This window comes from Myxococcus llanfairpwllgwyngyllgogerychwyrndrobwllllantysiliogogogochensis, from assembly GCF_006636215.1.
GTDB classification, from domain to species: domain Bacteria; phylum Myxococcota; class Myxococcia; order Myxococcales; family Myxococcaceae; genus Myxococcus; species Myxococcus llanfairpwllgwyngyllgogerychwyrndrobwllllantysiliogogogochensis.
This window is the reverse complement of the sequence record NZ_VIFM01000005.1, coordinates 1-115343: the sequence shown is the minus strand read 5'-3', so window position 1 is coordinate 115343 and position 115343 is coordinate 1. Positions and strand designations below refer to the sequence as shown.

The 115343-nt window shown below is 68.3% G+C and carries 83 protein-coding genes and 2 pseudogenes (1 of these 85 running past the window's edge); 47 read left to right on the top strand and 38 right to left on the bottom strand.

The window, feature by feature from the left end; translation table 11 throughout:
• Window positions 1-668, top strand: the 3' portion of a protein-coding gene (locus FJV41_RS02385) for a LysR family transcriptional regulator (protein ID WP_141640741.1). The gene continues 265 nt to the left of window position 1, outside the view; the window shows 668 of its 933 coding nt (coding positions 266-933); the start codon falls outside the window, past its left edge; the stop codon is at window positions 666-668.
• A 111-nt stretch (window positions 669-779) separates the two neighbouring features.
• Here the strand turns inward: FJV41_RS02385 and FJV41_RS02380 are convergent, their stop codons facing one another.
• A complete protein-coding gene (locus tag FJV41_RS02380) occupies window positions 780-1628 on the bottom strand; it encodes an aldose epimerase family protein (RefSeq protein ID WP_141640740.1) in 849 nt (282 codons plus the stop codon).
• A 6-nt stretch (window positions 1629-1634) separates the two neighbouring features.
• Window positions 1635-3290, bottom strand: coding sequence for an L-glutamate gamma-semialdehyde dehydrogenase (pruA, locus tag FJV41_RS02375; RefSeq protein WP_141640760.1), 1656 nt, complete (start codon window positions 3288-3290; stop codon window positions 1635-1637).
• 215 nt (window positions 3291-3505) lie between these two features.
• Between pruA and FJV41_RS02370 the strand changes: the two genes are divergently transcribed.
• From FJV41_RS02370 to uraH, 5 genes are read left to right on the top strand one after another with little or no spacing between them, the layout of a single operon-like run.
• The gene (locus FJV41_RS02370; protein ID WP_141640739.1) at window positions 3506-4951 is read left to right on the top strand and encodes an FAD-dependent oxidoreductase; all 1446 of its coding nucleotides are present in this window, start codon (window positions 3506-3508) and stop codon (window positions 4949-4951) included.
• Window positions 4948-6315: an allantoinase AllB gene (gene allB / locus FJV41_RS02365; RefSeq protein WP_141640738.1), complete on the top strand. Its 1368-nt coding sequence runs from the start codon at window positions 4948-4950 to the stop codon at window positions 6313-6315. Before FJV41_RS02370 ends, allB begins: the two co-directional genes overlap by 4 nt.
• A 21-nt stretch (window positions 6316-6336) precedes the next feature.
• Complete coding sequence (gene alc, locus FJV41_RS02360; protein WP_141640737.1) at window positions 6337-7359, top strand: allantoicase; 1023 nt, start codon at window positions 6337-6339, stop codon at window positions 7357-7359.
• Window positions 7356-7865, top strand: coding sequence for a 2-oxo-4-hydroxy-4-carboxy-5-ureidoimidazoline decarboxylase (uraD, locus tag FJV41_RS02355; RefSeq protein WP_141640736.1), 510 nt, complete (start codon window positions 7356-7358; stop codon window positions 7863-7865). The genes alc and uraD overlap by 4 nt, the downstream gene beginning before the upstream one ends.
• On the top strand, window positions 7862-8206 hold the full coding sequence (gene uraH, locus FJV41_RS02350) for a hydroxyisourate hydrolase (RefSeq protein WP_141640735.1): 345 nt from the start codon (window positions 7862-7864) through the stop codon (window positions 8204-8206). Before uraD ends, uraH begins: the two co-directional genes overlap by 4 nt.
• 6 nt (window positions 8207-8212) lie before the next feature.
• On the opposite strand, the gene FJV41_RS02345 is transcribed toward uraH, so the two are convergent.
• Window positions 8213-8626 carry a response regulator gene (locus FJV41_RS02345; protein WP_141640734.1) on the bottom strand — a complete coding sequence of 138 codons (414 nt, stop codon included), beginning with the start codon at window positions 8624-8626 and terminating at the stop codon, window positions 8213-8215.
• A 676-nt stretch (window positions 8627-9302) separates the two neighbouring features.
• On the opposite strand from FJV41_RS02345, the gene FJV41_RS02340 reads away from it, so the two are divergent.
• The 7 genes from FJV41_RS02340 (at window position 9303) to FJV41_RS02310 (ending at window position 17424) form a co-directional block, all read left to right on the top strand.
• Window positions 9303-12881: a protein kinase domain-containing protein gene (locus FJV41_RS02340; RefSeq protein ID WP_217440634.1), complete on the top strand. Its 3579-nt coding sequence runs from the start codon at window positions 9303-9305 to the stop codon at window positions 12879-12881.
• A 337-nt stretch (window positions 12882-13218) separates the two neighbouring features.
• Window positions 13219-13875 (top strand): 2-hydroxychromene-2-carboxylate isomerase, encoded by a 657-nt coding sequence (locus FJV41_RS02335; RefSeq protein ID WP_141640733.1) that lies wholly within the window; start codon window positions 13219-13221, stop codon window positions 13873-13875.
• Between the two features lie 88 nt (window positions 13876-13963).
• Window positions 13964-14611 (top strand): hypothetical protein, encoded by a 648-nt coding sequence (locus FJV41_RS02330; protein ID WP_141640732.1) that lies wholly within the window; start codon window positions 13964-13966, stop codon window positions 14609-14611.
• A 65-nt stretch (window positions 14612-14676) separates the two neighbouring features.
• Window positions 14677-15873 (top strand): acetyl-CoA C-acetyltransferase, encoded by a 1197-nt coding sequence (locus FJV41_RS02325; protein ID WP_141640731.1) that lies wholly within the window; start codon window positions 14677-14679, stop codon window positions 15871-15873.
• 32 nt (window positions 15874-15905) lie between these two features.
• Window positions 15906-16121 carry a hypothetical protein gene (locus FJV41_RS02320; RefSeq protein ID WP_141640758.1) on the top strand — a complete coding sequence of 72 codons (216 nt, stop codon included), beginning with the start codon at window positions 15906-15908 and terminating at the stop codon, window positions 16119-16121.
• Window positions 16122-16340: 219 nt separating this feature from the next.
• On the top strand, window positions 16341-16541 hold the full coding sequence (locus tag FJV41_RS02315; RefSeq protein WP_141640730.1) for a hypothetical protein: 201 nt from the start codon (window positions 16341-16343) through the stop codon (window positions 16539-16541).
• A 142-nt stretch (window positions 16542-16683) separates the two neighbouring features.
• Complete coding sequence (locus tag FJV41_RS02310) at window positions 16684-17424, top strand: DUF1751 domain-containing protein (protein ID WP_141640729.1); 741 nt, start codon at window positions 16684-16686, stop codon at window positions 17422-17424.
• A gap of 18 nt (window positions 17425-17442) precedes the next feature.
• Here the strand turns inward: FJV41_RS02310 and FJV41_RS02305 are convergent, their stop codons facing one another.
• Entirely contained in the window at window positions 17443-19083 is a 1641-nt protein-coding gene (locus tag FJV41_RS02305; RefSeq protein WP_141640728.1) for a sigma-54-dependent Fis family transcriptional regulator, read from the bottom strand.
• A gap of 143 nt (window positions 19084-19226) precedes the next feature.
• On the opposite strand from FJV41_RS02305, the gene FJV41_RS02300 reads away from it, so the two are divergent.
• The gene (locus FJV41_RS02300) at window positions 19227-20093 is read left to right on the top strand and encodes a DODA-type extradiol aromatic ring-opening family dioxygenase (RefSeq protein ID WP_141640727.1); all 867 of its coding nucleotides are present in this window, start codon (window positions 19227-19229) and stop codon (window positions 20091-20093) included.
• A gap of 29 nt (window positions 20094-20122) precedes the next feature.
• Complete coding sequence (locus tag FJV41_RS02295; RefSeq protein WP_141640726.1) at window positions 20123-20743, top strand: YceI family protein; 621 nt, start codon at window positions 20123-20125, stop codon at window positions 20741-20743.
• A 98-nt stretch (window positions 20744-20841) separates the two neighbouring features.
• Here FJV41_RS02295 and FJV41_RS02290 read toward each other — a convergent pair whose 3' ends face one another.
• From FJV41_RS02290 to FJV41_RS02275, 4 genes are all read right to left on the bottom strand, one after another.
• Entirely contained in the window at window positions 20842-26991 is a 6150-nt protein-coding gene (locus tag FJV41_RS02290) for a DUF6982 domain-containing protein (protein WP_246136951.1), read from the bottom strand.
• A 141-nt stretch (window positions 26992-27132) separates the two neighbouring features.
• Window positions 27133-28566: a peptidase MA family metallohydrolase gene (locus tag FJV41_RS02285; RefSeq protein ID WP_141640724.1), complete on the bottom strand. Its 1434-nt coding sequence runs from the start codon at window positions 28564-28566 to the stop codon at window positions 27133-27135.
• Window positions 28567-28611: 45 nt separating this feature from the next.
• Window positions 28612-29829 (bottom strand): threonine ammonia-lyase, encoded by a 1218-nt coding sequence (gene ilvA, locus FJV41_RS02280; protein ID WP_141640723.1) that lies wholly within the window; start codon window positions 29827-29829, stop codon window positions 28612-28614.
• Between the two features lie 130 nt (window positions 29830-29959).
• Window positions 29960-31189, bottom strand: a complete 1230-nt coding sequence (locus tag FJV41_RS02275) for a Glu/Leu/Phe/Val family dehydrogenase (RefSeq protein WP_141640722.1) — start codon at window positions 31187-31189, stop codon at window positions 29960-29962.
• A 96-nt stretch (window positions 31190-31285) separates the two neighbouring features.
• Here FJV41_RS02275 and FJV41_RS02270 point away from each other — a divergent pair, with 96 nt between their 5' ends.
• Window positions 31286-31783 carry a helix-turn-helix domain-containing protein gene (locus tag FJV41_RS02270; RefSeq protein WP_141640721.1) on the top strand — a complete coding sequence of 166 codons (498 nt, stop codon included), beginning with the start codon at window positions 31286-31288 and terminating at the stop codon, window positions 31781-31783.
• 119 nt (window positions 31784-31902) lie between these two features.
• Here FJV41_RS02270 and FJV41_RS02265 read toward each other — a convergent pair whose 3' ends face one another.
• The gene (locus FJV41_RS02265) at window positions 31903-34344 is read right to left on the bottom strand and encodes a DEAD/DEAH box helicase (RefSeq protein WP_141640720.1); all 2442 of its coding nucleotides are present in this window, start codon (window positions 34342-34344) and stop codon (window positions 31903-31905) included.
• A gap of 68 nt (window positions 34345-34412) precedes the next feature.
• On the opposite strand from FJV41_RS02265, the gene FJV41_RS02260 reads away from it, so the two are divergent.
• Together FJV41_RS02260 and FJV41_RS02255 are read left to right on the top strand one after the other, a co-directional pair.
• Window positions 34413-35525 carry an RNA polymerase factor sigma-32 gene (locus FJV41_RS02260; RefSeq protein ID WP_141640719.1) on the top strand — a complete coding sequence of 371 codons (1113 nt, stop codon included), beginning with the start codon at window positions 34413-34415 and terminating at the stop codon, window positions 35523-35525.
• Between the two features lie 76 nt (window positions 35526-35601).
• Entirely contained in the window at window positions 35602-36171 is a 570-nt protein-coding gene (locus FJV41_RS02255) for a hypothetical protein (RefSeq protein ID WP_141640718.1), read from the top strand.
• Between the two features lie 19 nt (window positions 36172-36190).
• On the opposite strand, the gene FJV41_RS02250 is transcribed toward FJV41_RS02255, so the two are convergent.
• From FJV41_RS02250 to FJV41_RS02235, 4 genes are all read right to left on the bottom strand, one after another.
• Window positions 36191-37759, bottom strand: coding sequence for a beta-ketoacyl synthase N-terminal-like domain-containing protein (locus FJV41_RS02250; protein ID WP_141640717.1), 1569 nt, complete (start codon window positions 37757-37759; stop codon window positions 36191-36193).
• 24 nt (window positions 37760-37783) lie between these two features.
• Window positions 37784-39253, bottom strand: a complete 1470-nt coding sequence (locus FJV41_RS02245; RefSeq protein ID WP_141640716.1) for a DUF6250 domain-containing protein — start codon at window positions 39251-39253, stop codon at window positions 37784-37786.
• Window positions 39254-39346: 93 nt separating this feature from the next.
• Window positions 39347-40057 carry a hypothetical protein gene (locus FJV41_RS02240; RefSeq protein ID WP_141640715.1) on the bottom strand — a complete coding sequence of 237 codons (711 nt, stop codon included), beginning with the start codon at window positions 40055-40057 and terminating at the stop codon, window positions 39347-39349.
• 72 nt (window positions 40058-40129) lie between these two features.
• The gene (locus FJV41_RS02235; protein WP_141640714.1) at window positions 40130-40393 is read right to left on the bottom strand and encodes a molecular chaperone DnaJ; all 264 of its coding nucleotides are present in this window, start codon (window positions 40391-40393) and stop codon (window positions 40130-40132) included.
• A 57-nt stretch (window positions 40394-40450) separates the two neighbouring features.
• On the opposite strand from FJV41_RS02235, the gene FJV41_RS02230 reads away from it, so the two are divergent.
• From FJV41_RS02230 to FJV41_RS02220, 3 genes are all read left to right on the top strand, one after another.
• A complete protein-coding gene (locus tag FJV41_RS02230) occupies window positions 40451-41209 on the top strand; it encodes a DUF4159 domain-containing protein (protein WP_141640713.1) in 759 nt (252 codons plus the stop codon).
• Between the two features lie 27 nt (window positions 41210-41236).
• On the top strand, window positions 41237-43516 hold the full coding sequence (locus FJV41_RS02225) for a glutamine amidotransferase (RefSeq protein ID WP_141640712.1): 2280 nt from the start codon (window positions 41237-41239) through the stop codon (window positions 43514-43516).
• Between the two features lie 72 nt (window positions 43517-43588).
• Window positions 43589-45178, top strand: coding sequence for a serine hydrolase (locus tag FJV41_RS02220; protein WP_141640711.1), 1590 nt, complete (start codon window positions 43589-43591; stop codon window positions 45176-45178).
• 58 nt (window positions 45179-45236) lie between these two features.
• Here the strand turns inward: FJV41_RS02220 and FJV41_RS02215 are convergent, their stop codons facing one another.
• The 4 genes from FJV41_RS02215 to FJV41_RS02200 form a co-directional block, all read right to left on the bottom strand.
• Window positions 45237-45833 (bottom strand): superoxide dismutase family protein, encoded by a 597-nt coding sequence (locus FJV41_RS02215; protein ID WP_141640710.1) that lies wholly within the window; start codon window positions 45831-45833, stop codon window positions 45237-45239.
• A 116-nt stretch (window positions 45834-45949) separates the two neighbouring features.
• Window positions 45950-47533, bottom strand: coding sequence for an HsdM family class I SAM-dependent methyltransferase (locus FJV41_RS02210; RefSeq protein WP_141640709.1), 1584 nt, complete (start codon window positions 47531-47533; stop codon window positions 45950-45952).
• Between the two features lie 185 nt (window positions 47534-47718).
• Complete coding sequence (locus tag FJV41_RS02205) at window positions 47719-48138, bottom strand: DUF6691 family protein (RefSeq protein ID WP_181790343.1); 420 nt, start codon at window positions 48136-48138, stop codon at window positions 47719-47721.
• A complete protein-coding gene (locus tag FJV41_RS02200) occupies window positions 48135-48692 on the bottom strand; it encodes a YeeE/YedE family protein (protein ID WP_368773765.1) in 558 nt (185 codons plus the stop codon). Before FJV41_RS02200 ends, FJV41_RS02205 begins: the two co-directional genes overlap by 4 nt.
• A 58-nt stretch (window positions 48693-48750) precedes the next feature.
• On the opposite strand from FJV41_RS02200, the gene FJV41_RS02195 reads away from it, so the two are divergent.
• Window positions 48751-49338 (top strand): RNA polymerase sigma factor, encoded by a 588-nt coding sequence (locus tag FJV41_RS02195; protein WP_246136950.1) that lies wholly within the window; start codon window positions 48751-48753, stop codon window positions 49336-49338.
• Window positions 49339-49429: 91 nt separating this feature from the next.
• Here the strand turns inward: FJV41_RS02195 and FJV41_RS02190 are convergent, their stop codons facing one another.
• The 7 genes from FJV41_RS02190 to FJV41_RS02160 form a co-directional block, all read right to left on the bottom strand.
• Window positions 49430-51058 carry a sodium:solute symporter family transporter gene (locus tag FJV41_RS02190; RefSeq protein ID WP_141640706.1) on the bottom strand — a complete coding sequence of 543 codons (1629 nt, stop codon included), beginning with the start codon at window positions 51056-51058 and terminating at the stop codon, window positions 49430-49432.
• A 13-nt stretch (window positions 51059-51071) separates the two neighbouring features.
• Window positions 51072-51350, bottom strand: a complete 279-nt coding sequence (locus tag FJV41_RS02185) for a DUF485 domain-containing protein (RefSeq protein ID WP_141640705.1) — start codon at window positions 51348-51350, stop codon at window positions 51072-51074.
• Between the two features lie 39 nt (window positions 51351-51389).
• The gene (gene acs, locus FJV41_RS02180) at window positions 51390-53354 is read right to left on the bottom strand and encodes an acetate--CoA ligase (protein WP_141640704.1); all 1965 of its coding nucleotides are present in this window, start codon (window positions 53352-53354) and stop codon (window positions 51390-51392) included.
• 30 nt (window positions 53355-53384) lie between these two features.
• Window positions 53385-54494, bottom strand: coding sequence for a porin family protein (locus FJV41_RS02175; RefSeq protein ID WP_141640703.1), 1110 nt, complete (start codon window positions 54492-54494; stop codon window positions 53385-53387).
• A 200-nt stretch (window positions 54495-54694) separates the two neighbouring features.
• Window positions 54695-56062: a sigma-54-dependent transcriptional regulator gene (locus FJV41_RS02170; RefSeq protein WP_141640702.1), complete on the bottom strand. Its 1368-nt coding sequence runs from the start codon at window positions 56060-56062 to the stop codon at window positions 54695-54697.
• Complete coding sequence (locus tag FJV41_RS02165) at window positions 56059-59040, bottom strand: ATP-binding protein (protein WP_141640701.1); 2982 nt, start codon at window positions 59038-59040, stop codon at window positions 56059-56061. The genes FJV41_RS02170 and FJV41_RS02165 overlap by 4 nt, the downstream gene beginning before the upstream one ends.
• On the bottom strand, window positions 59030-59230 hold the full coding sequence (locus FJV41_RS02160; protein WP_141640700.1) for a hypothetical protein: 201 nt from the start codon (window positions 59228-59230) through the stop codon (window positions 59030-59032). Before FJV41_RS02160 ends, FJV41_RS02165 begins: the two co-directional genes overlap by 11 nt.
• A gap of 137 nt (window positions 59231-59367) precedes the next feature.
• Between FJV41_RS02160 and FJV41_RS02155 the strand changes: the two genes are divergently transcribed.
• Window positions 59368-60504, top strand: a complete 1137-nt coding sequence (locus tag FJV41_RS02155) for a hypothetical protein (RefSeq protein ID WP_141640699.1) — start codon at window positions 59368-59370, stop codon at window positions 60502-60504.
• Between the two features lie 417 nt (window positions 60505-60921).
• On the opposite strand, the gene FJV41_RS02150 is transcribed toward FJV41_RS02155, so the two are convergent.
• Window positions 60922-64410: an SIR2 family protein gene (locus FJV41_RS02150; protein ID WP_181790342.1), complete on the bottom strand. Its 3489-nt coding sequence runs from the start codon at window positions 64408-64410 to the stop codon at window positions 60922-60924.
• Window positions 64411-65380: 970 nt separating this feature from the next.
• Window positions 65381-66292 (bottom strand): LysR family transcriptional regulator, encoded by a 912-nt coding sequence (locus FJV41_RS02145; RefSeq protein ID WP_246136949.1) that lies wholly within the window; start codon window positions 66290-66292, stop codon window positions 65381-65383.
• A 115-nt stretch (window positions 66293-66407) separates the two neighbouring features.
• Between FJV41_RS02145 and FJV41_RS02140 the strand changes: the two genes are divergently transcribed.
• Together FJV41_RS02140 and FJV41_RS02135 are read left to right on the top strand one after the other, a co-directional pair.
• Window positions 66408-67220, top strand: coding sequence for an SGNH/GDSL hydrolase family protein (locus FJV41_RS02140; RefSeq protein ID WP_246136948.1), 813 nt, complete (start codon window positions 66408-66410; stop codon window positions 67218-67220).
• The gene (locus FJV41_RS02135; RefSeq protein ID WP_141640696.1) at window positions 67217-68056 is read left to right on the top strand and encodes an NAD(P)H-binding protein; all 840 of its coding nucleotides are present in this window, start codon (window positions 67217-67219) and stop codon (window positions 68054-68056) included. Before FJV41_RS02140 ends, FJV41_RS02135 begins: the two co-directional genes overlap by 4 nt.
• Window positions 68057-68182: 126 nt before the next feature.
• On the opposite strand, the gene FJV41_RS02130 is transcribed toward FJV41_RS02135, so the two are convergent.
• Complete coding sequence (locus FJV41_RS02130) at window positions 68183-68617, bottom strand: hypothetical protein (RefSeq protein WP_246136947.1); 435 nt, start codon at window positions 68615-68617, stop codon at window positions 68183-68185.
• 178 nt (window positions 68618-68795) lie between these two features.
• Here FJV41_RS02130 and FJV41_RS56870 point away from each other — a divergent pair.
• From FJV41_RS56870 to FJV41_RS02110, 4 genes and pseudogenes are all read left to right on the top strand, one after another.
• Window positions 68796-68926, top strand: a pseudogene (locus FJV41_RS56870) (IS5/IS1182 family transposase); the annotation flags it as partial.
• A 148-nt stretch (window positions 68927-69074) separates the two neighbouring features.
• Entirely contained in the window at window positions 69075-70451 is a 1377-nt protein-coding gene (locus FJV41_RS02120) for a hypothetical protein (RefSeq protein WP_141640694.1), read from the top strand.
• Between the two features lie 240 nt (window positions 70452-70691).
• A complete protein-coding gene (locus FJV41_RS02115; RefSeq protein ID WP_246136946.1) occupies window positions 70692-72401 on the top strand; it encodes a DUF1592 domain-containing protein in 1710 nt (569 codons plus the stop codon).
• On the top strand, window positions 72398-73822 hold the full coding sequence (locus tag FJV41_RS02110) for a DUF1552 domain-containing protein (protein WP_141640693.1): 1425 nt from the start codon (window positions 72398-72400) through the stop codon (window positions 73820-73822). Before FJV41_RS02115 ends, FJV41_RS02110 begins: the two co-directional genes overlap by 4 nt.
• Window positions 73823-73879: 57 nt before the next feature.
• Here FJV41_RS02110 and FJV41_RS02105 read toward each other — a convergent pair whose 3' ends face one another.
• Window positions 73880-75208 carry a M12 family metallopeptidase gene (locus tag FJV41_RS02105; protein WP_181790340.1) on the bottom strand — a complete coding sequence of 443 codons (1329 nt, stop codon included), beginning with the start codon at window positions 75206-75208 and terminating at the stop codon, window positions 73880-73882.
• Between the two features lie 458 nt (window positions 75209-75666).
• Between FJV41_RS02105 and FJV41_RS02100 the strand changes: the two genes are divergently transcribed.
• Together FJV41_RS02100 and FJV41_RS02095 are read left to right on the top strand one after the other, a co-directional pair.
• Complete coding sequence (locus tag FJV41_RS02100) at window positions 75667-78105, top strand: FG-GAP-like repeat-containing protein (protein ID WP_181790338.1); 2439 nt, start codon at window positions 75667-75669, stop codon at window positions 78103-78105.
• Window positions 78106-78288: 183 nt separating this feature from the next.
• Window positions 78289-78843, top strand: a complete 555-nt coding sequence (locus FJV41_RS02095) for a dihydrofolate reductase family protein (protein WP_141640691.1) — start codon at window positions 78289-78291, stop codon at window positions 78841-78843.
• 71 nt (window positions 78844-78914) lie between these two features.
• On the opposite strand, the gene FJV41_RS02090 is transcribed toward FJV41_RS02095, so the two are convergent.
• The 3 genes and pseudogenes from FJV41_RS02090 to FJV41_RS56865 form a co-directional block, all read right to left on the bottom strand.
• Complete coding sequence (locus FJV41_RS02090) at window positions 78915-81392, bottom strand: GH25 family lysozyme (RefSeq protein ID WP_141640690.1); 2478 nt, start codon at window positions 81390-81392, stop codon at window positions 78915-78917.
• A gap of 108 nt (window positions 81393-81500) precedes the next feature.
• Window positions 81501-82151 (bottom strand): TetR/AcrR family transcriptional regulator, encoded by a 651-nt coding sequence (locus FJV41_RS02085; protein WP_174452960.1) that lies wholly within the window; start codon window positions 82149-82151, stop codon window positions 81501-81503.
• Between the two features lie 25 nt (window positions 82152-82176).
• A pseudogene (locus tag FJV41_RS56865) lies at window positions 82177-82278 on the bottom strand (IS5/IS1182 family transposase); the annotation flags it as partial.
• Window positions 82279-82486: 208 nt separating this feature from the next.
• Between FJV41_RS56865 and FJV41_RS02080 the strand changes: the two are divergent.
• Window positions 82487-84418 carry a c-type cytochrome gene (locus tag FJV41_RS02080; protein ID WP_141640688.1) on the top strand — a complete coding sequence of 644 codons (1932 nt, stop codon included), beginning with the start codon at window positions 82487-82489 and terminating at the stop codon, window positions 84416-84418.
• A gap of 975 nt (window positions 84419-85393) precedes the next feature.
• Window positions 85394-86227: a hypothetical protein gene (locus FJV41_RS02075; protein WP_141640687.1), complete on the top strand. Its 834-nt coding sequence runs from the start codon at window positions 85394-85396 to the stop codon at window positions 86225-86227.
• Here the strand turns inward: FJV41_RS02075 and FJV41_RS52015 are convergent.
• Both FJV41_RS52015 and FJV41_RS02070 read right to left on the bottom strand, forming a co-directional pair.
• Complete coding sequence (locus FJV41_RS52015; protein ID WP_174461608.1) at window positions 86208-86360, bottom strand: hypothetical protein; 153 nt, start codon at window positions 86358-86360, stop codon at window positions 86208-86210. The genes FJV41_RS02075 and FJV41_RS52015 overlap by 20 nt on opposite strands.
• A 323-nt stretch (window positions 86361-86683) precedes the next feature.
• On the bottom strand, window positions 86684-87115 hold the full coding sequence (locus FJV41_RS02070) for an Imm30 family immunity protein (RefSeq protein ID WP_141640686.1): 432 nt from the start codon (window positions 87113-87115) through the stop codon (window positions 86684-86686).
• A gap of 550 nt (window positions 87116-87665) precedes the next feature.
• On the opposite strand from FJV41_RS02070, the gene FJV41_RS02065 reads away from it, so the two are divergent.
• Window positions 87666-89216 carry a GspE/PulE family protein gene (locus FJV41_RS02065; RefSeq protein WP_141640685.1) on the top strand — a complete coding sequence of 517 codons (1551 nt, stop codon included), beginning with the start codon at window positions 87666-87668 and terminating at the stop codon, window positions 89214-89216.
• Between the two features lie 115 nt (window positions 89217-89331).
• Here the strand turns inward: FJV41_RS02065 and FJV41_RS02060 are convergent, their stop codons facing one another.
• Window positions 89332-92673, bottom strand: coding sequence for an Ig-like domain-containing protein (locus FJV41_RS02060; RefSeq protein WP_181790337.1), 3342 nt, complete (start codon window positions 92671-92673; stop codon window positions 89332-89334).
• A 299-nt stretch (window positions 92674-92972) separates the two neighbouring features.
• Between FJV41_RS02060 and FJV41_RS02050 the strand changes: the two genes are divergently transcribed.
• A complete protein-coding gene (locus FJV41_RS02050) occupies window positions 92973-93500 on the top strand; it encodes an FHA domain-containing protein (RefSeq protein ID WP_141640682.1) in 528 nt (175 codons plus the stop codon).
• Between the two features lie 101 nt (window positions 93501-93601).
• Window positions 93602-94696 carry an NHL repeat-containing protein gene (locus tag FJV41_RS02045; RefSeq protein ID WP_141640681.1) on the top strand — a complete coding sequence of 365 codons (1095 nt, stop codon included), beginning with the start codon at window positions 93602-93604 and terminating at the stop codon, window positions 94694-94696.
• A 12-nt stretch (window positions 94697-94708) separates the two neighbouring features.
• Here FJV41_RS02045 and FJV41_RS02040 read toward each other — a convergent pair whose 3' ends face one another.
• A complete protein-coding gene (locus FJV41_RS02040; protein ID WP_141640680.1) occupies window positions 94709-95116 on the bottom strand; it encodes a TraR/DksA C4-type zinc finger protein in 408 nt (135 codons plus the stop codon).
• Between the two features lie 126 nt (window positions 95117-95242).
• On the opposite strand from FJV41_RS02040, the gene FJV41_RS02035 reads away from it, so the two are divergent.
• The 5 genes from FJV41_RS02035 to FJV41_RS02015 all read left to right on the top strand — a co-directional run bounded on the left by FJV41_RS02035 (window position 95243) and on the right by FJV41_RS02015 (window position 101984).
• Entirely contained in the window at window positions 95243-96424 is a 1182-nt protein-coding gene (locus tag FJV41_RS02035) for a GNAT family N-acetyltransferase (RefSeq protein ID WP_246136945.1), read from the top strand.
• A gap of 149 nt (window positions 96425-96573) precedes the next feature.
• On the top strand, window positions 96574-97569 hold the full coding sequence (locus tag FJV41_RS02030) for an NAD-dependent epimerase/dehydratase family protein (RefSeq protein WP_141640679.1): 996 nt from the start codon (window positions 96574-96576) through the stop codon (window positions 97567-97569).
• A gap of 63 nt (window positions 97570-97632) precedes the next feature.
• Window positions 97633-98493 (top strand): WGR domain-containing protein, encoded by an 861-nt coding sequence (locus FJV41_RS02025; protein WP_141640678.1) that lies wholly within the window; start codon window positions 97633-97635, stop codon window positions 98491-98493.
• A gap of 34 nt (window positions 98494-98527) precedes the next feature.
• Window positions 98528-99736: a substrate-binding domain-containing protein gene (locus FJV41_RS02020; protein WP_141640677.1), complete on the top strand. Its 1209-nt coding sequence runs from the start codon at window positions 98528-98530 to the stop codon at window positions 99734-99736.
• Between the two features lie 226 nt (window positions 99737-99962).
• Window positions 99963-101984, top strand: a complete 2022-nt coding sequence (locus FJV41_RS02015) for a glycoside hydrolase family protein (protein ID WP_246136944.1) — start codon at window positions 99963-99965, stop codon at window positions 101982-101984.
• A gap of 108 nt (window positions 101985-102092) precedes the next feature.
• Here the strand turns inward: FJV41_RS02015 and FJV41_RS02010 are convergent, their stop codons facing one another.
• Complete coding sequence (locus tag FJV41_RS02010; RefSeq protein ID WP_141640676.1) at window positions 102093-102851, bottom strand: hypothetical protein; 759 nt, start codon at window positions 102849-102851, stop codon at window positions 102093-102095.
• Window positions 102852-103169: 318 nt separating this feature from the next.
• Between FJV41_RS02010 and FJV41_RS02005 the strand changes: the two genes are divergently transcribed.
• From FJV41_RS02005 to FJV41_RS01990, 4 genes are read left to right on the top strand one after another with little or no spacing between them, the layout of a single operon-like run.
• The gene (locus FJV41_RS02005) at window positions 103170-103742 is read left to right on the top strand and encodes an RNA polymerase sigma factor (protein ID WP_141640675.1); all 573 of its coding nucleotides are present in this window, start codon (window positions 103170-103172) and stop codon (window positions 103740-103742) included.
• 3 nt (window positions 103743-103745) lie between these two features.
• Window positions 103746-104525, top strand: a complete 780-nt coding sequence (locus FJV41_RS02000; protein WP_141640674.1) for a hypothetical protein — start codon at window positions 103746-103748, stop codon at window positions 104523-104525.
• Entirely contained in the window at window positions 104512-106200 is a 1689-nt protein-coding gene (locus FJV41_RS01995; RefSeq protein ID WP_141640673.1) for a caspase family protein, read from the top strand. The genes FJV41_RS02000 and FJV41_RS01995 overlap by 14 nt, the downstream gene beginning before the upstream one ends.
• Complete coding sequence (locus tag FJV41_RS01990; RefSeq protein ID WP_141640672.1) at window positions 106200-106835, top strand: carboxypeptidase regulatory-like domain-containing protein; 636 nt, start codon at window positions 106200-106202, stop codon at window positions 106833-106835. The genes FJV41_RS01995 and FJV41_RS01990 overlap by 1 nt, the downstream gene beginning before the upstream one ends.
• A gap of 26 nt (window positions 106836-106861) precedes the next feature.
• Here the strand turns inward: FJV41_RS01990 and FJV41_RS01985 are convergent, their stop codons facing one another.
• Window positions 106862-107662: a M14 family metallopeptidase gene (locus FJV41_RS01985; RefSeq protein WP_141640671.1), complete on the bottom strand. Its 801-nt coding sequence runs from the start codon at window positions 107660-107662 to the stop codon at window positions 106862-106864.
• Window positions 107663-107758: 96 nt separating this feature from the next.
• Window positions 107759-108208, bottom strand: a complete 450-nt coding sequence (locus tag FJV41_RS01980) for a Spy/CpxP family protein refolding chaperone (RefSeq protein ID WP_141640670.1) — start codon at window positions 108206-108208, stop codon at window positions 107759-107761.
• A 339-nt stretch (window positions 108209-108547) separates the two neighbouring features.
• Between FJV41_RS01980 and dnaE the strand changes: the two genes are divergently transcribed.
• Both dnaE and FJV41_RS01970 read left to right on the top strand, forming a co-directional pair.
• Window positions 108548-112099 (top strand): DNA polymerase III subunit alpha, encoded by a 3552-nt coding sequence (gene dnaE, locus FJV41_RS01975; RefSeq protein WP_141640669.1) that lies wholly within the window; start codon window positions 108548-108550, stop codon window positions 112097-112099.
• 577 nt (window positions 112100-112676) lie between these two features.
• Window positions 112677-115205: an eCIS core domain-containing protein gene (locus tag FJV41_RS01970; RefSeq protein ID WP_181790335.1), complete on the top strand. Its 2529-nt coding sequence runs from the start codon at window positions 112677-112679 to the stop codon at window positions 115203-115205.
• Window positions 115206-115343: the final 138 nt, after the last annotated feature.

The window sequence follows — 115343 nt, the reverse complement described above, 5'->3', positions numbered from 1 at the left end:
AGCAGGCGGTGCATCACACCCGGGGCTTCGAGCCCACTCGGGACGTGGGTACCTTCACGCTGGCGATGAGCGACATGCTGGAGCCGTCCATTGTCCCCCGGCTCGTGGCTCGGCTCCGGGAGCACAGTCCCAAGGCCCGCATCAGCAGCGTGCGGCTGGAGCGGACGCGGCTGGAGCGAGACCTCGCCTCCGGCAAGTTGGACCTGGCCATCGACGTGGAGCAACCCACCAGCGCTCAACTGCGGCACACGGCCTTCACCCATGACGCGTTCTGCGTGGTGAGCCGCAAGCGCAGGCGGCTGGACGTGACGGCGTACATGGGAGCGCGACATGTCACGGTGTCCTCGCGGCGAACGGGGTTGGCGGTGGAGGACCTGGTGCTCAGCCGTCTGGGCTACCAGCGCGAGGTGACGGTGCGCTGCCGGCACTACGAGACGGCCTGTCGCATCGTGTCCGGCTCAGACTTGATGTTGACGATGCCCCGGCGCCGCGCGGAGGAGATCAACGCGGAGTTGGACAACCACCTGTTGCCCATGCCGCTCGCGCTGCCCCGACTGGAGCTGCACCTGTACTGGCACCGCTCCGAGGACAGCGAACCGCGCAGTCAGTGGTTGCGAGCGGAGCTTCAATCCCTGGCGAAGGGACTGATGGGCGCCTCGCGAAGATAGTGCTTCCGGGTGTCTGGATTCGTGAGCGCGGGTCTCGGGTTCGTCCCATGCACGCGGCACATTCCCCCTGGGTCGAGCGCCCGGGGGGCCATGGCCTCCAGGGTCAGTCCGTCACGCCTCGATGTCGAACGCGAGCGACGCGCGCTCACCGGGCTCCACGTGCAACAGGCCCTCACCGGTGGCCAGTGCTCCGGCGGCGGCCGTCCACGGCTCCACACAGACGAAGTCCTTGCCGCGCAGGGTCCACACCACCAGCATCTTGAACTCCGGGCTCCACGACAGGTGCACGGGCCTCAAGCCCGGTCCACGTCCCAGAATCGTCCCCGGGCCCGAGTGGTCCCTCAGGTGCAGGTCCACCTCGTCCAGCGTCAGGTCGAACCCGGTGAAGGGCACCTCGCGCTTGTTCCGGTTGTCCCACGCGTGTGTCGCGTCCGTGTCCACCGTGGCCACGGCCTTCGCCGCGTCCGGCACCCGGAAGTACGGATGGAAGCCCAGGTGCAGGGGCAGGGGACGCGTGTCGCGGTTCTCCACGTCGAAGTCCAACGTGAGCCGCGTGCCCACCAGGGAGAAGGTGAGCTGCGCGTCGAAGGCCCACGGGAACTGGCGCAGCGTCTCCTCGGTGGAGGACAGCCCCAGCACCAGCAGCGAGTCCTCCGCCTGGCGCACGGTCCACGGCAGCCTGCGCGCGAAGCCGTGCTGCGACATCGTGAAGGACTTGCGGTCCGCCGGGTACGTGTCACCCGGAAGGGGCCCGGCGATGGGGAACAGCACGGGGATGCCACCGCGCACGTTCTTCGCCGGGTCCGCCACGGTGGCCTCGTCGAGGTAGAGCACCTCGTCGCCGTCCACCGTCATCCTCGAGACGAGGGCCCCGCGTGAAGGAATCACCTCCACGCGGCACCCACCGTCCACCAACGCGTACGTCTCCAACCCGGCGATGCCGGGGAACACTCGGCTCATACGAGCCTAGATACCCCCATCGTGGGGGTCGCTGTCCATGAAGGGATACGGCACCTTCACGGGCGGCGCGAAGTTCTCCTTCACCGTGCGAGGGCTGGTCCACCGGATGAGGTTGAGCAGCGAGCCCGCCTTGTCGTTGGTGCCCGACGCGCGCGAGCCGCCGAAGGGCTGCTGGCCCACCACCGCGCCCGTGGGCTTGTCGTTGATGTAGATGTTGCCCGCGGCGTGGCGCAGCTCGCTCATCGCCGTGTCGATGGCCTTCCTGTCACGGCCGAAGATGGCGCCCGTCAGCGCGTACGTCGCGCTCTGGTCCACCTCGCGCAGCGTCTCCACGTACTTCGCGTCGGGATACACATACACGCCGACCAGCGGCGCGAAGATTTCCTCGCGCAGGATGCGGTGACGCGGGTTGGTGAGCTGCACCAGCGTGGGCTTGACGAACCAGCCTTCCTTCCGGTCCGCCTCGCCGCCCGCGACGATGCTCGCCTCGCCGTCCTGCTTCGCCAGGTCGATGTACGAGGAGACCTTCTTGAAGGACTTCTCGTCGATGACGGCGCCCATGAAGTTGCGGAAGTCCGTCACGTCGCCCATGCGGATGTCGCCGATGAGCCCCTGGAGGCGGGACTTGAGCTTGGGCCACAGGGACTCGGGCACGTAGACGCGGCTGGCCGCCGAGCACTTCTGCCCCTGGTACTCGAAGCCGCCCCGGACGATGGCCACCGCGAGCGCGTCCACGTCGTCCGCCGCCGACGCGTGCGCCACGATGAAGTCCTTGCCGCCCGTCTCACCCACCAGCCGCGGGTACTGCTTGTACCTGCCGATGTTCTCTCCCACCGTCTTCCACATGGAGTTGAACGTCGGCGTGGAGCCGGTGAAGTGGATGCCGCCCAGGTGGGGGCTCGCCAGCGTCGGGTTGCCCACGGTGGGGCCGTCGCCGTTGAGCATGTTGATGACGCCGTCGGGCAGGCCCGCCTCGCGCAGCAGCTCCATGAAGTACCAGGCGCTCAGCGCGGCCGTGGAGGACGGCTTGAACAGCACGACGTTGCCCATGATGGCGGGCGCGGTGCAGAGGTTCATCGCGATGGACGTGAAGTTGAACGGCGCCACCGCGAACACGAAGCCGTCCAGCGGACGGTAGTCCAGCATGTTCCACGTCTGCGGCGAGGACTCCGGCTGGATGGCGAGAATCTGCTCGGCGAAGTGGACGTTGTAGCGCAGGAAGTCGATGGCCTCGCACGCCGCGTCGATCTCCGCCTGGTGGGCCGTCTTGGACTGACCCAGCATGGTGGACGCGTTGATGAGCGGGCGGTAGCGCGTGGCGAGCAGCTCCGCGGCGCGCAGGAAGATGGCGGCGCGCGAGGTGAACGACATGCGCGCCCAGTCCTCCTTCACGGCCAGGGCGGCCTGGATGGCCTGCTCCACGTGGCTGGCGTCCGCCTCGTGCAGCGTGGCCAGCACATGCGAGTGCCGGTGCGGCATGCGGACGGTGTCCGTCTTGCCGCTGCGCACCTGCTTGCCGCCGATGAGCAGCGGGATGTCAATCTGCTCACCGGCCATGCGCTTGAGCGTGGCCTGGAGTTCACGGCGCTCGGGCGCACCGGGCGCGTAGGGCAGGATGGGCTCGTTTCGGGGAGCCGGGACGCGGGGGATGGCGTTGATCACGCGGAAGACCTCGGGACGGGGCGAAGAAAAAGGGCGGGCGAGCATTAACCAACCCGCTCCACCGGGGAAGCGTGGAAGCGGGCCGTCGTCAGCGCCCGGACACCCGCTGTCAACCCCCAGGCAGGCCGGGTATTTCCCACCACCCCGCCTGGCGGCTCATACCGCGCGAGGGGGGCACATTGACCGCGCGACACAGCGCGCGGTTACGATGGGGCATGCGCATCCCGCCCCCGAGCCCCGTGATGCCGCCTGTTCCTGGCCTCGTCGCCCTGGAAGAGGCGCTCCGGAAGGACCTCGAGCGGCTGGAGTATCCCCGGCGCTCCTGGGTGCTCCCCCGACGCACCCGCGCAGGGCAGGCCGTGCTGGATGTCCTCATCATCGGCGGAGGGCAGAGCGGCCTCACCGCCGCCTTCGGGTTGATGCGCGAGAAGGTGACGAACCTGCTCGTCGTCGATGACGGAGAGCAGGACCTCGCCGGGCCGTGGAAGACCTTCGCGCGCATGCACACGCTGCGCACGCCCAAGCACCTCACCGGCCCCGACCACAACCTCCCCAACCTCTGCTTCCAGTCCTGGTTCGAGGCCCAGTACGGCGAGGCCGCCTGGACGTCCCTGGAGCGCATCCCGAAGGAGCTGTGGGCGGACTTCCTCGGGTGGTATCGGCGCACGCTGGGCATCCCCGTGCGCTGCCGCTCGCGCGCGGGTGCGCTGACGTGGAGCGCGGAGGACGACTGCTTCCAGGTGCCGCTGGAGGACGTGCGCACCGGGCAGGTCGAGGTGCTCCCTGCGCGAAAAATCGTGCTGGCCACGGGCATCGACGGCTCGGGACGCTGGGAAGTCCCGGCGGTGGTGGCGGGGCTGCCGCGCGAGTTGTACGCGCAGACGCGCGAGGACATCGACTTCGAGGCGCTCCGGGGGCGCAAGCTGGGCGTGCTCGGCGCGGGGGCCTCCGCGTTCGACAACGCCTCCGTCGCGCTGGAGCACGGCGCGGGCGAGGTGCACCTCTTCTACCGGCGCAAGACGCTGCCCACCGTCAACCCGTATCGCTGGGCGGAGTTCGTCGGTTTCCTCAAGCACCATGCGGACCTGCCGGACGCGGACAAGTGGCGCTTCATCCATCGCATCTTCGAGATGGGGCAACTGCCTCCCGCCGACACGTACCGCCGCGCCCGCGCGTATCCCCAGTTCCACCTGCACGCGGAGAGCCCGTGGGTGGGCGCCGAGGAAGTGGACGGACAGGTCCGCGTCACCACGCCGCGGGGGCACTACACCTTCGACAAGCTCATCGTCGGCAGCGGCACCGTGACGGACCTCTCGCTGCGGCCGGAGCTGGCGAACCTGCACCAGGACATCGCGCTCTGGAAGGACCGCTTCACGCCGCCCTCGGGCCAGGCGCACACGGACCTGCTGCGTCATCCGTACCTGGGGCCCGGCTTCGAGTTGCAGGAGAAGCACCCGGGCCGCGCGCCTCACCTGTCGTCCATCTTCAACTACACCTTCGGGTGTCTGCTCTCGCTGGGCTTCGGTGGCGCGAGCATCTCTGGCATGAAGTACAGCCTGCCTCGACTGACGGCGGGCGTGACGCGGCAGCTCTACGTGGATGACCGGGACGCGTTCTTCAGCGCCCTGGAGTGCTTCGACGAGAAGGAATTCGAACCATGAGCAGTGGTGAGTTCGGGCTGCGCAGCCGTCGCGTCCTCGCGGCGGGAGGGATGCGTGAGGCCGTGGTGGTGGTGAAGGACGGTCGGGTGGAGAAGGTGGCGGGGCCGGGAGAGGCCCTCGGCGCCCTGACGGTGACGGACGTGGGCAATCACGTGGTGATGCCTGGCGTGGTCGACTGCCACGCGCACATCAACGAGCCCGGCCGCACGGAGTGGGAAGGCTTCGCGACGGCCACGCGCGCGGCGGCGGCCGGAGGCATCACCACCGTCGTGGACATGCCGCTCAACTCGCTGCCGCCCACCACCACGCTGGAGGCGCTGAAGCTCAAGGCGAGCGCGGCGCGTGAGTCCAGTCAGGTGGACCACGGCTTCTGGGGCGGCGTGATTCCAGGCAACGCGAACGAGCTGGAGGCGCTCATCGACGCGGGGGTCGCGGGCTTCAAGTGTTTCCTGTGTCCCTCCGGCGTGGACGAGTTTCCCCCGGCGGACCGCGCGGTGCTCGACGTGGCGATGCCGATTCTCGCGCGGCGGGGCATTCCGCTCATCGTCCACGCGGAGCTGGAGTCTCCGCTGGCGGAGGCGGACGCGGGCGGCCCTCGCACGTACCGCGCCTATCTGGAGTCCCGGCCTCGACGCTGGGAGCAGGATGCCATCCGGATGATGGTGGAGCTGGCGCGTCAGCACCGCTGCCGGGTCCACATCGTCCATCTGTCGTCGGCGGATGCGCTGCCGTTGCTGGTGGACGCGCGCCGGGAGGGTCTGGATGTCTCGGTGGAGACGTGTCCGCACTACCTCAGCTTCACCGCCGAGGAAATCGAAGACGGGGCGACGCACTTCAAGTGCGCGCCACCCATCCGCGAGGCTGAGAACCGTGAGCGGCTCTGGGCCGGGCTGGCGCGGGGCGACATCGAGCTGGTCGTGTCGGACCACTCGCCCTGCACGCCGGCGCTGAAGCTCCTGGAGCGTGGCGACTTCAGCGCGGCGTGGGGCGGAATCGCGTCGCTCCAGCTCAGCCTGTCGGCCGTGTGGACGGAGGCGCGCAAGCGCGGACATGGCCTGGAGACGCTGGCGCGCTGGATGTGTGAAGCCCCGGCCCGGCTGGTGGGACTGCACGGCACGAAGGGGACGCTTACGCCCGGCGCGGACGCGGACCTGCTGGTGTTCGACCCCGAGGCCACCTTCATCGTGGAGCCCACGCGGCTCCAGCACCGTCATCCCCTGACGCCGTACGCGGGCCGCACACTCTCGGGCGTGGTGGAGACGACGTTCCTGCGCGGGATGAAAATCTACGAGCGAGGACAGCCGTTCCCTCGCCCGAGTGGAACCTGGGTGCGTCGCCCGTCCTCGGCGCGCATCGCCGCTTGAAGCCTCTGGAGAGTACACACCATGCATGCACCGGAAGAGGGGAAGCTGCGCGTCGGCTTCACCGAGCTCATCGATTTGGCCGCGGAGAAGGTTGGCGGCAAGGCCCTGCTGGCCAGTGACGAGTTCTTCGCCGGCAAGGAGAACCTGCTCAAGCCTGGCCGAGGCGTCTTCATCCCCGACAAGTACACCGAGCAGGGCAAGTGGATGGACGGCTGGGAGTCGCGCCGCAAGCGCGTGCCCGGCCACGACTGGTGCATCCTCCAGCTCGGCCTGCCCGGCGTGCTGCGTGGCGTGGACGTCGACACCAACCACTTCGTGGGCAACTTCCCCGAGTACGCCTCCGTGGACGCGCTGGAGGTCGAAGGCTCGCCCTCCGCGCAGTCGCTGGTGGACGCGAAGTGGACGCGCATCCTTCCGCAGCTCCGGCTGCAGGGCGGCTCGCGCAACCTCTTCCCCATCCTGAGCGAGCAGCGCTGGACGCACCTGCGCCTCAACATCTACCCGGACGGCGGCGTGGCGCGTTTTCGCGTCCATGGCGAGGTGCGGCCGGACCTGACGCGGCTGACGCATGCGAATGGCTCGGTGGACCTGGCGGCGGCGGAGAACGGCGGCACGGTGTCCGCGTGCAACGATGCCTTCTTCGGGCCGAAGGACAACCTCATCCTGCCGGGCCGCGCCGCGAACATGGGCGAGGGCTGGGAGACGCGCCGCAAGCGCCTGCTGCCGGGCTTCGACTGGATTGTGGTGAAGCTGGCCGTCCCCGGCTCCGTGGAGCGCGTGGAGGTGGACACCGCGCACTACAAGGGCAACTTCCCGGAGAGCGCGTCCCTGGAGGGCATCACTCTGCGCGAGCCGGTGGTGGACTTCGCCAACGCGCATGACCTCGTCTGGACGGAGCTGCTGCCGCGCACGAAGCTGCAGGCGGACCACCGGCATGACTTCGAGTCCGAGCTGAAGGCGAAGGGGCCCTTCACCCACGTGCGGCTGAAAATCTTCCCCGACGGTGGTGTCAGCCGGCTGCGCGTCCACGGGCGGCCGGCATGAGCGCGCTGCACCGGCTCAACACGCTGGCCCCCGAGGCGGCCAGGGAGGAGCTCTTGCGCTGCTGTGGCTCCTCGCGCTGGGTGGAGGCCATGGTGCGCGCGCGGCCCTTCCGTGACGTGGAGCACGTGTTGTCGGAGGCCGGGTGGTTGTGGGAGCAGACGGGGCCCGACGACTGGCACGAGGCCTTCAAGCACCACCCGCGCATCGGGGATGTGTCCTCGCTGCGCGCGAAGTTCGCGTCCACCGCCACCTGGTCCTCGCAGGAGCAGGGCGGGGTGAACGGCGCCGCAGAGGCGGTGATTCAGGGCCTGGCTGACGGGAACAAGGCCTACGAGGAGCGCTTCGGCTTCATCTTCCTGGTCTGCGCGACGGGCAAGAGCGCGGAGGAGATGCTGGGGCTTTTGCGCGCGCGCCTGGGCAATCCTCCGGACGAGGAGCTGCGCATCGCCGCTGGCGAGCAGGCGAAAATCACCCGCATCCGATTGGAGAAGCTGCTGGCGTCATGAGCACACTTTCCACCCATGTCCTCGACACGCACCGCGGCCGTCCGGCCGCTGGTGTCCCCATTGCCCTGGAAGTCCAGGTGTCCTCCGGCGAGTGGAAGGAGCTGGCTCGCGGCGTCACCAATGACGATGGCCGCGTGCGCGACTTCCTGCCCGCCGGCGCGCGCGTCGAGACCGGCGTCTACCGGATGTCTTTCGACACCGGGACGTACTTCCGCTTGCTTGGCGTGAAGGGGTTCTACCCGTCCGTGTCGGTGGTGTTCGAGCTGGCCGCGCCCGACGAGCACTACCACGTGCCCTTGCTGCTCAGCCCCTTCGGCTACTCCACGTACCGGGGGAGTTGAGGGGCTTCAGGCCTTGTTGGCGGCCTGCGCGGAGGCAGCGGCCTGGACGGGGCTGCTTCCGCGCCGCAGCAGGGCGTGGATTTCGGCGATGAGCAGCGCCGGCTTCACGGGCTTGACGAGATACGCGTCGGGCACGGGCAGGCTCGGGTCGCTGTCCGAGCGGGGCGCGTAGCCACTGACGAAGACGACGGGGATGTGCTGGAGCGCGGGCTCCTGGCGGCAGCGGCGGCACAGCTCGTAGCCGTCCATGCCCTCCATGTTCACATCCGAGAGGAGCAGGTCGGGCGGCTGGCTCAACGCCAACGCCAGCCCGGCCTCGCCATTGGCCGCCACGGCGCAGTCGAAGTCGCCGGACAGCAGGAGGCGCAGCGTCTCGCGCATCGTCCAGGAGTTTTCGACGATGAGGACCTTGGGCTTCACGATGCTCGGGCTCCTCCGGTGATGGTATCGGGCCCCGTGGGAGACGGCCTCGGGTGGAGCATCACCGCTCGGCGCCCGCCGTAGCAAGGGGTCCTCCCTCACCCCCAGACCCAGGTACAAGGTGGATGCCGACAGGTGCTCCCGGAGCGGTGCGTCGAGGGCAACTCCCCGGGTGGCGGAGCTTCACCAGTCCACGTCGGGATGCCTCCAGGTCTGAGCCTGGTCGCCGCACGCGCGCGGGGACCTGCTCGGACGTGCACGCATCAGCCCGCTCCACGCGCACGTGGTCCCGTGGGTAGCCCAGAGGGCGCGGGGATTGGATGCGTGGCCACCATGCTTCATGCCCGCGCGTCGTGTGGGTGTCGCCTGTCCGACGGGCGCGCGGAACTGACGGTGCGCTGGACTCGTGTTGGCGAATATCAGGCGGCCTGGTTCGGACGGCGGAGGAAAGGGGTTTCCTCCGTTCCAACGGAGTGTGTCCGATACATGGAAACGTGATATTCCATCGACTTCTGGATTCTGCCGACCTTCCGGTCCCGCCTTCGTGAGCGACGAAGAGAAGACAACCGTCCTTGACGAGCGCAGCCCTCCTCCGAGCTCCTGGGGGGACCGCATCCGCACGCCCGTCACCCTGCCAGGAGACGCGGCCGGAGCGCGCCGCTCGCTGGAAGTGGGGATGGTGGTGACGGGGCGCTACCGGGTGGAGGGACTGCTCGGTGAAGGCGGCATGGGCCGCATCTGGCTGGCGGAGGACCTGCACGAGAAGCGCCGGGTGGCGCTCAAGGAGATGCAGGTCCCCGCGGGGCTGACGGCGGGGAAGACGGAGGAGCTGGTGCTGATGTTCCGGCACGAGTTCTTCGCGATGAAGAAGCTCCAGCACCCGGGCACGCTGAAGGTGTTCGACTGGGGCATGACGGAGGCCGGCAACCGCTTCATCACGATGGAGGTGGTGGACGGGCAGGACCTGAGCACGCTGGCGCGCGAGGCGCCGCTGGACACGCGCACGCTGTACCGGGTCCTGCTGCAGATGGCGCAGGTGCTCGCGTTCATCCACTCGCGCCTGTACGTGCACTGCGACATCAAGGCGAGCAACGTGCGCATCACCCGCTCCGGCGCGGTGAAGCTGATGGACTTCGGGGTGATGCACCAGTTGGGCACCCCGAGCCCCGGCAAGCTCAAGGGCACGCTCGAGTACCTGGCCCCCGAGTGGCAGCGCGGCGCGAGCATTGATGGGCGCGCGGACCTCTACTCGCTGGGCGTCATGGCGTACTACCTGGTGACGCGCCGGCTGCCCTTCAAGCGCAACACGCCGGCGGCGCTGCTGGCGGACCACCTGACGCGGCCGCCGCCCCGTCCCTCCACGTTGTGTCCAGTGGACCCGCAGCTGGAGGAAATCATCCTGCTGTTGCTGGCGAAGGACCCGCGCGAGCGCTTCCAGGACGCGAGCGAGCTGATGGAGGCGCTCTGCCACGCCAGCGGTGAGCCGATGCCAGAGGAGCCCCTGTCGGCGCGCTCCAGCTACCTGCACGTGCCGGAGGTCGTCGGGCGCGCGGCGGAGCTGGAGGCGCTGATGAACGGGCTGGCCGAGGCGGACTGGGGACAGTCGCGCGCGGTGCTCCTGGGCGCGCCCGCGGGCGTGGGCAAGACGCGGCTGCTCCAGGAGTTCGAGCTGCAGGCGAAGCTCGCGGAGCTGCCCTTCGGCCGGGGACAGTGTCGCGCGGAGGGGCAGGCGCCGCTGACGCCGATTGCCCAGGCGCTGCGCGCGCTGATGCCGCACACGCCGACGGAGGTGATGGAGCGGCTGTCCCCGCGCCTGTCTCGGCTGTTGCCCTCGCTGTCATCGGCGGAGTCCGCGGGCGTGGCGCAGGTGCCCGGCGAGGAGAAGCTGGGGTTCTTCGGCGCGCTGGCGGAGTGGGTCCAGGCGCTCGGCAAGCGGATGACGTTCGTGCTGTGCTTCGAGGACCTCCACTGGGCGGACACCGCCTCGCTGGAGGTGCTCAACGTGCTGATTCGCGCGCTGCAGGGCACGCGCGGCATGGTGGTGGGCACGTTCCGCTCCGGAGAGCTGAGCCGGCTGAGCCTGGCGTTCCAGACGGTGGACGAGAAGCTCACCTGGCGCATGGACCTGGAGCCGCTGGCCGCCGAGCACGTGGGCACGCTGGTGGGCCTGGCGCTGCCGGGCCTGCAGGTCCCCGAGGGCTTCGTCGCGCGGCTGCACGAGACGACGGGGGGCAACGCCTTCTTCGCCACCGAGTGTCTGCGCGCGCTGGTGGAGGAGGGCGCGCTGACGCGCGTGGGCGGCCGGTGGACGGCGGAGGCGGGGCTGGACACCCGGCCCCTGCCGGAGAGCATCCAGGCCGTGGTGCTGGAGCGGTTGTCGTCCGCGCCCGTGGAGCAGGTGTCGCTGTTGCGCAGGTTGGCTCCGGCGGGACGAAGCCTGGAGCTGCCCATGGTGCGGGCGCTGGCGGAGCTGCCGGAGTCGGAGCTGTTCGCCGTCCTGGACGGCATCGTCGAGCGGCAGTTCCTCCAGGAGGAAGAGGGCCGGTACGTCTTCACGCACGACACCGTGCACCAGGCCATCTACGACAGCACCCAGGACGAGGAGCGGCGGGCCGCGCATGCGCGGGTGGCGCTGGCGCTCCAGACGCTCTACTCGCAGCGGCCGGACCTGTCCCGCACGGTGGGCTGGCACTACCTGCGCTCGTCGGAGCCGGAGCTGGCCATTGGTCCGTTGCTGGACGCGGGCCGCGCGGCCATGGAGGCGCAGGCGCTGCTGGAGGCGACGCTGCTGTTGAAGGAAGCATCCACGCTGCTGGAGGCCGCGCCGGACTTTCCTGGACGCGACAGGCTGCTGTTGCGCATCTGGGTGACACTGGTGGAGGTGGGCTACGCGAGCGACCCGCCCAGCTCCCTGGCCTTCTCCGAAAAGCTCTTCGCGCACTGGGCGGCGACGGTGGACCTGGTGGAGGGCCGGAGGCTCGCGCTGGCGCAGTTGGACGCGGCGTGCGCGGCGCCGGAGGACGAACGGCCCGCGCGACTGCGTGAGTTGTTCCGTGAGCGCGCGGCGGACGCACAATCGTCGCCCGAGGACATCTTCTGGAAGCAGGCGGAGCTGCGCATCCTCCAGGCCATGGCGCTGGCCATCGTCGGGCGCACGAAGGACCTGGACGTGCTGCTGGAGCGCGTGCGGGCGGAGCAGCCCGAGGTGTCGCCGTACCGTGCGGGCGCGTTGCTGGCGCCGGCGGTGCTCAGCGCGTACACGGGGCGCTCGGCGGGCGTGGTGGAGGCGCAGTTCGAGCAGCTCGCCCGGCTGCGGGGGATGCGCGAGGTGATGGGCCGGCTGCCGAGGCGCCTGGCGTGGGCGCTGGGCATGGGCGGCTACATGATGAACATGAACCTCGCGTTGCGTGGCGAGCCGCTGGACGCCCAGGCGACGCGGGACGGCTACGCGGTGGCGGAGGCCCACGGCTTCACCGACGTGCGCGCGTTCCACCTGTTCTCCGTGGTGACTCGCGCGGCGTTCACGGGAGACGGCGCGGCCTTCGTCCCGGCCTTCACCGAGAAGACGGACCTGGTGCGCAGGCTGGGCAACCCCCGGTTGATGGAGCGCAACCTGGCCATCTTCACGCCGCCCTACTACCTGGAGCGCGGCGAGCACGAGCATGTGGCCGCCGTGGTGGCGCGCGCGGAGTCGCTGGCGCGGGTGCTCCCGGAGGACCGGTGGTTGCAGTGCCACGTGCAGACGTATCAGGCGTGTCGGGACGTGCTCTTCGAGGACGCGGCGGCGGTGCGTCAGTCGTTGCCCCGGGCCCTGAGCTCGGCGCGCGAGGGTGGCATCCGGATGGAGACGCTGCTGCGCGTCTACCAGTCCCGCTTCGAGCGGGAGCAGGGGAACCTGGAGGCCGCGCGCGAGGCGGCACAGACGGCGCTCTCCCGCGCGGTGGACCCGGTGCTGGCGAATCCCTGGGATGAAGTGCTGGCGCGGCGCGCGATGGCCGTGCTGCTGCCGGGCGAGGAAGGGTTCACGCACCTGCGTCGTGCGCTGGCGCTGGCGGAGCTGACGGGCAACGTGCTGCAGGTGGGGCTGGTGCATCTGGCGCTCGCGGAGCGTGCGGTGTCCGCGGACGCGGCCGTCGTGGAGCTGGAGGCGGCGGAATCGGCCTTCACGGAGGCGCGGGCGTCCAACCTGCTCGCGCAGGCGACGTCGCTGCGAGGTGCGCTCCAGCGGAGCGCGGAGTCCCGGCAGAGCGCCTGAACGCGGGTCGAGGCGACGTCGCTGCGAGGGGCGCTCCAGCGGAGCGCGGAGTCCCGGCAGAGCGCCCTGAGCGCGGGTCGAGGCGACGTCGCTGCGAGGGGCGCTCCAGCGGAGCGCGGAGTCCCGGCAGAGCGCCTGAACGTGGGTCGAGGCGACGCCGCCTTCGAGCGCGCTTCAGCGCGGAGGCGACACGGTGCGCCTAAGGGAACTCCCGCGTTGGTGCGTGAGCCCTCCCCCATGTGTGAGGTGTTCGAGGACCCCGAGGCGCACTCGAGAGTCCCTCTTCCCGCCAGGCCCCCCCGAGAACGCGGTGCGCGAGGGCGTTAGAGTTCCGCCCATGGCCCTCGCACCCCTGCGCTTCTGTTTCGACTACCTGTCTCCCTACGCCTATCTCGCGTGGACGCGCATGCCCGCGCTCGCCGCCCGCCATGGTCGCGTGGTGGAGCCCGTGCCGGTGCTGCTCGCCGCCGTGCTCAACGCCACCGGCAACATCGGCCCGGCCGAGGTTCCCGCCAAGCGTGGCTACGTCTTCAAGCACACCTTCCGCATCGCTCACGAACTGGGCGTACCCTTCGGTCCACCCCCCACGCACCCCTTCGTCCCGCTGCTCCCCCTGCGCGTGACGGCCGCGGTGGACGACCTGGAGGCGCGCGGCCGGCTGGTGTCCGCCCTCTACGCGGAGGTCTGGGGCGGAGGGAAGGGCGCCGAGTCGCCCGAGCAGGTGGCCGTGGCCATCCAGGCCGCCGGGCTGGACGCCCCCTCGCTGCTCGCCGCCGCCCAGCGGCAGGACATCAAGGACCGTGTGCGCCGGAACACGGACGAGGCCATCGCCGCGGGCGCGTTCGGCGTGCCCACCATCTTCGCGGACGGGGAGCTGTTCTTCGGCGTGGACTCGCTGGGCCACCTGGAGCGCTTCCTCCGGGGCGAGGACCCGCTGGCGTCGGTGGACCTGGCCCGGTGGAGGGATTTGCCGGCCACCGCGTCCCGACGCTGAAGGGGGGCCCTGGGAGCGCCGGTTTCCGCTAGGGTGCCCCGGGTGGATGGGCCGTTGGTCGCCCGCCACGTTCCCAGGTGCTCACCGCATGAACGTTCTCGCCGAGCTGGGCATCGTCGTCGCTGGCCTCGTGCTCGCCATCGTCCTGCTGGCGCTCAACTTCTGGCGCGCCATCCTCTTCCTGTTCCCCCACAGCGTCCGCGTGGAGCCGGAGGCCCCGGCCGACCAGATGGACATCCCCTTGGAGCTGGCCCAACTGGCCATCCAGCTCCAGGGCCTGGGCTTCGTGGCGCTCGGCAGTCACGAGGAGAAGCCCCGCCTGCGGAAGGCCACGCTCTCCTACGACTGGGCACACCCCGTCGAGCGGGTCTTCGCCACCATCTACCAGACCCCGGACGGCGAGCCCCGGCTCTACTTCCTCACCCCCCTGGCGCCGGAAGGCTTCGTCATCACCGCCGGTTATCGCCGCCCCGCCCTGGACGTCCCCGGGGTGTACCGGAGCGGTTCACTGGCGGACGCTTCGCCCGAGCGCCTGCTGCGCGCCCACCTGCGCCGCATGGAGGGCGTCACGCCCGCCGGGGACTTCTCCTGGGAAGGTCGGGTGGAGGCCGGGCGTTCCTGGTACCGCGGGCTCGGCCGGAAGGAGATACGTCGGCAGAACCTGCAAGGGCTGTTGTGGACGGTGATGGCGCTTGCCATCGTCGCCAGCGCCTTCCTGGGGCGGCGCGCGTCCTGAATCCCCGCCACCCCGTCACTGCGCGCGTGCACCGCGCGCCCCTTGAGAGTAGGTAGACGAGCACCATGAAGAGCGTGTCCAAGACCGAGGAAATCTTCTTTCTTTCCGGCAAGCGCACCCCGTTCGGGACCTATGGCGGCAGCCTGAAGGACCTCAGCGCCACCGACCTCGCCGTGGAATCGGCGAAGGCCGCCTTCGCCCAGGCGAAGGTGTCCCCGGAGCTCGTGCAGCACGTCGTGTACGGCAACGTGGTGCAGACGAGCGCGGATGCCATCTATCTGCCCCGCCACGTGGGCCTGCGCACGGGCGTGCCCATCGCCGTGCCCGCGCTGGGCGTCAACCGGCTGTGTGGCTCCGGCTTCCAGGCCTTCACCACCGCCGCGGAGCTGATGCTCACCGAGCAGGCGAGCTGCGTGCTCGCCGGTGGCACCGAGTCCATGAGCCAGGCGCCCCACGTCATCCGGGGCGCGCGCTGGGGCCTGCCCCTGGGCAAGGGCAATCTGGAGGACATGCTCTGGACGGCGCTGACGGACAGCTACACCGGCCAGCCCATGGCCATGACGGCCGAACAGCTCGCGATGGACTACTCGCTCACGCAGGAGCAGGTGGACGAGTACGCGGTGCTCACCCAGAAGCGCTTCGCCGCAGCCCAGGAGGCGGGCCGCTTCCAGGACGAAATCGCGCCCGTGACGCTCAAGGGCAAGAAGGGCGACACCGTCTTCGCCAAGGACGAGCACAACCGTCCGGAGACGACGGTGGAGGGGCTGCGCAAGCTGCCCAAGGTCTTCAAGAAGGACGGCGTGGTGCACGCGGGCGCCGCCAGCGGCATCTGCGACGGCGCGGGCAGCATGGTGATGGCCACGCGGAGCTTCGTGGAGAAGCACGGCCTGAAGCCCATCGCCCGGCTGGTGAACTGGGGCGTGTCCGGGTGCGACCCCAAGGTGATGGGCATTGGCCCCGCGCCCGCCATCCGCCAGTTGCTGGAGCGCGCGCAGGCGAAGCTCGCCGACGTGGACCTGTTCGAGGTGAACGAGGCCTTCGCGCCGCAGTACCTGGCGGTGGAGAAGGAGCTGGGCCTGCCGCGCGAGCAGACCAACGTCAATGGCGGCGCCATCGCCGTGGGGCACCCGCTGGGCGCTTCTGGCGCGCGCATCACCACCACGCTCGTCTATGAGCTCAAGCGCCGTGGTGGACGCTATGGTATCGGCTCCGCCTGCATTGGCGGCGGCCAGGGCATCGCGGTGCTGGTCGAGGCGCTCTGATGCCTGCACACGACTTCCAACCGGGACGCGAGATGAGCAACGAGGTGGACGCGAAGACGGCCCGTGAGCGGGCCAAGGCCATCGCCGAGCAGCGCCGCGCGGAGCGCCGCAACCGCAAGCGCAAGTGCGTGGTGTGCGGCGTGGAGGAGAGCGACAAGACGCCGCTCACCGCCCACCCGGAAGGCATTGGCCCGGCCTGCAAGGACGAGGTCTCCTGCCAGAGCCGCAGGGCCGCCGCGGGGCGGTGAACTTCCTGGGGCCTCGCGTCAGTGGACGCGCGAGGCTCCTGGCCCGCAAAGCGCCGGTGTCGGCTGCGCGACTGTGGGAGATGTGCCCCTGGACGTGGGGCCGGGCCTGGGTGGCCCAAATTCGCCCGAGGCCGGTAAATCGGGCCCGTTTCTTGATAGCGGAATCGTCTCGGGGTAAACGTCCAGAATCTCAGCTTGAGACTTGAGACGAGGGTCGGAATGGGCGTTACGAGCTTCACGGGAGTCAAGGTGTTCTCCACCACGCTCGCGCGTGATCGCGAGAACATGGGTGAGAACATCACCAAGTGGCTCAAGGAGAATTTGAACAACGTCGACGTGGTGGACAAGGTGGTGACCCAGTCCTCGGACAAGGAGTTCCACTGTCTGACCATCACGATTTTCTACCGCGCGAAGGCCTGACTCGTCGGCCAGCAACGCGCGGAGTCGATGTGCGAGGGCGCTCTCCCGGGACCGGGTGGGGCGCCCTTCGTCGTTTGGGGTTGCGAAGCGGAGAGGGTTCCACCACCTTTGGTCGGCTGTTGAGCCCGTAGTGGAGGATTGAATGCGACCGATGCGCAGCTTCGGCGGCAGGGGTGGCGGAGGCTGGGGCCTGCCCGGTCTGGAGTCCATGTCGTCCAAGCTGGCGGTGGGGTTGGTCGCGGGGTCCGTCCTGTACCTGCTGCTGCGCTACCAGGGGTCCACGCAGGGCGTGTTGCTGCTGCTGTCGCCCAACACCGTCTTCGGCAACCTCTTCCTCTGGCAGCCGCTCACCTACGGCTTCATCGAGAGCGAGCCCATCAGCATCCTCTTCGGAGCGCTGCTGCTGTGGAGCATTGGCGGCTCGCTGGAGAGCTCCTGGGGCTCGAAGCGGCTGCTCATGGTGGCGGTGGGCTGCACGGCGCTCGCGGGCTACGTGCTTGGCGTGGTGGGCCTCTTCATGCCGCTGCCCATGGGGTACCAGGGCGGCTGGGTGATGGGCACGGTGCTCTGGGTCGCCTACGGCCTGTCGATGGGCCGGGGGCAGACGAACTTCTGGGGCATCCCGCTGTCGGGCAACGCGTTCGCCGGCATTGGCGCGGGCTTCGTCGTGCTGCGCATCCTCACGGCGGGCCTGGCCAGCCAGCTGCCGCACGTCATCGCGATGGTGCTGGTGTTCGCCTACGTGCGCGGCGCCAGCCCCAAGCGGTTCATGCTGCACTTCCAGCACTGGCGCCTGCAGCGTCAGCTGCGAGGCAGGTCCAAGCACCTGAACGTGGTGCCCAAGGACAAGGACCGGCCGGACCGGGATCAGTTCCTCAACTGACCCCCGTCGTGCCGTGCCTCAGTGGGCCGCCTCCGGGTGGCCGTACTGCTTGAGCTTCCGGTAGAGCGTGGCCACGCCGATGTCGAGCTGCTCGGCGGTGCGCGCCCGGTTGCCCGCGTTCTGCGCCAGCACCGCGAGGATGTAGTCCTTCTCCATGTCCTCGAGCCGGCGCGGGTTGCCGGCGGGGATGAGGCTGGGCGGCGCGGCGCGCACTTCCTCGGGCAGGTCATCGCGCTCCACGCGGCTGCCCTCGCACAGGGCCACCGCGCGCTCCAGCGCGTTGCCCAGCTCGCGCACGTTGCCCGGCCAGTCGTAGCGCAAAAGCTGGTCCGCCGCGTCGGGCGCGAGTCCGGACACCTTGCGGCCCAGGCGCTCCGCGGCCTCGGCGAGCAGCAGCCGGGCCAGGGGCAGGATGTCCTCGCGCCGCTCACGCAGCGGAGGGATGCGCAGCTCGATGACGCGCAGGCGGTAGTAGAGGTCCTGGCGGAAGCGGCCCGTGCGCACCTCCTCGCTCAAGTCGCGGTTGGTGGCGGCCACCACGCGCACGTCCACCTTGCGGCTGGTGTTCTCGCCCACGCGCCGGACTTCCTTCTCCTGGAGCGCGCGCAAAAGCTTGGCCTGCATGGAGGCCGGCACCTCGCCCACCTCGTCCAGGAAGAGGGTGCCGCCGTGCGCGGCCTCGAAGAGTCCGGGCCTGTCGTTCGTCGCGCCGGTGAAGGCGCCGCGCGCATGGCCGAACAGCTCACTCTCCAGCAGGCTCTCCGTGACGGCCGCGCAGTTGACGGCGATGAAGGCCTTGTGCGCGCGCGTGGACTCGTCGTGGATGAGGCGGGCGATGCGCTCCTTGCCCACGCCGCTCTCTCCGGTGACGAGCACCGTGGAGTCCACCTTCGCCGCGCGGCGCCCCAGGTTGATGACGCGCAGCATGGCCTCCGCGCGCGCCACCATGCCCGCCGGGTCCTCCGTCACGCCCGCGCGCGCCAGCGACTGCCGCTTCGCGCGCAGCTTGCGCTCGGCCTGCTTCAGCGCGTCCGTCACCTGGCCCAGCACGCCCTCCATGCACTGCGTCTCATAGAAGCGCAGCACCTCCTTGCACTCGGTGCTCCACTCCTCGGAAGGACGGCCGACGATGTGGCACGCCGCGTCCCCCTGGCCCACGCAGCGCACCTCCGTGCAGTAGATTTCCCGCCCGTTGACGTAGCTCATGTAGCCGGACGCGAAGCCGGTGAGGCTCCAGCACACTGGATGGTCCGCGCGGCCCAGGTGCAGCAGGTGCTGCTCGGCTTCATACGAGTCGCGCCACTGCGCCTCGGCGAAGGGCTCCGGGCCCTCCTCGGGCTTGCGCTCCACTCGCTCCACCCGCACCTGCCCCTGCAGCGTGTGCAGCCGTCCGCCCGCGCGGCGCCACAGCGATTCGTCCTTCCACGGCACCGCGCCCTTCATCGCCTCCGCGGTGCGCCAGCCGTGCGCGTAGCCCAGCCGCGTGAAGATGCCGCGCGCGGCCGTCACCCCCATCAGCTCCACCAGCTCCTTGCGCAACAGCCCCAGCGCCACCGGGTCCATGAGGAGCACCCGCTGCCCCGCGAAGTGGATGAGTCCGCCCCCCGGCTCGAAGGACAGCAGCTCCCCCAGCTCCAACGCGTCGAATGGCCCCGCCACGGTGTCCCGCTCCCTTCCAAAGTGATGTCTCTCTCTATCGTTTTGAGAGGCTCCGCGCACGCAAGGATGTTGAGAAGTCGTTATTTCAAGGGGTTGGAATGAGCTGGGCCCTGGTCCTGGGGTTGCAGTAGAAGGCCCCCATCATGGGAGACGGACTGGACAGGCGGGAGGTCTTGCAGGGCGCGGCGGCCGGCGTGGCGGGCGTCCTGGGCGCTGGCTCGAAGGGCGGGCGGGCTGCCGCGCTCTTCGTGTCGCACGGTTCGCCCATGGTGGCGCTGGACGCGGATGCGTATCCGCGCGCGCTGAAGACCTTTGGCGACAGCGTGGCGACGGCGCGGGCCGTCGTCGTGGTGTCCGCGCACTGGGAGACGCCGGGCGAGGTGCGCGTCACCGCGAGCGCGAAGCCTCCGCTCGTCTATGACTTCTCTGGCTTTCCGGAGGCGCTGTACCGGCTGCGGTACGCGGCGCCGGGCGCGCCGGACGTGGCGTCCGACGTGGTGGCCCGGTTGGGCGCGGCGGGGCTGAAGGCCGTCGCGGATATGGAGCGCGGCCTGGACCACGGTGCGTGGGTACCGCTGCTTCATACGTTTCCACAGGCAACGTTGCCGGTGGTGCAGGTGTCGATGCCGCTGGGCGCGAGCGCGGCGGACGTGGCGAAGATGGGCGAGGCCTTGCGCCCGCTGCGCGCCGAAGGCGTGCTGTTGATGGGAAGTGGTGGCATCGTCCACAACCTGCGCCGTGTGAATTTCCATCAGAAGGATGCGTCCCCGGAGCCGTGGGCGCAGTCCTTCGACACCTGGGTGGCGCAGAAGCTGGAGGCGCGGGATTTCGTGGGCCTCCAGTCATGGTTGGATGCACCGAATGCGAGGCTCGCGCATCCGAGAGCCGAGCATTTGTTGCCGCTGTACTTCGTCCTCGGAGCGGCCCTCCCCGAAGACCGTCTCACTTCAGTTTTCGAGGGCTTCCATCACGGAACCTTGTCCATGCGCAGCTTCGCGCTGCGCGCCTGAACCCGTAGTTCATCGAGGAGCACACCCCTATGAAGACGACCCTGAAGAGCGCGATTGCCCTGCTGGTGGCCCTGCCGTCCCTCGCCCTGGCTTCCACGTGGGACGTTGACACGGCCCACTCCGGCGCCGAGTTCTCCGTGAAGCACATGATGGTGACGAACGTGAAGGGCTCCTTCGGCAACGTGAAGGGCACCATCAACCTGGACGACAAGGACATCACCAAGTCCACCGTCGAGGCCACCATCGACGCGACGACCATCAACACGAACAACGCCAAGCGCGATGAGCACCTGAAGGCGCCGGACTTCTTCGACACGGCGAAGTTCCCGACCATCACCTTCAAGTCCACGAAGGTGGAGAAGGCGGGCGAGGGCAAGCTGAAGGTCACCGGCAACCTGACCATGCACGGCGTCACCAAGCCCGTCGTCCTGGACGTCACGGGCCCGACGAAGGAGTCGAAGGACCCCTGGGGCAACACCCGCACGGGCGTGGAGGCCACCACGAAGCTGAACCGCAAGGACTTCGGCCTGACCTACAACCAGGCGCTGGAGACGGGCGGCGTGGCGGTCGGTGAGGAAGTCACCGTGAACCTGGACCTGGCCCTGACGAAGAAGGCGGACGCCGCGGCTCCTGCCCCGGCGAAGAAGTAGTCGTCGCTTCGTTCATCGACGCTGAATGAAAGAGGGGCTCCCACGGTGGTGGGGGCCCCTCTGTCGTTTCAGGGTGTGCCGCGTGCCTGCCGTGGCGCTCAGCCCTCGGCGACGGCCTGCACGCTGGAGCGGTAGATGAAGATGCGGGCGGTGTTGGTGCGCTGGTCCGCGGGGACGACGAAGAAGCCGGGCGTCGTTCCCTTGAAGTCCTGCGAGAAGCCGGCGACCTGGCGTCCGTCGTTGAAGGTGACGCGAATCTTCTGACCCTCGGCCTGGGGCTGACGCGCGCCCGCGGCGAGCATGAAGAAGATGGCCTTCACGCGCTTGCCGGGAATCTGCTCCGGCGCGTAGCCGCTCTGCTGCTCCAGGGAGATGACCTCATCGAGCAGGTCCGCGTCGCGGATGGTGCCGCGCTTCACCTGTCCTTCGACGGTGTGGATGATGACGCGATGCTCACCTTCGATGAACGAGGTGATGGGCTCGGTGTGCATCGGCGGGGTGACCGCGAAGAGCGGCTCCCGTGAGGCGGCGAGTGTCTGCGTGCGCTCGGCCAGGGACGCGGAGGCCCTCGCGGCGGGGAGCGCGCTGGCCGTGTAGGGATTCGGCTGGGCCGGTGCGGGGCTTCTGAGCGCGGAGCTCAGCGCCGCCGCGGCCACGGCGGTGGCGGCGAGTGGAGGCGTGTCCTCGGGCGGTTCGACGGCCTCTTCCACCAGTTCGATTTCGGCGAGGTCCTGCTCGAGTTCGACGGGGACCTCCTCCTCTTCGAGGGGCGCGGGCGGCGTGTCGAGGCCGGACTCGGAGGAGGAGAAGTCGTTCACCGGGGCGCCGAACGGATGCGCGTCCTGGGCCTGCCAAGGCGTGGTGGCCGGGGGAGGGGACTCCTCGGACCAGGAGGCGTCCTCGGTTTGGACCTGCTCGGTGGGGAGCGCGTCCTCGGAGGACAGCTCGACCATGGGCTCCACGTCGACGGACGCGTTGCTCCACTCGGTCTGTTGGGCGGTGGCCTCGGCGTAGTGGCCTTCGTGGGCGGTTTGCTCACTGTCCCACGTCGAGGTCGGAGTGGCGGAGTCGGGAGAGCCGCTCCACTCGGACTGGGGGACGGGCTGCTGCTCGGACCACTCGGCGGTGGGCTCGGGCTCCGCTGAGACCCACTCGGGTTGGAGTTCGACGGGAGCGGCTTCGGCCGTGTTCCAGGCGGACGAGTGTTGCGTGCCGGGCGCGGACCACTCGGCCTGCGCGGGGGCCACTTCCTCCGGGGTTCCAGACCACTCGGCCTGGACCGCGTCGGCGGGGAGTTCTTCCGTGGAGGCCCACTCGGACTGCGACGCGGGAGTGCCGGCTGCGTCCGTGGTGGCCCACTCAGCCTGGACGGCGTCGGCGGGGAGTTCCTCCGTCGCGGCCCACTCAGGCTGAGCGGTGGCGGTGGCTACCTCGCCCGTGGATGCAGACCAGTCGGTCTGGACGGCGTCGGCGGGGAGTTCCTCCGTCGCGGCCCACTCGGCTTGTGCTTCCGTCGAGGCGGCGTGCTCTCCCGGAGTCTCCGTCGTGGCCCATTCGGCCTGGACGGCGTCGGGTGCGAGCTCTTCGGTCGTGGCCGCCCACTCAGGCTGGGCCGTGGCAACCGGCTCACCGGTGGACTCCGCGGCCCACTCTGCTTGAACAGCGTCGGGCGCTAGCTCCTCCATCGCGGCCCATTCAGGCTGCGCGGTGGCGGTGGCGGTGTCACCCGTGGACGCGGACCAGTCGGTCTGGACCGCGTCGGCGGGGAGCTCTTCCGTGGCGGCCCACTTGGGCTGTGCGGTGGCGGTGGCTGCGTCGCCCGTGGAGGTGGACCACTCGGTCTGCACCGCTTCGGGCGCAATCTCTTCCGTCGTGGCGGCCCACTCGGGCTGCGCGGTGGCAACCGCTGCGTCGCCGGTGGCTGCGGACCACTCGGTCTGGACTGCGTCGGCGGGGAGTTCCTCCGTCACGACCCACTCAGGCTGAGCAGGGGTGGCTTCGCCAGGAGAGGTGGACCACTCGGCCTGGACTGCGTCGGCGGGGAGCTCTTCCGTCGTGGCCCACTCGGGCTGCGGCGCGGGAGTGCCGGTTGCGTCCGTGGTGGCCCACTCGGCCTGGACTGCGTCGGCGGGGAGCTCTTCCGTCGTGGCCCACTCGGGCTGCGGCGCGGGAGTGCCGGTTGCGTCCGTGGTGGCCCACTCCGTCTGGACCGCGTCGGCGGGGAGTTCTTCCGTCGTGGCCCATTCGGGCTGCGCAGGGGCGGCTTCGCCAGTGGAGGTGGCCCACTCGGTCTGGACCGCGTCGGCGGGGAGTTCTTCCGTGGCGGCCCACTCGGGCTGAGCGGTGGCGGTGGCTACCTCGCCCGTAGCTGCGGCCCACTCGGTCTGGACTGCGTCGGCGGGGAGTTCCTCGGTCGCGGCCCACTCGGGCTGCGCGGCGGGAGTGCCGGTTTCCGTGGTGGCCCACTCGGCCTGGACGGCGTCGGCGGGGAGTTCCTCCGCCGCGGCCCACTCGGGCTGAGCGGTGGCAACTGCTGCGTCACTCGTGGTGGCGGACCATTCGGTCTGGACCGCGTCGGCGGGGAGTTCTTCCGTCGCGGCCCACTCAGGCTGAGCGGTGGCGGTGGCTGCGTCGCCGGTGGTGGCGGACCATTCGGTCTGGACTGCGTCGGCGGGGAGTTCTTCCGTCGCGGCCCACTCAGGCTGAGCAGGGGCGGCTTCGCCAGGAGCAGTGGCCCACTCGGCCTGGACTGCGTCGGCGGGGAGTTCTTCCGTGGCGGCCCATTCGGGCTGAGCAGGGGCGGCTTCGCCAGGGGAGGTGGCCCACTCAGTCTGGACAGCGTCGGCGGGGAGTTCCTCCGTCGCGGCCCACTCGGGCTGAGCGGTGGCGGTGGCTGCATCGCCCGTGGAGGCGGACCACTCGGCCTGGACAGCGTCGGCGGGGAGTTCTTCCGTCGCGGCCCACTCGGGCTGCGGAGCGGGAGTGCCAGTTGCGTCCGTGGTGGCCCATTCGGCCTGGACAGCGTCGGCGGGGAGTTCCTCGGTCGCGGCCCACTCGGGCTGTGCAGTGGCGGTGGCTGCGTCGCTTGTTGCTGCAGACCACTCGGTCTGGACCGCGTCGGAGGGGAGTTCCTCTGGGGTGGCCCACTCGGGCTGAGCGGTGGCGGTGGCTGCGTCGCCCGTGGTGGCGGACCAGTCGGTCTGGACCGCGTCGGCGGGGAGTTCTTCCGTGGTGGCCCACTCGGCCTGCGACGCGGGAGTGCCGGCTGCGTCCGTGGTGGCCCACTCAGCCTGGACCGCGTCGGCGGGGAGTTCCTCCGTCGCGGCCCACTCCGGCTGCGCGGTGGCGGTGACTACCTCGCCCGTGGATGCAGACCACTCGGTCTGGACTGCGTCGGCGGGGAGTTCCTCCGTCGCGGCCCACTCCGGCTGTGCTTCCGTCGAGGCGGCGTGCTCTCCCGGAGTCTCCGTCGTGGCCCATTCCGCCTGGACGGCGTCGGGTGCGAGCTCTTCGGTCGTGGCTGCCCACTCAGGCTGGGCCGTGGCAACCGGCTCACCCGTGGACTCCGTGGACCACTGCTGCGTGGCGTTGGACGTAGCCTCGCCCGTGGTCTCCGCGGACCACTCGGTCTGGACGGCGTCGGCGGGGAGTTCCTCCGTCGCGGCCCACTCGGGCTGTGCCTCGGTCGTCGACCACTCCGACTGAGCGGCCTCGGGCGCGAGTTCCGTCGGCGCTGCCCAGGCCTGCTCGGCATTGCCTTGCTCGGCCTCGGTGGATGCGGCAGCCCATTCGGATTGGAGTTCGATGCCCTCGGAACTCGCCGTGGCGGAGTCCCCCGTGGACGCGTCGGAGGACACCCACTCGGGTTGCAGCTCGATGGGCGCGCCCTCTTCCGTCGCCCCGACATGCTCCGAAGCGAGGCTCGCGCTGCTCGCCAGGGGCTCCAGGTCACCCGACTGAGTGCCCCATTCGGCCTCGCCGGAAGCGTCGGCCGGAAGGTCCAGTCCTCGCTCATCCGAGGTCGAGAACTGCCCAGGCTCAAGGAACTCGCCAGCGCTCGCGAGAGGCACGGCCTCCTCGGGATTGCCGCTCAGGTCGAATCCATCCTGCGAAGCCGCAGCACTGAGCGACGCCGCTGTCCCCGTGAAGTCGGTCGCCGCGTCGGTGTCGACCGCGATGGTGTCGGCCTGGAGATCGGGCCCGACCTGCACAGCGCGAAGCTCCAGTGAAGGCACCGTGTCCGTGCTGAAGGGCGACTCCACGGCAGACGAGGCTTCCGCCTCCACGCCAAGGTCCCCCACCTCGAAGGTAGGGGGCTCACCCTGAGCCGCCGTCTCCTCGAAGGGTGTGGCGCTCACTTCCTCGGTGCTCACCGGCTCGGCGGAGAGGAAGTCCTCGGACGCTCCTTCGGTGCTCACATCACCGCCATCGAGCGCAATCTCCTCGACGGCGGGCGAAGTGGCGACGTCGGAGTCTCCCTGTGCGCTCTCTACCGACGGCGAGGCGTCCCAGCTGCTTGAAGTCGCGTCGAGAGACAGCTCCCCGGCATGCGACTCCGGAGCCGATGCCGCGAACTCTTCCGCCGAAGCGGGCTCGAGCATGTCGGACGCATCGAGCGAAATCTCCGCGCCAGCGGCATCGTGAGCCGCCGCCGTGGAATCCTCGGTGCCAGCATCCCGCGGCGCGAAGGTGGACTCGCCCACGCCAGGGTCCTCGGACGACTCGTAGGCCGAGTCGCTCAAGATGCCCGTGTCCTGGGCGGCGAAGTCCAGGTCAGCTCCCGCGTCGTGCGCGGCAGCGTCGCTCGCCGAAAGCTCCTCCGTCACATCGCTCGAGTCGAGCGACATGGGTTCGGCGTTCTCCATCGCCCCGACGTCGATGACGTCATTGGCGTCGGCGAGGTCCGTCGCGGACGACTCCATCGGGTCCACGGCCAGGGGCGCGGAGGCCCAGGCTTCGTCGAGGGACGAAGGGGCCTGTTCCTCGGCCAGCATCGGCTCGCTGTCCGCTGTCGCGTCGAGCAGTTCGACCTCCGAGGAGGGAACCTCCACCTCGGACTCGGAGGCGGTGAGCGTCGTTTCCTCGGAAGGCTGTGCCGCGAGGAGGGAGGACGTCGAGGGCTCCTCGGCCGATTCGACCTCCAGGGAGAGGTCGGCGAAGGACGACTCGAGCGAGGTCTCCGGCTCACGTCGCGGAGCGGCCTGCTCCACCTGCGTGTCGAGCTCTCCGAAGTCCTCTTCCGCGGCCAGCTGTGATGCCTCGCTCGGCGCGACGTCCTGGTGGCTCAGCGGCGGCTGTCCGCTCTCGAGGTCGTCAGTGGCGTCCTCGAATGCGTCCGTGGTGGGCACATCCGTTTCCGAGACCTCCAGCACGTCCTCGAACGACGAGGCGTCGGACGTGGCCACGGTCGGCGCGCCAGCAGGGGGCGTGGGACTCGGGGCCATCCACGGGGCCGGCTCACTCAGGGCGGGGATGTCGATGTCGTCCGCGCTGAGGGCCAGGTTCTCCGGCTCCGGGGCGGGAGGCGTGTAGGGGGCCTGGGCCGGCTGCTCGTAGCCCGCGTAGTAGGACTGCTGCGCGGGGTCGGTGGCCTGGGCCTCTTGAGGCTCGGCGGCGGGCCAGCCCTGGTTCGGATCATACCCCTGCTGCTGCGCGTAGGCCTGATTCGGATCGTAACCCTGCTGCTGCGCGTAGGCCTGGTTCGGGTCGTAGCCCTGCTGTGCGTAACCCTGGTTCGGGTCGTAGCCTTGCTGCTGCGCGTAGGCCTGATTCGGATCGTAACCCTGCTGCGCGTAACCCTGATTCGGGTCGTAGCCCTGCTGCTGCGCATAGGCCTGATTCGGGTCGTAGGCCTGGTTCGGGTCGTAGCCCGGCTGCGCGTAACCCTGATTCGGATCGTAACCCTGGTTCGGGTCGTAGCCCTGGGCGGGGTAGGCGTACCACTGGCCGTCGGCGCCGTAGTAGCCCTGGGGCTGCTGCTCGTAGCCAGCGGGGTAGGCGTACCACTGGCCATCAGCGGCGTAGTAGCCCTGGGGCTGCTGCTCGTAGCCAGCGGGGTAGGCGTACCACTGGCCATCAGCGGCGTAGTAGCCCTGGGGCGCCGCCTCCTGCTGCTGCCAGGTGGAAGCGTCGGACGCGGGGGTGTCCTGGATGCCGAGGAGGCCACGCAGCTCTCCCCAGCGCGCCTCCTCCACGGGAGACAGGCTGCCCAGCTTCCGCTTCTCGTCGAGGAAGCGAAATTCTCTCATTGCTGCACGCGTGTCCGACATCCGTCACCTTGCTGCGGACGGCGGACTGCCCGGTTACCGTCGCAGCGCAAATGGGGGGGGCTGCGAGTGTAGGAGACTCCCGGGGAGGGGTAAACCAAATGGACCAAGCTTGCCCGGCCGCTACCTCTGCCGGACGATCTTCTCGATCTCCGAATCGAGGTCTTCCAGGGTCATTCCATAGTGGGTCTTCAGCGCCGCCTCGAAGGGCACCTGCCGCTTGCACACATCCCGGGTGAGGGTCAGCAGGCGGTGGGCGCCCTCCCGGCGCATCAGCTCCTGGACCGCCATTCCGGAGATGGCATACGCCATGGTCGCGCTGGGGGTGTTGATCGGGGAGACCTTCATCATCTGCTTGACGCTGATGAGGGACAGGGCTGGGTCGGCGAGCACCGTCCGCATCTGATCCACCATCTCCAGGTCGGGGCCCGGGACGTCCAGGTACTTCCACTCCACGAACATGGAAAGCCCCTCGTTGTACCAGAGGGGAAGGCGGACCATGTCGCCGTCGCCCCCTCCGCAGATGTCGGCGACCGTGGCATGGACGTACTCGTGGATGATGGTGGCCTTGGTCTCCTTCGTCAGCTCCTTGGCGTTGTTGATGGCGATGGCGTTCTCGAAATACTTCCCAGCCACGACCCTCGCCACGCGCGGACCGAAGGCCGTCGCGAACTCCTGGCCGGTGTAGAGCACGACGGACACGGGGGTCTCGCGTGCCTCGCCCAGGACGCCTCGGGTGAAGTGGTAGGCATCGCTGAGAATCTCGACGATGTGCCCCTCGTAGTCAGCACGTTGGCCGAAGTCGCGATCATTGTTGAAGTAGCTGATGACGAACCGGCTGTTGGAACGCACCCGCATGCCCCTGGCGTCCACCCCGGACTCGAAGCCGAGCTTGGGCCCCCGGATGCTCATCCCCGGCCGCGTCTCCAGTGACACGACGGAGGCCTCCTCGCCCCCCATCGCGCTCGCGGGACGTGTCTGCCCGGGCTGAGGGGCGGAACTTCCAAGGCGCCGGGAGATGCGCGTGGCCTCGGACCGGGCCGCGTCTTCCTGAAGTGTCTGCTGGCGGGCCTTCTGGAGCAGTCGTTTGGCCTCGGCCGACTCCTTCGCGCGGGGAGGCACCTTCTCGAACGCCGCCTGGGCGCCCACGAAGTCCTGCTCCTCCAGCAGCAGCTTGCCGAGCTCCAGCGGGAAGCTCCCGTCCTTGGGGAAGAGCGTCACGCCCTTCACCAGGGCGGACTCGGCCGCTGCCCGCTGCTCCGTCTTGCGCGCGGCGCTCGCCAGGCAGCGGATGGCCGGCGCGGACTCCTCGTACAGGATGGCGCGCTCTCCCATCGAGTACGCCATCACCGTGTCGTCCTTCATCAGCGCCTGGCAGCCCTTGACCAGCGCGCCGGAGACCGTGGCCCGCTGCTCCGCCGGAACCGCCTTCGCATCCCCTGACGAGAAGGCCAGGTACAGCTCCTCCCAGGACTTCTGTCCGGAGAGTTCTTTCGCCTTCTGGGCGGGCGTTTGCGGCGTGGTGGCGAGCAGGAGCGCGACGAACAGGAAACGCATGTCCCCAGTATGGCCGAGCCCCGCCGCGTGCGCGCAAGACCCCAGCTACTTGCGGGCCACCTGCCAGCCCAGCTCCTCCAGGGCTTGCTCCAACTCGCGGATGTGGGCCGGGCCCGTCGTCTCCAGCGTCACCTCCACCATGGCCTCGCCCAGCCCCGCCTTCGAGAAGGCGCGCTCGTGGTGGAGGTCCACCACGTTGGCCCTCAGGTCGGCGATGCGCGAGGTCAGCCGCGCGAGCATCCCAGGCCTGTCCGGCAGCCGCACCTCGAGCTGGACCAGGCGTCCGGCCTTCACCAGTCCGCGCTCGATGATGCGGCTGATGACGTTCATGTCGATGTTGCCGCCGCTCAGGACGATGGCGGTGCGCTTGCCCTTGGCCTGGGGGACGCGGCCATTGAGCACCGCCGCCACGCCCACCGCGCCCGCGCCCTCCACCACGCTCTTCTCCTGCTCCAGCAGCGTGAGGATGGCGGCGGCGATCTCCTCCTCGTCCACCGACACCACCGCGTCCACGTACTTACGCACCATGGGGAAGGTGAGCTCCCCCACCTTCTTCACGGCGATGCCATCCGCGATGGTGGTGCCCGCGGCGGGCAGCTCCACCAGCTTCCCGGCTTCAATCGACGCCTTCATGCTGTCGATGGTGGACGTCTGCACGCCCACGATAATGATGCCCGGCTTGCTCTCCTTCAGCGCGCACGCCACGCCGGAGATGAGCCCGCCTCCGCCAATGGGCACCAGCACCACCTCCACGTCCGGCCACTGCTCCAGGAGCTCCAGCCCCAGCGTCCCCTGGCCCGCGATGACATGCGCGTCATTGAACGGGTGCACGAAGACGAGCCCTTCCTCCTGCTGGATTCGCAGCGCCTCCGCGTAGGCCTCGTCGTAGTTGGAGCCCTTGAGCACCACGCGCGCGCCGTACTCATCCCGCGTGCGCGACACCTTGATGAGCGGCGTGCGCTCCGGCATGACGATGGTGGCCTTCACCCCCAACCGACGCGCGTGGTAGGCGACCCCCTGCGCGTGGTTGCCGGCCGACGCGGCGATGACCCCGCGCTTTCGCTCCTCCGGCGTCAGCGTCAGCAGCTTGTTGAGCGCGCCGCGCTCCTTGAAGGCGCCCGTGCGCTGGAGGTTCTCCAGCTTGAAGTACACCGCCGCGCACTCCGTCCGCTCGGTGAAGTAGTCCGAGGCGGGGCAGGGCGTGGGGCGGATGGCGTCGCGCAGACGCTCCCGCGCGGCGAGGATGTCCTGGAGGGTGACCATGAGCGTGCGCGTGTAGCGGAAGCGCGCCCCGGGCGGAAGGGACAGTCGGCACCGGAGTGCCCGCCCTCCCGGGTTGCCGCGATGCGGCAGGCTCGCCCGGCGGGAGGACGGACGAGCACGCCCGCGCGCGTCAGATGCCGCGCAGCACGGTGGCCTTGCCCACCCGGCCGATGGCGAGGATGTAGGCCGCCGTCCGCATGGAGACCTTTCGCGAGCGGGCAATCTGCGCCACGCGCTCGTAGGCCTCCTTCATCGTCTTCTCCAGCTCCGCGTTGACGCGGTCCTCTTCCCAGGACAGGTGCTGGAGGTTCTGCACCCACTCGAAGTAGCTCACCGTGACGCCACCGGAGCTGGCGAGCACGTCCGGCACCACGAAGATGCCGCGCTTCTCGAAGATTTCGTCCGCTTCCGGCTGGGTGGGGCCGTTGGCGCCCTCGATGATGAGGCGCGCGCGCACCGCGTTCGCGTTGTCGCGGGTGAGCACGTGGCCGAGCGCCGCGGGGATGAGGACCTCGCAGTCCGCCCCGAGCACGTCCTCGTTGCTACACGCCGTGCCGCCACCGAAGCCCGTCACCGTGCCGGTGCGCTTGACGTGCTCGAAGAGGGAGGGGACGTCCAGGCCCTGCGGGTTGCGCACGCCGCCCAGCACGTCCGACACGGCGACCACCACGCCGCCGTCTTCCCACAACAGCTGCGCGGTGTGGCTGCCCACGTTGCCGAAGCCCTGAATCGCGAAGCGCGTGCCCTTCACCGGCAGGCCCAAATCCCTGAGGATTTCGCGGCACACGTACAGCAGGCCGCGCCCGGTGGCCGCCTCGCGGCCCTTGGAGCCGTAGAGCTCCAGCGGCTTGCCCGTGACGACGGCGGGCGAGTGGCCGTGGTAGCGCGAGTACTGGTCCATGATCCACGCCATCACCTGGGGGTTGGTGTTGACGTCGGGGGCGGGGATGTCACGCGTGGGGCCGATGACGTCCTGAATCTGGTCGACGAACTTGCGCGTCAGCCGCTCCAGCTCCTTGAGGCTCAGCTGGGAGGGGTCGCAGGCGATGCCGCCCTTGGCGCCGCCGTAGGGCACATTCACGACGGCCGTCTTCCACGTCATCAGCGACGCGAGCGACGCGGACTCGTCCTGGTCCAGGCCGGGGTGGTAGCGCAGGCCGCCCTTCATGGGCCCCCGGCTGTTGTCGTGCTGAATCCGGTAGCCCAGGAAGGTGCGAATCTCGCCGGAGTCCATCTCGATGGAGACCTGGACCTTCACCTCGCGCAGCGGCGTGGCGAGCAGCGTTTCGATGGGGGTGCCCACGTCCATGATCCGCGCGGCCTTGCGGAAGAAGTAGTTGGTACCCTCGACGGCGCTCATGTTTCGCAGTGCTCCTGGTGGCTGCGGTGGGTCCAACCGGTCCCGCCCCGCGCGAAAGACCTTAACAGAAGGGGTGCGCTACCATAGGAAACTGCCATGTCTCCCGGCCCTCCGGATGCTTCCGCGGTGAACGGACACCTGCAGGGCCTGGCCCGGCGGATTCGCGCGCTGCGAGAGCGACGCGGCCTCACCCAGGAAGACTTCGCCGCCCGGTGTGGCATCTCCGTGTCCTTCGCGTCACTGCTGGAGCGCGGAGAGCGAGGCCCCAGCTACGAGACGCTCCTCCAGGTGGCCGTCGCGCTGGAGCTGCCCTTGTGGGAGCTGCTCCGGCTGGATGACGTGGACGACGCGGGAGCCCACCGGTTGGAGGGCTTCGCCCGGGTCCGCCGGCTGTCGCGACAGGACGTGGACCGGCTGCTGGAAGTGGCGGAGGTGATGTTCAGCGCGGGCCCCATTCCGTCGCGGCCCACCGGGCCCGAGCCCGCGCGCTGCGAGGAGCCCGAGTGCGAGCGGCCCGTGCTGGCCCGAGGCCTGTGCACCGCCCACTACCACCGGGCCCGACGCAGGAAGGCCGCGGAGCAGGAAGGCGCCTGACCCGAGAAGGGGCGCCTCCCCGAGTCATCTCGGAAGCGCCCAGGCCAGCAAGACGCCTGCTCCGAGTCCTGGCTCGCGGCGGCCCCGGGAAGCACGTGCCTCCCGGGGAAAACACCGGATTACTTCTTGCGAGCGCGCTCGACCTTCAGCGTGCGCTCACCGTGCTGCTTGCCGTGCGTGGTCTCGAACCCGGCGGCGTCCTCGTCCGCGACGAAGACGTACGCGTAGGTCGGGCGCAGGTCCATCCGCGCGACCTTGCCGGCCGGAGCGCCCGCGGCCTCGAGCGCGGCGGTGACGCCCGCCTCATCCAGCCCGTCCTGCCTGCCCAGGCCCACCCACAGGCGCACCTGGCCCGGCAGGTCCGGCAGCGCCTCGTGACGCGGACGACGCTCCTCGCGCGAGCCGCGCGGGCGGTGCCGCTCCAGCTTCAGCGGCTTGTCGCCGTGCAGCTTGCCGTTGAGCGCCTCGAAGGCCGGAGCGTCCGCCTCGGCCACGTAGGCGTAGCCGTAGGTGGGGCGCAAGAGCGCCTTGAGCACCTTGCCGGCGGGCGCGCCCGCGGCCTCCAGCGCGGCGGGCAGCTTCGCCTCGTCCATGCCGTCATCCATGCCCAGGTTGGTCCACAGCTTCACCTCGCCGGGGCCCGCGTCAGGAGACGGGGGCGGACGGGTGCCGGGCTCGCGCTCGGTGCGCGGCTTGCTCTTCTCCACGCGCAGCGTCTTGGTGCCGTGCTGCTTGCCGTTGAGCGTCTCGAACCCCGGGGAGTCGTCCTCCGCGACGAAGACGTACGCGAAGGTGGGGCGCAGCTCCGCGCGCACCATCTTCCCCAGCGGCGCGCCGGCGTCTTCCAGGGCCGTGGCGATGCTGCCCGGCCCCAGGCCGTCCGCCGTTCCCAGGTTGACCCACAGCTTCACCTCGCCAGGGCCCGCCTCCAGCGCCGCGGCGCCTCGGCTCGCGCCCGGGTCTCTCTCCCGACGGGGCTCGTCACGACGCGGACGGCGCTCGCGGTCCGGGTGCTCCGGGCGGGCCATGGGCTTCTCGCCCCGCTCACGCCGCTCCTCGCGCTCGCGACGCTCACCGCCGCGCTCGCGCTTGTCGTCGCGCCCGCCGCGTCCACGGCCCTCGCTCCGGCTCTCGCTCTTGCGCTCGGGCGCGGGCTCGCGGCGCTCGGTCTCCTGGGCCTGCTGGGCCTTCTCCATGCGCATGCGGCTGAAGAAGTACTTGAGCAGGAAGGCGACCAGGTCGTCCGCGTTCGGCTTGTTCTTCAGCTGCGCGGCCAGGGGCAGGAAGCCCTCGAAGATGGAGGAGCCGGAGGCCTCCTGGATTTCGCGCACGTGGCGCTCCGTCCACAGACGCATCGCCTCCTCGGGCGCGGGCATCTCCTGCTTCTCGAACTTGATGCCGTACTTCTTCTCCAGCACGGTGTACGTCGCCAGCTCGCGCCCGGAGAAGAGGTTGATGGCGGTGCCCTTGTTGCCGATGCGGCCGGTGCGGCCGACACGGTGCAGGTACACGGCCGGGTCCTCGGGCAGCGAGTAGTTGATGACGTACTCGAGGCCGGAGATGTCGATGCCGCGCGCCGCGATGTCCGTGGCGACCATGAAGGCCACCTCGCCGCGCTTCACCTTGCCCATCACCCGCTCGCGCTCCTTCTGCGGCAGGTCTCCGTTGAGCAGCTCCGCGTCGAAGCCGTTGCGGTTGAGCACCGCGGTCACCAGCGCCGTGTCATCCCGCGTGTTGCAGAAGATGATGGCGTTGGGCGGCTCCTCCTTCTCCAGGATGTAGATGAGGTTGCGCGGCTTGGGGAAGGCGTCCGACACGTCGTAGCGGACGTGGTGGATGTGCTCCACCGTGAAGACGTCGCCGGACAACAGCAGCGTCTCCGCGTTCGTCGTGTACCGGGCGATGAGGTTCTGGATGTCCGTGGGGACGGTGGCGCTGAAGAGCAGCACCTGACGCGCCTTCGGAAGACGGTCGAGGATGCGGGTGACTTCCTCGTAGAAGCCCTGGTTGAGCATCTCGTCGGCTTCGTCCAGCACCGCGTGGTCGCAACCGTCCAGCTTCAGGTTGCCCCGGTTGATGTGGTCGAACACCCGGCCCGGCGTGCCGACGATGATGGGCGTGCCCTCCTCGAACGCGTCCTCCTGCTGCTTCATGGAGGCGCCGCCGTAGATGGCCGCCACCTTCACGCCCTTGTTCTTGCCCAGGGACCGCAGCTCGTCCGCCACCTGCATCGCCAACTCGCGCGTGGGGCAGAGGATGAGGGCGCGCACGCGCTTCTCGTCCGCGGGAATCTTCTCCAGCAACGGCAGGCCGAACGCGGCCGTCTTACCGGTGCCAGTCTTGCTGCGGACAATCAGGTCCTTGCCCTCCATCACCGGCCGGAACGCCCGGGCCTGGACAGGGGTGGGATGGGTGTAGCCGCGCTCCGCCAGCGCGCGGCGGAGGGGCTCTGACAGGTTCATTTCGTCGAAGCCGATGTCCGCGATGTATTCGGCGGGACGGGTCGGGGCTTCTTCGGTGGCCGGGCTGCCCGGCGCGGTGGGCTCTTGGATGTCGCTCATCAAGCAGGGGCATAGCTCCTGCATTACCCTCTGGCAACAATCGCGGCACTTTGGGGTATGGAGCGCCCATGGCGAGTGGAGGGAAAAGAACCAAAGGAACGACTTCCCGGCCCCGTGCGAAGCGGGCGGCGGGCAGCGCGCCCGCCCAGGCGGAGGTCGTCGAGGCGGAGGTGGAGGAGCCAGGGGCCCAGACAGCGTCGGACCCGGATTCCTTGGAGCCGGACGTGGCCGAGCTGGTTGACGCGGAGCCCGAGGTGGAGGTGGTCAGGCCCGTGCCCTCCCGGGCCCTCGTCAAGTCGAGCGAATCAGCGCTCTCCAACCGGGACCCCCTCCAGGCCTACATGACGGAGGTGCAGCGCCACCCCCTGCTGACGCGCGAGGAGGAGCTGGAGCTGTCGCGCCACTACCGCGACACGGGCGATGTGCGCACCGCCTACCGGCTGGTGGCCTCCAACCTGCGGCTCGTGGTGAAGCTGGCCCACGAGTACCACCGCAACCCGCTTTCCCTGTTGGACCTGGTCCAGGAGGGGAACATCGGGTTGATGCAGGCGGTGAAGAAGTACGACCCGGAGCGGGGCGTGAAGCTGAGCAGCTACGCGGCCTGGTGGATTCGGGCGTACATCCTTCGCTACATCATGGACAACTGGAAGATGGTGAAGCTGGGGACGACGGAAGCCCAGCGGAAGCTCTTCTTCAAGCTGCGCCAGGAGCAGGACAAGCTCGTCGCCCAGGGCTTCGAGGCCAGCCCCAAGCTGTTGGCGGAGCGGCTCAACGTCACCGAGCAGGACGTGGTGGAGATGGACCAGCGGCTCGGCCACGACGAGCTGTCCATCGACGCGCCGCTGGGCGGGGACGACGAGGGCTCCCGAGGCACCCGCGCGGACCGCTACCTGCCGTCGGGCGCCATCCCCGCCGACGAGCGACTGGGCGCCGAGCAGCTCAAGGCCCTGTTCCGCGAGAAGCTCGCCGAGTTCTCCCGCACGCTGGAGGGCAAGGAGCGCTTCATCTTCGAGAACCGCCTCACCTCCGACGAGCCGCTGACGCTCCAGGACATCGGCGACAAGTACGGCGTCAGCCGGGAGCGCGCGCGGCAGATAGAGGCGGCGCTCATCCAGCGGATGCGCGAGTTCATGCGTGAACACATCCCCGACTTCGACCTGGTGGCGTCGCCCAAGGCCTGAGGGGCGGGAGCGCGCGGCGAGGGCGGGGAGCGCTATGCTGCCCGCTGTCGTCACCGCTTCCTCCTGGGGGTTCTCCATGGGCCGCATCTTCCGCGCCTCGGGCGTGTGTCTCGTCGTCGCCGCGTTGCTGACGCTTGTGGGTTGTGCTGGCTCGCTTCGGCAGAACTACCTGCGCGACAAGGCGGCGGACCATGTCTACCGACGGCCGCTGCCGGACTTCTGGCCCGACGTGAAGGCGCTGCTCAAGGAGCAGGGCTACTCGTGGAAGGAGATGCCGGGCCGCTTCGTGCTGGAGACGGAGTGGCGCGACTCCGGAGGCGGCACCCTGGGGCCCACCTCCTCCTCGCGCTTCCTCGTCGAGGGCCTCACGCTCAATTCCGGGGGCGCCATCCTCCGGGTGATGCGGGGCAACCGGGTGGCCCAGAACATTGGCGTGGGCAACGTGGACCAGCGAATCGCCACCGGCGGCTCGCAGCGCGCCCAGGAGGAGCAGGCCCAGGCCCGCCTCGACTCCACCACCAGCGGCGTGCTGCCCACCCAGCAGAACTACGCGCGCGACTTGGAGCTGGAGCTGATGTTGCTCCAGCGAATCGACCCGGCGTCGGCCGCGAAGCTGGAGGCGGACGCGGTGAGCGCCCACCCCTGAGCCTCGCGGCGGCGCGGCGTCACTTCTTCCAGGGCCGGGAGATGACGCAGGCGTTGATGCCGCCCACGCCCATGGACAGCTTGCCCGCGCAGCCAGCGGGCGCCGCGACGGCCTCGTCGAACACGAAGCGGCCGTGGACGCGGGAAATCTGCTGGTTGAGTTCCTTGGGCTTCAGCGGCGTGGGGAACACCTGCCCGCGCCCGTAGCCCAGGTACTGCGCCGTCAGCTCCCAGCCGCCGCCCGCGGACATGCCGTGGCCGAACGTGCCCTTGCGCGCGGTGATGAGCACCGACGCGGGCAGCACGTCCCGCAGGTTCTGCACCTCCAGGTAGTCACCCGGGGTGGCGGTGGCGTGCAAGTCCCAGCTCCCCACGTCGTCGGCCGAGCAGCCCGCGGCGGCCAGCGCCTCGCGGATGGCCAGGGTGGGGCCTTCCTTGGACGGGGTGATGATGTGGTCCGCGTCCGCGGTGACGCCCACGGAGACGGGCTCCATGCCCAGCGGCTTGAAGCCCTTGGACGTGAAGTAGTCGTAGTCGCCCAGCACCCAGACCACCGCGCCTCCCGCGATGTGCGTGCCGCGCAGCGCGGTGAGGGGCTTGGAGATGGCGGCGTCGGCGGAGATGACGCGGGCGTTGTAGAAGCCGCCCACGACGAGCGGGTTGGGCGCCGCGTCCGTCATGCCCATGACCACGGCCTTCGCCTCGCCCAGCTGGAGCGAGTTCATGGCCAGCTTCAGGCCATAGCCGAAGGACGAGCACGCGGCGACGGGAGCGAACGTCATGCCGGTGATTTGACCCAGCATCGAAATCTGCGAGGCGGGCGTGTTGTGGATGTTCCACAGCACGTTGGAGGAAACGGCGTTCCAGGGCGGCTCCGGCGCGCTCCACTTCTTCTGCAGCCGGGCGTTGCGGGTGCGCTTCTCCTTGATGACGGCAAGCTTCGCGGACTCCACGTCGGCGCCGTCCGGCACGCCGATGGCCTCGATGTCGCGCAGCTCCGCCAGGTACTCGCGCAGCTCCGTGGACTGGGCCGTCCAGAAGTGCCACCACGCGTCCTCGGCCTCGTCGCGGATGCCTTCTTCCACCGACGACGGCTCCGGCGGCAGGCCCGCCAAAGGCTCGCGCGTCTCCAGCCACTTGCGCATCACCGCGTTGCGCTCCGGCGCGGACCAGAAGCGGTCCCACCGGCGCTGGGCGCGGTACAAATCCAGCGAGATGGACTGGATGGTGGGCAGGTCGCCCAGGCCCGTGCCCACGTAGACGTGCGCGCGGGGCCCCAGGGCCTGCAGCTCCTGCTCCAGGCCGGGGTTCTGCGACAGCGACTGGATGAACGCGCCGATGGCGAACTGCGTCGGCTGCCCCATCTTCCGCTCCAGCTGCGAGAAGCGGTTGGCCGGGAAGCGCTCGTCAATCCAGGGCTTGTAGTCGGCCAGCTCGAACTCCGGCGTGCCGACGAGGAAGTTGTCCGGCCCGAAGCCGTTGAAAGGGGACAGCCAGCTTTCGGAGGACGTGAGGTTCCTCTCGAACGCCTCGATGTTCCTGGACCGGGGGGCGACGACGCCCCAGCCGAAGATGCCAACTCTGCGCACGGTGTGACTTTCCTTGGCCGCTACTCAGGGGGCGAGCGGCTCGATCTTCAGATTGTCGAAGTGGACCCGGCTCTTCCAGCCGGAGAAGCCGAAGTACTGATTGCGCGTCCCTTCCAGGGGCGAGGGGTCCTGGAGGGTGAGGAACGGCTGCCCGTCCAGCTCCCAGGAGAGGGTGCCTGCGCGTCGGGTCAGCTTGAAGTGGTGGCGCTTGCCGGGCACCACGGAGGCCCCGTCGCGCGTCACCCGGTCCGGCGTGTGCTCGCTGCGTCGGGCGATGGCCGACTGCGTGTTGCGCCAGCCGCCGAAGATGAACACGTAGCCCGTCGCCGTGTACTGCAGGCGCAGGTCTCCGGCGTAGAAGGAGCGACCGTCACCCCACGCCTCGATCTTGATGTCGCCGTCCGGGCTGTCCGTCCACGCGTCGAACTCAATCGTCGCGTCGCGGGGGATGGGCCGCTTGAGCCACACGGGGCGGTTGTGGACCATCTCCACCACCAGCGCGCCGTCCACCAGCTTCGTGGCGGACGGGTTGGTGACGTTCCACGCGTCTCCCAGCGTGTCGCGGTTGAAGTCGTCCGCGTACGGGCCCGGAGGAATCACCGGCGCGGGGGGCGCGACGCGGGCGGGCAGCCGGTCCGGCGAGTCCACGCGCAGGTTGTCGTAGAAAATCTGGGACTCGAAGCCGGACAGGCCCAGCCGGTCATGGCCCTTGCCCTTGAGGGGACGCGGGTCATCGAACTCCAGGAAGGCTTCTCCGTCGATGCTCCAGCGGAGGAGCGAGCCTCGGCGCTCGATGCGCCAGTGGTACGTGCGGCCGGCCTGCACCGGCGTGCCGCGCGCTTCCACGCGGACGCGGGTGTCGTCCTTGAACACGGAGGCGATGTCCGCGGCGTCCGTCTTCGCGCCGTCGTCCGCCTTGTCACCCTGCGCTCCGGCCTTGCGCGCCGCGCGGCGCTTGAGCGCGTCGATGTTGGGCGCGCCCATGTCCAGCCGGGCCAGCACGGACATCGAGTTGTTGAACCCGCCCTGCACCAGGACGTACCCGGAGCTGGGGTCCACGCCGTTGCCGAAGACCTCCACCCGGATGTCACCCTCGGGCAGCTCCGAGCGCACGTCGAACTCGATGGCCACGTCGTCCGGCAGCGGCGCCTGGAGCCACAGCGGGTTGTTCTTCACGCCCGGTGCCAGGAGCTCGCCCTGAATCACCCGCCAGTAGCCACCCACGGAGAAGAAGTCCCGCTTCACCACGCCCGGGTCCGCGAAGTCCTGGGTGTAGGGCACTGTCGCCGTCACGTCCGCGTCTCCGCGGAACAGGGCGTAGTGGATGAGGGGGAACTGGATGACGAGGACCAGCGCGGCGAGCACGGCCCAGCCCCGGCGCGACATCCCTTCCGGCTTCACCCACGCGGTGCTCGCGGTGGGCTCCTGCCGGGGGGCGGGCTCCGAGGGGGACTCCTGCTTCTTCTCCGACTCCTTGCGCCTGACCTGGCCCATCAATCCTTCGGGGGTTTTCCGGGGGGAAAGGCGGCGGAATGTACGCGCCACGACGCTGGAGGTAAAGCGCGGCCGGCGCCCGTCGGAGGTCGGCTACTTGACCCCCCAACGTTTCTCGAGCGCCCGCTGCTCCGCCTGCCGCAGCTTGGCGCGCTCCTTTTCCCCGCGTTGTTTGTCGGCTTCTTCAGGGGAGGGGCGCATGGCGAGCTGGTACACGGCGCCGGCCACGGCGAACAGGCCGGCGGCGATGATGACGCCCCAGGGCCTGCTGGCCACGGCGGCCACCAGCCCGCCGAACTGGTGCAGCGCCGCCAGCGCGCCGATGACGAGCACCCAGCCGCCCACCGCGGAGGCCACCAGGGCGCTGACCACCCGGTGTAGCAGCGCGCCGACGAGCCCGCCGATGATGAACCCCGGCGCGAAGCCGAGCAGGAAGTCCTGCGGCCCGGCGATCTGCCCGGCCAACAGGCCCAGCGGCACGCCCAGGCCCACGAAGGTGATGGCGGGCGGGAAGAGGAAGCCCAGCGCCAGGAGCACGGCCGCGACGATGGAGGGCGCCCGCGGGTCCAGGTCCGGCAGGCCCAGCTTCGCGGTGACGGCGCCCGTCCACACCAGCCCCAGGAGCGCGCCGATGGGCCCGGCCAGCACCCGGAACACCCGGGGGCCTCCGCCCACCAGCAGCAGCGTCACCCCGGCGACACAGCAGACGATGCCCGCCCACATGGGGAGCAGGCGGTAGATGCCGACCCAGCCCGACGGGTTGAGCTCCTGATAGGCCTTGAGGGCCTGGAGGAGGCCTTCCATGGCTCCAACTCCTTGCATTGCGGCGCACCCGACGTTTGCCCCCAGGGGGCACGAGGGCGCCGACGATGTAGCTTAAGCGTAGCGGGTCAAGGCCAATAGCAGCAGGACGACGAAGACGGCGGCGGCGAGCAGGGCGAAGCCAAAGAGGGCCTTCGGGGTGGCGGTGCGGCGCAGCAGCTCCTCCGCCTCGGCCCGGTCCTCGGGGGTGGGACTGCCCGCCAGCAGACGCTCGGCCTCGCGTCGCGCGCCGGCGACGTCGCCTGCCTCCTTGCGAGCCCAGGCCGCCCGGACCTCGGGAGAGCCGGGCTGCTCGGGCGTCTGTCCGCCTTTTGCCATGGGCCCGCTCTATACCGGGGAATGCGAGTACCCGTCGACGGTATATAGATGCGCTCTATGTCCGTGCGGCGTCTGACCCGTCGAAACCTCCTGCTCGGCTCCGCCGCGCTCGCTCCGTTGCTGGCGGGGCGTGCGCACGCGTTCGGCGAGAAGAACCGCTTCATCCCCGCGGTGGCGAAGCACGGCGGTCGCTGGGATGCGCGGCTGTCCGGCCTGCGGCGAATCGCCTGGGAACTCCAGCGCCGCACGTCCGTGGAGGTGGTGCCGGACGCGCGCCCCTTCGCGCTGAGCAGTCCGGACCTCTTCGAGTACCCCTTCCTCTACTTCGGCGGTGACGGGGCCTTCCCTCCACTCAACGAGGCGGAGGTCTCCAACCTGCGGCGCTACCTGACGTACGGCGGCTTCATGCTGGCGGACGCCAACGACGGCAGCGACGGGGACGGTTTCGACGCCAGCTTCCGTCGGGAGATGGCGCGGGTGCTGCCGCAGAACCCGCTCGCGGAGGTGCCCTCGGGGCACGTGGTGTTCAAGTCCTTCTTCCTGCTGGACGCGGCGCCGGGCCGGCTGCTCAACAAGCCGCAGATGATGGCGGCCAGCCTGGGCAAGCGCGCGGCGGTGCTCTACTCGCAGAACGACGTGGCCGGGGCGTGGAGCCGCAACGAGTCCGGGGACTACGAGTTCGACGTGAGCCCCGGCGGCGAGCCGCAGCGGGAGCTGGCGGTGAGGCTGGGCATCAACGTCTGCATGTACGCCCTCTGCCTGGACTACAAGGACGACGCCGTCCACCTGCAGCTCATCCTCAACAAGCGGCGCTGAAGCACCGGCCCTACGCCAAGAGCCTGGATGAATTCCCCCACCTTCAACGCCTGGAAGCTCGTCAGCCTCTCTCCCCTGCCTTCGTGGGCGCTGGTGTTCCTCGCGCTCGGGTTGCTCCTGGGAGTCGCGCTGGCCGCCTGGGGCGTGCGCCGCGAGCCCTCGCGTGGACGTCGCGTCCTCTTGTGGGCGCTGCGCGTGGGCGCGGGCGTGGCCGCGCTCTTCTTCCTGCTGGAGCCCGGCATCCGGCACTTGCAGGTGGCGCGGATGAAGAACCGCGTCGCGGTGCTGGTGGACCGCTCCGCGTCCATGGGTTTCCCCTCGGAGCCCGGAGGTCCCACGCGCGCCGCGGAGGTGGCCACCTTCCTGGAGAAGGCCTCGCCGGCGCTCGCGGGACTCCAGGACCGCTTCACGGTGGAGATGTACGGGTTCGACCCGGAGCTGGCGCCGGTGACGCCCGCGTCGCTGGCCAAGGAGCCGCCTCGCGCGGGCACCACGGACCTGCTGGCCGCGCTGCGTGCGGCGGCGGGCGCGGGGCAGGGGGCGCGCAAGCTGTCCGGTGTGCTGCTGTTCAGCGACGGCGCGGACAACACGGAGTTGAAGTCGGGCGTGGTGGGCCGGGCTCGCGCGGCGCTGGCGGACCTGGGCGTGCCGGTCTCCACCTTCACCGTGGGCCAGGAGGCGCTGAAGGACCTGTCGATTGAAGGCCTGAAGGTGGATGACTTCGCCTTCGTGCGCAACTCGCTCACCGTGGAGGCGGAGATTCACGGCCGCGGCTTCCGGGGCCGGGAGATTCCCATTGTCCTCAGCCAGGAGGGCAAGACGGTGGCGACCAAGACGGTGCGCCTGGAGACCAACGACGACGTGAAGCCGGTGTCCTTCACCTTCACGCCGGACCAGACGGGGCGCTTCGTCTACACGGTGACGGTGCCCACCTTCCCGGACGAGGCGGTGACGGAGAACAACAGCCGCTCCTTCACGCTGAAGGTCATCCGGGACCGCGTGCGCGTGCTGCTGGTGGTGGGCCGGCCGTCCTGGGACGAGCGCTACCTGCGCGGCCTGTTGAAGCAGGACGCCAACGTGGACCTCATCTCGTTCTACATCCTGCGCACGCTGTCGGATGACCCGGGCGTGGCGAACGAGCGCGAGCTGTCCCTCATCCCGTTCCCCATGGAGGAGATTTTCGACACGAAGCTGGACACCTTCGACGTCGTCATCTTCCAGAACTTCGGGCACGCGGACCCGACGCTCTCCATCGCCGAGTACGAGCGCAACCTGGAGCGCTACATCCACAACGGCGGCGCCTTCGTGATGATTGGCGGCGACAGCGTGCTGGGCGAGGGCCGCGCCACCATGCCCACGCTGATGGAAGCCTTGCCCGTGGCCGCCGCGGGCCCCGCCAACGTGGAGCCCTTCACCGCGCGACTGACGCCGGAGGGCCTGCGCCACCCGGTGACGGCCATCGGCACGGGCGCGTCCAGCACCGAGGCCGCGTGGGGAGAGCTGCCGCCGATTCCGGGCGCCAACCTGACGTATGCGCGCCCTGGCGCCACCGTGTTGCTGGAGCATCCGCATCTCACCGCGAATGGGAAGAACGCGCCGCTCGTCGCCGTCTGGGACTATGGCCGGGGCCGGGCGCTCGTCATGGCCACGGATGCGTCGTGGTACTGGGCCTTCGCCGCGCACCGGGATGGCTCGCCCAGCCGCGCGTATGACCGCTTCTGGGGCAACGCGCTGCGGTGGCTGGTGAGGGACCCGGACCTGACGACGCTGAAGGTGACAGCGGACCCGCCGTCGGTGGAGCCGGGGCGTCCGGTGGCCGTGGTGGTGCAGGCGCGCAGCTCCGACTACCAGCCCGCGCAGGACGCGCAGGTGCGCGTGGAACTGTTCTCGGTGGCGACGCAGAAGCCGGTGGCGGTGCAGACGGGCGCCACGGGGCCGGACGGCGTGGTGCGGCTGGAGTTCGCGCCGCCGGAGCCGGGGCCGTACAAGCTGCTCGCGACGGCGAAGAAGGGCGAGACGGACCTGGGCAAGGGCGAGGACGCGGTGGCGGTGCGCGCCGTGGGGCCGGAGCTGTCGGACGCCTCCGTGCGGCCGGAGTTGATGGAGCAGATCGCCAAGGTGACGGGTGGCAAGGCGTACAAGCTGCCGCAGGACGGGCTGCCGGACATGCCGCTGTTGGACCCTCCGGTGGTGGAGGTGGGGCGCGCGAAGGACCAGCCGCTGTGGGACCGCTGGTACTACCTCGTCGCGCTCATCGGGCTGCTCGGCGCGGAGTGGTTCGCGCGGCGCCGCTTCGGTTACGTCTAGGGGGCGCTGGGGCGCGTCCACGAGGTGGGGTAGACAGGGGCTCTACGACCCGCACCCCATCTCGGAGTCCTCGTGCGTCACGTCCTCGCGCTCCTGCTCGTCTTCCTTCCGCTGTCCCCGACGTTCGCCCAGTCGCTGCCCCCGGACCTGGACGCCACGATTCAGAAGGCGATGAAGACCTTCGACGTGCCGGGCGTGGCCCTGGCCGTGGTGAAGGACGGCAAGGTGGTGCTGTCCAAGGGCTATGGCGTGCGCAGGCTGGGTGACGCTGCGCCGGTGACGGCGGACACGCTGTTTGGCATCGCCTCCAACAGCAAGGCCTTCACGGCGGCGGCGCTGGCGATGCTCGTCGACGAAGGCAAGCTCCAGTGGGACGACCGCGTCGTCGACCACCTGCCGTCGTTCCAGATGTTCGACCCGTACGTCACCCGCGAGCTGACGGTGCGGGATTTGCTCGTCCACCGCAGCGGGCTGGGGCTCGGCGCGGGAGACCTGCTGTACTTCCCGCAGTCCACCTTCACGGAGGACGAGATTGTCTCCAAGCTGCGGCACATCCGCCCGGCGACGAGTTTTCGCAGCCGCTACAACTACGACAACATCCTCTACCTCGTGGCCGGCAAGGTCATCGAGAAGGTGAGCGGCCGGCACTGGCGGGACTTCGTGCGCGAGCGCATCTTCACGCCGGTGGGCATGCGTGACAGCAGCACGCTGTCGAAGGCGCTGCGCGTGGGCAGCAACGTCGCGACGCCGCACGCGAAGGCGGATGGCGTGCTCAAGACCATCCCCGCCATGGGCTTCGACAACAACGCGCCCGCGGCGGCCATCAACTCCAGCGTCAACGACTTGTCGAAGTGGATGCTGACGCAGCTGGCCCGGGGTGTGATTCCCGGCACCGAGGGCAAGAAGCGGCTGTTCAGCGAGGGCCAGTCCCGCGAGATGTGGGCCGCGCAGACGGTGATGACCGTCACCGAGCCCTCCAAGCCCCTGGCGGCACTGCGCGCGAACTTCGCGGCGTATGGACTGGGTTGGTCGCTGCGGGATTACCGGGGCTACAAGCTGGTGGGCCACGGCGGCGCGCTGCCGGGCTACTACTCACGGGTGATGCTGGTGCCGGAGCTGGGGCTGGGCATCGCCGTGCTGACGAACCAGGAGGAGCGCGGCACGATTGAGGTCCCGGTGTGGACGGTGCTGGATGCGTTCATGGGCGCGCCCGCGACGGACTGGGTCGCCGCGTTCAAGGCGGATGACGACGCGAAGAAGGCGAAGGCGGAGGGACAGGTCGCCAGCCTGAAGGAGGGCAGGAAGCCCGAGAGCAAGCCGTCGCTGCCGCTCGAGGCCTACGCCGGGAAGTTCCGCGACGCGTGGTACGGCGACGTGACGCTGACGCGCGAGGCGCAGAAGCTGGTGCTGCGCTTCAGCAGGACGCCCGGCCTCGTCGGCGAGCTGGAGCACTGGCAATACGACACCTTCGTCGCGCGCTGGAAGGACCGCTCGCTCAACGCCGATGCCTTCGTGTCCTTCTCGCTGAAGCCGGATGGCACGGTGGGCGAGATGCGGATGCAGCCTGTCTCGCCGCTCACCGACTTCAGCTTCGACTTCCAGGACCTGCTCTTCACGCCCGTGAAGGAGGCCCCGAGCGCCGTCGCGCTGCCGGTGCACTGAGGTCGGGAGCCGCCCGCCTGGCCGAGATGCCAGGCGGGGCCTCCTCGCGGACGACGCGTTACGGCTGCTGCTTCTCCACCACGCCGCACGCGATGCGGCCGCCGGCGTCACCCGTCGGGTCCGTCTGGTAGTCGTCTTCCTTGGTGTGGACGACGACCGCGGAGCCGTCCTTGTCGAACAGCGACTTCACGGTGAGCCCGTTCTGGGAGAACGTGTCGAACTGCACCTTGCCGTCCTGGCCCACGTGGAGGTTGGGCAGGTCGCCCACGTGCTTGCCCTTCGGCGACATCATCCCGTGCGCCTTCTTCGTCGGGTTGAAGTGGCCGCCCGCCGTCTTGAAGTCCGGCGCCTCGCACTTGCCCGTCTCGTGGATGTGGAAGGCATGCTGACCCGGAGGCAGGTCATGCAGCGTGCCCTTGATGACCACGCCCTGCTTGGTCTGCTCGAAGGTGACCTCACCCACGTCCTTGCCCTGCGCGTCCTTCACCGGCGCCTTCGCCGTCTCACCCGGCGGAATCACCTTCTTCGCGGGTGCGGGAGCGGGAGCGGGAGTCTCCTGCGCGGGCGCGGCGGGCGGCGGGGCCGCGGGGGCCTGGGCCAGCACGGGAGCAGCGGCGGTGAGAACGGTGGCGGTGAGCAGCGCGCGAATCTTCATGAAGTAGGTCCTTCCTTCAGAGGGGAAATCAGCTCGGCGAAGGTGGACACTAGCGGTTGTTTCCGCACCCCGCTGGGAAACCGTGCGGGCGGGCAGACGCCCCGCCACGCACAGGCTCACTCCTGGCCCGGAGGCGGCACCAGCAACGGCACCGGCACCACGCGCGACGCCCCGAAGGCCGGAGCCCAGACGCGCTGCACGTCGGGTCCATTGAGGAAGCGCACGATGGCCTGGAAGGCGGGCAGGGGACCGCCCAACGTCTCCGCCCACTCCAGCCCCCTGGGCGACAGGTTGGGCACCAGGGGACCCAGCTCCTCCGCGGACGTGGAGGAGCGGGTGACGCGCAGCCCCTCGTCCCTCAGTCGCTTGGGGACGTACAGGGGCGCGAACCGCGCGTGCCGGTGGTCATGGACGCAGCCCTCTTCCTCCAGCAGCGCGGCGGACAGGGGCAGCTCGCGCACGTTGAAGAGGAGCTTCACCGCGCCCACGTGAGGGTCATACGGGCCGCGCAGCCGGTGGTCTCCCCGGGGAATCAGGCGCCGGTCCAGGTAGCAGAACGCGCGAGTCTCCGGCGGCAGCGTGCCCCGGTGCCGGGCCCCTCCGTACCGGTAGAAGGGCCGCAGGTGCTTCGCGTCCACCTCCAACGGCGTGCCCACCTTGAGCGCGCGCAGCTTCGGCAGCAGCTCCTCCGACAACCCATGCACCCGCGCGAACTCCGGCAACTCCTCCAGGGGCGACGCGGCGAAGGCGCGGATGCGCGCCAGCAGGCGCTCCGGGTCCGCGTCCACCAGCAGTTCGTCGAAGCGCGTCTTCACCCCGGGCAGGCTCACCGGCACCAACGTGGTGAGGGCCTCGCCTTCCGCGCTCCACCGTGCATCCAAGGCGCTGGCCTCCGGCGTGGTAGGTGCCAGGCGCCACTCGGGCGCCTCCGGCGTGAAGTGCTGCCATTCGCCACGGCGCTCGAAGCGCGGCGGGTCCACGTGGCCCGGAAGCGAGGACCACACGGTGATGCACGTGCGCACCTGCGTGCCGGCGAAGGCACCAGGGCCCAGGTCCACCACCTCGCGCAGCGTGAGCATGCGCAGCAGCGACTGGCGCAGCGGCGCGTAGAGGAAGGCGTCCAGCAAGCTCGCCGGGGTGATGAAGGCGAGCACGCCGGGCCGCGTGGAGAGCCGGTGCGCGGCCACCAGGAGGAAGAAGGCGAAGTCGTCCCGCAGGCTGGTGCCCGGTGGGAGCGCCAGCGGGAGCAGGGCGCGCAGCTTCGCGTAGGCGGTCGGGTCCTTCAGGACGGGCGAGGTGCCGTTGTAGGGCGGGTTGCCCACCCACAGCTCGCGATGCTCCGGAGGCGTCGTCGCGAGCATGGGCTCCATCCCACCTCGCAGCGTGTCGCCTTCGCGCACGTCGGCTTCCGGGACCCGGGCCTGACAGAGTCTGGCCACGGCGGGGTCCAACTCCAGCCCGCACAGCCGTGCTCCAGGCCAGAGCTTCGAGGCCGCCGACAAGAAGGCTCCTGCCCCACAGGCGGGGTCCACCACCGTGAGGGGTCCAGCTCCCAGGTGCGCCATCGCGAGCGATAGCGTGCGTTCCACCAGGGGCGCGGGCGTGAAGAACGCCCCCACCGCCTTGCGGTCCAGCCCGGGGAACTGGTGGACGAGCTTTTCTTCGTCGACGTCCAGCATCCTGTTCGCGGCGCGTGGCATCGAGGACTCATCCTAGCCAGCACTGACGCGGAGGGTGATCCATCCAAAGCTTTGCAAACGCACTCAAAGCCCACGATGTGATGTCCCAATCAATTCACATGCCCGGAAGTCTGAGATTCGCGGCCCCGCAATGCGTGACGCAAGCCCGCACCGCCCTCGCGGCGGGTTGTGCGCAAGTCGCCAGCCTACCCAGGTTGCCTCGACATTCCGCGAAACACGCCCATTCCCACCAGCATCGCCCCGACGAAGAGCAGCACCGTCGTGCCTCCCACCGGGAGCGACACGAGGGCGGGGCCAGGGCAATAGCCTGACAAACCCCACCCGATGCCAAAGAGCGCCGAGCCCGCGACGAGGCGGCCGTCCACGTCGGCTCGCGGCGGAGCAGGGAAGCGGTCCGCGAGCACGGGCCGCGCCCGTCGGAGGATGAGCCTGCGGAGCAGCGCGTAGGTGCCCAGCGCACCGGCCATGACGAAGGCGAGGCTCGGATTCCAGCTCCCCGCCACATCGAGGAAACCCACCACCTTCGCCGGGTCCGTCATTCCGCCCAGCCCCAGCCCCAGCGCGAAGAGCAGCCCCGCCAGTCCCGCCGTGAGCGCGGCCTTCACGAAACACCTCCCAGTACATGTCGGGAGATGAAGACGGCGATGGCGCCCGTCGCCATGAACGTCAGGGTGGCCACGAGTGAGCGCTTGGAGCCTCGGGCGAGGCCACAGACGCCGTGGCCGCTGGTGCAGCCGCCGCCCAGCTGGGTGCCGAAGCCCACCAGGAGCCCGGCGATGAGCGTCGCGCCCACGCTGGTGAGAACAGGGGGGCCGAGCGACTCCGGGCGGAAGGTCGCCAGCAGCACGCCCCCCACCGCGAGCCCGCCGAGGAAGGACGCGCGCCAGCCCAGGTCGGCCGGCGCGGCGGACAGGAGTCCTCCGGTGATTCCGCTGATGCCCGCGATGCGGCCGTTGAAGAGCAGGAGGAGGGCCGCGCTGAGTCCGATGAGGACGCCCCCCAGGAGGGGAAGGAGGACCGCATTCATGGTGAGTGCACCTGACGAGAAGAGAGAAGTCCGAGGAGCGAGGGTGACACGCCGCGTCCTGTCAGTGAGAGTCGCGTGGGCGGAAAAAGGATTCAGGGCCCGGTGTTGTTCGTGTCGGATGCGGTGGGCCACGCTCGCGGCGCGCGAGGGCCTGGCCGCTCATCACCCCTGGACAAGAGGGAGCAGGCGCGTGGCTGTTTCGAGCAGGGCAACGAAGCGCATCCGGAGCGACGCGACGCTCGTCGCGGCGGCGCGAGAGGGGGACCGTGAGGCGCTGGAGGCGCTGCTCGCCCGGTACGCCTCGCCGGTGTACCGCTTCGGGCTGCGGCTGTGCGGCTCCGAGGAGGAGGCCCGCGACGTGCTTCAAGAGACGCTGATGACCGCCTTTCGCGGCCTCCATGCGTTCCGGGCGCAGGCGCGCCTGTCCACGTGGCTCTTCCAGGTGGCCCGCTCCCACTGCTCGCGGGAGCGGCGGCGGGAGGCGCGGGGCGGGGAGCGACTTCCTTTCGACGCCGAGGCCGTGAGGGCCGTGCCCTCCCTGGAGCGTGCTCCCGACGAGGTGGCCCACGCGCGGAAGATGGGGGCGATGCTCCGGGACGCGCTCGCGGCACTGTCAGCGTCGGACCGTGAGGCGCTGCTCCTCCGGGACGTGGAGGGCCTGTCGGCCGAGGAGGCCGCGCGGCTGACGGGCATCGACGTGCGCGCCCACAAGAGCCGGCTTCACCGCGCGCGCATGCGGCTGCGGGAGCGACTGGCGCGAGGAGACGGGGACTCCTGAAGAGGGGCGGGACCCAGGCTCCTTGGAGGCCCAGGCCCCACCCCCGCCCTCCTCCCCAGGAGCAATGACGGAGGAGGGCTACTCGGTGGCGTTACGCCTTGCTGGGCGTGGGGGGCGGTGTCGCCTTGGAGGTCGCCGCGGCCACCTTCGCCGCGACGGGCACGGGGGGCTGGACCGCGCCCATGTGCATCCGGTGCTTCACCTCCGCGAAGCGCTCGCTGGACTCGCGCTCCGGGAACAACAGCGACACGAGGACTCCCACGACGAAAGCCAACGGCATGGTGATGATGCCTGGGTTCTTCAGCGGAAACAGCGCGCTCGTGTTCTTCAGCAGGTCCACTTGTACGGTGGGCGACAGGAAGATGAGCAGCACCGCGCTGAACGAGCCCGTCAGCATGCTGGACACCGCTCCATACGTGGTGAACTTCTTCCACGCCATGGACAGGAGCAGTGCGGGGAAGTTGGCGCTCGCGGCGATGGCGAACGCCAGGCCCACCATGAAGGCCACGTTCTGTCCCTTGAAGGCCACGCCCAGCACCACGGCCAGCACGCCGAGGAAGAGGCTGGCGAGCCGCGCCACCTTGAGTTGCTCGTGCTCGGGCGCCTCGCCCTTGCGCACCACGCTGGACCACAAGTCATGGGACAGCGCCGCCGCTCCGGACAGCGTCAGGCCGGCCACCACCGCGAGGATGGTGGCGAAGGCCACCGCGGAGATGAAGCCCAGAAAGCCCGTGCCGCCGACGACTTCCGCCAGCATGGGCGCCGCCATGTTGCCGCCCTTGTCCACGCTGGTAATCGCCTGCCGGCCCACCAGCACCGACGCGCCGAAGCCGAGGATGAACGTCACCAGGTAGAAGTAGCCGATGAGGCCCGTGGCGTAGAACACGCTGCTGCGCGCCGCCTTCGCGTTGGGCACCGTGTAGAAGCGCATCAGGATGTGCGGCAGGCCCGCCGTGCCGAACATCAGCGCCAGCCCCAGTGAAATCGTCTCCAGCGGGTTGCTCACCAGCGCGCCCGGCGCCAGCGTCTGCGCGCCGTACTGCGTGGCCGCCTCGTTGAAGAGCGCCAGCGGGTTGAAGCCGAACTTGTACAGCACCGCTCCGGCCAGCGCGGACGCGCCCGCGAGCAGCAGCACGGCCTTCACGATTTGCACCCACGTGGTGGCAATCATTCCGCCGAACAGCACGTAGAGAATCATCACCGCGCCGACGATGACGACGGCGACCTCGTAGGACAGGCCGAAGAGCAGGTGGATGAGGTTGCCGGCGCCCACCATCTGCGCAATCAGATAGAAGCTCACCACGGTGAGCGTGCCCAGCGCGGCGGCCAGTCGCACCGGCGTCTGCTTGAGGCGGTACGCCACCACGTCCGCGAAGGTGTACTTGCCCAGGTTGCGCAGCGGCTCGGCGATGAGGAACGTCACCACCGGCCAGCCCACCAGCCAGCCCACCGAGTAGATGAGCCCGTCGAAGCCGGACATGGCGACGAGGCCGGCGATGCCCAGGAAGCTGGCGGCGCTCATGTAGTCGCCCGCGAGGGCGAAGCCGTTCTGCAGGGCGCTCACCCCGCCGCCGGCCGCGAAGAACTCCGAGGTCGTCTTCGTCTTGCGCGCCGCCCAGTACGTGATTCCCAGGGTGACACCGACGAAGAGGAGGAAGAAGAAGATGGCCGTGCTGTTGGGCTGGCCCAGCTGCGTGCCCGGTGTCGATGTGGGGTTCATTCGAGGCTCGCTCTCAGCGACGCAGTTGGCTCAGGGCGCGGTCGTACTTGCCGTTCGCCCAGATCATGTAGATGCCCGTCAGCGCCCAGGCGGTGACGATGACGACAGCGCCCAGGAGGATTCCCACCGACAGGCCGGGGGCTATCTGGTGGCCCATCAGCGGCTTGTTGAAGGCCACCAGCAGGATGAAGCCGAAGTACGCCACCAACGTGGCCACCGTCAGGACGGCGGCCACCCGCCAGCGCGACGCGGCGAGTGCTTCCAGGGCGTCTTCTTGGGATTTCGAGGACATTTCTTGCCTCCAGTGTGACGTCGGAAGACCGAGGGGGAATCAGGGCTTCGCCCGCACGGGCGCGCCCTTGGTGAGCAGTTCATCCAGCACGGCGGGGTCGGCCAGGGTGCTGGCGTCACCCAGGTTCTCCGTCTCGCCGGACGCAATCTTGCGCAGCATGCGGCGCAGAATCTTGCCGGAGCGCGTCTTGGGCAGGCCATTGACCACGACCACACGGTCCGGCGTGGCGATGGGGCCAATGACGTGGCGCACCTGCTCCTTGAGCGCGCCCACCATCTGCTCCGTGGACGTCTCCAGCCAGTCCGGCTTCACCGTGACGAAGGCGCACACGCCCGTGCCCTTGATGTCATGAGGGAAACCCACCACGGCGGCCTCGGCCACGGCTTCGTGCGCGACGAGCGCGCTCTCCACCTCCGCGGTGCCCAGGCGGTGACCGGAGACGTTGAGGACGTCATCCACGCGGCCCGTAATCCAGTAGTAGCCGTCCTCGTCGCGGCGGCAGCCATCGCCGGTGAAGTACAGGTTGGGGAAGCGCGAGTAGTACGTCTCCACGAAGCGCTGGTGGTGGCCGTACAGCGTGCGCGCCTGTCCGGGCCAGGAGCGCGCCAGACACAGGTTGCCGCTGACGCCGTTGCCCTCGATGACTCGGCCCTCGTCGTCGAGCAGCACCGGCTCCACGCCGAAGAAGGGCAGGGTGGCGGAGCCCGGCTTGCACGGCGTCGCGCCCGGCAGTGGGGAGATGAGGATGCCGCCCGTCTCCGTTTGCCACCACGTGTCGATGATGGGGTTGCGGCCCTCGCCCACCACGTCGTGGTACCAGCGCCAGACCTCCGGGTTGATGGGTTCGCCCACGCTGCCCAACAGGCGCAGCGACTTGCGCGAGGACTTCTTCACCCACGCGTCGCCCTCCCGGATGAGCGCGCGCAGCGCGGTGGGCGCGGTGTAGATGACGGTGGCCTTCACGTCGTCCACCACCTGCCACAGCCGGCCCGCGTCGGGGTACGTCGGCGTGGACTCGAACAGGACGGTGGTGGTGCCGTTGATGAGCGGGCCGTAGAGCAGGTAGCTGTGGCCCGTCACCCAGCCCAGGTCCGCCGTACAGAAGTGCACGTCGTCCGGCCGCGCGTCGAAGACGTAGTGGTGCGTGGTCGCCGCATACACGAGATAGCCGCCGGTGGTGTGCAGCACGCCCTTGGGCTTCCCGGTGGAGCCGGAGGTGTAGAGGATGAAGAGCGGGTCCTCCGCGTCCATCCACTCGGCGGGACAGACGCCGCGGTGGCGCGCCATCTCCACGTCCAGCCAGAAGTCGCGCCCCTCGGACATGGGCACTTCGCGCGACGTGCGCCGCACCACGAGCACGGACGTCACCTGGGTGAGGCCCTCGACGGCCTCGTCCGCGATGGCCTTGGTGGGAACGGCCTTGGGCCCGCGTGGACCCTCGTTCGCGGTGACGAGCACCCTGGCGCCGCAGTCGAGGATGCGCTCGCGCAGCGACTCCGAGGAGAAGCCCGCGAACACCACCGAGTGCACCGCGCCGAGCCGCGCGCACGCGAGCATGGTGTACGCCAGCTCCGGAATCATCGGCAGGTAGATGCAGACGCGGTCGCCCTTGCGGACGCCGTGGGCCTTGAGCACGTTGGCCACGCGGCCGACGTGGTGCTGGAGCTCCCGGAAGGTGATGGTCTGGTATTCGCCCGGCTCGTTCTTCGCCCAGATGATGGCGGCCTTGCCGGGGCGCTCCCGCGCGTGGCGGTCCACGCAGTTGTACGCGGCATTGAGCTTGCCGCCGCTGAACCAGGAGAAGTCCACCTGCTCCGCGTCCACCTCGCGGATGGCCTCCGGAGGATGGAACCAGGTGAGCCGCTGGGCCTGCTCACCCCAGAAGGCGTCGGGCTCATTCAGGCTCTTTTGATAGAGGTCGCGGTAGTCCTCCAGCGTCTTCACGTGGGCGTGACGGGAGAAGTGCTCCTTGGGCGAGACGAACGAATCCTTCGCGGCAGTCATCGGAGGTGACCTCGGGGAGAGCAGGGGGCGTCAGTAGAAGAACTGGAGCTGCGCGGTGCCGGTGATGCCGGTGTCCGCCTCGGAGATGTCGCCCAGGCGGGAGATGGCGACCTCCGTCTTCAGGTTGAAGGTGTGCTTCTGGAACCAGAGGTTGAAGCCGGGCCTCACCACGAATGCGTCCTGCGCCACGACGCGCGAGTTGAAGTACTCGACGGACACCAGCGGCTCCACGTGGCCGATGCGATAGCCGAGCTCGGACAGGAAGCCGGTGCCGCTCTGTGGGCTGTCCATCCCCTGGCGGTAGGTGTACACGCCCGTCTGGAATACGAGCTCCTGGTCATTGCCCATGGGCCAGTCCAGGAACACGTCCGCCGAGAAGGCCACCGAGTCGTGCACGCCGCTGGCCGTCGCGACGGCGGAGGGCTGATAGTCCGCGCCCGCGCCTACGGAGAGGTGGGGCTTCTCGGTGAAGTAGATGCCCTGGAAGAAGAGGTCCTCCTCACGGGTGAGGAAGTTCCACCGCACCATCGCCACGCCTCGGGGGATGTCATCCGGGTTGATGGCGGGCGCGTCCTCCCGGACGGTGCCCTCCGCGCCGTTGAGGATGGCGGCTCGGAAGCCGAGCGGACCCACGAAGCCGCGCAGCTGCACGCCCATGTCGCGCCAGATTTTTCCGACGCCCGGCGTGAAGCGGATGAGGTTGGAGTGGAAGTCGACGGTGTTGAGCGCGATGGCGCCCTGGAGGTTGTGGCGCGACAGCGGGGCAATCAGGAACCCCACGTCCACCCAGAGCTTGTCGACGAACTCGTAGGAGGCGAAGGCATCCTGGACGAAGAAGTCGACGTTGTAGTTGCCGTCCTTGCCGAAGTTGGGCTGGTCCGTCTCCATGAAGAAGGACAGCCGCTTCGTGACGTTGCCGAAGACGAGCAGCCGCACGCGGCGCAGGAAGAAGTCGGTGCCCACGTGCCCGACGGGCGCCCCGTCCTTGATGAACTGGGCCTGGGGCTGCAGCAACAGGTTGATGTTGAGGTTCGCCTCGTCGTTGATGGTGATCTTCCCGGCGACCGCGGAGCCCAGGGGCAGCAGGGCGACCGCGAGCGTCAGCAGCAGCGGCAACGGACGCGTGGGGGGGAGGGGCATGCCCGTCGCCCAGAGCAACACTCCGGCCAATTGCCGCCGCGCGAAGATTCAAGACCTTGCAGGTTGGCTCGCCGCGTCAGGATGTTACGGAAGGTGACGTGGGCGTTACCTCGGTAACGATTCGTGCAATGCGTCGTAACGAAGCGCGCGCGACGGAAGACGTTGGCTGGTGACAACCCGCCTGCCCTGAGGGCGGTGCGTCAGGCGCGAGTGCGCGGGAGGCCGAGTTTCTGGCGCTTTTCCCACAGCGCCTTGCGGCTGATGCCCAACCGCTTCGCCAGCTCCGTCTCGCCCATGTGCTCCTGGTGCTCGAGCACGAAGCGCCGGAAGTACTCCTCCATGGAGCCGCCCGCCTCCTCGGCTTCTGGCTCGACGGGCGCGGGTGCGTCGGTGGTGAGGGGACGCGGCTCGCCGCCGGGCAGCTCCAGCGCGAGCAGGTCGGGGGTGATGACGGGGCCGTCCGCGAGGATGACCGCGCGCTCCAGGGCGTTCTCCAGCTCGCGCACGTTGCCGGGCCAGGGATGGACGGTCAGCGCCAGCAGCGCCTCGGGTGACAGCGTGGCGGGTGCGCGGCCGAGCTTCCGACAGGCCTTCTCCAGCAGGTACTTCGCCAGCACGGGCAGGTCCTCACCGCGCTCGCGCAGGGGCGGAGTGCGGATCTCCACGACGCGCAGGCGGAAGTAGAGGTCCTGGCGGAAGACGCCCTCCTGCACGCGACGAGGCAAGTCCCGGTGCGTGGCGGCGACGATGCGCACGTCCACCTTGCGAGGCCGCGTGGAGCCCACGCGCCGCACCTCACCGTCCTGGAGCATGCGCAGGAGGCGGGCCTGCGCGGCTGCGGGCAGTTCGCCCACTTCGTCCAGGAAGAGGGTGCCGCCGTGTGAGGCTTCCACCAGGCCCGCGTGCGCGGTGAGCGCGCCAGTGAAGGCGCCCTTCTCATGGCCGAACAGCTCGCTCTCCAGCAGGCCCTCTGGAATCGCCGCGCAGTTCACCGACACCAGCGGGCCGTCCGCGCGAGGGCTCTGCGCATGGAGGGCGCGGGCCACCAGCTCCTTGCCCGTGCCGGACTCGCCGAGCACCAGCACGGTGGCGGGGGAGGGCGCGACCTTGCGGATGCGCTCGAACACGTCGCGCATCGCGGGGCTGCTCCCCACCATTCCGCTCACTGGATAGGCCTGCTCCACCTCTCGCTTGAGCGCGGCGTTCTGTCGGGTGAGCTTCCCCTCGCGCAGCACGCGCTCGACCTGGAGCAGCAGCTCGTCGTGGTCGAAGGGCTTGGCGATGTAGTCCACGGCGCCCAGCTTCATCGCGTCCACGGCGGACTTCACCGTGGCGTAGCTCGTCATGATGAGCACGGGGACACCCGGGCACAGGGCGATGACGTCCGTGCCCGGCGCGCCCGGCAGGCGCAGGTCCGACAGCACCAGGTCGAATGAGTCGAGCGCGTAGTCGCTCGCGGCTTCCTGCACCGCGCCCGCCTCCGACACGTCGTGTCCCGCGCGCACGAGCAACCGACGCAGCTCCGTGCGGATGATGGGCTCGTCCTCGATGACCAGGATGCGACTCATGCGGTGGCTCCCGGACCTGGACGCGAGCTCGACTCCACGCCGCGCGCGTCGGGCAGGCTCACCGTCACGGTAGTCCCTCCACCCGTCCGACTGTCCACCTGAATGGTGCCGCCGTGTTCCCGGACGATGCCCGCCACCAACGCGAGCCCAAGGCCCGTGCCCTCGCCTGGCTGCTTCGTGGTGAAGAACGGCTCGAAGACCCGCTGCGAGAGCTCCGAGGGGATGCCGTGCCCCCGGTCCAGCACGCGCAGATGGATGCGTCCGTTCGCGGACTCCGCTTCCAGCTCCACGCTCGCGCCTTCTGGGGACGCGTCCACGGCGTTGGTCAGGAGATTCACGAGCACCTGCTCCAGGCGCTGCGAGTCGCCTTGGACGACGAGTCCTTCGGGGCTGTGATGCGCGAAGCGCACGCCGCGAGACTTCGTCGACGCGCGCGCCAGTCGAGCGAGCTGCACGGCCTCGGTCAGCAAGGGGCCGACCTCCACTCGCGCGAACGGGCGAGCCTCCCCGCCCACCGTGCCCGCATGGCTGAAGCCCACCAGCGCGCGCACAATCGCGTCGATGCGGCGGCACTGTTGGAGGATGAGGAGGGTGCGTTCCTTCACCGCGTCCGCGTCATCCAGCTCGTACTTGAGGTTCTGCGTCAGGCTGGCGATGGCCGTCAGTGGATTGCCAATCTCGTGCGCCACGCCCGCCGCCACGCGCCCCAGTGAGGCCAGTCGGTCCTGGTGCGCCAGTCGAGCATCCACGGCCTTGCGGGCCGTCAGGTCCTCCACGAGCAGCGCCATGCCCTCCGAGGCGCTGCCACCTTCCTCGTCGGGAGTGAGCCGTGAACGGTGGAGGCGCAGCGTGCGCTCACCGTCGTCCACCGTGACGCGCGTCTCGGTGTCCGCTTCGGCGCCGGTCGCGAAGCCTGACAACAGCGGCCCCCAGGGCGCGGGCAGGGCGGCCAGGGGATGACCGCGCGCCGCGTGCTCCTCCACGCCGGACAGTCGCTCCAGCGCCGCGTTCCAGATGACCACTTCTCCATCCGGGCCCACCGCGCACACGCCGAGCGGCAGGTCTTCCAGGATGCGCCGCAGATAGCGCCGCACGGCCTCCACCGCGTGTGCCGGGCCCTGCATGCCCCGGGCATCGCGCAGGCGCTCCTCCACGAAGCGGAGTTGCTCGGCCAGGGCCGCGCGTGTGCCGGGCCCCAGTCGGAGCGCTTCCTCCACCGTCAGGCGCGCCAGCACCGGGCCCAGGAGTCCGGACAGGTTTCGCTCCACGCCGTCGCGCAGGCGGCGAAGTTCGGCGGGGCGGCGCTCGTCGGGGGACATGCCCAGGCCCGCAAGCGCGCGGTCGACCTCGGCTGATGCGGCCTCGGCGCCGAGCAGGGGCGCGAGTCGCTCGCGGAACTCACGGGGCGAGCCTGCCTCCACGCCGCCGGAGACGAGTCCCGGGGCTTCACGCGTACACGCTCGCGCCGCCTCGGCTTCCGATTCGGACTGTCGCGTGGCCAGTGACACGGCGACAAAGGCCAGCGTGTTGAGGGTCAGTGAAGCGAAGGTGGAGAAGCCCCAGGGTTCGTCGCCAGGAAAGCCCAGCAGCACCGCCACGCGGTGGGTCCATGCGACCACGCCCGGAGATGCCCACAGCGGCACCACCAGCGTGAGAAGCCACGCCGTGGCCCCAGCGCCCAGGCCCGTGAGCAGGCCCGCGCGAGTGGCCCGCTTCCAGAAGAGGAGGCCGAGCACGCCCGGGGCGAACTGCGCCACCGCCACGAAGGACACGAGCCCCAGGTCCACGAGACCGAGGCCGCGAGTGTCCAGCAGCCGGTAGAAGCCGTAGCCCGCGAGGATGATGAGCGCGATGAGCAGGCGGCGCGCCCACAGGAGCCAGCCGTACAGGTGGGGTTGTCCGCGCGCGTACCCCAGGGGCAGCACCAGGTGCGTCAGGCACATGGGGGCCAGTGCCAGCGTGGTGACGATGACCATGGCGCTGGACGCGGACACGCCGCCCAGGAAGGCCACCAGAGCGAGTCCCGTGGCGCCGCGCGAGGCGGGCACCGCGAGCAGATGGAAGTCCGCGGGCCAGGGCAGGGCGAGTGCTTCACCGCTCCAAAGCACCACGGGCACCGCCAGGTTCATCACCAGCAAGACGAGTGGAAAGGCCCACGTCGCGGTGGACAGTGCGTCGCGCTCGGGGGCCTCGGTGAAGGCGACGTGATAGCTGCGCGGAGTGAGGAAGGCGGCCGCGCAGGAGAGCACCAGCAGCGGAGCCCAGGACGCTTCACGCGCGGGACGGCGCAGTTGCTCCACCGCCTCCGGGTTCGCCTCCAACCACTTCCACAGTCCGTCCACACCGCCGAACACCGAAGACACGGCCCACGCACCCACGGCCACGAGGGCCACCACCTTCACGGCGGACTCGAAGGCGATGGCCAGCATCAGTCCCTCGTGGCGCTCGCGTGGTGTGAGGTGGCGCGCGCCGAAGAGGACGGAGAAGACGATGAGCACCGCGCAGAAGCCCATGCCGACGAGCGTGGGAGAGGCGGACGGGCTCAGCACCTTCGCGGACTCGACGACAGCGCGCACCTGGAGCGCGAGGTAGGGGAGGCTGCCGGCCAGCATGAAGAGTGTCACCGCGGTGCCGGTGCTCTGGCCCGGGTAGCGGAAGGCGAGCAGGTCCGCCAGCGAGGTGAGCTGGAGTTCACGGGTGAGGCGCAGGAGCGGGCGCCACAGCACGGGCACGAGGAGACACGCCAGGGTGACGCCCAGGTAGATGCCCAGGTAGCGGAAGCCGTGTCGGGCCGCGTAGCCCACGCTGCCGAAGTAGGACCAGGACGTCGCGTAGACGCCGAGCGCGAGCGCGTAGACGAGCGGGTGCTGGGTGATGCGCGAGGAGATGAGGCCGCGCTCGGCCGCGTAGGCAACGAGGAACAGCACCAGCAGATAGGCGACGGAGGCGGCGACGAGCGAGCCGAGCTCAAGCGTCATGGCCACCGCTCCGGTACGCGGCCCAGGCTCCCAGGGCGATGACGCCCAGCCACACGACGAAGGGCATGTACCCGGGGGCGTCCTCCGCCAACCACAGACGCCGCAGCGGCGAGCCGAAGAGGAGCACCGCGATGGTGAAGACGAGCAGCGACGGCATCGCGGGCGCGTCCTGCTCAGGGGGGCGCTTCATGGTGGTGAGGATAGCAGCGCGTCGACGTCTGGGTGACAGTGGGGTGACGTGCTTTCCACCCGAGGCCCGCGTGCCTGAGTGGGGGGCGAGCCATTCGAGTCGGTGAGGCGCCGAGCACGAGCGGGAGGGAGCAGTGCATGGCTGAGGCAAGGGGGACGCCCGAATGGCAGTTTCGGCTGCGTGCGACCGCTCAGAGGAAGCAGTTCAACGCCGGCGTTCTGCTCATCTGGTGTGCCGTGGGAGTCGCGGGCGCGAAGGTGGGTTTGGACGTGCTCGTCGCGGTGCTTCAGGCGCTCCGGCCCCCGGTGCATATGAATGCCCGGAGTTCGCTGACGGGTGTCCCGGCCTTGGGGCTGGTGCTCGGAGGATTGCTGGTGTCCGCCGCGCTGACGGGGTGGCTCTGGGTGGGCTTCCGCTTCGCGAGATTCCTGGTGCGCCCGGTCATCGGCGAGGACCAGGTCGCGATGGACTCGAAAGGCGTGACGTGGCGGCAGTGGAGGGGCCCGTGGAGTGCGGTGCACCGCCTGCCGTACTCCGACGTGGCGGCATTCCCCAAACCCGTGGGGAGTGTGACTGCGCTGCTGCACACCGGGAAGGTCGTGGAGCTGGCGAATGTGGGGGAGTTGGAGCACGAGGCGCTGTGGGCGCGACTGTGTGGACTCTCCGAGCTGGGCGTCACTCCCAAGGTCCTGACGGACTGTGTCCCCGCAGGCCGTGAAGTGATTGCTCTGCCCGGAGGAGGAGTGGTGCTTCGCCGCGAGTGGGACGGTGGGATTGAACGCGCCTGGGCCTTGGGCGGCGTGATGCTGCTTCTGCTGGCGTCGGCTGCCGTCGTGATGTGGCGACAGGGCATCGACGGAAGCAGCGTGGAGGGGCCGTTGTTCGCGGTGGCTTTGGTGGGGCTCGCGGGCTGGGTGGGATTGAAGGCCGTGCCCTCGTTCCAGGCGCGGCGGGAGTGGGTGATCCGGCCGGGTGTCCTCGAGAAGGTGCGGTATCGCATTGGATGGCCCGTGCGTGTGAGCCACCGGGTGAAGTCACTGGAGGTGCGGCAGGACGAGACCGGGGAGCTTGGCACCCCGGAGTGGGTGTACTTCTCCTTGTTCCTGAACACGTCCAAGGGCGCCGTACGATTGGAGAGAGGCAGCACCAGTGCCCAGTACATCCACCACCTGGGGCAGTGGCTTGCGCATCGCCTCAAGGTCCCGCTGAATCTGCACGCCATTCAGGGGGATCTGCCGAAGGTCAAACTTTCGCGTCGGCGCCGTACGGGGTGAAGTGCGGTGAGTGCTTTTCCCCGTGCGGCGATGATTAGCCAGGTGGCGAGGCTGTCAATCACCTGGGCCAAGTGTACCAGCGCGCCCGAGCCCGTTACCCCGAACGCAGGAGCTGCGTCACGCGCAACTGAACGCCAGCAGGCCCAGTCCGCATCGGACCCCTCTCCGCACCTCAACTCGGCAGTGCTGGAAATGGAGCACATTGGCTGAATCCTCTCACGCGACAACTACCTTGGCTCTCACCGTTCTCCTTGGGGCGAAGTGGCCCAGTGCTTCGAGCAAATTGAATGGCACGCGACCAGTCGTGAGCCAAATTACCGCCATTGCGGCTTCTCTGTTCATGGGGGGCACTACTGGTAGCTCAACGCCCATGGTTTTGCTCGTGCTTCGTTTGACCTGGGCAACTTCAGTTCGTAGTCACGCATCGCGCTGACGTGCCAAGGAACTCAATCGCAAGTACAGTGAGCTAGACTCAACCGCCGAATTTGCGATGGAAATCTTCTTAAGCACAGAAGCCAGATCACGAGCGACTCCAGTGGGTCTCGGCGCAACGACAGCGTCCAGCAACCGCAAAAAACCTTCGGGACTACGCCTAATGACTGCCTCCATATCTAATCCGCCAAAAAACATAGATTCAATCGAATACATCTCAAACGGCACCAGCAAGTCCACCACGTCGCCAAGCGCTTCAGGAAACGCTTCCTTACACTCCAATAACATTCTCACGAGGTACTGAGAGGTGCGTGAGTCTCGACAGACAGCATCTATGGGCCAGACCTCGCGGAAGAGCGGACCGATGGTCGTTCTCCATGCGTCGGATGGATCTTCCTTCTCACGTGTTCGCGCATTCTTCATCCAATTAAAAAACATAAAAGCAGCCGCATGGCGTAGTTCGGGGCATCCCGCTGCGAGCGCACGGCGCACGTCGGATGGCGCAATATCAAAATCGGCTCCACCTTCCTGCCGTTTCCACACAGCAGGCAAGAGCAGATGCTCAGCCAGTTGCTGCGCCCTGTTAAAGGACATTGCCCCATTCAGCATAGCAAAAAAGTAGGGTTTCATCTCATTGAAAAGAGCAGGCGCATTGGGGACGGGACCACGCAAGCGCCCCTCCCACAAAGGCAAGGACTCAGGGTGTTCTGGCCTGAATCTCGACAGCATTTGCTTTTCAATCCATGTCGCATCAACCGCATAGAGATAAGCAAGATTTCTCGCAAGGTAGACACGCGCAAGCAGGCCGGACCGCCCCTCCGCGCGGGCAATGCGATCGAAGCGCGGAAGCAACATGTGTCCAAGTCCCGCACCTATGCTTGGATTTGTCTCGTCAAGAATGTTGCATAAAATCCACGACAATATTCCCCCAGGTTCATTCAGGGATGCTCCCTCCAGGTCATCGCCATCTAGGCCGGTGCGCTTCGAGTCATCGGGCTGATCATAAGTTCGTTCAGCAAGCCGATCCCATAGATTGAGGAGATGGACAGAAGGCACTGTCTCGGCAATAAGCTTGGAGCAACACTGCAGCATCCAGCTCATTACGCTTCGACCGATACTGTCCATGAATGAATCAGGAGCACGAAGCAGCGTTTGAGCCAGTACAACCTGAAATTCGTGACTCTCTACGTTGTAGGCCGCCCCCAAAAGCCCATCCAGCACAGGCAGTTCCCAGCGGTCAGCATCCGCCTCAAATGCTACGGCTCTCAAGCCACGCTCAGGGTCTGCAGAGCAAAGCAACTTCCATACATCCCGCTGTTCCGATGCAGGTTCCTGCTGAAGGCGAAGTGCCTCTCTGACGAGTTCATTGTCGGGAACACTCTTCAGGACTCCAACTTCTCCCTGTGGACCACTCTTAAAGACATATGGGTGCGAAGAGTTGGATAGTTCGTCAAAGCTATGCGTCCACTCTGGGTTCTTCTCTCCGTGTGCTTTCAGGAGGTCAAGGCTTGCGACATCCAGAGTGCCGCCTGCGGATTTAATTCGACTAAGGAGCACAAATACCAAACGATCAGGCACGGTCTCCAAATATCCGCCGCCCCCGAAATCACCCGCAGAAAACAGATCACGCGGGACCCCTTTTCTTATTCTGTCCGCAATTGCGGTTCGATGTGTCTCGTCAAGAGAATTCCATCGGCTGGCCAGCAGAAGTGCAATCTCATGGCGCGCATCAGACACCCAGAATATTCTATCATCAAGCTCAAGCAGGGTGTCCCTAATCTCAGTGGACTCGAAAGCGTCAGCTCGCAGCAAGGCATTTAAATACAGTCTGCGCGATATCAGGAATGACGAATTTCGCCATGCCAATGCGGATAGCCGGGCTTCACTTGTCGACTTGTCAGCAAGCCGTGTCCAGAGCGCTGTAATTAGGTGTACGATAGGAGAAAAGCCACTTCCGAACATATTCGAGCGAGGGTCAGGGAGAAACGGAACATCCAAGCTCGCCTGCTCATCGCGGGCAGGTCCCTCTGTCTCGCGTGACTCCTCTAACGCATCTTCCAATTCTCGATTGAGCACTTTCAGCAGTCGAGATTCCGTCTCTGTTTGTTCGGGCCATGCAGCAAGAATTTCATGAAAATCGAGACCATCTGCAATCGGCTTAAACTGAGTTCGCACCAAGTCACTAAACTTCAGCGCTGCATTTTCTACGGGCTTCTCCGAAGCACTCCTGTCGTACGACCGTCGCACATGTAACCGCGGCTTGAAGGAAGCAGCTACGGCCGTAAGGACTCCGTGATCGATGTCGCCCGAAATAACACGCGTACGTACTTGGTACCATGGGGGCGTAATGTCAACATGGCGCACTGAGATGGCTCGTTGAATCACATTCCATGCTTTGCGTAGTTCGCCTGAAAGCTTAGTCGCGCCCACCTCGACTGCTCTTTCGATGCAGCGTAAGCTATGCATATCAGTGGGAGGGGCGGCAGCGCATTCCCGGATCATCTCAACGTCGTCAATGCGTTGAGCAATCCATGGACCTGGCGAGGTACGCTTCCCGTCGAAAGTCCCGGTCTTGCGTAGTACAGGCAGCCATGCCGCTGCTGGCATGAGTTCTTGAAGAATATGCTCGGCATCACCATGTGAAAGCAGGGAAGAGATCTCGACATGGTCAGCGGGGCTCGCATTTTCTGGCTTCTCGGTCATGAGCAGGCGCAGGCGCTCGCGACGCCAAGCAGTTGGGTCTTGGGCGTAATCGCTCCATGCATTCAACGTCCGATATAGTTGCGCGTGCCCATCGCCGTCCTTGACGTGATAAAGAATAGGCTCGATGCCCTTGGCGCGCCAAAGCGCATCGTGAGCACTTTCCTGTCCCACCTTTACGTCCGCAAAGGCAAAGACCCGCTTGAGATCTGGGTAGCGCTCTCTATCCGCCTCGAGAGTCTCAAGCAAGTAACGCATAGGCGGGTCATCCGCAGAATAGCCCACTAATACGAGAATATGTGTTCGGGCGAGGTCGTAAACATAGCGCGATGCCCAGCCGCTCCTGAGATAGGCATCACCAAACTCGGCACTCGTTAGCACTAACTCGGTCTCGCCAACCCCAATGCTCGTATCGGCGAGACGGCCATGTAGATGCAAAACACCTCCAAACGTGGCTGTCCGAGGTCGCGGCATCTCCTGGCAAGCATAGCTTCGAAGGTCCGGCAAGTTGACTGAATGCCACGCTCGCTCAAACAGTGTGTCAAAGTTGGTCGTCAGAATTCGAATCCGACTCTCCGAATCTCGAGATAATCGTAGTAGTGCGACATGGTTTTCAAGCGCCACGTCAGCCGCCGGCGAAAGGACCTTGCGAATGGCTCTTTTAATCCGCTCACGCATCCCCTGGGATCGCGGCACATCTCCCGCAGCCAAGCGCCGCTCCAATGCACGCAGCATCCGATCATACTGATTCGCCAGCAGGCCATTTTCTTTCATGACCTCGAATTCGGCCGGATAGCCCTCCCACTCCTCTCCGAGTTCTCGATAGACGCTCTCTACAAGCCCTCGAAATAATGGGAGACCAGCACCCCTTGATACGCCTGCCCCACAGACAAACAGTACCTCTCCTTGTTCTTGCGACTTAAGAAGGTCGGCCGGAACATGAGGGCCATCGGATATGAACCGCATTGTCGTTACTCTCCGAAAATAATTGAACGTGGATTTTAAACAACGACGCGCTCGGGAGCGAATATCCAGGGAGTGGTTATGCGCACCATCAAGAAACGCCCCTAACATCTTGCCCCGTTGCCCCTGTGTCGTCTACTGTACCCTCGACAGGTCAGGCATAGCACGCCAACAATGCCCTGTTGGGGCAAGCCGCCGCAGGTCGCCCCAGCGCGGAGTTAGCTCCTCGTCGATGAAACTCTCTCTCTCTTCAGTAGACACCCTCCAACATGAGAAGCCGAGGTCCATGAGGGACTCAGGCGTCTCATCCACGATGGAGGGAGCATTGGTGTGCAGCTGTGCCTACCCACGCCTAGTCACTGCGTCATGGGCGCGTCACGACCATAGTGAGCAGTGCCTCATGGCAAGCGAACAAGGCCCCTGTATAGTTGTCATCACAACGATAGCGGCCGTCATACCCAGGAGGCAGGGGGCCATTCCGGCAGACTCTGACTGGCGAGCCATGGTGGGCGTGCCCAAGCACGGCTTGCCTCGCTTTGGGCTGCGCCAGTTGGCCCGTCCGTCTCGGTCCCTCTCCGCACCTCACCCCGACCGTGGAGGAGCTGAATCTCATGGGTGAACCCTTTCGCGTGACATCTACCTTGACGCTCACCGAAACCGTCGCGTGGGTGAAGCCACCTGAGCCGCTCCGCGCCCTCGACCATCTCGTCCGCGCGAGCTGCTGGGGGCGCGAAGAGCTGCACGCAGCGACGAGGAGACGGTTTTCACGAGCAACTCCCGGTCAGTTCTCCCGAGCGCTGCGGACCAGATGAATGGTGGGAAGCTCCGCAAGCAGATGGTCGATGCAGGTACGTACCGCCGCCGTCAGCGACCGATGGGCGCGGTAGAGCAGATAGACACCGGCGGCCTCCCCTTCCCAGCCTTCCAGGACTCGAGCCATGTGCCTCTTGTTCACATCCTGGGCGCACAGCGACTCGGGGAGCATCGCGATGCCGACACCCGCGAGCACCGCGCGATAGGCAGCGGAGAACTCGCTCACGTAGAGGCGCGGCGCGAAGGTGAAACGTCGCTTCGTGCGACCTTGGGCGAGCGTCCACGTTGCGTGGCCGTCCGTGGCGCGCGTCGTGATGCAGTCGTGAGAGGCGAGCTCCTCGACTCCGCGAGGCGTGCCGTGCGCCTTCAGGTAATGCGGGCTCGCGAACAGCAACTTTCTGGTCATCGGGCGGACCTCGCGCGCAACGAAGTCGTCGGTGTCCTTCAATATCTCCGTCACGATCGCGATGTCGAAGCCGCTGTCTGAGTCGGGGCGACGTCCGTCGATCTCCAGGTCGATCGACACCCCCGGGTGCCTGGCGAGGTACAGGTAGACCACGTTGGCGACGGCGGGTCCGAAGGCGCTCGACGTGGCGATGCGAACGCGGCCGCGAGGTTCATCCTGGAGCTCGCGAACCTGCCCGGTGCCTTGCGCGAGGTCGTCCATCGCGCGTTCGGCGTGGTCGAAGTACTTACGCCCCGCGTCCGTCAGGCGAAGCGTCCTCGTCGTGCGCTCGAGGAGCCGCAGGCCGAGCGCCGACTCGAGCCGGGCGATGCGGCGGCTCACCGTCGAGACGGGAACCCCGCGCTCACGAGCAGCGGCAGAGAAGCTCCGCCGTTGCACCACGCGCACGAGCAGCGCGACGTCATTGAGGTCCACGTCTATTTTTGCACGCATGATAAGAGTCCGTTTCCAAGTGGCATACTAGTGCGTGCTCGTCCCGTCCGGTATCTCGTTGTGCATGACATGGTCGACCGAACAGACGCGCTGGCTCATGAAGGTGCTTCAGCCAGAACAAACCGTGGCATCGCTTCCCGGGGCCGCGGCGCTCACCGAGCCGATGCGTGCGGCCCTGCTCGGCCTCGCTCCGGACGCTTACTCGGCCGAGCTCGGGCGCCTGCGGGCAGGCGCGAAGGAGGCCGCGCGCGAGCTGCTCGCGGATCCTGCGGTGGGCGCGATGGTGGACCGCCTTCCCTTGCGGCCCGGGGCGAGGGTTCTCGCGTTCGGCGATAGCCACACCTCTGATCCGCAGTCGTGGGCGGTGATCCTGAACGAGATGTTGGCCGCGCGCCGTCCCGCGGATGGAATCTCGGTCGACGTCAGCGCCGTCGCCGGTGAGACAACAACGCACGGCCTGATTCGAATCGGCGGGGTCATCGCGAGGAATCCAGACTGGCTCTTGTTCTTCATCGGCGTGAACGACGCTCGAACACAAGGCCCGACGCCGAGCAAGACGCTCGTCGATTTCGAAGAGACGGCGCGCAACCTCGCGGAGCTCCGCAAGCGCGTCTCCCGGGAGACGAAGGCGCGGTGTCTGTGGGTAACTCCTGCCCCGGTGCTCGAAGAGCGCGTGTCGAAGCATTGGGGGTTGTCCCGCTTCGGGGTTCGCTTCCGCAACGAGGACATCGCCCGCGTCGCCGAGGTCATTGCCGCCTTCGACGAGCCGGCGATCGAACTGTTCGCGAGGCTCGGCCTGCCACCCCCGCAGGAGCTGCTCATGGAGGACGGGCTTCACTTCACGCAGGAGGGGCAAAAGAGAATCGCGCTCGAAGTCGTGCGCGGCTGGGCCGACGCGAGGGCGCGATGAAGTATCTGGTCACCGGCGCGACCGGTAACATCGGCTCGGGGGTAACCCGGTGCCTCCTGGCACGGGGCGAGCGCCCGTGCGTGTTCGTGCGCGACGCGAAAAAGGCGCGAGCGCTTTTCGGGGATCGAGTCGAAGTCCGGGTCGGCGATCTGTCCGGTTCGCGCGCTTCTCTCTCCGCCGCCCTCGCAGGGATCGATGCAGTGTTTCTCCTGAGCAGCGGTCCCAAGCTCGGTGTCTGGGATCGCGCGTTCGCGCTCGCCGCCAGGGCTGCCGGGGTAAAGCACCTGGTCAAGCTCTCGACGCTGGACGTGAGCACGGGCGTGGGGACCGGCCCATGGCATGCGCGCGGCGAGACCGCCGTTCGAGAGAGCGGCCTCTCGTTCACGTTCATCCGGTCGGCGGCGTTCATGTCGAACGTGCTCGGCTGGGCCGATTCGATTGCCTCCGAGGGCGTGCTCCGGTCCTCCACGGGCGAGGGGAAGATAGCCTTCATCCATCCGGACGACATCGCCGAGGTCGTCACCAGGGCCCTGACGACGCGCGAGTACGTCGGGGAGTCTTTGGTGATTACGGGGCCGGAGGCGCTGAGCTACGGCGAGATGGCCACCCGGATCGGCGCCACCCTCGGAAAGACGGTTCGCTTCGAGCCGATATCCGATGAGGAGGCCCAGGCGGACGTTGGCAGAGGCCCGTACGCCGCGGCGCTCGTCGATATCTGGCGCGCGGTCCGCGAAGGGCGGATGGCGCTCGTCAACGAAGGAGTGGAGCGCGTCCTCGGACGAAGGCCGCTCTCCTTCGACCGCTGGGTCGCGCAGCACGCCGAAGCGTTTCGCTGATCGCTCAGCTTCGGTAGGAACCCTGTGCCTCCCCAAAATTCGAGGGCTGCATCATGCGCGCGTCAAAGCCGCGTCACGACGTGCCAGGCGCGGTGGGCTCGCGCACGCGCCCTTGGCGGAGAGGGTTCAGACATCTTGGTAGACATAGGACACACGCGGGTCGTGCGGTCGTGCATGGCCCGCGAGGTACACGTCTGTGCCGGCCATGCCTGTCTCTTCAACGGAGTTGAGCACGAAGCCGGGACCTGCTGGGAGGCCATCGTCGAACCAGCGCAGCAGCAGCTCGTGGGCGAAGAAGGCAAGTATCCGAGGAGCCGCAACCGGGTCAACGAGTGCACGTGCTGGCTCGGGCCATTCGAGGGCACGCAGGGCCTGGTCCAGCGGGTCATCCGGCGCGGGAAACCGCTGGTAGTCGCTCACCAATCCAGGCCAATCGCGTTCGAGCAGCGCCACTGCATATTGCCCAGGCAAGATGACTTCGTAGCGCACCTCGGTGATTCCTGGAGTGCGCCAGGGTTGGTTGAAGTTCATCGTCCGCACTCGCAAGGCATCCACCGACACGGGGCGGCCACCTGCGAGGCAACTGGCTCTATGGGGCGGTATCGGAAAGCGGCGACGCCACTCGTTTTGATAAACCATGTCTCGCTTCCCAAGCACCTCTGGGTGGACAGAGGCCCTGTCTACGACGAGGTAAAGGAGCGCGCACCAAGACGAGCCACGCTCGACAGAAGGCGCGACGGTGGAGCGCGGGCACTCCTGGCTGAATCGCTTCCGACGACTGCTGGTGCGATGGGAGAAGACACCTCTCTGGGACTGCCGCGCCTCGCGGTGGCCATCATCATCTGGTTCCACGCGCTCCTGCCGAGATAAGCTCCGGGATGTTGGCCCCTCAATTGCTTTGGGCAGAGGCAGCCCCTCATCTCGTCACTGGAAGCCGAGCACCCATGCGTTCCCGCCCCTTCGTCTCTGTCCTCCCAGCCGCTTCCACCTCGTCTGTCCGCGCCAGGGAGGTGGCCCTGTGAGCCGCGTCGCGGGATGGGTGTTGCTGGTGCTCGCGCTGGTCATATCGTACCGCCCGGCCGAGGCCGCCCAGGCGAAGAAGCCTCAGGCGAAGAAGACCCAGGTGGCGGTGCTGCGCCCGGAGGGCCGCCAGGCGGATGCGCTGCGCAGGGTGCTGACGCAGGAGCTGGGCAAGAAGGGACGTGGGCGAGAGGTGCTGCCCGCGAAGAAGGTGGATGCCCAGGTGAAGCTCATCCGCGGCGGTCCGAAGACGGACGAGCAGCGGCAGGCGCTGGCGAAGAAGCTCGGCGCGGACGTGCTGATCCTCGCCTCGGTGAAGGGGACGAAGCGCTGGGACGTGGAGGTCCGCGCCTACTCCGGCAAGGACGGCACCCTCCTCGCGGAGGAGCGCTGGGCCGTCCGCACGAACCGCGCCTTCCCCGATGTGCGGCGAGAGCTCGAGCCCAGGCTGGGCGCGGCCCTGACGGAGGGCTCGGAGCAGAGCCTCCCGCCTGCCGCCGTCACGCCTCCGACTCCTGTCGCCGAGCCCGAGCCCGAGGTCGCGCCCCCGGCCCCCGTCGCGGAGGCACCGCGCCCGGCGGTGGTGAAGCCTCCTCCGCCCACCGTGAAGAAGGAGGAGCCGCCGGTGGAGCCCGAGCCGAAGGCAGCCGGCCCGCGCGACCTGGACGGCCCCACCCTGGAGGTTCTGCTGTCCGGACAGGGGCTGTTCCGCCGCTTCAACTTCTCGGGCAACAACGCCGACGAGCTGCCCGACTACAGCCTCAACAGCGCCGCGGCGGCGAGCCTCGCGGTGAGCTACTTCCCGCTCTCCCACTTCACGGATGGGGTGGTGCACAACCTGGGTATCGTGGCGCGGGGCTCACGCGCCTTCGGGCTGTCCACGCGGCTCCCGGATGGCTCCAGTCACGCCACCACCGCGCAGCTCCTGGAGGGAGGCCTGCGCTTCCGCCTGCCGCTGCGGTGGCTGGAGGTCTCGGTGGGCGCGCTGTACGGCACCCACTCCTTCGCGGTGGAACTCCCGCCGGAGAGCACCTTCACCCTGCCCGACGTGGACTACCGCTTCGCGCACGTGGAGCTGGGCCTGCGCAAGGCGCTCACCGAGCGATGGGCCATCGCCGCGCGCGTGGGCTACCAGCACGTGCTGAGCGGCGGCGAGCTGTCCTCGGACGACTACCTCCCGGAGCTGAGCGGCTCCGGACTCGATGGCGAACTCGCCGTGGAGTTCGCCCTGACGCGCATGCTGGGTCTGCGGCTGGGCGGAGAGATGCGGAGCTACTCCTTCACCGCCAACGCCGCGGAGGGCACCCCGGTCTTCGCCGGCGGCGCCAAGGACCTGTACTTCAGCGGTCAGCTCGGCGTGTATCTGAGGCTGTAGCACCGGCGCATTGAGGGGGTCTGTCCCCCACGCATGTGGCGCCTCCTCCACACTTTTGCGCGAGGCCCGCACGAAAAGTCGGGTCTGATGAAACGCGTATGCACGTGTGACACGAGTTTTTCAGTATCCGTGTCATCGGGCCATTTGACCGACGCGCGTGCGAGTCGCGGCTACATTGACAGGAACGCGTAATCCATCCGATTGGTATGTCTCCCAATGATGGAGGCGCTCGTGCCGAGGATGCGGTCACAACGGTTGTCACGAGAGCCAGCGGAGCGGGGACGGTGGTGGCGCCCGGTGGTGCTCGGGCTGGTCTTGAGCGGGGCTGCTGGCTGCGAAGGAAACATCTCCAACCCGGAGGGCCCTGGTGGAGGACCCGGCCCCGGTACGCCCACCGCCATCGAGAAGCCAGCCCCGTCCGTGCGGATGGCGCGCCTGACGCACGTGCAGTGGACGAACAGCGTGCAGGAGCTGCTCAGGCTGGACGCGCCGCCCACCACGCTTGCGGGCACCTTCCGCGCGGACCCCGCGCAGAGTGGCTTCCTCTTTGACAACGATGCGCGCGCCCTCTCCGTCGACGAGGCCCTCTGGGGCGCCTACCAGCGCGCCGCCGCGGAGCTCGCCGGCCAGGTGACGACGGACGCGACGAAGCTCGCGCGTGTGCTGCCTCCGTCGGCCGACACCGGCGAAGCGCGCGCCCGTGCCTTCGTGGAGTCCTTCGGCCTGCGCGCGCACCGGCGCCCGCTGACGTCCGAAGAGGTGGAGAGCTACCTCGGGCTGTACCGCAGGGGCCCCCAGGCCTACGCGGACATGGCGGCCTTCGAGGGGGGCATCCGGCTGGTGATTGAAGCCTTCCTCCAGTCGCCCCACTTCCTCTACCGCGTGGAGCGCAGCACGCAGGCCGTGCGGGACCGGGTGCCGCTCGACGACTACGAAGTGGCTTCGCGGCTGAGCTACGGCCTCTGGAGCGCCATGCCAGACGACGCCCTGTTCGCCGCCGCGAGCGAGGGCACCCTGCATTCCCGCGAGGGCGTCGCCACACAGGCACGGCGCATGCTCCAGGACGCGCGCTCGAACAAGGTGGTGGAGGCCTTCCACCGCACCCTCTTCGACGTGCCCCGCTATGCCGCCATCCGCCCCTCCCTCACGCGCTACCCGCAGGTGTCCGAGCGCCTCGGGGAGCACGCGGCCCGGGAGACGACCCTCTTCGTCCAGGACGTCGTCTTCTCCCGCAAGGGCGGCTACAGCGACCTGCTCACCTCGCCAGCCACCTTCGTCAACGACGAACTGGCGCGGGTCTACGGGCTGAGTGGCGCGTTCACCGCCGACTTCGTCCCCGTGACGTTGGACTCGCGCGAGCGAAAGGGCGTGCTCACCCAGGTGGGCTTCCTGGCCGCGCACGCGACGTCGGTGGACCCGGACCCCATCCACCGCGGCGTCTTCGTGTCCGAGCGCATCATCTGCCGGAAGATTGGCGCGCCGCCGGCCAACATCCCACCGCTCCCCGCCCCGCAGGGCCGCACCAATCGCGAGGTCGTCGCCTCGCACACCGAAGTGCCCGGGAGTGCGTGCGCCAGCTGCCACTCGCACCTCATCAACCCGCTCGGCTTCCCCTTCGAGAACTTCGACGCCATCGGCGGCTACCGCACCACGGACAACGGACATCCGGTGGACGCCAGCTCGACTCCCAACATCAACGGAGAGACGGTGCCGGTGCGCGACGCGCTCGACCTGGCGGACGCACTCGCGGCCAATGAAGGGGTGCATGCGTGCTACGCGCAGCACTGGGTGGAGTACCTCCACGGGCGCCCGTTCGCCCACGAGGATGGGCCGTTGGTGGAGCGGCTCGGAAAGCTGTCGAAGGCGGGCAACCTGCCCATCGTCGACCTCGTCGTGGAGGTCGTCACCAGCGAGGGCTTCGTGAATCGCCACCCGGAGGAGCTGCCATGAAGCTGAGTCGCCGGATGGTGTTGAAGGGCCTGGGCGGGACGATGCTGAGCCTGCCGTTTCTCGAGGGGCTGGTGCCGAGGACCGCCCGCGCGGCGGATTTGGGGGCGCTGCCGTACGCCATCTTCTTCCGGCAGGCCAACGGCGTCGCCTCGGCCCAGACGACGTCGGAGCTCGGCGCGGAGCCGGAGCGCTTCTGGCCGCGCACCCTGGGCGCGCTCACCGCGGCGAGCAGCGCCGGGCGGGCCGTGGACGTGCTCAAGGACCACCTCGCGGACCTGCTGCTGGTGCGCAACATCAACATGAAGGACTACAACTACGGGGACGGCCACGCCCGCGGCGCCATGCAGGGGCTGACCGCGCGGGGCCCCGTGGTGGAGGGCGCGGGCGGCGGCTCCGAGTCCGGAGGCGAGTCCATTGACCACCGCATCGGCCGCGAGCTCAATCCGCAGCAGCGTGACTCGCTCGTCTTCTACGCGGGCCGGCGTGGCGGCTGGCTCGGGGGGCCCTGCCTCTCCTACCGGAGCAGCAACGTGCGCCGGGCCGCGCTGCATGACCCGTGGAATGCGTACCAGACGATGATTGGCGGCCCGGGAGGACTGACTCCCGAGGCTCGCGAGCAGCTCCTCGTCCGGCAGCGCAGCGTGAACGACCTGGTGAAGGCCCAGCTCCAGTCGCTCCAGCAGCGTCCCGAGCTGAGCGCGTCCGACCATGAGCGCTTGGACCTGCACCTGTCCAACGTCCGGGACCTGGAGGTCGCCCTGAGCTGCCGCATGCGCGCGGACCAGGAGCTCATCCTCCAGCAGCAGTCACCCGGCTATGACAGCACGGACGGCACCGAGGTGCTCGCCACCGCCAGGCTGCACATGGACATCGCGGTGATGGCGATTGCGTGCGGCACCAACCGCGCGGCCGTCATCCAGGTGGGCAACGGCAACGACGGCGATACGCGCTACCGCGACCCGGACACGGGGCAGTTGATGGAGAACTTCCATTACGTGTCCCACCGTCGCACGTCGCACGACTCCAGCGGCGGCATCATCACCGGCTCGGACCTGCTGCACCACCACGTGGACGTGCAGTTCGCGCGCGCCTTCAAGCACCTCCTGGACCGGCTGGTGGCCTACCAGATGCCGGACGGAAAGCGACTCATCGAGCACGGCGTGTCTGTCTGGTACAACGACCTGGGCAACGGGCCGGCTCACTCGGCGCGCAATGTGCCCTTCGTCCTGGCGGGGAGCTGCAATGGCTTCCTCAAGCAGGGCGTCTACGTCGAGGCGTCGGGCGGCGGCAATCCCAACCACAACCGGATGCTGAACACGATTGGCACCGCCGTGGGGCTGAGGAACGCGGCCGGCGGGAGCCTGGACGACTTCGGCGACCCGGCGCTGACCAAGGGCGTGCTCTCCGAGCTCATCGCCTGAGTAGACGATGGCGACCTGCTCCAGTGTTCGACGCTGGAGCAGGCCCTACCCCGTGCCTCAGTAGAAGGTGATGGTGAACTGCTCCCATTGCCCCACGGAGGCACCGGCGGCATACACCCCGCCGTCGCCCCCGTTATCGGCATACAGGTAGCGGGGGGTGAGGAGATTGTTCGTCGACAGGGCCACGGTGTCTCCGGTGCCGATGGTGAGCAGGCCCGTGCCGGATATCTTCGAGATGCGGAAGGTTTCATAGCTGCCAGGCGCCGTGGGGGTGGCTGTCACCTCCGAGCCGCCACCGTTCACGGCCATGAGATAGTTGCCGTTGACCGTCTGCAGGTGGATGAGGTCGCCGGTCTGCAGCTCGAAGCCGTTGCGGTCCACCAGTTGGAACTTCTCCCAGGGACCCACGGCGGCACGATTGGCGTTCACCGCGCCGCCGCCGCCGCCCTCGGCCACCACGTAGTGGCCGCGCAAGGCACGCAGGGAGATGGTTCTCGAGTAGAGACGCGCCACGGTGGCCGCGTCCGTGATGCTCAGCGAATCGCGCTGCCCGATGGCCTGTCCCCCCAGGGGCTCGATGGTGGGCAGCCCATTCTTCGAGAACGCCGTCCTCGGGTAGTGCATGATGGAGCCGTAGTCATAGGCGAGGATGTCGTCACCGTCGGCGATCTGCTGGTTGAAGTTCTGCTCATAGCCCGCGGTGATGTTCTCGGGCCGGACGAGCACGTAGTTATTGCGGTCCTCGCGCGACTGCTCGTGCCACAGCCCCAGGGCATGTCCGATTTCATGGATGGTGTTGCCCGTGGTGCACCCGGCCTCCAGCGTCACCACCTGCCTGCCACCAATTCGTCCCACGTGGGCACTGCACCCGGCGCCCGTCTGGAAATTGACGTAGTTCGGGTACAGCGCCGCGTTGAGCACGTTGCGTTGCACGAAGCGCAGGTGCGTACGCTGTTGCCAGTGATTGATGGCGTCCGTGATTCGCGCCTGGTTTGGCACAGCCGCGTCGATGGTGTAGGGCACCTCGGAGTTGGTCCAGCGGAAGTTTGCTCCGGTGATGGCCACGCCCTGGGCGTGGACTCCCGGGGCGTCGAGACCTCCCCGGGCCTTCACCTCGCGCACGCGCGCCTCCATCTCCTCCACCGTGCCGAGAATCATGTCTCCATCGAGGATGGCCAGTCCATCCACCTCGGCGTACTTCACGGGCACCAGCTTCCCTCTCGCGGCGTTCCAGGCGTAGCCCTCGCGAACCGGAGCGCCAGCCGGCACCCGGGCCATCTCCGGGTCCAGGGTGGGACGCGACTCCAGGCCCTCACCGCAGGCGGTGAGCAGCAGGCTGGGGATGAACAGTGCAACCAGCGCGGACTTCAATGTGCTTCGAAGCATGGTGCCTCCTTTCCGGAAGGCATTCCGGGGAGCAGGAGACAATCACATCGCTCTGACATTTGTCGTTTGGAATTGATGATCCTCATCAATTCGCGGCATGCCCCGGTGCCTTCGCCGCAGGGAGGAGATGCGCTGCATATGCATTCATGCTTGCCAAGGCGAACGGGTACATGTGGATTCCCCGTATAGATTTTAACGCCAGGACTCGGGTTCCAGGCGTAACCACACGAGTAGACCCCTTCACCTTCGCGGACGTGCGGGAACAGACGCGGAGACGATCAAGTGCATGTCATGGACTCTGTGTCCATGGTCCTCAAGTGCTTTCTGGCGGTCGCCAGAGGACGCTGGCCATTCGCAGGTTGCTGGCCGAACGGGTGGGAGAAAGGAATAGTGTCTTTCATTTCATGGGGGGGCTGGTCCATTCCGGGTTCCATCCTGCTCCTTGGGGGAGAAACAAGATGCGAAGCCGTCAAGGTGTGCTGTGGTCGTGGGGGCTGGGCGTGACACTGGCCTTGTCACTGGGGGCGTGTGGTGTGGACTCCCGTCCTCCCGCGGATGGGGTGTCACAAGAAGACTCCGGGGCGTTGACGAGTGAGCCGCTGGAAGCCTCGTTGACGTGGGACCCGTATGCGGACGCGGTGGCGTCGGGCACCAATGCGGCGGTGCTCAACGCGAGCGCGGCGCTGGGCGCTCCGGATGGACAGGCGGCGACGCTGCTGGGCCTGCTCAACGCGGCGCTGGTGTTGGACCTGGGTGCGGGCGAGGAAGGCACCGGCGACCTGCGCGTCTATTACAAGGGCCTGTCGTTGGCGCTGGTGGCCCAGGTGGACTTCCTGAAGGCGGATGGGACCTTCATCGGCTCCAGCTCGTTGCACCTGGTGGAGCTGGGCCTGGGGACGCATGTGGCGGTGGCGCTCTACCCGGGGAACGTCCCCTATCGCTATGTGCGCCTGAAGGGCGCGCTCGCCATCTACCTCGTGGACGCGGTGGAGACGTCGCTGCGGGCCGTCTGTGGTGATGGGGTGCTGGGCGGATTCGAAGTCTGTGACGACGGCAATCAACTCTCGGGAGACGGCTGCAACAGCGTCTGCCAGTTGGAGCCGGGCTACACCTGCACGGGACAGCCGACAGTGTGTACCGACATCGACGAGTGCGCCGCCGGTACCGACAATTGCAGCGAAAACGCCACCTGCACCAACATCGGGGGCTCCTTCACCTGCGCCTGCACCGCGGGGTACGAGGGCGACGGCGTGACCTGTACCGACATCGACGAGTGTGCCGCCGGTACCGACAATTGCAGCGAGAACGCCACCTGCACCAACATCGGGGGCTCCTTCACCTGCGCCTGCACCGCGGGCTACGAGGGCGACGGCGTGACCTGCACCGACATCGACGAGTGCGCCGCCGGTACCGACAATTGCAGCGAAAACGCCGCCTGCACCAACATCGGAGGCTCCTTCACCTGCGCCTGCAATGCGGGGTACGAAGGCGACGGGGTGATCTGCACCAACATCGACGAGTGCGCCGCAAACCCCTGCCTGAACGGCGGCACCTGCATCGACGGCGTGGGTAGCTACACCTGCAAGTGCGCGCCCACCTACGAGGGGAACATCTGCCAATCTTGCTCCGGCACCCTCGCGGACTGCAACGCGAACTCGTCCGACGGCTGCGAGGTGAACCTCCAGAGCGACGCCGAGAGTTGCGGCGCCTGCGGCATCGTGTGCTCGACGGGTCAGATCTGCTCGAACGCCACCTGCCAGGCCATCCCACCCGGCCAGGTCCCCGGCACGCCGGTCAGCTCCCCAGCGAACCACAGCCCGCTGGCCCCGGCGGTCGCCGATGTGAATGGCGACGGCAAGCTCGACATCCTGGTGGCCAACGCCGAATCCGGGACGACCCAGACTCCCTCTGGCTCGCTCTCCGTCTTCCTGGGGAATGGCGACGCCAGCGTCCAGCCGGAGGTCAACTACGGGAGCGCCTCGCTCTCCAGCAACGCGGTCGTGGCCGTGGACGTGGACGGCGACGGGTGGCTCGACGCCGTCACTGTCGACGGCCAGACCAACCTGCCCCTCATCAACGGAAACATCAGCGTCTACAAGAACCTGGGCTCGAGCGCGCCCGGGACCTTCGGCGCGCCGACGAGCTTCACCACGGGCACCCCGGGCTCCGTCCACCTCTGCACCGGGGACTTCGATCACGACGGGGTGGCTGACATCGCCACGACAAGCGTGACCCAGAGCCAGGTGAGCGTGCTGTTCGGCACCGGCGCGGGCAACTTCGGCGCGCCCACGTTCATCGGCATCCAGAGCACCGGCGGCGTGCAGTCGAGCATCGCCTGCCGTGACCTGAACAGCGATGGCTTCTCCGATATCGTGGTGACGAGCCCGGCCAGCGCACGCCTGTCGGTCCTCATCAACCAGGGAGACGGCACGTTCGCCGCACCCGTCGCCTACAGCAATTCCGCCGGCGGCCAGACAGCGGGCATCGCCTTCGGCGACGCCAACGGCGACGGCATGCTCGACATCCTCTCGAACGGCGCGGCCGGCCGGTTCCTCTTCTACTTCAGAGGGAACGGCGACGGCACCTTCGCGAGCGGCGCTCAGTCAACCGCCGCGACCAATACGGCCGCCAACTCGGCGCTGGGCGTCGTGGCCGGTGACTTCAACGGCGATGGCAAGCTCGACGCCTACATCCTCGTGACAGCGGCATCGGGCGGCGTCCGCCCGATGACCGGCAACGGCAACGGAGGCTTCACCGCGGACACCGTCGTCACGACCGGCGCCTCGCCTGGCCTCAACGCCATCGCCACCGCGGACATGGACGCGGATGGGTACCCCGATCTCATCCTGACCAACAGGGGCTCCGCCACCGTGACCGTGGTCCCCAACGGACTCTGAGGAGCTGTCCGCGATGCCGCGATGGGGCGGTGTGCCCTGATTTCAGCGCGGTCTCGGTAGGAGAATCGGTGCGCCGCGTGCCTCGCGCGCGGCGCACCGGAAGACGCGCGGGCGCCTGACGGGCATTGCGTCGCTGGCTCGGGCTGCTGCGCGCTGGGCGCGCTTTTCGTAGAATCCCACGCCATGAACCTCCTCACCTTCGGTCTCAACGTCACTTTGGACGGGTGCATCGATCACACCCAGGGCATCGCGGACGACGAGCTGCACGACTATTGGACGCAGCTCATGGACCAGAGCGGGGCGATGCTCTTCGGGCGCAACACCTACGAGCTGATGGAGGGAGCCTGGCCCGCGGTGGCACGCGACGAAAAGGCGCCGCGCGCGATGCGCGAGTGGGCACAGAAGCTCGAGGCGAAGGCAAAGTACGTCGTGTCGGGTTCGCGGAGCGACTTTCCGTGGCGGAACACGATCAAGGTGGAGGGTGACCTTCGCGAGGCGATCTCGGCGCTGAAAGCGAAGACCGAGCGGGGTGTCCTCGTCGGAGCGCCCAAGCTCGCGGCCGCGCTCGAGGAGTGGGGGCTCATCGACGAGTACCGCATCGTCGTTCATCCCATCATCGGTGGCCGCGGGCCGACGTTGTTTCAGGGCCTGTCGAGTGCGCGGCAGCTCGAACTCCTATCGACGCAGCGGTTCAAGTCCGGCGTACTGGCGCTCCACTTCCGTCGCAAAGCGGGATGAGTTGGAGTCTGTGACTCCGCGCCAGGCCCCTCCCGACGCACGGGAGCGGGCCTGGGGCAGTGGGCCAGACGTCAGTCCAGGAGGTTCGCCAGGCCCGCGTACGTGTTGGGGCCGGGGATGCCGTCGAGCGGCCCGCTGTAGCCGCCCCGGTTCGCCAGCGACTGGAGCACCTTGTACGTGTTCGTCCCGGGGACCCCGTCAACGGGCCCCGTGTACCCGGCGCCGCTCAGGAAGGACTGGAGGCCCCGCCACGAGTTCACGCCCGGGGCCCCATCAGGGGGGCCCATGTACCCGCCCAGGCGCGCCACCCGTTGCAGCGCCGCGTAGGACTGGGTGCCCATGACACCGTCGATGGGGCCCGTGTAGCCGAAGCCCCGCAGCACGGTCTGCACGCCCTTCCAGGACTGGGTGCCCATGGCACCGTCGATGGGGCCCGTGTAGCCGCCCTTCGCGGCGAAGCGCTGGAGCGCCGCGTAGGACTGGGTGCCCATGACGCCATCCACGGGTCCGGAATAGCCATACCCCCCGAGGACCTGCTGGACGCCCTTCCACGTGTTCGTGCCGGGGACGCCATCCACCGCGCCGGTATACCCGCCCGCGCTCGCAATCCGTTGCAGCGTCACGCCCTGGGCCTGGGTGACGGGCGGCACGGGACCGGAGGACCCGTCCAGGTACGCCTGGATGCCGTTATAGGTATTGGGGCCGGGGACGCCATCGATGGGGCCCGTGTAGCCACCGTCCTGGGCCAGCAGTTGCAATCCCTTGTACGTGTTGACGCCCGGGACGCCGTCGGCCGGCCCCGAGTAATACCCCAGCTCACGCAGGACCTTCTGGATGCCCGTCCAGGTCTGGGCCCCCGGCACGCCGTCAATGGGGCCGGTATAGCCCCCGCGGCGCGCCAGGTTCTGGAGGATGGTTCCCTGCTGGGCGGTGATGACGGGGGTGCCTCCGCCGCCACTCCCTCCGGGGATGGCCGTGGGCGGAGGCGCCGTCGCGCCCAGCGGGGGCTGGGCCAGTCCGGCGAACGCGGACAGCTTCGCGACGTTCAGGTCGAGCGGAATCCCGTTCTGGTTGCCGGACGACGTGTACTGGTGGATCTCCCACGTGGGATAGGCCGTCCCCACGGACGGGTTGCCCGGCGTGCCCGTGTAGTGGGCAATCCAGAGCTTCGAGCCCACGGCCTGCGTCTGGGGCCAGGTGTGGGCCTTGAGCAGACTCGAGTACGTGTACAGGAACGGGGCCTTGCCCAGCCGCGTCTTGACCGCCTGCATGAAGCTCGCGGTCAGGGAGTCATTCCAGAAGATGCCGTTGTCGATGGCCTCGTTGTCGAGCACCAGCAGGTCACCGGGCCGGTGGTCGTAGAGGTGGTCCACGAAGTACTGCGCGTCACCGGCCGGGGTGTACGAGCCCGCCACCCAGTAGTGCCCCACGAGCAGCCCGGCCGCGCGGGCCCGGGCGACCTGCTGGGTGTAGTAGGGCGCGACGTAGAGGGGAGAGACATTGGAGCCGCCGGCCTTGACGATCGCGAACTGGTAGCCGGCGCTCTTGATGGCATTGAAGTCCAGGTCCCGCTGCGTCGTGCCGACATCAATCCCATACACACCGCTCATCCCGGACGGCGGAGGCGTTCCGGGGTCCTGGGCCAGCCAGGTGGTGAGCCCCGCGTAGGTGTACTGCCCCGGGAAGCCATCCACGGGGCCCGTGTACCCGCCGAGCTGGGCGAGCCGCTGGACTCCCTTCCAGGTGTTCTCACCCGGCACGCCGTCGATGGGGCCGGAGTAGAAGCCCTTGCCGGTGAGGACCGTCTGGATGCCCTTCCACGTGTTGACGCCGGGTACGCCGTCCACCGCGCCCGTGTAGCCGCCCCGCTGGGCCACGCGCTGGAGGATCTTCCCTTCGTCGATGCTGATCTGGATTCCCCCGGAACCTCCGCCGCTGCCGGTGCCGCCGCCGCTGCCGGTGCCGAGCACGTTGCGGATGAGCGGCGCGGGGTCGCTGACGTTCTCGCCGAACGCGACGTTGTTGGTGGTGCCCCGGGTCATGTGGAGGTGGGGCCCGGTCCACGCCGAGCCGTGGTCGTCTCCCGCGCCCGCCACGTACGCGATGATGTCTCCCTGCTGGACGTAATCGCCCACCGCGAAGCGCGTCCGGATGACGTGGGCGTACCCGGAGAAGTCGCCCGGAGCGGACTCCACCGCGAGGGTGTGTCCCACGATGGAGGAGTACTGCACGCGGCGAACGGTGCCCGAGCGGAGCGCGGGGATGGCCTGGCCCGCGCTCGCGTAGAGGTCCAGCCCCCGGTGCCCCAGGGGACCGTAGTAGGGGCCCTTGACGCCGAAGCGGGTCCCCCACCGGGACTCCGCGTAGAAGGCCTGCACGTTGGCCGGTGCGAGGGCCTGCGCTTCCTGGACCCCGTCGGTGGGGCTCCCGGAGCCTCCCGTGTCCGGGCCTCCGCAGGCGGTCAGGACGACGAGCAGGCCCCACAGCAGCTTCGTCGGGGTCGAGAGGCGGCGCGGGTTGAAGCTCCCTGGACGGGCTCGGGTATTCATGTCGCTCCCTGGTTGGATGACTCGAACCAGAGCAGATTTAACATGAAAACGTGAAATTCTTGCTATGGAGGTGTCCCGCTCGCTCCCTGCTGGACGCCTGGGCCTGAATCAGCGCAGAGGCAATCCCAGCCGCATTGCCAGGAATGAAATCATCACGTCGGCCGCGGCCTGGGTGTATTCGTTCGTCATGCGGCCATGAAGGTAGAAGGACATCCGCAGGCTCGCGGTGCCGAACTCCACCGCCAGCGCCGCGATGTCCGGCGAGCCCCGCGGGATGTCGATGCCGTGCGTCGCGAGCAGGTTGCGCGCGAGCGTGCCGAGGCGCGCGATCGTGGACTCGAGCGCGCGAAAGCTCACATCCGAGACCGGTCCGGTCAGCAGGACGACCTGCGCCGCCGGATGCGTGCGGTAGAAATCCGCCGCCTCCTGAACCATGCGCGTGAGCGGTTCCTGCCAGTCCTTGGCCCCCAGGAGGCTTTGGGCATAGTTCGTCAGGTGCGCTTCCAGCGCCGCCAGTTGGCGCTCCGCGAGCTCGTTGAGCAGGGCTTGGGGGGTCGGAAAGAACTTGTAGATCGTCGAGCGCGGGTACTCGAGACGCTCCGCCAGCGTCGGGATGGAGAAGGCCGAGAGCCCTGATTCGAGCAGCAGCTCCTCCGCCGCCTGGAGCACGGCATCGACCCGGACCTTGGCGCGCTGCTGCTGCGGCTTGCGCGCCACGAAGTCTGGGTTGGGAGCGGATTGACGCGCATCGTCAGCCATGGCGCTTGACTCCATTGCGTCCGTCGCGGACTCGCAGTCGGCCAAGCGGGTTCTTCCACGCCAGGGTTCGCTCGACAACCTGGCGGTGGCGGCCGAGTCCTTCCTTGGACTCGACGCCCGGACGGGCACCCGCCCAGCCCTGACTTTCGCAAGAGGCGGTAGGCGACAAATGTCGCCTACGCCACTTTGGCGACAAATGTCCCTTTTCGGGGTACACGTGAAGTGCGCTCATACCGAGCGTGCGTCTCGGAAACTGATGTCTCCGAGCACGCGCCCAGCCGGTCGGACCGAAGCCCCATCCGACCGACCCACAGGCTGTCAGGAGGAGGGACGTCATGGCGGCACGTCTGACTCGAAGCGTTCTCGTCGCGATGTGTTTTGTCTGTGTCGGCGGCACACCGGCGGCAGCACAATCGGACCTGCTCGGCAGCAAGCGTGGAGGGCACTACTGGTTCGATTTCTGTACGGGCAAGTCCGATGCGACGCTCCTACCGCCCGACCCACGGTCACTCGTGACGCCGACGGCGAACAAGAACGTCGTCTTCAACGTGGGATGGAACTCGTGCATGAACCGGGCTCCGCTGACGTGTGGCGAGCTGCGGTCGACCAATGCGGCTGGAGGGCGCCTGCTCGGCGGAAACGGAAATCCCGATGCCGGCTGGGAGTTCAGCGGCCATTCCGCCTGGAGTCTCTGGTCGATGTCGGCGTCCCAGTACAACGCGCTGTGGCTGAGGTGGGGCCTGCCGTTCCGCCCTTCCGACTTCGACAACCTCGTCGCCGAGCGCTACGGCACCCCGCTCAGCGCGCAGCGCAATCCGTATCCTCTCCCGTTCGAGGATCCGAACCGCACGAACGGTGGCTCCGGCCAACTGCCGATGGCACTGACCCAGACACGCAATCCCGACGGCTCGTGGAGCGGACAGATTGGCGTCACGTGTTCGGTCTGTCACAGCGGCCAGATTGGCAAGGCGAGCGACGGCGCGGGCCTGGGGGCGTTGCACGGCACCAACGGCCTCACCGACGCGTCCCTGTTCCTGGGAGAGCTCGGAGGCCTCAACCCCGCCTTCACGATTGCCTCCCTGAATCGCATCCGCGGCACGGGGAACATCACCAACTTCCAGCTCTTCGCCCTGCTCACCATCTTCGACCCCGACGGGACCATCCCCGGCGTCATCCTCAATCCGGAGATCTGGGCGGCCGGATCGACGGGCACGGAAGACCCGCCGAACTGGTGGAACCTCGGGCACCGGCCGGTGAAGTTCTTCGACGCCGGGATGAGCAGCGACGCCACGCGCATCGAGCTCTCGTGGTACATGCCGGGCGCCGCGCTGCCGAACTACGAGGGCGGCTACGACTGGATCCTCGAGAACGAGTACGAGGCGAACACCTGGATGCTCGGCCTGAAGTCGCCGGCCTACCCTCTGCCGGTCAACACGGCGCTCGCGCAGCAGGGGTCGGTCTTGTTCCACACGCTCGACCTGTGGGCAGCGAACCGCAACAACCCGGTCGTGAAGCCGCAGCAGGCCGGCAACGGCTCGTGCGCGAGCTGTCATGGAGCCTACGCGCCGCGCTACGTGAACGATCCAAACTTCCTCGCCAATCCCTTGTTCGAGGGCATGGCGGCCAACGTCACGGCGATCAACGTCATCGACACCGATGAAGCCCGACTGCTCGCCAACGACGGAGCCGTCGAGACCCAGGCCAAGAACAGCTTCTTCGGGTACAACGGTCAGGACGGGTGCGCCGAAAAGTACAACATGATCGGCTATCTCGCGCAGCCGCTCTACGGTGTCTGGGCTTCCGGCCCCTACTTCCACAACGGCTCGGTGCCCAACCTCTGGAGCTTGCTCAAGTCGTCGGACCGCCCGCGCATCTGGCGTCGCAAGTCGAAGTCGCCGAGGTTCGGCGTTGTAATGGGATTCGAGACCGACCTCGCGACGGCCTATGACCAGACCAAGGTCGGGTGGAAGTACGACACGATTGCGTGCAGCCACCTGACCTTCTCGCCGTTCAACCACTGCAATCCGTGGGATCCGAACGAGACGCCGCTCATCGAGGGCGGGCTGTCGCTGCTGTACGGCAACGGCGCGCTGGCCTGGAACCTCCTCGGCAGCATCGTGGCCCCGAGTTTCTCGAACTCGGATATCGAGGATCGCAAGATCTACAACACCCGGATGTTCAGCCAGTCGAACTCAGGCCACACGTTCACCGACGTGCTGACCGATGCGGAGCGCACCGCGCTGATCGAGTACATGAAGACGTTGTGAGCCCTATCCCGGAGCGTGGCGGGGATTCGATCGCCACGCTTCGGCACACTCCATCGGCGCCAGGAGGGGAGGCGCCTGCGAGGTGGGTCGCCTGCAACAAAGCATGGGAAGGACAGAAGCCCTATTGGGCGTAGCGGGCGGGAGTAGGGGGAGCTGAAAGAAGGCCCTGCCAACTGGCAGGGCCTTCTTGTCTAACGCGTGCCTCGCGATGAAAGGGATGGATTTGCAGCGAGCGCCTCGCGCGAGCCTGGCGAGTTCATGACATTCGAGAGAATGCGCCGACTGAACTCCAGTAGGCCGCGTTCGCACAATTCCAGCAGCCGCGTGGTCACCTCCGTCCGGCGCTGAGCCAGCTTCATACGATGCTGCCGATGTTCGGTTCGACAGAACCCAGAAGCGATATTTGTCTGAATCCCGCATCCATTTCGCTGGGCGCTCAAAGACGGAATCGGCCAGAGCGAACACAGTGTTCGCGGGGAAGATGACCCCAGCCATCAACAATCACGCGGCGGCACTGAGACAGATGGAGTGGTCCCATGGGCCAGGACCTGCGATTTCGTCGAGCACCACTGCAGCCGAGCCACTGCCGTCAACGATGGCAAGTCCTGCGGCGAGCTCTTTCAGGCCAGCGGCGGACGCCCCAGTTCGGGTCTGCTCTCGCAGGAACTTGATTTTGGAACGAAGTGCACTCGCAAAATGATTGCGCCTCGGGTCGTCGCCAGGCGGAGGGTGGCGCATCCTTCGCGCGCAGCCCACATCAAGTCATGCCGAAGCGCTTGATTGAAGGCGCGCCCAGTCGTCCGAAAGTCTATTCCTTGCGGAACCAGGCCGTACTGCTGGCGCGGGAATCGCCATGACCGTTCGTGTTTGTCCCTTTCCCGGACCATCGGTATAGAGTGAGTCTCCCCGGGGCCTCCATCGACGTGCCCAGCTCCGGTGTACGCACCTTCTTCCGCGCATCGATTCCCTTCCCATATGCCTTTACGTTCCTGGCACCGTACCGTCGGCATCACCGCCACTCTGGCTCTCTGCGCCTGCGGAGGGCCCGACGAGAGCGACCGGTATCTGCTCGACTTCGTCTACAGCTCGAACACCATCCGGATGACCTCGGACAACACCTTCGAGCTGGCTCCGGACAGCTTTGTCTCGTCCGACGACCTCTTCTTCACGGTGGAGACCCTGACCTACAGGCTGGCGGACTTGCGGATGGACCTGTCGCCTGCGGTCCGCTGCGAGGACTATGAGGAGGTGCTCTCCCCGGAGATGTCCTGTAGCAACTCCGTGAGGCGCCCTGGCTCGGACCCCCTCCTGGATCCCACCGAGGACCTGCCTGGCGTGCTTCACCTCCCGGGCCCCGTGGAGGTGGGCACCGGCAAGCGCCTGTCGGCGGGGGGCAAGCAAGTGTTCATCCCCCGTGTCTCCTATCCCGCCATCGACACGCGGTGGGTCCCGGGGACACCGGAGCACCCCAGCTTCCAGCTTCGCGCGCGCTTCACCTACCAGGGAAATCCCCATGTGCTGGAGTTCGCCTTCCAATCGGACGAGTCCATGCGCTTCGAATACCGGGGCGTGCCGCTGGGACTGCCCGAGGAGTTCTCGGAGCACCCCGCCGCCTTCGGTGGAAACCTGGAGATGGATCATTGGCTCGAGGACATCGACATCTCGGGCTGTCTGGCGACTGGGGACCTGACTCTGGACGGGAACGTGCTTCGGCTGGAGACCGGGCGGGGGGCCTGCGCGGAGGCCGCCACGAAAATGCGAAGCAGCATCCAGTGGAGTGGCGACCTGTTCACCGGGCTGCGCCCGTAGACACATTCACCGCATCCATGCCCTGTGCCTTCCATGGAATGCGCGTGCTCAGAACCCGGGTGGCCAGCTCCAGGTTGAGGCTGACCACCTTCTCCTCATAGAGAGGCGCCGGCGTGTCATCTTCGTCGTCCATCGGTGCCCACCGCTCCCGTACGGGAAGAAGGAGAACCGGGCGGTCACGTCTCGAATTGTGTGTAGTCGGTCGGGAGGGAGTTCGGGGGGAAGGCTCCTTGGCAAGGTCATTCAGCGGTGTCTGCGTTTGGCCTCAGCAGGCTGAGAACCGCACCATCCGGTGCAGGTTCTTCCTACCTTCTTGCGCGAGAGCATGAGCGTCACCCGCTTCCGTGACTCTCCCTCACTTTGTGTGATGCGCCAGCGGTCCGCTACTCGTTGAACGTCGGGAGCACCGAGCCGGCTGTCCGACATGGTCCAAGACGGCGCTGACAGACGCTGAAGTCAATCCGCCAGGACGAACTCGACGTGCTCCCTCTTCTCGGGGTTGCCGTTCAGGAACTCCTTGAGATATCCCCTGACGGCCGCCTCCTCCGCATGTCCTGCCAGCGCGTCTTTGTACACCGTCGTCAACTCATCCGAGTTGAAGATGCGGTAGTGGATGATCTCCAGCCAATCCCAGGCCCTGTCCTGCAACGTGCCTGTCATGTCGACGACCGTCGAGACGTAGTCATCGGCGCCGAACGACTCCGACATGCCGATGATCTCTTTCATCAGGTCTCCATGCTCCGTGTTATCATCGAGATACGACAGCATCACAGGGATGTATTTCCGGTCCTTGCTCGACGCCATGCGTCCCAGGACCCGGGAAAAAGCCTCGACATCCGAAGGCGTGCTCAACTTCGAGTAGAACTCCAGTTCTCTCCGCAGCTCCATGTCGCCTCCCTCGCATCGTGACAATCCACTTCCTCCAGATTCTGGTGTGTGCGCGAGGAAGGTGTCCACGACGCGTCGTCACACGAGCGGCCCTCCACCCGCCGAGAATGAGCCCGGATGAGACTCCGGCTCCTTCGTGGAGCTGCGTCCTGACCGCGACATCCGGGGGCGAGTTGCCGGCTCACTTCAGGACGAGCGTCGCGCGCGCGTGCGGACCTCCATGTGAACCACGCCGTCTGCCATCGGCCCAAGGGCCTGGGGCGCGGTAAGTCTGACCTGCGCTTCTCCACATCAGGGGCCAACACGCGGGTCCGCGGCGTTGCCCCTCATCATGGGGAGCTGGGCGAGGCTGGGGCCATGCCTTGAGTTCGATGGCCATGAGCCGCTGCATGGCTTCAGTGCGGCCCTGACGGTATCGCCGTCGTGTCGGGCTGATGCTCCCGACGGAAGCGCCGCCAATTCTCGATGGGGGACCTCGGCGCGGGGAGGGTTTCCTCCCCCGGAGCGGTGATGGTCAGCCAGACGCGAGGCTGATAATCCCTCCTCCGCCATGTCCGAGGATGCCCCCGCCTTCGCAGAACTCGCGCAGTTCACCCTGGACCGGGCCTCGCTCCGGTTGCTCCCCGAGTCGTTCTGCCGCCGCAACCAGGTCGTGGTGCTGGGCAAGGTGGACCCGGAAGCCCCCGACGTGCCGGTGACGGTGGGCACGACGAACCCGGACAACGGGCCGATTCTGGAGCTCGTCACCGAGTTCCTCCGGCGCCCCCTCAACACGGTTCGCCTGAACCCCTACGAAATCGAATCCGCGCTGGAAGTCGGCTTCGGCGCGGGCCCGCGTGTCACGGCGGATATCGTGCTGAAGCCCGGCCTCAAGCTCACCCACTCGCCGACCACCGTGGAGCTGGTGGAGCACGTCCTCTTCAGCGCCGTGGAGATGAAGGCGTCCGACATCCACGTGGAGAGCTACTTCGACGACGTGGACCTGCGCTATCGCGTCGACGGCATCCTCCATCAGTCCTACACGGACATCGACCCGCGCTCGTTGCCGGGCGTCGTCAGCCGCGTGAAGGTGCTGGCCGGACTGGACATCACCGAGCGACGCCGCCCCCAGGACGGTCGCCTGCGCGCCCTCGTCGAGCGCCCCGAGGGCCGCAAGGTGGTGGACTTCCGCGTCAGCGTGGTGCCCAGCCCCGCGGGCGAGGACGTGGTCATCCGCATCCTCGACGCGAGCGTGGGCCTGGTTCCCGTGGAGAAGCTGGGCCTGTCGCCCGCCATGCAGGCCGTCTTCCTCCAACTGCTCTCCAACCCGGAGGGACTGGTGCTCGTCACCGGCCCCACGGGAAGCGGGAAGACGACGACGCTGTATTCGGCGCTGGCGCGGCTGAACGACGGACGGCGCAAGATCGTCACCGCCGAGGACCCCATCGAGTACTACGTCCCCAAGGTGAACCAGAAGCAGGTGACGCCGCAGATGCCGTACGCGACGTTGCTGCGCGCGCTGCTGCGCCAGGACCCGAACGTCCTGCTCGTGGGAGAGATTCGAGACCTGGAAACAGGCAGCATGGCGCTGACGGCCGCGGCCACGGGGCACGTGGTGCTGGGCACCCTGCACACCGCGGACGCAGTGGGCGCGGTGGCCCGCCTCCGTGGATTGGGACTGGATGACGTGGACGTGGCGGACTCGCTGCTGGCGGTGCTGACGCAGCGACTGGTGCGGCGCATCTGCGAGCAGTGCGTGGAGGACACGAAGCCCACGCCGGAGCAGACGAAGCTGCTGGGGCGGCTGCTGGACGGAGTCCACACGCGCGCCGGACGAGGGTGCCCCGCCTGCAATCACACGGGCTATCGAGGTCGCTCCGGCATCTTCGAGTTGCTCGTCGTGGACCCGGACCTCCAGGACCTCATCGCGCACGGTGAGCCCACGGTGCGGCTGCGCCGACACGCGCGGAAGCACGGCCTGCGAACGCTGATGGAGGACGGGCTCGACAAGGTCAACGCTGGCACCACCACGGTGGCGGAGCTGGTGCGCGTGGTGCCCTATCGCCACATCCTCACCACCCGGGATGAGCGCTTCGGCGCGGAGTCGGACGAGGAGGCGTAGGCCCGAGCCCGAGTGGAGGGCGGGCCTCGCCAGGCCAGGAGCACCTCCGAGCACGATTCTCGGAGGTGCTGGCCCAGGGGACTGCTTCAACTCGCGACGGGCCTGAAGCCTTGCGTCACAGGACCTGACAGAACAGCAGCGCGGGCTCGGTTGAGGCCGTGTCGACCGGGCACGCGAGGCTCGTGTTGGAGGTGTTGCCCCATTTGTCCGTGGCCAGGAGCGAGAAAGGAAGCTGGGTGTCGAAGGAGTAGATGTTCGGGATGGACCACGTCAACGAGTACGGCGCCTGCGTCAGCGTGACGTTGAATCCCGGGATCAGGCCTCCGCTGAGGACGACGGACTGGATGCCCCGCGGGTCGCTCACCGTCCCCGCGGAGACGAAGTAGGTGCGACCGGCACCAAAAACGGTGAACGTGTACGAGGGGCCGGTGTTGTCCGCGGTCACCGTGCGCGTCACGGGCGTGCTCGCCGCGCCCTGGAGGTCGCTGCACTGGAACAAGAGGATGGAGTCCCCGTCCTGCCGGGCCGAGGTGTCGACGATGAACTCGTAGGGTGCGGTGGTGTCTATCTGCATCACGACGCCGTTCTCGCGCATCTCGACGTGGTGAACGCCATCCGTGTCCACGCACTGCACGGTGAACTTCGGGGACTTCGGCTGGGAGTCGTCACGGGTGATGCCCGTGATGACGGGAGGCGTGATTCCCTTGAAGAACACGGTCTCGAAGTTCGTCGTGTTGCCGCAGTTGTCATGGACCACCGCGTGGAAGGCGTGCGGACCGTCGGCCATGTTGGCACCGAACTCCAGCACGTACCCCGGGGTGGTGGGCAGCGCCACCAGGGTCCCATCCACATACAACCCATAGGGGTAGACCAGGCCACAGATGTCCGAGGCTCCAAAGGTGAGCCTCACCAAGGAGCCCAATTGGGTCTTCTCGAAGGTCACCGCCGGGGGCGTCACGTCACGAGGCGCGGCCAGGGTCCTCACGCTCTTGTTGCCAAAGGCATCCGTCACCTCCACGGAGAGGTTGTGGGCCAGCGGATCAATGGGCGTGTACTGGACCACATATGACGTGGCGGAGTTCGTGCGCGTGGCGAAGACCACCCCGTCCACCTTGAAGTCGACCCGTGTGATGGTCGAGATATCCGACACGCTCGCGTTGACGATGAAGGGCGGGGCACTGCCTCCCACTGTCATCGAGACATTGGGAGGCGTGTTGTCCACATCCAGGGCGTGGTGGACCATCGTGACATTCAAGAAGCGGTCGAATGCCTTGATCAAGATGTCGTGGGTGCCGTCAGGCCAGGTCGACGTGTCGTATTCATTGTCGAAGGGCGCCATGGATACGGTTGACCTCCACACGGAGTTGTCGAAGTACTCGACCCGTTCGATACCGGAGTCGTCGGTCGCCGTGACGGAGAAGTAGGGCTGCTTCAGCGGGCCCAGGCGGGTGACCGACAGGACGGGCGGCTTCTTGTCCAATACGACGGACACCGTCGTGGTGGTGGCGTTCTGCCAGAAGTCCCAGGCCTTCAGTCGGACCGTATGCGTCCCGTCCTTGAGCGCGGCCCCCGGCATTCGCAGGGTGAACTGCCAGCCCGGCAGCGGGAACGGATTTCCACCATCCAGTATCAGCTGTGGGGGTGTGTGGAACTTGTTGGGAGTCTCCGCATCGGTGATGGTGCCGGTGCATTCGATGTCCGCCCCCACCTGGGTGCAGCTCAGAACGGCGGTGGGAGGGTTCGTGTCGGGCAGGTCGCCCACGTTGATGGCGGCGAACGCGGAGCCCACGGCCTTCATCTGGGTGCTTCCCGAGGCGCCGTACAGGGATATCACCGCCTCGAGCGTGGCCTGGCGGGCCTGCGCGTAGTCCGCGCCCAGGGGCATGGATAGAACCGCGCGGCTCCAGAGGCGCAAGGCCGCGGTGGGGCCAAGGCCGGAGAAGCCTTCGGGGACCAGGAAGCTGCTCCACGGGTCCGTGCTCTGCTCTCCCTGCCAGGGAGTACAGCCGTAGGCCAGGAGCAGGAACATGCGCACCAGGGGGCCACCTGCGCGGTGGGTCTCCTCACCGCCGATGCCGTCGAACCAGATGTCGATGATCGGATCGATGAGATTGCGCATCACCGGGCCGGCCTCCTCACCCATGGTGAGGTTGGTGGTCTTCAGGGGCACGGCATCGATGTCGAGCGCCGTCCCACCCACCCGCGCGGCGTCGCGGGCGAGCTCGGTGACGAAGCCGAAGATGTCCCCTGTTCCCTCATTCATGCCATGCATCTCCGTCCTGCCGGAGGGAAAGGTCGCGGGGTTCCTGGCCAGCTCCCGCATGAAGAAGTCATGGCCCAGCTCGTGGCCGATGATGTCGGTGGTCGACAATGGAACGAGCAGGCCCCCGGCGGCCGTGACGCCAGCGGGAAAGGTGCGATAGCCAATCTCCAACCGCGGACGGGTGTTGCTGGGATTGTACTCCGCGTTACCCATGGGGGCGTGCAACCAGACCTCGAAAGGCAGACCCGCTCCGGTGGGGCCATCGCGGCTGAGGAGGGACTCGTAGACGCCCCAGGCCAGGTTCACGGCGAACATCGCGTCCACCGCCGCGCTCTCGCCGTTCTCGCCGTTCTCCTCGTTCGTGGGGTTGAAGAGGCGCCCATCACCAAACTTCGCGTCAATGCTCACATAGTCTTCGATGACAGAGCCAGGGAGGCTCTCCGTACTCAGCATCGCCTGGTACTTGTTGCCCCGTGGATCCTGGAGCACATAGAGGCGATTCTCGAAGAGGACGGAGTGCGTGAGCCTGCCGGAGAAGTAGCCATAGCCCGACACGGGCTTGTAGGTCCCCCCTGCCAGGTCGATGGCCAGCGGCTCCAACCGCAGCAGTTGGCCGGAGCGGGCGTCCACCTGCGCGCTCCAACGCCGCTCCACGCCGGCCGGTTCATTCCCCGTGAGCAGGTGCAGCTGGTGCACGAGCGTCAGGCCCGTCACCACGCGCTCGAAGTGGTCGGCGTTGTGGGCACGTCCGGCGGCGGGGGTGGGCACGCCTGGCTTGAGGCGGCGCTCCTCCTGGGGAAGGAACATGAGCCGGGACTCTTCCACCCGCGCCGAAGCGTCCTTCATCTCCGCGAGGACCGTGGCCTCCGCCTGGGCGGCGGTGACCCGAGCCTGCATCTGGGGACGCGTGGTGGCCGCGAAGCGGACGTTGGTGAGGGAGGTCACTCCTTGAGTCGTCCTTGCTTCCAGTCCCTGGATGGGGATGCCCTGGAAGTGGAGCGAGTGGCGGTCCCCCGTGTCACCGGGCGCCGGGACGAGCGTGACCTCCCGGAGGTCGAAGCCGTGCTCGGCGGCGAGCCGTTCCGCCTGGACCCGTGACGGAGACTTCTCCCGCGCGGCCTCGTCCAGCGGCGCGGAATCACAACTTGCGACCATGAAGACACAACCGCCCAACAACCACTTGCGCAATCCCATCGGACTTCCCCCTCTGGCGTATGGACTCATTTCCCGGTGATTCAGGGACCCCTGCGTCCTGCGCACCATTGTCGGAATGTGGAGGGAAAAGGTGCTTGCCGCGCTCCAATCCGGAGGGCCAGGTGCTCGTCGCCGCCTCCGTGCCCGCGCAGGTGAAGCTCCTGGGCGGCTGCTGGACGAAGTCCGCACGCGCGCCGGCTGAGCGGCCCTCCCGTCGAGGCATTGACACGAGAAGACTCGACGCGTGGCGGCGTCCCCCGCAGAATCGCGCGCGTGAGTGATTCGGGGGAGCAACCATCATGATGACCGTCCAGGAACTGCGTGCGCTGAGCTCGCGCCTGACCGAAGCCTTCTTCTGCAAACAGGTGGGTCCGTTCGTGCTGGTGCAGCGGCCGCCCAGCCCGGTGATGGCGCAACTGGCGATGAAGATGGGCGCGGCGCGCACGACGATGGCGCGGGACCTGCCCAGCTTGGAGCGGCAGCAAGTGGCCCTCTGGCTGCACTTCGACGCGCTCACCGTGGCCACGCTTCCGCCCGTGGAGGGACAGGATGTGCTCACCGTGGGGCGCCAGCCGGACTGCGACCTGGTGGTCAACGAGCCCTCCGTCTCCAAGCGCCACGCGAAGCTCTGCTGGTGGGGCCCGTCGGTCGGCTGCACCTTGGTGGACCTGAAGTCGAGCAACGGCACGTTCGTCAACGCCAGGGAGGTGGAGGCGGGCGGCGAGATGCACGTGCGGGACGGAGACCTGCTGGGCTTCGGCGACGCGACGTTCGCCTATCTGCTCGCGCCTTCTTTCTATTCGAAGATGAAGCGCGTCGCCCCGTGAGCGCCAGCGGCCAGTGAGTGGTGGGTATGTGATGGAACGCGGCGGACCTGTCCTCGAGTCGGTTGGTTTCCGGGGCCCACGTGCCGCAACGTGGCCCCACCATGCCGACCCACACCCCTGACACCGTCTCGTCCCCTGGCCGTCGACTCGCACGCCAGGCCCTGCTGCTCACCGCCCTCTCCACCTGCCTCCTCGGCTTGTTCCCGGCCCACGCCGAGGACGGAGCGCCCGCGCGCCGCGACACCCTGTTGGTGGGAAACACCCGAGGCAACAACGTGGTGCGCTACGACGCACGCACGGGAGAGTTCCTCGGAGACTTCATCCCCGCTGGCAGTGGTGGGCTGGTGAACCCGGACTCGCTCGTCTTCGGGCCGGACGGTCATCTCTATGTCGCCAGCGGTGACACGCTCGCCAACTCCGCCATCCTTCGCTTCAACGGACGCACGGGCGCGTTCATCGACACCTTCGCCTCGGGCGCGGGCCTGTTCCGCCCCTATGGACAGGCGTTCGGACCGGATGGCCTGCTCTACGTGAGCAGCTTCCTCACGGACAAGATTCTCCGCTTCAACGCCCGGACGGGCGCCTTCGTGGATGTCTTTGCCTCCGGCAACGGCCTGCCCGGTGGCCTCAATGGCCCCAACTTCCTGGCGTTCGGACCGGACCATCGGCTCTACGTCACCACCCAGGGCTCGGTCGCCGTGGATGGCGTCCCCACGTTCCCCGGCCTGCCCAGTCAGGTGCTGCGCTTTGACCTCTGGTCTCGACGGTCCGAGGTGTTCATCGACCAGCCCGCGCCGTCACCGGATGGAGCGGGCTTCATCAGCCTGCTCGGGCTGGCCTTCAGTCCTGGCTGCTCGCGGCTCTTTGGCGACTGCGACCTGCTGGTCAGCGACTTCGCCAACGACATCCACCGCTATGACTTCTGGACGCGGCGGATGGAGTCCACGCTGTCCACCAACTACACCGGCACCGTGCCGACGAAGAACTTCCGTGGCGGCGTCGTCTTCGGCACCCACGAGCGCATCTACACGGTGGGCTTCGACTTCACGGACCCGGCGCTGAGCGGCGCGGTGCTGCGCTTCGATGGCCGCGATGACAGCCCGCTGCCTTCTCCAGGCAACGGCGGCGCCCTCCTCGTGCCGCCCTCCACGGACCTGTTGCGTCCGGTGGGCATCGCCTTCGTGCCTGGCCGCTGAAGGCCCGGCGCGTCACCGTGACCTGGAACGCGAGCTGAGCAGGAACCAGGCGGTCAGCAAGACCACGGAGCCCAGCATGACCGCCAGCGGCAGGGGGAGGTGGGCGTGTTTCACGCCCAGGTAGAGCAGAAAGCCTATCCCGCCCAGCACCAGCACGATGAGGACCATGGACAGAAGAATCATGGGCAGCACCGAGCCCACCGCCATGAACAAGAGGCCGCGGACCATCAGCCCGAGCGCGGCCTCGGAGGCGAGGTCCGGCAACGACTTGGACCCGAGGGTCCTCCGAGCGCAGTCCAGACAGAGGCGCTCACCGTTCGTGACCTCCGGCTCCTCGCGGAGACGGGTGCCGCAGACCTGACAGTCTCCGCCCAGGCCCAGCGTGTACCGCCAGGACCCAGGGCGCTTGGGAGTGGCCATGGGAGAAGCGTAGGGACTGCCCGTCACGCGAATGTCACGCGTGGAGCGCCGTCTTCGTGTGGAGGCCCGGGTCCCCCGGTAGGATGCCCCTCGGGTGTGTGAGCGCACCCCTGGAGGGATGGGGACGTGGACGCGAAGCCGGACGACTTTGGACCGCCGAGAGATGAGCAGGAGCTGTCCGCCGTGGCGGACATCCTGATGCATGCCTATGCGATGACGCCCGCGGACTGCCTCGCGTGGAGGCAACGGCTGGATGCGCGCGACCTGCGCCTCTTGCGCGATGGCGGGAAGGTGGCGGGCACGCTGGTCTCCATCCGGAAGGGGCAGTGGTTCGGCGGGCGCAGCGTGCCCGTCGTCGGTGTGGGTGGCGTGGGTGTCTCGCCGCTGCACCGGGGGCAGGGGACAGCGACGCGGCTGATGACGCGACTGGTCCAAGAGGCGCGCGAGTCGGGCGCGGCGCTCTCCATCCTCTATCCCGCCACCCAGCCCCTCTATCGGCGCGCCGGCTACGAGCAGGCCGGGGCCCGCTACGAGACGCGCGTGCAGATGTCCGCGCTGGAGATGGGCGAGCGCACGCTGTCCCTGCGAGCCATCGAGTCGCGCGACGAGGCGGCCATCGCCGCGTGCTACACGAGCGTGGCCCGCTTCCGTCAGGGCTGGCTGGACCGGAGCGAGTTCTCCTGGGGGCGCGTGCGCAACCCTCGCTCCGAGCCCGTCCACGGCTACCTCGTGGAGGGCAGCGCCGGAGTGGAGGGCTACGTCTACCTGGCGCGCCGTCCGCTCAAGGACTTGAAGCAGGAGCTGGCCCTCACGGACATCGTCGCCACCACGCCCGCCGCGGCGCGCCGGCTCCTCCGCTTCCTGGGCGACCACCACTCCCTGGGCACGGAGGTGGTCTGGTACGGCGGCCCGGACGACCCGTTCCTCCTCTTGCTGCGCGAGCAGTCCTATTCGGTGAAGGTGTACATGCACTGGATGGTGCGCGTGCTGGACGTGGTCTCCGCGCTGGAGGCCCGTGGCTGGACGCCGGGGCTCTCTGGCTCGCTGCACCTGGAAGTGACGGACGAACTCTTCCCGGAGAACCAGGGCCGCTTCGTGCTGGAGGTGGCGGACGGCGTGGGCCGGGTGAAGCGGGGTGGCGAGGGCCGGCTGCGGCTGGATATCCGCCAACTGGGCCCGCTGTACACCGGCTTCCAGTCCGCGGCCTCCCTGCGCTCGGTGGGGCTGGTGGAGGCGGATGACGCCTCCGTGCAGGCGGCGATGGCGCTGTTCTCCGGGCCTCAGCCATCGCTGCGGGACATGTTCTGAGAGGGGACGCGCGGGCCCCGCCCCCAGGCCCTGGTGGCCCTCCGTCGGGCGCCAGGGCGCTTGGATGGGGGGCCGGGCCGTCAGGTGGCTACCGCGCCGAGGGCGGGTGGTGGTAGGAGCCCGAGACCTCATTGACAGGGGAGCAGTCCATGCGGGCGTTCGTCACCGGTGGTTCCGGTTTCGTGGGCAGGTACCTTCTCGCGGCGCTCAAGGCTCGCGGCGACGAGGCTCGCGCGTTGGCGCGCTCGCCGGAGTCCGTCGCGACGGTGGTGGCGGCGGGGGCGGAGCCCTTCGAGGGCGACCTGTCGGACGTGGCGAAGCTGCGGGAGGGCATGGAGGGCTGTGACACCGTCTTCCACTCGGCCGCGCTGGTGAAGTCGTGGGCGCCTCGCGCGGAGTACTACGAGGCCAACGTGCGCGGCACGGAGCGCGTGCTGGAGGCCGCGCGCGCGGCGGGCGTGAAGCGGCTGGTGCACGTCAGCACGGAGGCGGTGATGGCGGACGGCACGCCGCTGGTGAAGGTGAACGAGACCTGGCCGCTGCCGGAGCGCCCCATCGGGGACTATCCGTCCACCAAGGGCGAGTCCGAGCGCCGGGTGCTGAGCGTGAACTCCGCGGACTTCACCACCGTGGCGGTGCGTCCGCGCCTCGTCTGGGGACGCGGGGACACGTCGGTGCTGCCGCAGATGGTGGAGGCGGTGCGCACCAAACGCTTCAAGTGGGTGGGGGATGGTCGCTACCTCACGTCCACCTGCCACGTGGCCAACTGCGTGGAGGGCATGCTGCTGGCGGCGGAGAAGGGCCGGGGTGGCGAGGCGTACTTCCTCACCGACGGCGAGCCGGTGGTGTTCCGCGACTTCGTCACCGCGATGCTCAAGTCGCAGGGCGTGGACCCGGGCAACAGCACGATTCCCTACGGGCTGGCCGCCACGGTGGCCACGCTGGCGGACCTGGCGTGGGGAACCTTCGGCCTGCCGGGCCGCCCGCCGCTCAGCCGCACCGAGGTGCTGCTGATTGGACGCGAGGTGACGGTGAGCGACGAGAAGGCCCGCCAGGAGCTGGGCTACGAGGGGCGGATGCCGCGCGCCATCGGCCTGAAGGAGATGGAAGCGGAGTTCCAGGAGCGGTCATCGCGCGCGGCGTGAGGCGCGACACGAGCGTGTGCGCTAGCCTTGTTCGCGGCGGCTGACACACGAGGAGGATGGGCCATGCGAAGGTTCGAGTTCGTCGAGGGAACCAGCTCCAAGTTCTGGCAGCCGGAGGTTCAGGGCAACCTCTTCATCGTCACGTTCGGGCGCATCGGCACCGCGGGGCAGCGCAAGGAGAAGGCGTTCCCCGACGCGGCTGGCGCCGAGCGTGAGTACGAGAAGAAGGTCGCCGAGAAGGTGCGCGAGGGCTATCAGGAGGTGACGGCCGGTGGCGCCGCGGCCACTCCAACCCCGGCCGCCGCGCCGCGTGCGCCCGAGAAGGTTCCGCTGCCCCGCCGCGTGCCCGTCGCCACGCCCACGCAGGAGACGTTCAAGGCCGCCGCGGATGCGCTCGCGGCGCTGCGGGCGCGCCTGGGCTGGCGAAGCTGGGAGGTGACGTCACGGGCTCGAAGCGCTCGCAGGGCGCTGCGGGCCCTGGGCGGCGTGGACCCGGCCGCGCACGCGGAGCTGGCCGCGACCTTCGATGCGCTGATGGCGCGCGTCGTCGCCACTCCGAAGGAAGGCCGGCTGCCGCTGCGTCACGCGCTGGGGCTGCTGAGCGAGCTGGACGTGGCGGCCTTCTCCCGCGCAGTGGAGGCGTGGCGCCGCGCACCGGAGACGGAGGCGCTGGCCATGGTGCGGCGGGCGGAGTCGCTCGGTGAGCCGGAGCTCGCGCTGCGGCTGGGGCTGCTGCTCGCGGAGCGTCCCGGCATGAAGGGCAGCGCGTCCGAGGAAGGCTGGGGCAAGCGCTGGGGCCAGTTGCGCCCGCATGTCGAGGCGAAGCTGTCCTCGTCGGGTGGCTCGCTGACGGAGTGGGTGAAGGGTGTGAGCCCGGGCAGCGATACGCAGCTCGCCGGTCGGCTCTCGCGCCTGGAGGCGTGAGGCGCGACGCGGCGCGAGGGGGACGCATCGACACATGACACCCAGGGTTCTCATCGTCGTCGGGCTCTTTCTCGCGCTGGGCGGGGTCCTTTTTCTGTCCGCCGACCGGGAGCCCCAGCCTCGGGGTGTGCAGGAGGCCGGCACGTCGACGCCCGCGCCGCCCCGTCCTCCAAGGCCCGGCCAGGTGGTGGACATCTCCTTCCTCTACAGCACGGAGAAGAAGGAGTGGGTGGAGGCCGTGGCGGAGGACTTCCAGCGGCAGCATCCCCACATCCGCCTGAAGCTGATGGGGCGCGGCTCGCTGGATGCGGCGCAGGCCATCCTGGATGGCCGTGAGCAGCCCACGGTGTGGAGCCCGGCGGACAGCGCGGTGTTGCGCATGCTGGCCTCCGACTGGGCCACGGACCCCACGCGGGGGCCGTTGTTCGCGGAGACGGGCGAGCAGGCTCCGCGTCCGCTGGTCATCACGCCGCTGGTCTTCGTGGTGTGGGCGGACCGGGCGGAGGTGCTGCGCAAGGCGAGCGGCGGCGGCGCGGTGTCGTGGAAGGTGCTTCAGAAAGCGGTGACGAGTCCCCAGGGCTGGCCCGCGATTGGCGGCAAGCCGGAGTGGGGGTTCGTGAAGCTGGGCCACACGGACCCCACGCGCTCCAACTCCGGACTGCAAGCGCTGCTGCTGGCCACGCTGGAGTACTACGGCAAGCGCGGCGGGCTCACGGTGGCGGACCTGTTGGACCCGCGCTACCAGGACTGGATGAAGGCGCTGGAGCGAGGCGTCACGCGCTTCGAGCCCTCCACGGGCACCTTCATGGCGGACATGGTCCGCTTCGGCCCGTCCCGCTACGACATCGCGGTGGTGTACGAGAACCTGGCCATCGCGGAGCTGTCGCACGCGCAGGGCCGGTGGGGCGAGCTGCGGGTGTACTACCCGGCGCTCACCCTGTGGAGCGACCATCCGGCGGCGGTGCTCCAGGCGGACTGGGTGACACCCGAGCAGAAGGCCGCGGCGCTGGAGTGGCTGCGCTATCTGCAGAGCCGTCCGGTGCAGGAGCGCGCGCTGGAGTTCGGCTTCCGCCCCGCGGACCCGGCAGTTCCTCTCAAGACGCCGGACCCGAACAATCCCTTCACACGGCTGGCCCCCCATGGGGTCCGCGTGGACGTGCCTCCCGTGGCGGAAGTTCCCGACGGCCCCGTGGTCCGCGACCTGCTGACGTTGTGGTCGCGGGTGTTGACCTCCGGTCGTTAGCGCCTCGGGGTTCCCCGACGTCTGCCGTGCCCCGGGGGATGGGCGCGCGGCTCAATCCTTCACATCCAGGTCGTCGCGTACCTGTCACTGCACCCCTGGCGCCGAGCTTGGACCGGTGGGTGCGAGTGCTCCTCGGGCGTGCGGCCAGTCGCCGTCATGTCGGGCCTCGCTGGACTCGAGCCAGGCACGCGGCCACCTTGGCCGCGGGTGAAGGAAGGGGTGCCTCATGATGAGAACCACGCAGGGGATGAGGAAGACCATGGGGGTGTTGGGGGTGGCGTTGCTGCTGGTCACCAGCACGGCCCACGCGTTCAACGACGCGGATGCGCTGAAGGTGGTGGGCTTCGCGCGAACCCAGCTCCGGAAGACAGCCACCGCCATGCCGAGCACGGCTCGCTCACCGAAGGCGTCGCGCGCCGACGGGACGTGGTCGACGGTGGCCAACACGGACGCGGTGGCGTGGACGCAGGGCTTCTTCCCGGGAAGCATGTGGCACCTGTTCCAGGTGGGGCTGGAGCCGTCGTGGCAGCAGAAGGCGGACCAGTGGACGCGACCCCTGGAGGGACAGAAGACGAACCGACAGACGCATGACCTGGGCTTCAAGCTGTTCACGAGCTACGGCCAGGCGTACCGGCTCACGGGAGACCCGTACTATCGCGGCGTGCTGCTGACGTCGGCCGAGACGCTCGCGACGCGGTACAACTCACGCATCGGCATCATCGATTGCTGTGATTGGAACTCGGCGTGGGACGTGCCGCTCGTCACGGACACGATGATGAACCTGGAGTTGTTGCTGTGGGCCGCGGCGAACGGGGGACGCGCGGAGCTGCGGACGATGGCCATCAACCACGCGCTCACCACGCTGCGCGATGCGGTGCGCCCGGATGGCAGCTCCTTCCACTACGTGGACTACAACGCCGCGACGGGGGCCATCCGTTCGAAGGGCACCTTCCAGGGGTACTCCACGAACTCCACCTGGGCGCGGGGCCATGCGTGGCTCATCTACGGCTACACCATGGCGTACCGGTACACGGGCGATGCGCGGATGCTCGCGGCCGCGCGCAAGGTGACGGACTGGTACCTGGACAATGTGCCGGCGGACATGGTGCCGAAGTGGGACTTCAACGCGCCGGGGACGCAGAAGGACTCCTCGGCGGCGGCCATCGTCGCCTCGGCGCTTCAGGAGCTGAGCAACCTGGAGACGGACGCCGCGCGCAAGACGCGCTACCGCGACGCGGCGCTGCGCACGCTCGACACGCTGGTGTCACCGGCCTACTTCGCGCAGGGCACCAACAGCCCGGGCCTGCTGCTGCATGGCGTGGGGCACCTGCCCGCCAATCAGGAGATTGATGTCAGCCTCATCTACGGCGACTACTACTTCCTGGAGGCGGTGCTTCGCTTCAACCCGAACCCTCCGTACCCCTGGTACTCGAAGGTCGCCTTCTTCGAGAGCCAGCACCTGCTCGGCACCACGAACACGGGCGTGCGCACCGTCGAGTTCGACGTGACACCGCTCGCATCCTCGCAGGACGGCACGGTGGGCTACACCGACAGCTCCACATCGGTGACGGGCTACTCCGTGCTGAACATGACGGTGCGGATGAACCTGGACGGGTACTTCGACGTGCGCAATGGCGGGGCCTACGCGTCGCTGGTCCAGGTGCCCTACGTGAATGGGCAGACGTACCACGTGCGCATGGTCGCGGACCTGCCCGCGCAACGCTACAGCGTCTGGGTTCGTCCTCCGGGCGGGAGCGAGGTGCAGATCGCCAACCGGTACGTCTTCCGCACCGGGGCTCCGGCCATCAATGACCTGGGGCGCGTGTCCGTGCGGACGGTCATCGCGGACAGCGACTTCCGAGTGCTGGGGCACACCGTGACTCCCGGCGGAACGACGGCCGCGGGGGTCGCGGAGGTGCTGCCCGGGCCTGTGCGGACGCCGGTGGACTTCGAGCACACGGCGATGTCCGGGAACGAAGTCCCGCCGGTGCTCACGTGGCTCTCGCAGGACGCGTCGTTGCTGTCGCTGCTGGCGGACTTCGAGCGCTGGGGCACCGTGCCGAGCGACCACCTGCCCGGCGACGTGGACGAAGTCGCGGTCGCGGAGGCGGCGCGGGTCGTGGCCAACGAAGCGATGCCGGAAGGCTTCGGCTGCGGAGCCGCGGGCGCGGTGCCTCTGCCACTGCTCGTGCTCGCGCTGCGAAGCTGGCGCAACCGCAGGCGGAAGCAACAGGCCGCGCGCGGCTGAGGCCCGGTGTGACAGCGGCCCGCTCCTCGCTTTGTCGAGGGGCGGGCCGTTCACTCACCTCACGCCCGCCCGGCCCAGGTGCGCGTGGGAGGGCGTGGGGGATGACCGTCAGTCGTCGTTGTCGTCGTCGTGGTCATCGTCCTCGTCGCCATCCTCGTCATCGTCGTCGAAGGCGTCGATGGAGCGGCGCAGGTTGTTCTCGATGGTGGAGCGTGCCGCGTCGTCCCGCGGGTCCAGTCGCTGGCCCTGGCCGTCGACGAACCAGCCGCTCGGGTCGATGTTGATGGTGATGTTCGGCTCTTCTCCGGCCTTCACCTCGAAGCGGGCCTCTCGCTCCTGCTCCAGCCTCACGCTGGAGACGAAGCTGAAGGGCTGCCCGTCGATGTGTCCGTCGATGACCACGGACGCGCCGAGCCGCGCGAGTTCCTGGAGCGCCGCGTCCTCGCCCGCCTCGGTGGTGGAGACCTTGCCGATGTCGAACTCGATTTCGTCGAAGATTCCGGGCTCCACCTCCAGGTTGCCCACGCGGATGACCTGACCGTTCAGGTCCTCGCTCGTCAGGTCGATGAGCAGGGGGCCCACCTCCTGCTCGGAGTCATCATCGTCCCGCGTGCCGTCATCCGCGCCACCCGTGTGGCCGTCGTCGGCGTCGTCACCCTCCAGCTCCAACTCCAGCTCCCGCACGGAGAGTCGGACCCGGTCGATGGTGATGCCAGTGGGGGCCTCGAGCCGCTGCTCGATGTGGCCGGGCGCGGACTGGGCGCCACGCGCGGCGCCGACTCGGGTGCTCAGCCCGACCTTGACGGAATCCGGGTTGCCGCAGGCCGAGAGCAACATGATGGACGTGCACAAGCCAATGAGTCGCATACCGTTCATCTCCTGGTATCGAGAGGACCTGGCGCGCGACTTCTCCGGCCTGGGCCGCACGAAATCCCCTGTTCGAAAAGAAGGAGCATCGGCGCGCTTATCGGCCACATCGCGAGGCGGGGACCTTTCGTGAAGGGGTCGCCTGTGGCCGATAGAGGCCTCGTGACTCCTTCCTGATAGGCGCGGTACTGAATGGGGAGACATGGCCTGTGCTCGTACCCCAGCAACAGCGTGTGTCCGGTGGTCCGGAGCGCCCTTCGTGTGGGGTGCGAGTGCGCGGCAGGGGCCTGCTCGGCGTGTGGGTGAGAGGTGCGGGCCGTGACGGAGGAGGAAATCTCCGCCTGCATCCAGCGCGCGAACGGAGGTGCGCAGGACGCGCACCGCGAGCTGTACCAGCGCTTTCACGCGTCGGTGCGTCGTGTCGCGCTGGGCTACTCCGCGCTGGGCCCGGCGGAAGTGGAGGACGTGGTCCAGGAGACGTTCGTCCGGGCCTTCCGGGAGCTGGCGCGGCTGGAGCATCCCCGCGCCTTCGGGCGCTGGCTGGTGACGATTGCGCGGCACCATTCCCAGGCCCTCAGCCGGGGCGCGCGGATTCGAGGGCGCGCGGCGGAGGACCTGGCGCTGGAGCTGGAGACGAGCATGCCGGCCATTCCTCCTGCCCTCACGCTGGAGCGGCGCGTGGTGGTGGTGCGCGAGCTCATCGAGGGACTGCCCGAGGGCCCGGAGAAGGAGACGGTCCGCCTGTTCTATCTGGAGGGCGAGCTGAGCGCGCGAGAGATCGCGGAGCGTCTGGGGCTGGGCAAAAGCGCGGTGACGATGCGCCTGGAGCGCTTCCGGGCACGGGTGAAGCGTGAGCTGTTGGCGCGGCTGCTGGCCGCGGGAGTGGAGTGAGCCATGAGCGACGCGAGCAGACATCTGGACGCGCGGAGCTGGAAGGCCCTGCGCGACAAGTCGCCCGAAGAGGTGGCGGACTTCTCCACGCATCTGTCCCAGCCCTGTGAGGTGTGCGAGGCGTTCCTCGAACGGAGCGACGAGGACGACGCGTTCGGCGTGGAGTCGTTGGCGGATGAGGCGCTGGGCTCGATGTCCACCCCGCGCGAGGACGCGGTGGGGTGGGCTCGCCTGCGCCGTCGCCTTTGGACGCCACGACGCGCGTGGCTCGCGGGCGCCGTGGCGGTGGCCGCCGCGGCCGTGGTCGCCATCGCGGTGCTCCCCCCGGTGGCGTCGAAGGAGCACGAGGACCGCTCGTGGCGGCTGAAGGGTGTCGCGCCGATGTCCCTGGAGCTGTCAGCCGTGGCGCGCCTGCCGGACGGGACGTTGCACGCGGTGACGGAGGACGACTTGCTTCCTCCCGAGGCCGTGGTCCTGGTGCGCTATCGCGCCAGCGAGGTCTCCGACGCGATGCTCGTGCTGGAGTCCCCGGAGGGCCCCGCGCAGATGCTGGGCGGCTACACGTTGGAGGCGGGGACGCACGACCTGAAGGAGGCAGGCGAACTGGCGGGTGTGTCCCTGGCCGGGGAGCACGGTCCACGGGTGCTGGTGCTGGCCGCGTGGCCACGGGGACCGCGCTCGGCGGCCGCGAGGGACGCGGCCCTCACTCAACGCCTGGTGCCCGAGGAAGCCGCCCAGGCGAGGCTCCGGCTGCGGGTGGAGCCGGGGTATGTTGCCCCCTGAGCGTGCCTTCGTGAGTCGTCCCTGCTTCCGCGTCGTCCTGTGGCTTGCCTTCGCGTCGCTCTGCGCGTGCGGTGCGGCGAGCGTGGGCGAGAAGGGGCGGGCGGTGCGCGTGCGCCTGGATTCGGCGGAGCTGGCGTCGGCGCACGAGGGCGAGCGGCATGCGCTGCTCATCGGCATCAATCAGTATGAGGACGCCTCCTGGCACGGGCTGCGCTACCCGGGCAAGGACGCGGAGGACCTGGGGCGTGTGCTGGCGGACCCGCGACGCGGCGGCTTCCGCTCGGTGACGGTCCTGACGCGGCCGGAGCAGACGACGCGCGCGGCGGTGCTGCAGGCGCTGCGGACGCTGGCCGCACGGCCCTGGAACCCGAAGGACGTGGTGGTCATCTACGTCTCCGGCCATGGCACGCTCGCGCGGGATGCACGGGGCGACCTCCAGCGCTACCTGGTGATGCGCGACACGCGCTTCCGGGACGTGCAGGGCACGGGGCTGGAGATGGCGGCGCTGGAGCGGGAGCTGGAGCACCTGGGCTCCCGGCGACGGGTGCTGGTGCTGGCCACGTGTCACAGCGGCACGGGCAAGTCGCTCCTTCCCCCGGCGGTGCTCGAGGAATTGGAGCGCACCAAGGGGGCGTTCCCACCGCGTCCCCTGGAAGAGGACAGCCGCGCCTCGCTCGTCCTGTCCGCCAGCGACTGGGGCGAAACGGCGCGCGAGGACGATGCGCTCGCCAATGACATCTACACGCACTTCTTCGTCCAGTCGCTCGACGGCCGAGGGGACCGCAACCGGGACGGCGCGGTGAGTGCCACCGAGGCGCATGACTGGGCGCGCCGCCACACGTGGACCTATACGGAGGGCCGGCAGCGCCCGAGCGCGCGGATGACGGAAGTGGGCGCGGACCCGGTGCTGCTCGCGGGCGCGTTGACCCAGCCCGGGCAGCCGGAGGTCTTCTCCTACAGTCCTCGCCTGGAGGGCTTCACGCTCAAGGTGGATGGCGTGGACGCGGGCGAGCTTCCAGGCGGCGTGGCCTTGCCGGAGGGAAGCCGGAAGCTGGGCCTCCACAAGGGTGGCCAGTTGCTGTGGGAAGACACCGTGGCGTTGCGAGCGGGGGAGCGCCGGGCGCTGGACTCGCTGCTGCGCGAGGTGTCGCCCGGCCCCCAGCGCACGGTGGCCCTGGAGGTCGGCGCCCTGGGCTTCCTCGACGCGCGCAGCCGCCGCGAGGTGCTTCCGCCCACGGCGCTGGCGGGCGTGGGGCTGCGGCTGGGGGGCGTGCTGCTGGAGCAGCGGCTCGACGTGGGCGTGGACCTGGCCGCGGGGCAGGGGCGTCGGGCGCTGCTGCTCGACGTGGGCGGAACGGTGCCCGTGCGCCATCGGGTGTTGATGCTGGGCGTGACGGTGGGACCCTCGTGGCAATGGGGTCGGCTGGGGTTGTCCACCGGGCCTCGTGTGGCCGCCTTGTGGTTGGAGCGCTCCTTCCAGTTGGACCTGTTGAGCCAGGACGAGCGCTACCTCACGGTGTGGCCTGGCTGGATGGCGGGAGTGTCATGGCGTCTGGGGACGAGGTTTGTATTGGAGGCGAAGGGCCAGCTTCTCTGGGCCTACGTCCCCGTGGACGGGCGCACTCGCGCGGTGGGTTTTGGTGGCCTGTTTCTGGGCGGAGGATATCGCTTCTGATGCGTGCTCCGAGACGCGTGATGCCGCTGGCGTGGGCGGGCCTGGCCCTGATGGGGGCGTGTGGTGGCTTCAACAACGGGCCGCTGGAGGCGGGCACCGTGCGCGGGCGAATCCTCGGCGCCGAGGCCGACGTGGCGGTGGTGAGCGTGCTGGGCCAGCCCGAGTTGAGGGCGCGTGTGTCGTCGGACGGACGCTTCGAGCTGGGCGGTGTGCCGGCCACCTCCGTGGAGTTGTTCCTGGTGGCCTCGCGCACCCGCGCGGCCCGCACGAAGGTGGTGGCGCAAGGCGCGCGCATCACCGAACTGGGTGACATCGACGCGCCCCTGGGCGCCTTCATCACCGTTCGCCTGCGAGACAGCGCTGGCAACGTGCCACCGCGTGGCGAGGTGGAGGTGGAGGGGACCGCGCTCGACGAACTGGAGATGGACGCGTCGAGCGGAGAGGTGCGCGTCGGTCCTCTTCCCGAGGGGTGCTACACGCTGGAGGTCAAGGCGGACGGTCTCGAGGAAGTGGAGGAAGAGGTCTGCGTCCGCCAGGGCGAGGAACTGGAGCGCGAGTTCGTCCTGCGTGAGGACGACCTCGGCGGAGACGACGATGGCGGCGGTGACGACGACGGAGGAGACGAGGGCGGCTGAGTGTCCTCGGCGCGTTCCGTCCCCGGTCAGCGTCCCGTGCGCGCGGCCAGGTCGATGAAGCCTCGAATCCAGATGAGGTTCACCGCGTGGCACGCCTCCATGCTCATGGGCGTGGTGGTCTCCAGCGTCGCCGTGTAGGGCACGCCCTGGCGCGCGTACCAGTCCGTGACGCTGCCGTCGTGATAGACGATGAGCCCGTCGTCGTCGGTGATGTTCTGCTCGTCGACCTTCTGGTTGCGCACCACCGTCGCGTGTTTGGACGAGGCCTCGACGAAGGGGCGGTAGAAGGCCTTGTCTCCGAAGGTGTACGCGTACGTCGCGGCGCCGCCCAGGTAGTTGTCCTGGTGGATATCCAGCGCGGCGTTCGGCGGCCGGAAGCGCGACAGGTCCGAGCGCACCAGGCGCGTCTCCTTGGGCCCGCCGTCGTAGAGGGCCCAGCGCAGGTGGTCCTGTCCTTCGTTCAGCTCACCCCGCCACTCACCGGGCGCCACTTCGTAGCGAAGGAAGTCGTTGTTGGGCTTCTCGCCGGAGCGGTTGTAGCGGGTGCCGTCCTCGAAGCCGGAGGGGTTGATACATGGATACACGCGCAGGCCCACGCCGCGTTGCCGGGCATAGGCCACCACTTCGGGGAAGCGCTCGGCCAGCGTGAGGGGACCCGCGGGCTCTTCCCCGTGGAACCCCGAGGTGATGACCAGCCAACGCTCTCCCGGCACGGTGATGCGGAAGAGCGGGTAGGGCTGTCCGCCCTCCAGGACCTGGCCGTACTCGGCCACTTCTCCAAGGTTCTCGAACGAACGGATGCGTTGCGCGTAGTCGGTGTATCTCACACCTTCAACCTATGCGTGACGCTCCCCGTCGCCTACCCATTCCCACCCATGGTCATGGGTGGGCGTTGAGTGGGGGACGGGCACCGAGGGGGCTCCTCACTCCATGCCGGTGCGCTCACGGAACTCCGTGGCCAGCTCCTTGCGCTGCTCCGGCGTCAGCGTGCCGTGGACCTCCAGCGCGGCATCCGTCGCCTGGTGGGCAAACGCGCGCATCGCGTCGATGCGCTCGTCCACCAGCGCGTGGAGCTTCTGCGCGTCGGGCGTGGTGGACTCGAGCTGGGTGACGACCTCCGAGCGCACCGCGTGCTGCTCCTTCGCGAGCTTCGCGCCCTCGTCGAGGAGGCGGTCCTTCACGGCGTTGATGGACTTGCGCTGGGCGTCCGTCGCGTCGATGTCGTCCAGCTTGTCGTTCAGCTTCCACGACACCATCTGCTTGATGCGCTCGGGGTTGTGGCCCCAGCCGTGGTGGCCTCCGCGGAAGGCGAAACCGCTGAGCAGGACGACGGCGACGACGGCGGAACCGGCGATGGCGAGCTTCTTCATCATGGGACTCTCTCCGAATGCGGGGCCCGACGCGGGCCCGGGTGGCTTCGCCGTGTTGGCGATGTTGCCCAATGTGCCGGGCCGCTTTTTCGGGCGCTTGTACCGGGCGTGAAGAAGTGTGAAGCCCCCCGGCCCTGGAGTTTCGCCCCAGGTGCGCCCGCCTGGACGGCTGGAGGGAGAGCCCGGCCCACCGGCCCTGGGGGCCCCGATTTCGGGCCGCGCCCCGCCTTTCCGCTCCCGACAGAACGACTTTCGAGGCCGATTTCTCGGCCTGTGGGACGGGCCACCCTGACGCGTTCGAGAGAGTAGCGGGAGGCCGGGGCCGAACGTAGTGTTCGGGCCATGTCCTTTACCCACCTCCACCTGCACACGCTCTACTCACTGCTCGATGGGGCCATCCGGATGAAGGACCTCATCAAGACGGTGAAGGAGAAGGGGATGTCGAGTGTCGCCGTGACGGACCACGGCAACATGTTCGGAGCCATCGACTTCTACAAGAAGGCGAAGGACGCGGGCATCAAGCCCATCCTCGGCATGGAGGCGTACGTCGCGGGCGCCAAGGGTCGCGAGGACCGCTCGGAGAAGGTCAACCACCACCTCATCCTGGTGGCGAAGAACGCGGAGGGCTACGCGAACCTGCGCTACCTGTCCTCCACCGCGTACATGCAGGGTTTCTACTACCACCCGCGCATCGACAAGAAGGTGCTCGCGGACCACAGCAAGGGCCTCTTCGCGCTGACGGCGTGCCTGGGTGGTGAGGTGACGAGCGCGTGCTTCCGTGGGGACATGGACCACGCCCGCCGCGCGGCCCAGGAGTACAAGGACATCTTCGAGCCCGGGCACTTCTTCCTCGAAGTGCAGTCCAACGGGATGCCTGAGCAGGACAAGGCGAACGTGAACCTGATGCAGTTGTCGCGGGACATGGACATCCCGCTGTGCGCCACCGCGGACGCGCACTACATCAAGCGCGAGGACGCGCGCGCGCACGAGCTGCTGATGTGCATCGCCAGCGGCAAGACGCTGGCGGACAGCAAGCGGATGAAGCACGCCACGGACAAGCTCTACGTCACCAGCCCCACGGAGATGCTGGAGTTCTTCAAGGAGATTCCGGAGGCCGTCCACAACACGCAGCGCATCGCCGAGCAGTGCAACCTGGAGCTGAAGCTGGGCAAGCCCATGTTGCCCACGTTCAAGGTGCCGGACAGCCACACGCCGGACAGCTTCATGTCGGAGCTGGCCTACGAGGGCCTGCGCGAGCGCTTCATCGAGTTGGCGGCCACCGTCAGCTATCCCATCGACCGGGAGGAGTACCAGGCGCGCCTGACGCTGGAGTTGGGCGTCATCCAGAAGATGGGGTTCAGCGGCTACTTCCTCATCGTCCAGGACTTCATCAACTGGGCGAAGAAGATGGGCATCCCCGTGGGCCCGGGCCGTGGCTCCGGCGCCGGCAGCCTCGTCGCGTACGCGCTGCGCATCACCGACGTGGACCCGATTCCGTACAACCTCCTGTTCGAGCGCTTCCTGAATCCGGAGCGCGTGTCGATGCCTGACTTCGATATCGACTTCTGCCAGGACCGGCGGGACGAGGTCATCCAGTACGTCGGCCGCAAGTACGGCGAGATGAACGTGGGGCAGATCATCACCTTCGGCTCACTGAAGGCGAAGAGCGTGCTGCGCGACGTGTGTCGCGTGTTCGCGCTGCCCTTCAGCGAAGGTGACCGCATCGCGAAATTGGTGCCGGAAGTCCTCAACATCACCTTGAAGGAGGCCATCGAAATGGAGCCTCGCCTCAAGGAGATGATGGAGAAGCCCTCCAACATCGGTGAAGTGGAGGGGCGGCCCGTCACCACGAAGGACGTGCTGGAGATTGCGCTCGCGCTGGAGGGCCTGCACCGCCAGCCGGGCATGCACGCGGCCGGCGTGGTCATCGCCGACAAGCCGCTGTGGGAGTTCGTGCCCGTCTACCAGCCGCCGGGTGAGAAGACGCTCATCACCCAGTTCGCCAAGGACGAGGTGGAGGCGGCGGGCCTGGTGAAGTTCGACTTCCTCGGCCTGAAGACCCTCACCGTCATCCAGCACGCGCTGGATTTGGTGAAGCGCAACCACGAGAAGGACATTCCGCGGCATGAGATTCCGCTGAATGACGACAAGGTCTGGGAGTTGATGGCCAAGGGCGACACGGCCGGCGTCTTCCAGATGGAGTCGAGTGGCTTCACGGAAATGGTCGTGAAGCTCAAGCCGTCCTGCTTCGAAGACGTCATCGCCGCGGGCGCGCTCTATCGCCCGGGTCCACTGGACTCCGGCATGGTGGACGTCTTCATCAACCGCAAGCACGGCCGGGAGAAGGTGTCGTATCCGCATCCCGCGCTGGAGCCGGTGCTCAAGGACACGTACGGCGTCATCGTGTACCAGGAGCAGGTGATGCAGATTTCGCAGGTCCTGGGTGGGTACACCCTGGGCCGCGCGGACCTGCTTCGCCGCGCCATGGGCAAGAAGAAGGCCGAGGTCATGCAGGCCGAGCGGGCCGGCTTCCTCGAGGGCTGCGCGAAGAACAGCGTCGACCTGAAGGTCGCTGGCGAAATCTTCGACCTGATGGAGAAGTTCGCTGAGTACGGCTTCAACAAGAGCCACTCGGCGGCGTACGGCCTCGTCACGATTCACACCGCGTGGCTGAAGGCGCATTACCCCTGTGAGTTCATGGCGGCCCTTCTCTCCAGCGAGAAGGACAACACGGACAAGGTGGTGAAGCACATCGGTGAGGCGCGCGAGTCGGGCCTCCAGGTGTTGCCGCCGGACGTGAATCAGTCCGACCTCCAGTTCGGCGCGGTGGAGGGGAAGATTCGTTTCGGGTTGGGCGCCATCAAGGGCGTGGGCGAGGGCGCCATCGAGTCCATCCTGGATGCGCGCAAGGACGGCTCCTTCAAGAGCCTCTTCGACTTCTGCGAGCGCGTGGACAGCCGGCGCGTCAACAAGAAGGTGTTGGAAGCGCTGGTGAAGGCGGGCTCGTTCGACTTCGAGAAGCGTCCGCGTCGGCAGGTGTTCGACACGATTGAGCGGGCGATGAACCGCGGCTCGTCCAGCCAGAAGGACAAGGCGGCGGGGCAGAGCTCGTTGTTCGGCATGCTGGCAGGGCCCGCTTCGGGCGGCGCCGCGATGAAGGACGACTACGTCGTGGTGGAGGAGTGGTCGGAGAAGGAGCGGCTGGCGCTGGAGAAGGAGGCCATCGGCTTCTACGTGTCTGGCCATCCGCTGCATCAGTACGACAAGGAGCTCAAGCGCTACGCGAAGCCGATTACATCGGTGCAGCGCGCGCGCAAGGACGACAAGCTCACGGTGGCGGGCGTCGTCACGGTGCTGCGCGAGCGGCCCACGAAGACGGGCAAGCGCATGGCGTGGGTGACGATTGAAGACCTGTCCGGGTCGATTGAGCTGGTGTGCTTCCCGGGCAAGGACGGCACGCGCAACGTCATGGGCAGGGATGGCAAGTGGGCGAAGCAGGGGCCCAAGCCGGGGTTCGAGAACTGGGAGCACCTGCTCAAGTCGGACGACCCGATTCTGGTGACGGGGACGGTGCAGATCAGCCAGCGGGATGAGGACTCGCCCACGCCGGAGTTGATTGTCGACGACATCCAGAGCCTGAAGGAGGTGCGTGAGAAGCGCACCAAGCGGCTGGAGCTGCGCGTGCCGGCGGACCTGCTGACGGAGGACCGCGTGGCGAAGCTGCACGAGCTGGCGAAGAAGTTCGCCGGTGCCACGCCGGTGGCCGTGAGTGTGTTGTTCCACGGTGAGGCGGAGGCGCTCATCGGGAACACGTCGCTCAAGGTGCAGGTGCATGACGACCTGCTGCTGGCGGTGGACCGGTTGTTCGGGATGCGGGTGGTGGAGTTCGGCTGACGGTCGATTCGGCTCCTGGGCCGGGCAGGGCACCGCCCGGCCCGTTGCTGTCTGGGGCTCGGTCGGGACCTCGACCTGCGCGAGCGCGTGACTTCCCGTTGGGACCGACAGGGTCAACACCCGTCGCTTCAATGCGTTGCATTGCATTCTCAGCACCTGCCCAAAGAGACGGCGGCTGGAGAGGCATTTTGCGACCATGTCGTAAATTCATGTAAAGCCTGACCCAAGAAGGCGAAGTGCCAGGGTGCCCCGCACGCACCTGGAGCTGGTGAGTCCATGCGCTCCTGCGTGGGATTGGCGTACAATGCGAGGGCATCCACTCCAGGGGGGAGCCATGCGACGAAGCGGGGCTCGGGTTCGCGCGAGTCACTCAGCCGAGGTGGGAGGTTTCACTCCCGCGGTCCGGCCCGAGTCGGCCATCAGGCCAGACACGTGGGCGCGACCTTCGGGCGAGACCGGGCAGGTCTCACCGGGCGTCCGTTTCGACTTCAGCCGCATCCCGCTCACCCCCACCGTGCAGCGCGTCGCGTGCGGGGGAGGAACGTGCGCGTGCTCGTCCTGCGAGAAGAAGGAGGAGGTGGCTCGAGCGGCGCAACCCGGTGCCTCCGGGGCGGCCTCGTCGGAGCAGGTGTCCGCACAGGTCTCACGAGGACTGGGCTCCGGCCGACCGCTGGAGTCCTCCTCGCGTGCCTTCTTGGAGCCTCGCTTCGGCCATGACTTGAGCGGCGTGCGCATCCACACGGGCGCGAGCGCCTCGGACTCCGCTCGCGCGCTCCAGGCCCGGGCCTACACGGTGGGCAGCGACATCGCGTTCCAGGACGGCGCGTACTCACCCGGCACCCACGCGGGACGTCGGCTGCTCGCGCACGAGCTGACGCATGTGTTGCAACAGACGGGAGGCCGCCCCTCGTCCGGCGTCAGGTTGGCCCGCTTCGCCACGGGCGGGCTCGCGATGTCCTCCCCAGGCGATGCCTCCGAGCGAGAGGCCGAGTCCACGGCGGACGCGGTGATGGGGGAGGGCCCGACGCGAGAGCCTCGACGTCACGGCCCGGGCGTGGCTCGGGACTTCTCTCCGGCGCCCGCGTCCAAGTACACGGTGCCCTCGCCGGCGCCTCCTCCCACTCCGACGGCCGCGCCCCGCGAGGTGGCGACGGATGGCCCGCGGATGCAGTCGGGGACGGCGGTCAACAAGAACGGGCTCGTCGCGCCGGAGGAGGGCGTCAACCTCCGCGCCACGCCTGACGCGGGGCAGGCTCCGCTCGAGCGGCTCCCCCAGAACACGCGCTTGTTCGTCAGTCGCGAGCAGGCCGGGGGCTGGTACTTCGTGGTGCTGCTCGATGGCCGGTTCGGCTACGTGGCGAAGTCACACGTCACCGTGGACCTGCCGGACCCGGAGGCCCGGTTGTATCGCATCGCGAAGGGGGAGACGGCGCTCGACATCGTCAAGCGCTTCTACAAGTCGAGCGCGACGCAGTGGGGCCAGGACGAGCGCTTCTTCGTCAACGTGCTGGTGCTCGTCAATTCGGAGCGCGGGCGCAATGGCATCCACAAGCCGGACGCGGACGCGGGATGGGACTCCACCCAGACGCGCGCGGGCTCGCAGATCTGGATTCCGGGCGTGGAGTTCGCCAAGGCGCTCAAGGGGCGCGTCTCCTCGGGCTCCATCAGCTACGAGGCCTATCAGGCCGTCAAGAGCGCCATCAGCGCGGTGGGCGAGTTCCTGCTGGGCTCGGTCGCCTTCGTGGCGGGGCTGCTGCACGGCGTCTTCGAGTCGCTCTGGGACACGCTGGTGGGGCTGGTGGACCTGGCGAAGCTGGCGGGAAAGCTGGTGTGGAGCCTCGTCACTGGCAACCTCATCTCGGATATCCGGGGCTTCTTCAAGGACTTGTCCAAGCTCGACTTCTCGCAGCTCGCGGCGGCGGGGCTCGACTGGCTGGACAAGAAGTGGAACGACCCGAGCCTGCTCAAGCGCTGGCACTTCAGGGGGTGGATTACCGGCTATGCGATTGCCGAAATCGTGATGCTGTTCTTCAGCGGCGGCGCGCTCACGGCGCTGAAGAGCGCGGGGAAGGCGGGCAAGTTCGCCCAGTTGCTCGCGAAGATGCCACGGGTGGTGAAGTTCGTGGAGAAGGCAGGCGACGTCGCCAAGGGGCTCAAGGAGGCGGAGGTCCTGCGCGTGGGGATGCGGGGGCTCCAGGCGGCGCGCGACTGGGCCGTGCGTGTGCTCAAGGTGCCCGGCCACATCCTGCAGAACCTCTCCGCCGAGGCGATTGACAGGCTCAAGCGGCTGCCCCAGTGGGCCATCGAGCGCTTCCGTGAGCTGAGCGACGTGGCCAAGGCGCGGGTGCTGGGCTGCGCCTCGCCGTGCAAGGTGGACCTGGGCGCCATCCAGAAGTACCTGGCGGAGCTGGCCGCGAAGGGAGCCACCGGCGCGAAGAAGCTCACGTCGCCGGAGAGCGTGCTCGCCGCGCTGCCCAAGGACCTTCACGTCGGCAAGATAAAGCAGTACCTGGACGAGTACCCGGCGCTGATGGCGCTCATCCGCAAGGCGGACCTCACGGACCTGGACCTCGCGAAGCTCGCCGACTTCGTCACCGCCGCCGACAAGAGCAACCCGAAGACGGCGTACCAGACCTTCACCCGCTACCTCACCCAGGTGGTGCCGTCGAAGACGGGTGGGGACATCGACGCGTTCAACAAGATCGTGGAGGCGGTGGTGAAGGCGGACCCGCGTCAGGGCGCCGCCCTCAAGGGGCCCATGTTCGAGGCCTTCGCGCGCACCCACCTGCAGGAGTTCGCCGGCAAGGCGTTCACGCGGGAGACCTTTCCACTTCCCGGGGGCAAGCGGCGCACCGCGGACCGCTTCTTCGCGGACAAGGGCGAGCTCTGGGAGATCAAACACCAGCTCACCGACAAGGTGCCTCCGGGCCAGGTGGACGACTACCTGGGCTTCCTGGGCACGAAGGGCGCCAACACGGGGGCCGAGGTGAAGTCGCTGCACTACCTCTTCCCCTCGGAGGAGGCCGCGAAGCTGAACTCGGCCCTCAAGGCGCGCCGCATCACCGTCTGGTATGTCAAGCAGCCCAACGTGTTGACCCGGCTCTAGGGAGGACCCGTCATGGCCGAGGTGAAGTGGACCGCCAGCTCGCAGCACCATGACTGGAATGACCGGCGCGCTCCCGCGGCCTTCATCGACGCCCTCTCCGAGGCGGGGCTCGTGGGGACGGTGGAGGGGGTGTGTGGC

Bases quoted from the DNA above. Each gene is read 5' to 3' on its own strand.
- FJV41_RS02245 (WP_141640716.1), bottom strand. From the start codon at position 39,253: ATGGGCCAGGTCAGGCGCAAGGAGTCGGAGAAGAAGCAGGAGTCCCCC.
- FJV41_RS02010 (WP_141640676.1), bottom strand. From the start codon at position 102,851: ATGCGACTCATTGGCTTGTGCACGTCCATCATGTTGCTCTCGGCCTGC.
- FJV41_RS02030 (WP_141640679.1), top strand. From the start codon at position 96,574: ATGCGGGCGTTCGTCACCGGTGGTTCCGGTTTCGTGGGCAGGTACCTT.
- FJV41_RS02015 (WP_246136944.1), top strand. From the start codon at position 99,963: ATGATGAGAACCACGCAGGGGATGAGGAAGACCATGGGGGTGTTGGGG.
- acs (WP_141640704.1), bottom strand. From the start codon at position 53,354: ATGACTGCCGCGAAGGATTCGTTCGTCTCGCCCAAGGAGCACTTCTCC.
- FJV41_RS02140 (WP_246136948.1), top strand. From the start codon at position 66,408: ATGAAGGTGCTTCAGCCAGAACAAACCGTGGCATCGCTTCCCGGGGCC.
- FJV41_RS02150 (WP_181790342.1), bottom strand. From the start codon at position 64,410: ATGAAAGAAAATGGCCTGCTGGCGAATCAGTATGATCGGATGCTGCGT.
- FJV41_RS02380 (WP_141640740.1), bottom strand. From the start codon at position 1,628: ATGAGCCGAGTGTTCCCCGGCATCGCCGGGTTGGAGACGTACGCGTTG.
- allB (WP_141640738.1), top strand. From the start codon at position 4,948: ATGAGCAGTGGTGAGTTCGGGCTGCGCAGCCGTCGCGTCCTCGCGGCG.
- FJV41_RS02310 (WP_141640729.1), top strand. From the start codon at position 16,684: ATGCGACCGATGCGCAGCTTCGGCGGCAGGGGTGGCGGAGGCTGGGGC.
- FJV41_RS02105 (WP_181790340.1), bottom strand. From the start codon at position 75,208: ATGCTTCGAAGCACATTGAAGTCCGCGCTGGTTGCACTGTTCATCCCC.
- FJV41_RS02110 (WP_141640693.1), top strand. From the start codon at position 72,398: ATGAAGCTGAGTCGCCGGATGGTGTTGAAGGGCCTGGGCGGGACGATG.
- uraD (WP_141640736.1), top strand. From the start codon at position 7,356: ATGAGCGCGCTGCACCGGCTCAACACGCTGGCCCCCGAGGCGGCCAGG.
- FJV41_RS02270 (WP_141640721.1), top strand. From the start codon at position 31,286: ATGTCTCCCGGCCCTCCGGATGCTTCCGCGGTGAACGGACACCTGCAG.
- FJV41_RS02315 (WP_141640730.1), top strand. From the start codon at position 16,341: ATGGGCGTTACGAGCTTCACGGGAGTCAAGGTGTTCTCCACCACGCTC.
- FJV41_RS02060 (WP_181790337.1), bottom strand. From the start codon at position 92,673: ATGGGATTGCGCAAGTGGTTGTTGGGCGGTTGTGTCTTCATGGTCGCA.
- FJV41_RS02070 (WP_141640686.1), bottom strand. From the start codon at position 87,115: ATGGAGCTGCGGAGAGAACTGGAGTTCTACTCGAAGTTGAGCACGCCT.
- FJV41_RS01980 (WP_141640670.1), bottom strand. From the start codon at position 108,208: ATGATGAAGAAGCTCGCCATCGCCGGTTCCGCCGTCGTCGCCGTCGTC.
- FJV41_RS02185 (WP_141640705.1), bottom strand. From the start codon at position 51,350: ATGTCCTCGAAATCCCAAGAAGACGCCCTGGAAGCACTCGCCGCGTCG.
- FJV41_RS02045 (WP_141640681.1), top strand. From the start codon at position 93,602: ATGCCGACCCACACCCCTGACACCGTCTCGTCCCCTGGCCGTCGACTC.
- FJV41_RS02215 (WP_141640710.1), bottom strand. From the start codon at position 45,833: ATGAAGATTCGCGCGCTGCTCACCGCCACCGTTCTCACCGCCGCTGCT.
- FJV41_RS02290 (WP_246136951.1), bottom strand. From the start codon at position 26,991: ATGAGAGAATTTCGCTTCCTCGACGAGAAGCGGAAGCTGGGCAGCCTG.
- FJV41_RS02190 (WP_141640706.1), bottom strand. From the start codon at position 51,058: ATGAACCCCACATCGACACCGGGCACGCAGCTGGGCCAGCCCAACAGC.
- FJV41_RS02020 (WP_141640677.1), top strand. From the start codon at position 98,528: ATGACACCCAGGGTTCTCATCGTCGTCGGGCTCTTTCTCGCGCTGGGC.
- uraH (WP_141640735.1), top strand. From the start codon at position 7,862: ATGAGCACACTTTCCACCCATGTCCTCGACACGCACCGCGGCCGTCCG.
- FJV41_RS02240 (WP_141640715.1), bottom strand. From the start codon at position 40,057: ATGGAAGGCCTCCTCCAGGCCCTCAAGGCCTATCAGGAGCTCAACCCG.
- FJV41_RS02085 (WP_174452960.1), bottom strand. From the start codon at position 82,151: ATGGCTGACGATGCGCGTCAATCCGCTCCCAACCCAGACTTCGTGGCG.
- FJV41_RS02370 (WP_141640739.1), top strand. From the start codon at position 3,506: ATGCGCATCCCGCCCCCGAGCCCCGTGATGCCGCCTGTTCCTGGCCTC.
- FJV41_RS02260 (WP_141640719.1), top strand. From the start codon at position 34,413: ATGGCGAGTGGAGGGAAAAGAACCAAAGGAACGACTTCCCGGCCCCGT.
- FJV41_RS02320 (WP_141640758.1), top strand. From the start codon at position 15,906: ATGAGCAACGAGGTGGACGCGAAGACGGCCCGTGAGCGGGCCAAGGCC.
- FJV41_RS02100 (WP_181790338.1), top strand. From the start codon at position 75,667: ATGCGAAGCCGTCAAGGTGTGCTGTGGTCGTGGGGGCTGGGCGTGACA.
- FJV41_RS02335 (WP_141640733.1), top strand. From the start codon at position 13,219: ATGGCCCTCGCACCCCTGCGCTTCTGTTTCGACTACCTGTCTCCCTAC.
- FJV41_RS01995 (WP_141640673.1), top strand. From the start codon at position 104,512: ATGTTGCCCCCTGAGCGTGCCTTCGTGAGTCGTCCCTGCTTCCGCGTC.
- FJV41_RS02285 (WP_141640724.1), bottom strand. From the start codon at position 28,566: ATGCGTTTCCTGTTCGTCGCGCTCCTGCTCGCCACCACGCCGCAAACG.
- FJV41_RS02275 (WP_141640722.1), bottom strand. From the start codon at position 31,189: ATGAGCGCCGTCGAGGGTACCAACTACTTCTTCCGCAAGGCCGCGCGG.
- alc (WP_141640737.1), top strand. From the start codon at position 6,337: ATGCATGCACCGGAAGAGGGGAAGCTGCGCGTCGGCTTCACCGAGCTC.
- FJV41_RS02065 (WP_141640685.1), top strand. From the start codon at position 87,666: ATGTCCGAGGATGCCCCCGCCTTCGCAGAACTCGCGCAGTTCACCCTG.
- FJV41_RS02170 (WP_141640702.1), bottom strand. From the start codon at position 56,062: ATGAGTCGCATCCTGGTCATCGAGGACGAGCCCATCATCCGCACGGAG.
- FJV41_RS02025 (WP_141640678.1), top strand. From the start codon at position 97,633: ATGCGAAGGTTCGAGTTCGTCGAGGGAACCAGCTCCAAGTTCTGGCAG.
- FJV41_RS02255 (WP_141640718.1), top strand. From the start codon at position 35,602: ATGGGCCGCATCTTCCGCGCCTCGGGCGTGTGTCTCGTCGTCGCCGCG.
- FJV41_RS52015 (WP_174461608.1), bottom strand. From the start codon at position 86,360: ATGGACGACGAAGATGACACGCCGGCGCCTCTCTATGAGGAGAAGGTG.
- FJV41_RS02115 (WP_246136946.1), top strand. From the start codon at position 70,692: ATGCGGTCACAACGGTTGTCACGAGAGCCAGCGGAGCGGGGACGGTGG.
- FJV41_RS02230 (WP_141640713.1), top strand. From the start codon at position 40,451: ATGTCCGTGCGGCGTCTGACCCGTCGAAACCTCCTGCTCGGCTCCGCC.
- FJV41_RS02000 (WP_141640674.1), top strand. From the start codon at position 103,746: ATGAGCGACGCGAGCAGACATCTGGACGCGCGGAGCTGGAAGGCCCTG.
- FJV41_RS02080 (WP_141640688.1), top strand. From the start codon at position 82,487: ATGGCGGCACGTCTGACTCGAAGCGTTCTCGTCGCGATGTGTTTTGTC.
- dnaE (WP_141640669.1), top strand. From the start codon at position 108,548: ATGTCCTTTACCCACCTCCACCTGCACACGCTCTACTCACTGCTCGAT.
- FJV41_RS02155 (WP_141640699.1), top strand. From the start codon at position 59,368: ATGGCTGAGGCAAGGGGGACGCCCGAATGGCAGTTTCGGCTGCGTGCG.
- FJV41_RS01990 (WP_141640672.1), top strand. From the start codon at position 106,200: ATGCGTGCTCCGAGACGCGTGATGCCGCTGGCGTGGGCGGGCCTGGCC.
- FJV41_RS02265 (WP_141640720.1), bottom strand. From the start codon at position 34,344: ATGAGCGACATCCAAGAGCCCACCGCGCCGGGCAGCCCGGCCACCGAA.
- FJV41_RS02225 (WP_141640712.1), top strand. From the start codon at position 41,237: ATGAATTCCCCCACCTTCAACGCCTGGAAGCTCGTCAGCCTCTCTCCC.
- FJV41_RS02095 (WP_141640691.1), top strand. From the start codon at position 78,289: ATGAACCTCCTCACCTTCGGTCTCAACGTCACTTTGGACGGGTGCATC.
- FJV41_RS02300 (WP_141640727.1), top strand. From the start codon at position 19,227: ATGGGAGACGGACTGGACAGGCGGGAGGTCTTGCAGGGCGCGGCGGCC.
- FJV41_RS02295 (WP_141640726.1), top strand. From the start codon at position 20,123: ATGAAGACGACCCTGAAGAGCGCGATTGCCCTGCTGGTGGCCCTGCCG.
- FJV41_RS02075 (WP_141640687.1), top strand. From the start codon at position 85,394: ATGCCTTTACGTTCCTGGCACCGTACCGTCGGCATCACCGCCACTCTG.
- FJV41_RS02090 (WP_141640690.1), bottom strand. From the start codon at position 81,392: ATGAATACCCGAGCCCGTCCAGGGAGCTTCAACCCGCGCCGCCTCTCG.
- FJV41_RS02325 (WP_141640731.1), top strand. From the start codon at position 14,677: ATGAAGAGCGTGTCCAAGACCGAGGAAATCTTCTTTCTTTCCGGCAAG.
- FJV41_RS02165 (WP_141640701.1), bottom strand. From the start codon at position 59,040: ATGACGCTTGAGCTCGGCTCGCTCGTCGCCGCCTCCGTCGCCTATCTG.
- ilvA (WP_141640723.1), bottom strand. From the start codon at position 29,829: ATGGTCACCCTCCAGGACATCCTCGCCGCGCGGGAGCGTCTGCGCGAC.
- FJV41_RS02135 (WP_141640696.1), top strand. From the start codon at position 67,217: ATGAAGTATCTGGTCACCGGCGCGACCGGTAACATCGGCTCGGGGGTA.
- FJV41_RS02340 (WP_217440634.1), top strand. From the start codon at position 9,303: ATGGTGGTGACGGGGCGCTACCGGGTGGAGGGACTGCTCGGTGAAGGC.
- FJV41_RS02160 (WP_141640700.1), bottom strand. From the start codon at position 59,230: ATGAAGCGCCCCCCTGAGCAGGACGCGCCCGCGATGCCGTCGCTGCTC.
- FJV41_RS02040 (WP_141640680.1), bottom strand. From the start codon at position 95,116: ATGGCCACTCCCAAGCGCCCTGGGTCCTGGCGGTACACGCTGGGCCTG.
- FJV41_RS02050 (WP_141640682.1), top strand. From the start codon at position 92,973: ATGATGACCGTCCAGGAACTGCGTGCGCTGAGCTCGCGCCTGACCGAA.
- FJV41_RS02175 (WP_141640703.1), bottom strand. From the start codon at position 54,494: ATGCCCCTCCCCCCCACGCGTCCGTTGCCGCTGCTGCTGACGCTCGCG.
- FJV41_RS02235 (WP_141640714.1), bottom strand. From the start codon at position 40,393: ATGGCAAAAGGCGGACAGACGCCCGAGCAGCCCGGCTCTCCCGAGGTC.
- FJV41_RS02210 (WP_141640709.1), bottom strand. From the start codon at position 47,533: ATGCCACGCGCCGCGAACAGGATGCTGGACGTCGACGAAGAAAAGCTC.
- FJV41_RS02330 (WP_141640732.1), top strand. From the start codon at position 13,964: ATGAACGTTCTCGCCGAGCTGGGCATCGTCGTCGCTGGCCTCGTGCTC.